Origin of the sequence: Snuella sedimenti (genome assembly GCF_016428595.1) — a bacterium.
In the GTDB taxonomy this organism is placed as follows: domain Bacteria; phylum Bacteroidota; class Bacteroidia; order Flavobacteriales; family Flavobacteriaceae; genus Snuella; species Snuella sedimenti.
This window is the reverse complement of the sequence record NZ_JAELVQ010000001.1, coordinates 230,687-346,029: the sequence shown is the minus strand read 5'-3', so window position 1 is coordinate 346,029 and position 115,343 is coordinate 230,687. Positions and strand designations below refer to the sequence as shown.

General features: G+C 36.2%; 78 protein-coding genes (2 of these 78 running past the window's edge). 34 read left to right on the top strand and 44 right to left on the bottom strand.

Translation table 11 applies throughout. The features are described 5' to 3' along the window. Positions 1-119, top strand: partial view of a toxin-antitoxin system YwqK family antitoxin gene (locus JF259_RS01385; protein ID WP_199112426.1) — the 3' end only. 241 nt of this gene lie to the left of the window's left edge; only the last 119 of its 360 coding nucleotides appear in the window; its start codon lies beyond the left edge, outside the window; the stop codon is at positions 117-119. A 77-nt stretch (positions 120-196) separates the two neighbouring features. Here JF259_RS01385 and JF259_RS01380 read toward each other — a convergent pair whose 3' ends face one another. From JF259_RS01380 to JF259_RS01370, 3 genes are all read right to left on the bottom strand, one after another. Beyond that, positions 197-2,248 (bottom strand): hypothetical protein, encoded by a 2,052-nt coding sequence (locus tag JF259_RS01380; RefSeq protein ID WP_199112424.1) that lies wholly within the window; start codon positions 2,246-2,248, stop codon positions 197-199. A gap of 151 nt (positions 2,249-2,399) precedes the next feature. After that, a complete protein-coding gene (locus JF259_RS01375; protein ID WP_199112422.1) occupies positions 2,400-5,138 on the bottom strand; it encodes a TonB-dependent receptor in 2,739 nt (912 codons plus the stop codon). A gap of 592 nt (positions 5,139-5,730) precedes the next feature. Then, positions 5,731-6,111, bottom strand: a complete 381-nt coding sequence (locus JF259_RS01370; protein WP_199112420.1) for a carboxypeptidase-like regulatory domain-containing protein — start codon at positions 6,109-6,111, stop codon at positions 5,731-5,733. A gap of 312 nt (positions 6,112-6,423) precedes the next feature. On the opposite strand from JF259_RS01370, the gene JF259_RS01365 reads away from it, so the two are divergent. The 3 genes from JF259_RS01365 (at position 6,424) to JF259_RS17665 (ending at position 11,400) form a co-directional block, all read left to right on the top strand. Beyond that, the gene (locus JF259_RS01365) at positions 6,424-7,767 is read left to right on the top strand and encodes a deoxyguanosinetriphosphate triphosphohydrolase (protein ID WP_199112418.1); all 1,344 of its coding nucleotides are present in this window, start codon (positions 6,424-6,426) and stop codon (positions 7,765-7,767) included. 254 nt (positions 7,768-8,021) lie between these two features. Beyond that, entirely contained in the window at positions 8,022-11,180 is a 3,159-nt protein-coding gene (locus JF259_RS01360; RefSeq protein ID WP_199112416.1) for a PA domain-containing protein, read from the top strand. 91 nt (positions 11,181-11,271) lie between these two features. Then, complete coding sequence (locus JF259_RS17665; RefSeq protein ID WP_262894855.1) at positions 11,272-11,400, top strand: hypothetical protein; 129 nt, start codon at positions 11,272-11,274, stop codon at positions 11,398-11,400. On the opposite strand, the gene dxs is transcribed toward JF259_RS17665, so the two are convergent. Next, positions 11,401-13,167, bottom strand: coding sequence for a 1-deoxy-D-xylulose-5-phosphate synthase (dxs, locus tag JF259_RS01355; protein ID WP_199112413.1), 1,767 nt, complete (start codon positions 13,165-13,167; stop codon positions 11,401-11,403). It lies immediately after the preceding gene. A gap of 63 nt (positions 13,168-13,230) precedes the next feature. Here dxs and JF259_RS01350 point away from each other — a divergent pair, with 63 nt between their 5' ends. Both JF259_RS01350 and JF259_RS01345 read left to right on the top strand, forming a co-directional pair. Continuing rightward, complete coding sequence (locus JF259_RS01350) at positions 13,231-13,680, top strand: nucleoside deaminase (protein ID WP_199112412.1); 450 nt, start codon at positions 13,231-13,233, stop codon at positions 13,678-13,680. 95 nt (positions 13,681-13,775) lie between these two features. Further along, positions 13,776-14,369, top strand: coding sequence for an FISUMP domain-containing protein (locus tag JF259_RS01345; protein WP_199112411.1), 594 nt, complete (start codon positions 13,776-13,778; stop codon positions 14,367-14,369). Here the strand turns inward: JF259_RS01345 and JF259_RS01340 are convergent. From JF259_RS01340 to aspS, 3 genes are all read right to left on the bottom strand, one after another. Beyond that, entirely contained in the window at positions 14,366-14,602 is a 237-nt protein-coding gene (locus JF259_RS01340; protein ID WP_199112409.1) for a hypothetical protein, read from the bottom strand. The genes JF259_RS01345 and JF259_RS01340 overlap by 4 nt on opposite strands. A 14-nt stretch (positions 14,603-14,616) precedes the next feature. Beyond that, entirely contained in the window at positions 14,617-16,404 is a 1,788-nt protein-coding gene (locus JF259_RS01335; protein WP_199112407.1) for a chloride channel protein, read from the bottom strand. 121 nt (positions 16,405-16,525) lie between these two features. After that, positions 16,526-18,280, bottom strand: a complete 1,755-nt coding sequence (gene aspS / locus JF259_RS01330) for an aspartate--tRNA ligase (RefSeq protein WP_199112405.1) — start codon at positions 18,278-18,280, stop codon at positions 16,526-16,528. A 230-nt stretch (positions 18,281-18,510) separates the two neighbouring features. Between aspS and JF259_RS01325 the strand changes: the two genes are divergently transcribed. Beyond that, positions 18,511-21,081, top strand: coding sequence for a carboxylesterase family protein (locus tag JF259_RS01325; protein WP_199112403.1), 2,571 nt, complete (start codon positions 18,511-18,513; stop codon positions 21,079-21,081). 46 nt (positions 21,082-21,127) lie between these two features. On the opposite strand, the gene JF259_RS01320 is transcribed toward JF259_RS01325, so the two are convergent. From JF259_RS01320 to JF259_RS01300, 5 genes are all read right to left on the bottom strand, one after another. Then, on the bottom strand, positions 21,128-24,661 hold the full coding sequence (locus JF259_RS01320; RefSeq protein WP_199112401.1) for an efflux RND transporter permease subunit: 3,534 nt from the start codon (positions 24,659-24,661) through the stop codon (positions 21,128-21,130). A gap of 73 nt (positions 24,662-24,734) precedes the next feature. Next, the gene (locus JF259_RS01315; RefSeq protein ID WP_199112399.1) at positions 24,735-25,907 is read right to left on the bottom strand and encodes an efflux RND transporter periplasmic adaptor subunit; all 1,173 of its coding nucleotides are present in this window, start codon (positions 25,905-25,907) and stop codon (positions 24,735-24,737) included. A 42-nt stretch (positions 25,908-25,949) separates the two neighbouring features. Further along, positions 25,950-26,330 (bottom strand): four helix bundle protein, encoded by a 381-nt coding sequence (locus JF259_RS01310; protein WP_233164035.1) that lies wholly within the window; start codon positions 26,328-26,330, stop codon positions 25,950-25,952. A 39-nt stretch (positions 26,331-26,369) separates the two neighbouring features. Further along, positions 26,370-27,689, bottom strand: a complete 1,320-nt coding sequence (locus JF259_RS01305) for a TolC family protein (RefSeq protein ID WP_233164034.1) — start codon at positions 27,687-27,689, stop codon at positions 26,370-26,372. Positions 27,690-27,826: 137 nt separating this feature from the next. Beyond that, a complete protein-coding gene (locus JF259_RS01300; RefSeq protein ID WP_199112397.1) occupies positions 27,827-28,423 on the bottom strand; it encodes a TetR/AcrR family transcriptional regulator in 597 nt (198 codons plus the stop codon). 124 nt (positions 28,424-28,547) lie between these two features. On the opposite strand from JF259_RS01300, the gene JF259_RS01295 reads away from it, so the two are divergent. Together JF259_RS01295 and JF259_RS01290 are read left to right on the top strand one after the other, a co-directional pair. Beyond that, a complete protein-coding gene (locus JF259_RS01295) occupies positions 28,548-29,522 on the top strand; it encodes a polyprenyl synthetase family protein (protein ID WP_199112395.1) in 975 nt (324 codons plus the stop codon). A gap of 44 nt (positions 29,523-29,566) precedes the next feature. Then, positions 29,567-29,914 carry a hypothetical protein gene (locus JF259_RS01290; RefSeq protein ID WP_199112393.1) on the top strand — a complete coding sequence of 116 codons (348 nt, stop codon included), beginning with the start codon at positions 29,567-29,569 and terminating at the stop codon, positions 29,912-29,914. Positions 29,915-29,953: 39 nt separating this feature from the next. On the opposite strand, the gene JF259_RS17780 is transcribed toward JF259_RS01290, so the two are convergent. The 16 genes from JF259_RS17780 to JF259_RS01215 all read right to left on the bottom strand — a co-directional run bounded on the left by JF259_RS17780 (position 29,954) and on the right by JF259_RS01215 (position 43,928). Then, the gene (locus JF259_RS17780) at positions 29,954-30,193 is read right to left on the bottom strand and encodes a cytochrome C oxidase subunit IV family protein (RefSeq protein WP_394370570.1); all 240 of its coding nucleotides are present in this window, start codon (positions 30,191-30,193) and stop codon (positions 29,954-29,956) included. 1 nt (position 30,194) lies between these two features. Beyond that, positions 30,195-30,776: a cytochrome c oxidase subunit 3 gene (locus JF259_RS01285; protein WP_199112391.1), complete on the bottom strand. Its 582-nt coding sequence runs from the start codon at positions 30,774-30,776 to the stop codon at positions 30,195-30,197. A gap of 76 nt (positions 30,777-30,852) precedes the next feature. After that, positions 30,853-32,628, bottom strand: coding sequence for a nitric oxide reductase activation protein NorD (locus JF259_RS01280; RefSeq protein ID WP_199112389.1), 1,776 nt, complete (start codon positions 32,626-32,628; stop codon positions 30,853-30,855). Between the two features lie 81 nt (positions 32,629-32,709). Then, a complete protein-coding gene (locus JF259_RS01275; protein WP_199112387.1) occupies positions 32,710-33,483 on the bottom strand; it encodes a CbbQ/NirQ/NorQ/GpvN family protein in 774 nt (257 codons plus the stop codon). 77 nt (positions 33,484-33,560) lie between these two features. Continuing rightward, complete coding sequence (locus JF259_RS01270) at positions 33,561-34,901, bottom strand: cbb3-type cytochrome c oxidase subunit I (RefSeq protein ID WP_199112385.1); 1,341 nt, start codon at positions 34,899-34,901, stop codon at positions 33,561-33,563. A 169-nt stretch (positions 34,902-35,070) separates the two neighbouring features. Then, positions 35,071-35,502, bottom strand: coding sequence for a c-type cytochrome (locus JF259_RS01265; RefSeq protein WP_199112383.1), 432 nt, complete (start codon positions 35,500-35,502; stop codon positions 35,071-35,073). A gap of 188 nt (positions 35,503-35,690) precedes the next feature. Beyond that, positions 35,691-36,473: an ABC transporter permease gene (locus JF259_RS01260; protein ID WP_199112381.1), complete on the bottom strand. Its 783-nt coding sequence runs from the start codon at positions 36,471-36,473 to the stop codon at positions 35,691-35,693. Further along, complete coding sequence (locus tag JF259_RS01255) at positions 36,466-37,173, bottom strand: ABC transporter ATP-binding protein (protein WP_199112379.1); 708 nt, start codon at positions 37,171-37,173, stop codon at positions 36,466-36,468. The genes JF259_RS01260 and JF259_RS01255 overlap by 8 nt, the downstream gene beginning before the upstream one ends. Further along, entirely contained in the window at positions 37,167-38,411 is a 1,245-nt protein-coding gene (locus JF259_RS01250; protein ID WP_199112377.1) for a nitrous oxide reductase family maturation protein NosD, read from the bottom strand. The genes JF259_RS01255 and JF259_RS01250 overlap by 7 nt, the downstream gene beginning before the upstream one ends. Before the next feature lie 6 nt (positions 38,412-38,417). Beyond that, positions 38,418-38,852 carry a CopD family protein gene (locus JF259_RS01245; protein ID WP_199112375.1) on the bottom strand — a complete coding sequence of 145 codons (435 nt, stop codon included), beginning with the start codon at positions 38,850-38,852 and terminating at the stop codon, positions 38,418-38,420. Between the two features lie 71 nt (positions 38,853-38,923). Beyond that, complete coding sequence (locus tag JF259_RS01240) at positions 38,924-39,358, bottom strand: nitrous oxide reductase accessory protein NosL (RefSeq protein ID WP_199112373.1); 435 nt, start codon at positions 39,356-39,358, stop codon at positions 38,924-38,926. 31 nt (positions 39,359-39,389) lie between these two features. Next, positions 39,390-39,980 carry a hypothetical protein gene (locus JF259_RS01235; RefSeq protein ID WP_199112371.1) on the bottom strand — a complete coding sequence of 197 codons (591 nt, stop codon included), beginning with the start codon at positions 39,978-39,980 and terminating at the stop codon, positions 39,390-39,392. Between the two features lie 120 nt (positions 39,981-40,100). Beyond that, positions 40,101-42,065, bottom strand: a complete 1,965-nt coding sequence (nosZ, locus tag JF259_RS01230) for a Sec-dependent nitrous-oxide reductase (protein ID WP_199112370.1) — start codon at positions 42,063-42,065, stop codon at positions 40,101-40,103. A 30-nt stretch (positions 42,066-42,095) separates the two neighbouring features. Then, complete coding sequence (locus JF259_RS01225; RefSeq protein WP_199112368.1) at positions 42,096-42,671, bottom strand: fasciclin domain-containing protein; 576 nt, start codon at positions 42,669-42,671, stop codon at positions 42,096-42,098. 22 nt (positions 42,672-42,693) lie between these two features. After that, a complete protein-coding gene (locus tag JF259_RS01220; RefSeq protein WP_199112366.1) occupies positions 42,694-43,194 on the bottom strand; it encodes a c-type cytochrome in 501 nt (166 codons plus the stop codon). A 203-nt stretch (positions 43,195-43,397) separates the two neighbouring features. After that, positions 43,398-43,928 carry an alpha-ketoglutarate decarboxylase gene (locus JF259_RS01215; protein WP_233164033.1) on the bottom strand — a complete coding sequence of 177 codons (531 nt, stop codon included), beginning with the start codon at positions 43,926-43,928 and terminating at the stop codon, positions 43,398-43,400. A gap of 154 nt (positions 43,929-44,082) precedes the next feature. Between JF259_RS01215 and JF259_RS01210 the strand changes: the two genes are divergently transcribed. Continuing rightward, on the top strand, positions 44,083-46,818 hold the full coding sequence (locus JF259_RS01210) for a 2-oxoglutarate dehydrogenase E1 component (RefSeq protein ID WP_199112364.1): 2,736 nt from the start codon (positions 44,083-44,085) through the stop codon (positions 46,816-46,818). 69 nt (positions 46,819-46,887) lie between these two features. Further along, the gene (gene odhB / locus JF259_RS01205; protein ID WP_199112362.1) at positions 46,888-48,099 is read left to right on the top strand and encodes a 2-oxoglutarate dehydrogenase complex dihydrolipoyllysine-residue succinyltransferase; all 1,212 of its coding nucleotides are present in this window, start codon (positions 46,888-46,890) and stop codon (positions 48,097-48,099) included. A 219-nt stretch (positions 48,100-48,318) separates the two neighbouring features. Here odhB and JF259_RS01200 read toward each other — a convergent pair whose 3' ends face one another. From JF259_RS01200 to JF259_RS01180, 5 genes are all read right to left on the bottom strand, one after another. Next, positions 48,319-48,771 (bottom strand): retropepsin-like aspartic protease family protein, encoded by a 453-nt coding sequence (locus tag JF259_RS01200; protein WP_199112360.1) that lies wholly within the window; start codon positions 48,769-48,771, stop codon positions 48,319-48,321. Then, on the bottom strand, positions 48,764-51,337 hold the full coding sequence (locus tag JF259_RS01195) for a CHAT domain-containing protein (protein ID WP_199112358.1): 2,574 nt from the start codon (positions 51,335-51,337) through the stop codon (positions 48,764-48,766). The genes JF259_RS01200 and JF259_RS01195 overlap by 8 nt, the downstream gene beginning before the upstream one ends. 28 nt (positions 51,338-51,365) lie before the next feature. Then, positions 51,366-53,318 carry a PKD domain-containing protein gene (locus JF259_RS01190; protein WP_199112356.1) on the bottom strand — a complete coding sequence of 651 codons (1,953 nt, stop codon included), beginning with the start codon at positions 53,316-53,318 and terminating at the stop codon, positions 51,366-51,368. 328 nt (positions 53,319-53,646) lie between these two features. Beyond that, positions 53,647-54,666, bottom strand: coding sequence for a hypothetical protein (locus JF259_RS01185; protein ID WP_199112348.1), 1,020 nt, complete (start codon positions 54,664-54,666; stop codon positions 53,647-53,649). Between the two features lie 79 nt (positions 54,667-54,745). Beyond that, positions 54,746-55,240, bottom strand: a complete 495-nt coding sequence (locus tag JF259_RS01180) for a hypothetical protein (protein WP_199112346.1) — start codon at positions 55,238-55,240, stop codon at positions 54,746-54,748. A 133-nt stretch (positions 55,241-55,373) separates the two neighbouring features. On the opposite strand from JF259_RS01180, the gene JF259_RS01175 reads away from it, so the two are divergent. The 4 genes from JF259_RS01175 (at position 55,374) to JF259_RS01160 (ending at position 58,563) form a co-directional block, all read left to right on the top strand. Beyond that, positions 55,374-55,955, top strand: a complete 582-nt coding sequence (locus tag JF259_RS01175) for an RNA polymerase sigma factor (protein WP_199112344.1) — start codon at positions 55,374-55,376, stop codon at positions 55,953-55,955. A 5-nt stretch (positions 55,956-55,960) separates the two neighbouring features. Further along, positions 55,961-56,695, top strand: coding sequence for a tetratricopeptide repeat protein (locus JF259_RS01170; protein ID WP_199112337.1), 735 nt, complete (start codon positions 55,961-55,963; stop codon positions 56,693-56,695). Positions 56,696-56,760: 65 nt separating this feature from the next. Then, positions 56,761-57,528 carry a TatD family hydrolase gene (locus JF259_RS01165; RefSeq protein ID WP_199112335.1) on the top strand — a complete coding sequence of 256 codons (768 nt, stop codon included), beginning with the start codon at positions 56,761-56,763 and terminating at the stop codon, positions 57,526-57,528. A gap of 3 nt (positions 57,529-57,531) precedes the next feature. Then, the gene (locus tag JF259_RS01160; protein WP_199112333.1) at positions 57,532-58,563 is read left to right on the top strand and encodes an asparaginase; all 1,032 of its coding nucleotides are present in this window, start codon (positions 57,532-57,534) and stop codon (positions 58,561-58,563) included. A gap of 252 nt (positions 58,564-58,815) precedes the next feature. Here the strand turns inward: JF259_RS01160 and JF259_RS01155 are convergent, their stop codons facing one another. The 3 genes from JF259_RS01155 to JF259_RS01145 all read right to left on the bottom strand — a co-directional run bounded on the left by JF259_RS01155 (position 58,816) and on the right by JF259_RS01145 (position 65,500). Beyond that, positions 58,816-60,408, bottom strand: coding sequence for a SusD/RagB family nutrient-binding outer membrane lipoprotein (locus JF259_RS01155; protein WP_199112331.1), 1,593 nt, complete (start codon positions 60,406-60,408; stop codon positions 58,816-58,818). 18 nt (positions 60,409-60,426) lie between these two features. Further along, on the bottom strand, positions 60,427-64,152 hold the full coding sequence (locus tag JF259_RS01150) for a SusC/RagA family TonB-linked outer membrane protein (protein ID WP_199112329.1): 3,726 nt from the start codon (positions 64,150-64,152) through the stop codon (positions 60,427-60,429). 190 nt (positions 64,153-64,342) lie between these two features. Next, the gene (locus JF259_RS01145; protein ID WP_199112321.1) at positions 64,343-65,500 is read right to left on the bottom strand and encodes a FecR family protein; all 1,158 of its coding nucleotides are present in this window, start codon (positions 65,498-65,500) and stop codon (positions 64,343-64,345) included. Between the two features lie 190 nt (positions 65,501-65,690). On the opposite strand from JF259_RS01145, the gene JF259_RS01140 reads away from it, so the two are divergent. The 19 genes from JF259_RS01140 to JF259_RS01050 all read left to right on the top strand — a co-directional run bounded on the left by JF259_RS01140 (position 65,691) and on the right by JF259_RS01050 (position 103,642). Further along, the gene (locus tag JF259_RS01140; RefSeq protein WP_199112319.1) at positions 65,691-66,281 is read left to right on the top strand and encodes an RNA polymerase sigma factor; all 591 of its coding nucleotides are present in this window, start codon (positions 65,691-65,693) and stop codon (positions 66,279-66,281) included. A gap of 357 nt (positions 66,282-66,638) precedes the next feature. Continuing rightward, positions 66,639-68,105, top strand: a complete 1,467-nt coding sequence (locus JF259_RS01135; RefSeq protein WP_199112317.1) for an alpha-L-fucosidase — start codon at positions 66,639-66,641, stop codon at positions 68,103-68,105. A gap of 536 nt (positions 68,106-68,641) precedes the next feature. Further along, positions 68,642-70,936 (top strand): glycosyl hydrolase family 95 catalytic domain-containing protein, encoded by a 2,295-nt coding sequence (locus tag JF259_RS01130; RefSeq protein WP_199112315.1) that lies wholly within the window; start codon positions 68,642-68,644, stop codon positions 70,934-70,936. Next, positions 70,926-73,412 carry a DUF6259 domain-containing protein gene (locus JF259_RS01125; RefSeq protein ID WP_199112306.1) on the top strand — a complete coding sequence of 829 codons (2,487 nt, stop codon included), beginning with the start codon at positions 70,926-70,928 and terminating at the stop codon, positions 73,410-73,412. Before JF259_RS01130 ends, JF259_RS01125 begins: the two co-directional genes overlap by 11 nt. A gap of 279 nt (positions 73,413-73,691) precedes the next feature. Beyond that, complete coding sequence (locus JF259_RS01120; protein ID WP_199112304.1) at positions 73,692-75,353, top strand: glycoside hydrolase family protein; 1,662 nt, start codon at positions 73,692-73,694, stop codon at positions 75,351-75,353. A 663-nt stretch (positions 75,354-76,016) separates the two neighbouring features. Then, the gene (locus tag JF259_RS01115) at positions 76,017-77,609 is read left to right on the top strand and encodes an NADP-dependent glyceraldehyde-3-phosphate dehydrogenase (protein WP_199112302.1); all 1,593 of its coding nucleotides are present in this window, start codon (positions 76,017-76,019) and stop codon (positions 77,607-77,609) included. Between the two features lie 196 nt (positions 77,610-77,805). Then, positions 77,806-78,321 (top strand): azurin, encoded by a 516-nt coding sequence (azu, locus tag JF259_RS01110; RefSeq protein WP_199112300.1) that lies wholly within the window; start codon positions 77,806-77,808, stop codon positions 78,319-78,321. Positions 78,322-78,598: 277 nt separating this feature from the next. Continuing rightward, on the top strand, positions 78,599-80,491 hold the full coding sequence (locus JF259_RS01105; protein ID WP_199112298.1) for a family 16 glycoside hydrolase: 1,893 nt from the start codon (positions 78,599-78,601) through the stop codon (positions 80,489-80,491). Between the two features lie 5 nt (positions 80,492-80,496). Next, positions 80,497-82,443, top strand: coding sequence for a c-type cytochrome (locus tag JF259_RS01100; protein ID WP_199112296.1), 1,947 nt, complete (start codon positions 80,497-80,499; stop codon positions 82,441-82,443). Positions 82,444-83,207: 764 nt separating this feature from the next. Next, positions 83,208-83,798 (top strand): RNA polymerase sigma factor, encoded by a 591-nt coding sequence (locus tag JF259_RS01095; protein ID WP_199112294.1) that lies wholly within the window; start codon positions 83,208-83,210, stop codon positions 83,796-83,798. A gap of 167 nt (positions 83,799-83,965) precedes the next feature. Beyond that, positions 83,966-85,162 (top strand): FecR family protein, encoded by a 1,197-nt coding sequence (locus JF259_RS01090; RefSeq protein WP_199112292.1) that lies wholly within the window; start codon positions 83,966-83,968, stop codon positions 85,160-85,162. A 141-nt stretch (positions 85,163-85,303) separates the two neighbouring features. Then, positions 85,304-88,768: a SusC/RagA family TonB-linked outer membrane protein gene (locus JF259_RS01085; protein ID WP_233164032.1), complete on the top strand. Its 3,465-nt coding sequence runs from the start codon at positions 85,304-85,306 to the stop codon at positions 88,766-88,768. 12 nt (positions 88,769-88,780) lie between these two features. Beyond that, positions 88,781-90,667 carry a RagB/SusD family nutrient uptake outer membrane protein gene (locus tag JF259_RS01080; RefSeq protein WP_199112290.1) on the top strand — a complete coding sequence of 629 codons (1,887 nt, stop codon included), beginning with the start codon at positions 88,781-88,783 and terminating at the stop codon, positions 90,665-90,667. 43 nt (positions 90,668-90,710) lie between these two features. Then, positions 90,711-91,904 carry a DUF5000 domain-containing lipoprotein gene (locus JF259_RS01075; RefSeq protein ID WP_199112288.1) on the top strand — a complete coding sequence of 398 codons (1,194 nt, stop codon included), beginning with the start codon at positions 90,711-90,713 and terminating at the stop codon, positions 91,902-91,904. Between the two features lie 22 nt (positions 91,905-91,926). Then, positions 91,927-93,744 carry a DUF4998 domain-containing protein gene (locus tag JF259_RS01070; protein ID WP_199112286.1) on the top strand — a complete coding sequence of 606 codons (1,818 nt, stop codon included), beginning with the start codon at positions 91,927-91,929 and terminating at the stop codon, positions 93,742-93,744. Positions 93,745-94,047: 303 nt separating this feature from the next. Next, positions 94,048-98,061, top strand: a complete 4,014-nt coding sequence (locus JF259_RS01065) for a discoidin domain-containing protein (protein WP_199112284.1) — start codon at positions 94,048-94,050, stop codon at positions 98,059-98,061. After that, positions 98,058-98,753 carry a hypothetical protein gene (locus JF259_RS01060; RefSeq protein ID WP_199112282.1) on the top strand — a complete coding sequence of 232 codons (696 nt, stop codon included), beginning with the start codon at positions 98,058-98,060 and terminating at the stop codon, positions 98,751-98,753. Before JF259_RS01065 ends, JF259_RS01060 begins: the two co-directional genes overlap by 4 nt. Positions 98,754-98,811: 58 nt before the next feature. Further along, positions 98,812-99,264 carry a DUF4488 domain-containing protein gene (locus tag JF259_RS01055; protein ID WP_199112280.1) on the top strand — a complete coding sequence of 151 codons (453 nt, stop codon included), beginning with the start codon at positions 98,812-98,814 and terminating at the stop codon, positions 99,262-99,264. Between the two features lie 214 nt (positions 99,265-99,478). Next, positions 99,479-103,642 (top strand): discoidin domain-containing protein, encoded by a 4,164-nt coding sequence (locus tag JF259_RS01050; protein WP_199112278.1) that lies wholly within the window; start codon positions 99,479-99,481, stop codon positions 103,640-103,642. Between the two features lie 246 nt (positions 103,643-103,888). Here the strand turns inward: JF259_RS01050 and JF259_RS01045 are convergent, their stop codons facing one another. The 8 genes from JF259_RS01045 to JF259_RS01010 all read right to left on the bottom strand — a co-directional run. Next, positions 103,889-107,236, bottom strand: coding sequence for a ThuA domain-containing protein (locus tag JF259_RS01045; RefSeq protein WP_233164031.1), 3,348 nt, complete (start codon positions 107,234-107,236; stop codon positions 103,889-103,891). A gap of 151 nt (positions 107,237-107,387) precedes the next feature. Next, complete coding sequence (locus JF259_RS01040; protein ID WP_199112274.1) at positions 107,388-108,452, bottom strand: NHL repeat-containing protein; 1,065 nt, start codon at positions 108,450-108,452, stop codon at positions 107,388-107,390. 458 nt (positions 108,453-108,910) lie between these two features. Beyond that, positions 108,911-110,293: an alkaline phosphatase family protein gene (locus JF259_RS01035; RefSeq protein WP_199112272.1), complete on the bottom strand. Its 1,383-nt coding sequence runs from the start codon at positions 110,291-110,293 to the stop codon at positions 108,911-108,913. A gap of 3 nt (positions 110,294-110,296) precedes the next feature. Continuing rightward, positions 110,297-111,508 carry a metabolite traffic protein EboE gene (gene eboE / locus JF259_RS01030; protein ID WP_199112270.1) on the bottom strand — a complete coding sequence of 404 codons (1,212 nt, stop codon included), beginning with the start codon at positions 111,506-111,508 and terminating at the stop codon, positions 110,297-110,299. Positions 111,509-111,522: 14 nt separating this feature from the next. Continuing rightward, entirely contained in the window at positions 111,523-112,671 is a 1,149-nt protein-coding gene (locus tag JF259_RS01025; RefSeq protein WP_199112261.1) for a 3-dehydroquinate synthase, read from the bottom strand. 2 nt (positions 112,672-112,673) lie between these two features. Next, the gene (gene eboC / locus JF259_RS01020) at positions 112,674-113,564 is read right to left on the bottom strand and encodes a UbiA-like protein EboC (protein ID WP_199112259.1); all 891 of its coding nucleotides are present in this window, start codon (positions 113,562-113,564) and stop codon (positions 112,674-112,676) included. Between the two features lie 169 nt (positions 113,565-113,733). Next, on the bottom strand, positions 113,734-114,633 hold the full coding sequence (locus tag JF259_RS01015; protein WP_199112250.1) for a TatD family hydrolase: 900 nt from the start codon (positions 114,631-114,633) through the stop codon (positions 113,734-113,736). Positions 114,634-114,643: 10 nt separating this feature from the next. Next, positions 114,644-115,343 carry the 3' portion of an EboA domain-containing protein gene (locus JF259_RS01010; protein ID WP_199112240.1) on the bottom strand. 107 nt of this gene lie beyond the right edge of the window, so the window shows 700 of its 807 coding nt (coding positions 108-807); its start codon lies beyond the right edge, outside the window; it ends in the stop codon at positions 114,644-114,646.

Genomic DNA, 115,343 nt, shown 5'->3' with positions numbered 1-115,343 from the left:
GGAAGAAAGTCGGCAAATGGTTTTACTGGACCAAAGAAACAGTAAAAGAAGTAGATTATGACGCTAATGCGATAGCAGGTTTAAAAGAAACCGAGGTTAAAGAAAAATCGGAATTTTAAACTAAATGGCATCAAACACAAAAAGCATCCCGATCGGGATGCTTTTTGTGTTTTTATCAAGTTATTTTGTCTAACGACTATAAACTTGCATTTTTCCAAGTCCAAGTCGAGATGTCTAATGCAGTGGCATCTTTACCTGAATTTAAGGTATACTTAGTTGTTTCTCCAGAAATTAACGTAGCATCAGCATCAGATCCAGCAATTTGAACATTTGATAAGGCGCCACCATCTTTCATATCTAAGTCAGCATCGTAACCAGATAAGTGTAATCCAGTAATTGTTCCACCAGATTCTTTTTTAAACTGCAATGCAGTACCTCCAACAGTCGAGATGGCCGTAATGTTATTGAATTTTGGGTTGCCGTTAGCTTTATCTCCTTCAAAAGCAGTAGAGAAGTTAGCGACTGTATGAGAAATGTAAGCGTTGTCTACAGTTCCATTCCACCCTTCTGTCCAGTCAATTGCATCATCACTACAGTTTTCTAGGTATAAGTTGGTTACAGAAACCGTACCTCCAAAAAATTCAACACCATCGTCATCACCATTGATTACAGCGATATTCTCTATAGTAGTACCAGAACCTACAGCGTAGAATGACACTCCATTGTATTGTGACTCAGAGTTAATTTGAGCGCCAGTACCTTTAATTACTAGGTTTTTAACTGTACCTGAGTTATCAGCGTCATTAGTGCCACCGTAAATAAAACCACCAATTTCAGCAGTAGCATCAACACCAGCAGAGGTTGTAGCATTTCCACAAATGGTTAAGCCTCCCCAGTCACCTGCTTCTGCATTGATAGAAGAGATTACAACAGGGTTCGTTTCAGTTCCTTCGATAAAGATTTGACCCCCTTGTAAGACGGCGATGTAAACACCAGTACCACCAGCTCTAGCAGTAATTTTTGTTCCTGCAGGAATTGTTAAAGAAGCACCAGACTGTACAATATAAGAAGAGTTTAACGTATAACTTACTGAAGCATCCAAAGTTACATCTCCGGTAACAGCTCCTTGCAATACAGCGCTATCGAAGGATATGTCTGTGTCTACCCAGTCAAAGTCAGCGATATCTACAGTAGGAACTACAGTTGTATTTAAAGCAAAACTATAGATGCTTTCGTCTACATCAGGTGTAGTATTATCGTCTTCAACCATTGCAACAGGAGTATACCCATCAACGAAAACCACATTAGAAAGTGTTCCACCATCTTTCATGTCTAAATCTATATCATAACCACTTAAAGATAAACCAGAAATGGTTCCTCCCGATTCTTTCTTAAATTGTAATGCAGTACCTCCAACAGTGGAGATAGCCGTAATGTTATTGAATTTTGGATTGCCGTTAGCTTTATCGCCCTCAAAAGCAGTAGAGAAACCAGCAACAGTATGAGAGATATATGCATTATCTACTGAACCATTCCATCCTTCAGTCCAGTCGATGGCATCATCATCGTTGTTTTCTAAGTATAAGTTAGAAACAGATACTGTACCACCGAAGAATTCAACACCATCGTCAGATCCATTGATTACAGCAACATTATCTACTAAAGTACCTGATCCAACTGCATAGAAAGATACTCCGTTGTATTGAGATTCAGGATTAATTTGAGCACCTGTACCAACAATTTGTAAGTATCTAATAATACCTGAACTGTCTTCATCATCAGTTCCACCGTAAATGAAGCCTCCAACTTCGGCCTCAGCATCAATACCAGCAGTAGTAGTAGCTTTGCCACAAAGCGTTAAGCCCCCCCAGTCACCAGGGTTACCTTCAGCAGAAGACATGACCACAGGATTACCAGCAGTACCATTAATGTTAATTTGGCCACCTTTTAAAGTAGCGATATATACATCTGTTCCATTGGCATCAGCAAGAATTTTAGTTCCTGCAGGAATAGTTAAGGACACGCCATCATGAATTGTAAATTGTCCTGTTAAATTATATTGTACAGAAGCATTAAGTGTATAGGATTCTTTCAACTCACCTTTTAAAATACCTGCTTCTAAGTTTTTCATTACTTCGGTGTCTTCAGAGCCTATTGGTGCAGGGGCGTCAGAATCACAACTTGTAGCTGCAATAGCAATGGCTGCTACTGAAAATGCTTTGAATAAATGTAGAAATGATTTTTTCATGTTTTTTTAATTAGTTTTTTGTTTACGCTTTCAGTATATAATTTCGTCGCAAAGTAAAGACTCAAGTGTTTGTTGACTATTAACCTAATATTAAACATAGGTTACCTTTGCTTTGCGACGAATGCTATTTGTTAACTTAATGTTAACTGATTTAAAATGTGTATTTTAAGCTTAAGCTTAATAGGCTACCTTTCTTGTAAGAACTCACTGTTTCGATGGTTTCAACCCCAGAACTAATATTTCTTACAGCCTGTATTTGTTCAATTTTAGGGTTTAAAAGGTTTCTGCCAACAAATTTTAATTGTAGTTTCTTTGTGATTTCTTTACTAACTACTAAATCCATAGTGACAAATCCTTTTTCAATAATTTGATCGTTGTAAAGCACATCGCTGTTATCAAAGTCTTCAGGAGATCCTAAAGCAAAGATTTTGTCTGATGCATAGTTACCTGTAAGTGTTGCAGAAAATTCTCTTTCGGTATTGCTGTTGTAGCTTAACGACCCATTTAAGATTAAATCGGAAGCACCTTGTAAATCGGTTTCTGTAACATCCTTGTATTGATACTCTCTAAATAAATCTTGATTAAACCACATTTTGGTAAGATTCGCATTAAAATCTAAAAGGCTTTTGTCCTCTTCGTTTTTAATTAAATCTAATCTTGTTTCTAATTCAAGTCCATATACTTGTGCTTTGTCCCCAGTATTGTTGTATTCAAAAATTCCTGCAGACCCCCTGGTTTGTGCTAAGTTGATAGGGTTTTTAATGTTTTTATAGAATCCTGTAGCCGAAATTAATTGACCATTACTCGGGAAAAACTCATACTTTAAATCAATGTTTAGTACGTCTGATTTTTCTAAGTCAGGATTACCTCTGGTTACACGACCTGTAGGTGAAACGTACTCAAAAGGTGCAATTTCCTTGAATTCAGGAAGTGTTTGAGTTAAACTAGATGCTAAACGTAATGCGTTTTTCTCGTTTAATTCATATTTTAAGTTTACACTTGGGTAAAGGTTGTTATATTCTTTTTTAATAGAACCTACGCGCCCAACATAGTTGGCAACATCCCAAAGCACATTGATTTCATCCCTTTCAAAGCGAATACCAACATTACCAGAAAACTTTTTGTTAATGCCAAAATCTAAGTTAGCATAACCAGCGATAACATTTAAGTCGGCATCATAGCGGTCTGGATCTCTTTCACGTAAAACCAAACCATTTTGGAAATTATCCGGTGTAAATGTTTCAGAAAAACTATCAATATTAGGTACTTGGAAACCACGCGCTCTAACACCAATAAATAAAGAGCTAAATACACGGTCTTTTTGACGGAAATTGGCTCCTATGTTTAATTTATATGGAGAGTTTTCATCTTCGTCCAATTTGCCAAATTCAAAAGCATCGTTTATATAAGCATTGTATTCGGTATCTTCAATTTTTTGACTCGATTTCCGTTGTTGAAAATCACCAACGTGCGCATATTGCACTGTATTTTCATCTAAAATATTAGCTTCATTACGAATTCTATTTGGCTCTTGGGCAAAGACGTAGTTGTAGCCCGTAGCCCATGTTAATTCATTCTTTTCACTTAAGTTATGGCTACCTTCCAGTTGGTTAACCAAAACGATAGTTTGTTTGAAGTTTTGGTCTCTAACAAAAGCGCCTTCTTCTTGAGGGTCTTGATCGAATACATACCCTTCGCCATTTCTACCTTGCTCGTAAACAACATCGTTACTAGTATTAACCGACAAGCTACTTAGTTTAAGTTTGTTGTTGTCGTTTAGTTTTAAATTTAAGTTTATGTAACCTGTAGAGTTTGTAGTCGTATTATACTGTTCTACATCTGTAAACTCGTTATCTAAGATATTTGATCTGAAGGTTCTAAAGATTCCTTGTTGGTACGTATAGCTTTTAGAGTGATTTCCGGCAACAAGTAATTTTAATTGTTTTCCAAAAACGTCAAACTTAGTGCCTCCTGATAACTGTATGCCGTAGTTGCCAATGTTTTTTGTGTTAACAGGATCCCAACTTTGTCTTGTTATTAAATCGACTAAAGCGTATTGTTTTTTATGAAACCCTAAAGTAACGTCATCAGACATAATACTGCTTTTAAAACCGTTTAATCCTATTACATTAGTATTGTATCCAGATGAAAGTGTTACAGAAAGCTCTTTTTTAGAGTAACTTTTTGATGTGATATCAACGTTGCCAGAACTTTGGTCTGCATAGCTAGATGTTGCATAGGTTTTGCTGATACCTACATTCTCTATCATACTTGTAGAGAATAAATTTAGATTGATGTTTTTATTGTTAACGTCATCAGAAGGAATTGGTAAACCATTCATCGTTGTCGATAAGTATCGATCTCCCAATCCTCTAATGTATATATCTCCCGAACCTTCACTTTTTGTAACGCCTGAGATTTTTGTCGTAGCTCCAGAAGCGTCAGACACTCCAATTTTAGATAGTCTTTCTGCTCCAATACTTTCTTTAATTATAACCGCTTTCTTCTGTTCCAGTAACAAAGCTGTTTCACTTTCACGTTTAGTAGTGGTAGTAATAACAACCTCATCTAATGAAGCGGCACTCGCTCCCATAGGGACATTAACTTCTGTAACTTTACCGGCTACTATTGTTACTGAGATTTCTTGAGTTTCGTAACCTACAAAACTAAACTGTAAAATATAGTCGCCAGCTTCTAGGTTGTCAAGACTGTATAGACCGTCAAAGTCAGAAGTTGTTCCTTTTGTGGTTCCTTTAATTAGTACGTTTGCAAATGCCAATGGTTCATTATTGTACTCCTTGTCGGTTAATTTACCAACCACGGAACCAGTGGTTTGAGCATTGGAAAGTGATACTACAAAGAGTATTAATAATAGTGTGATGTTTTTCATTCTTATTAGTTTTTATCTTGGTGCAAAGAACGAAACACACTATGAATGGGATGTTACCAATCGGTTAAACAATGGTAATATAAAAGTTATGTAAAGGTTATGTAATGTTGGGGTGAAAAAACATTAAGTTAACATTGGCTACTGGACAGTTTTAAGCTTAATCAAACTCACATATCATAGCAATGATGAAAAGGAAAAGAGAAGCAAACCGTAGTATACTTTAATGAAATTCTGTTAATTCAAGTGAATTTTGTATTTAAAACGAGTGAAATTTATATCGAGAATAAAAATTTTAATCTTTGAAATAGTTCTCGATACGATTTTTTTATCAAAAAATCACTGAACTGACATTTTTGAAACTGATTTAATCGAGAAGAATTCCTTAAGGTGTAATCTTGGGGATAGTTCGTTTCAATAAAAATTCTTTATTCCAACAAGCGCAACGGGTTGTAATACATCGATTATTAACAGAATACTGACTAAAGTTTAGGGAGTTTTTGTTTTAGGCTAATACTAATTTCTTGCCTTTATTGGTAATGTAATTTGGTGTTTGAAACTGCTAGATAGTCGAAGAAACTAGCAGGTGTTTTTGTTAATTAGTAGAGGTTTTGTCTTCTTTTTGAGCGATACTGGTAATGGCTTCAAGGTCGTCCAAAGAGATACTGCTGGCTCCTAGCGATAATTTTACTTCGGCTGGTTTTTCCGACTGAACACGTACTTTAACTTCTTTAGTTTCATAGCCAAGAAAGCTACAAACTAAGGTGTAGTCGCCATCTTTTAGGTTTTCGATAAGGAATAGTCCGGTAATATCGGTGTTCGCTCTTAAATCGGTGCCTTTAACTGATACGTTAGCAAGTACTAAAGGGGAATTGTCAAGTTCTTTGTCCATTATTTTCCCAACAATCATTCCATTGTTTTGTCCAAAACAAAAAGAGGTAAACAACAAAAAAGAAAGTAAAGCCAAATGTTTCACACGTTTAAATTTTAGTAATTAATTGATTTTATTGTAATTATAAAATTAAGAACGTGTGCAACCACTCCTTACACTCGTTCTCTCATTAAAAATTTTAAACATTTCCTTTTGTGAAGTAATTTTTAAAATTTCTTAATGCTCGTTTCATAACTACACGGTATAGTAAATATACGTTGCAAAGAAAACTGTTTAACACCGCTAAAATGTTATTTAAATATTAAGTATTTATATTGAATGTTACCATAATGTTATCATAATTTAAAAGCTAAAACTTATTGAATTTAGCTATCTTGCTCCCTTTAAAATTATATTATGAATTGGGAGCAGTTACTATCTTTAAAACGTTTTGGGGACACCAATAAACGCATTCGAAAAGAACAGGATGAAACCCGTTTGGGATTTGAAGTAGATTACGACAGGGTTATATTTTCTTCAGAATTTAGGAGCTTACAAGATAAAACACAAGTGATCCCTTTGTCTCAAACCGACTTTGTCCATACACGTTTAACACATAGCCTGGAGGTTAGTGTCGTAGGACGCTCTTTAGGGCGATTGGTTGGTCAAAAAGTATTAGAAAAATATCCACATTTACAAAATGTGCACGGTTACCAAGCTAACGATTTTGGTGCTATTGTAGCAGCGGCTGCATTGGCGCATGATATTGGGAATCCACCATTTGGACATTCAGGGGAAAAAGCGGTAGGCGAATATTTTAAAAATGGTATTGGAAGGAAGTTTAAAGAACAATTAACCGCAAAAGAATATCAGGATTTATGTGATTTTGAAGGAAACGCCAATGGATTCAAAATTTTAACCGAAAGTAGGGCTGGTCGTGAAGGTGGTTTGCGTTTAAGTTATGCTACCCTTGGAGCTTTTATGAAGTATCCTAAAGAATCATTGCCTAAAAAGCCAACAAAACATATTGCAGATAAGAAGTATGGTTTTTTTCAAAGTGAGAAAGATGCTTTTATAGATGTAGCAAACGAATTGGGACTATTGAAAAGAAGTCAAAGTGATATAAGCTTTTCAAGACATCCATTAGCGTTTTTGGTTGAAGCGGCCGACGATATTTGTTATACTATTATTGATTTTGAAGATGGCATCAATTTGGGGCTTATTCAAGAAGAGTTTGCTTTAGAGTATTTAATAAACCTGGTGCGGGATTCAATAAATACAAAAAAGTACCATCAGCTCCAAAGCATGCAAGATCGAGTTAGTTATTTACGAGCTCTGGCTATTAACACCTTAATTAATGAAGTAGTAAATGTTTTTATGACTAACGAAGACGCTATTTTAAAAGGTGAATTTAGTCATGCGTTATTGGATAAAAGCAAATACGAAGCACAGATTAACGATATTATTAAAATAAGCATCGAAAAAGTCTATCAGAGTAAAGAGGTTATAGAAAAGGAAATTGCGGGCTATAGGGTCTTATCTGAGTTGTTAAATGTGTTTATAGGAGCCGTTAATAACACTTATAAAAATAATGCGTCCAATTACGATAAGTTAATATTGCATTTATTACCTGAAAATAATAGCGTTGCATGCGACTCCCTATATGTGAGAATTTTGTCCGTTTGTCGTATAGTTGCCAATATGTCTGATAGTTATGCAATCCTGTTATTTAATAAAATTAAGGGTATTAATATTGCGTGATGTATTTATGTTGTTGATTTTAAGATGTTAATTCTCTATATTTATAGAAGTATAAACTGTACCCGTTGTGCATTTTGAGTCAGACTAGTTTCAAAAATGTCAGTTCGAGTGATTTTGTGATAAAAAAATCGTATCGAGAACTATTCAAAGATTAAAATTCTTATTCTCGATACAAATTTTACTAGTTTAAAATGTGAAATTCACTCGAGTTGACAGACTTTTATCAAAAAACGCAACGTGTTAAACTATCTAAAATGAAACATCGCATACTCTTTTTCGCTAGCATTTTGATGATGCTCTTTATAGGCTTGTATATAACCAATAAGGAACCAGATTATAATGAAAAAAGGATTGCAGATCTAAGAAAAACGCATGAACGTTTTTTAAGAAACAGTCCGTTTAAAACATCTCTTAAATTAACAAAAGAAGAAAGAAAGGCCAGGCGGTTGCCTCCCAATAAGTATTTTGAAAGAGAATGGGAGCTTACTCTAGATCCATCTACAGGTAAGCCCGAACCCAAAAGAGTGTTTGAACTTCAAAAGCAACTAAAAGAACGGGCAATGTTGGCTAAAGTGCCAGGAGAGAATACCAATAATTGGGAAGAACGCGGTCCTGATAACGTTGGGGGAAGAACGCGAGCCATAATGTTCGACCCAAACGATCCAAATGGTAAAAAAGTGTTTGCTGGTGGCGTAAGTGGTGGTTTATGGGTTAATAATGATATTACCGATGCTAATTCTGCTTGGACAGAGGTTGCTATTCCCAACAATTTATCCATTACATGCATTACGTACGACCCTAATAATACCACAACGTTTTATGTGGGCACTGGCGAATCGTATGTGCAAGGCGATGTACAAGGTAACGGGGTATGGCAGTCTACTAATGGTGGCACAACATGGTCTAAGGTGTTTGGAGGGGTTACGGGTGAAACGACCTTTGAATCATCAGCGCGACTTACAGTAAATTCCCCAGGGTCTATTGCAGGTGAGTACATGTTGGCTCCAGCGTCATTTGGACCGGCTTTAACATCTGTTACCCGGGATTTGGTATTGGTAGATGATGGATCGGGGGCACCTAGTGAAGGCTGTAATGCGCTAACGAATGGGGTTTCAATAAATAACAAAATTGCTGTTATAGAGCGTGGGAGCTGTAATTTTACGGTCAAAGTTAAGAATGCACAAGATGCTGGAGCCGTTGCGGTTTTAATGGTAAACAATGTAGCTGGAGCACCAATTGTGCAGGGTGGTGAAGATGCGACAATTACGATCCCCTCTGCAATGATTTCCAAAGAAGAAGGGCAGGCTATAATAGCACAACTGGGAAGTGGTGTTAATGTAACGATGGCGTCGGTATCTTCTCCTGTTACGGCCAGTTACGTAACCCCTGGCATACATCATATAAATGATATTAAGATTCGAGACAACGGGGGAACAAGCGAAGTTTACGTTGCTGCGGGTTCTACCTTCTATCCAGATGCTAACCCTATTTCATTGTTTGGAGTAGAAGATTATGGTTTGTATCGTTCTATAAATAGTGGCACTAGTTGGTCAAAAATAACCTTGCCATTAGCACCTGGGGGGTCTGGTTATGAACCTAATGATATAGAAGTGAGTTTTGATAATACAATGGTATGGGTATCGACAACTTCAAATATTTATAGTGCTGGAGGTGGTGCAATTTTATCTTCATCCAATGGAACTTCATTTACTTTAAAAAAGACTTTAACAGATGGCTTAAGGACACAAATAGCAATGTCTTCGGTCGATGCAGATAAGCTATATGTGTTAGCTGAGATAAATTCAGATGTAAATCCAGTAGGGATTTTAATGACTGATGATGGTTTTGCTACAGAAACAAGTTTAACATTGCCTGTAGATGTTGAGACCGATATACCTGCAGAGGATTTTACAAATGGTCAGGCATTTTACAATTTACTTATTGAAGTAGATCCAACCAATGATAATATTCTATATGTTGGAGGGATAGATTTGTTTCGATCATCCGATGCTGGTAGTTCTTGGAGCCAGATTTCAGAATATTATTCCAGTACAGGGTTGAATGATGTGCATCCAGATCAGCATGCTTTTGTTTTTGATCCCTCCGATCCCACTAAAGCTGTTAATGGTAACGACGGTGGCGTATATTACGCTACGGCATTATCGGGAACCCCTAGTATTACGGCCAGAAACAAAAATTATAATACAATTCAGTTTTATCATGGAGCTATCGGACAAGAAGTGGGTTCGGAAAAGTTATTGGCAGGCTCACAAGATAATGGGTCTCTCTTAATTAATAACGCGTCTCCTGGTATTGGATCATCAGGAGAGGTAACAGGAGGAGATGGCACTTATGTGTTTATTGATGAAGATAATCAGTATATGGTAACTTCTTCCCAGTACGGGAACTATTATTATAGAGATTATGCTACTGGTACTACTTCTGGATATACCATAGAAAATGGTTCGCCGGGACAGTTTGTAAACCCTGCAGCACTTGATAGTGATAGTAATTATCTCTTTGCAGACGGAAGCGATATTGTTGGAGGCGTTTATCAGATCAATAGGTATGAATTAAAAACCAATACAGCGCTAGCAGACGATATTACGGATGCTATGTTCGATGGTGCTGCAACTGCTTTTAAGGTGTCCCCTTACAGTGCAAATACACTTTTTGTGGGTACCGATAACGGAAAGTTATTTAAGATCACGAATGCAACCAGCAAGCCATCCGTAAGTTGGCAGGAAATCACGGGCGATGCGTTTTATGGTAGTATTTCATGTGTTGAATTAGGGGCTAACGACAACGAGATTTTTGTAACATTTCACAATTATGGTATTGCCAGTGTGTATTACTCTTTAAACGGAGGAAGCACTTGGTTAAATAAGGAAGGTGATCTTCCAGATCTTCCTGTAAAGGCTATTTTAATGAATCCTTTAAATTCTGATGAAGTCATTTTGGGTACCGAACTTGGCGTTTGGGCGACACCAAATTTTAATGATGTATCTCCCAATTGGTATCAAGCTCAAAATGGAATGAAAGATGCTAAAGTAACAAGTTTTAATTTACGAACTGTAGATAATACGGTTTTAGCAACAACCTATGGTCGCGGGATGTTTACAGGTAAGTTTACAGCTGACGCAAGCACTTTGTCGGTAGATAAAAAAGTTGCTGATAATTTAATTAGAATATACCCTACGGTATCTAATGGCTCTTTTAATGTGTCGGTGAAACAAGGTGTTAATGGTCAATTGGCTGTTTATGATTTAAATGGCAGGGTAATACATGGTGTTAAGGTTAATTTTGCTAAAAACCCTGTAGAAACCATATCAATTAAGGTGGCAAGTGGTTTGTACCTCGTTAAGTTTCTTTCTGATGGTTTAGTGTCTACGCACAAGATTATCATCGAGTAAATTAGGAAAAATCGTTTGTTTTGACGGTAAAATTTGTGTTTTGTCGGTATTTTTTTTAGATTTATATCCTCAAGTTTATAAATCTACTACAATGAAAAAGAACCTATTGAGTGCTTTGGTCATTTTTTTTGTAACCTTTGCCTGCTTGTTAGCTATAAGTGAAGTATCTAGTTCGTCTTCGGAAGATGAATTGTTACAAGATTATTCAGAAATAAAATAGTTAGATCAATGTATTAATATAACGGGTTAGGCTTTCAGTGTCTAGGCCTATAGATTGCTGTAAAGCTAATGTGCCACCGTGTTCAATAAACGTGTCGGGAATCCCTAATAAATTTATTGGTGTTTTGTAATTATGTTTAGCAGCAAACTCAAGAACAGCACTGCCAAAGCCACCTTTAATTGTGTTGTCTTCTATAGTAATAATCAGATTGTACGTTTTTAGAATACCATGTAGTAAATTCTCGTCTAAAGGCCTAATAAAGCGCATGTCATAATGTGCAATAGCATTTGGGGCATTAGAATTTTTGATGGCTTCACTCATGTTTTTGGACATGTTCCCAATACTTAAAACAGCTACTTCATTTCCTTCCTTGAGTTGTACCCCTGTTCCAATGTCTATTTTTGAAAACGGTTGTTGCCAATCGGTAGTAACGCCCCGACCTCTGGGATAGCGAATGGCAATAGGGTTTTGCAAGCCAAGTTGGGCGGTATACATTATATTTCGCAATTCAATTTCATTTCTAGGCGCAAAAATGATAAGGTTGGGAATACATCTTAAATAACTTAAGTCGTAAACACCATGGTGTGTGGCACCATCGGTACCCACCAATCCGGCACGATCCAGACAAAAAATCACTGGTAAGTTTTGCAAAGCTACATCGTGAATTATTTGGTCGTAAGCCCGTTGTAAGAACGTTGAATAAATGTTACAAAAAGGAATAATGCCTTGCGTTGCCATACCAGAAGCAAGTGTTACGGCATGTTGTTCAGCAATCCCCACATCGAATGCACGATCTGGCATTTTAGCCATCATATATTTTAAAGAGCTTCCTGTAGGCATGGCAGGGGTAATACCAACAATATTTTTGTTCTGAGTAGCTAATTCTACAATAGTATGCCCAAAAACATCTTGGTATTTAGGGGGCTGTTTTACGTTTGGTTTTGATATGAGCTCACCTGTTACAGCATCAAATTTTCCGGGAGCATGATAACGTACCTGGTCTTCTTCAGCCTGTTTTAGTCCTTTGCCCTTGGTGGTAATAATGTGTAAAAATTTAGGCCCTTTTACACTTTTAAGCCGTTCCAGTTCCTGTATAATGGTATTGAGATCATGACCATCAATAGGTCCCGTGTAATTAAAGTTTAAAGCCTCAAAAATATTTTCACGTTTTTGAGTGCCTTTTTTAACATTGGTCAAATACTGTTTTAAAGCACCTACACTAGGATCAATACCAATAGCATTGTCATTAAGGATAACAAGTAAATTAGCATCGGTAACGCCAGCATGGTTGAGTCCTTCAAAGGCCATGCCTCCTGCAATGGAAGCATCGCCTATAACAGCAATATGATGTTTGTCGGTATCTCCATTAAGTTGTGAGGCTATGGCCATACCCAAAGCAGCCGAAACTGAGGTAGATGCATGTCCTACACCAAAAGCATCGTAAATACTCTCGCTACGCTTGGGAAAACCACTAATACCTCCTATTTGCCTGTTCGTATGAAATACAGATTTCCTTCCAGTAAGTATTTTGTGTCCATAAGCTTGGTGGCCAACATCCCATATTAGTTCGTCATGTGGTGTGTTAAAAACATAATGAAGCGCTATCGTTAATTCTATAACACCCAAACTAGCTCCTAAATGCCCTTCCTTAGTAGCTACAACATTAATAATGAATTCTCGTAACTCTTTAGCTAGTTGAGGTAGATCTTCTGGGTTTAAAAGCCGAAGATCGCGGGGTGCGTTTATGTTATTTAAAATAGTACTCATATGTTTGCAAATGTAATATTTGAAAATGATACACGTATCATTTGAAATTGTATTTTTGCTACTATGCTAGAACCATTTGACGATACGTATTTTATGAAGAAAGCACTTCAGGAAGCTGAGGTGGCTTATGAAAAAGGTGAAATCCCTGTAGGTGTTGTTATTGTTGTTGATAATAAGATAATTGCCCGAGGGCATAACTTAACAGAGACCCTAAATGATGTAACTGCCCATGCCGAAATGCAGGCCATAACAGCCGCAGCTAATTTTTTGGGTGGTAAGTACCTTCAAAATTGCACGATGTATGTAACCTTAGAGCCTTGCCAAATGTGTGCGGGAGCCTTGTATTGGAGTCAAATAGCTAAAATTGTATATGGCGCAAGGGATAAGGAACGTGGATGCATCCATTTAAATACAAAATTACATCCTAAAACAATTGTAAAAGGAGGGATAATGGCCGATGAGGCTTCAAAGCTATTGAAGCGTTTTTTTATTGAAAAGCGTAACTTAAATTAGATATGGTATAGAGTTTATTGGTGTCTTTGTAATATTTTGTTATTAAGTGCTTTATCAATATATTTGATGGTATTTAAGCCCAAAAATCTATTTTTATGAAGTGCTTTAACCTTTTAGCCTTGTTTGTTTTATTGTTTAATCTTGTATCGTGTTCTAAAGACGATGCTGATGATGGTGTATCAAAAAATCAATTTATGGATCCTAGGGACGAACAGGTTTATGATATAGTAAGTATAGGTGATCAAACTTGGTTCGCTGAAAACCTAAATTACGATACAGCCGATAATTCAAGTACGTGTTATGATGGTAACAGCGATAACTGCTTTATATATGGCCGTTTGTATAACGGTGATGTAGCTCAAACGGCTTGCCCCGATGGTTGGCATTTGCCGTCTAAAGAAGAGTGGGAAACACTCATAGATTATTTGGGAGGTATCAATGCGGCTCATGTGTTTTTTAAGCCGTTTGCTATGCAACAAGGTGAACCAGTTGGATTTAACTTATTAGCAGGGGGCTGGTATTTTGCAGACTTTAAGGATATAGGAATAGAGGGACATTATTATACATCAACAGACGGCGGACTCCCCAACTCGTTCAAGACCATTACATTTGTTCCTGATACATCGGTAAGTACTGAAGGAATATCTAGTTCCAATATTATGCAAAATTGCAGATGTATTAAGGATTAATATTTTTTCTCGTGTTGGTCTTCTCGCATTTTGTCCAGATTCTCTTTAGTGAGCATATAGTCTTTTAGGTCTTTGTCTTTCCAACGGTAATAAGCGAACAAAGGGAAGACTACAATAAAAAGCCCCAAAACACCAAACCCGATTAACTTTTGGGAGTATTCGGAATCCAGAATATAACCTGTAACAATGCTCCCCAGTGAAAGGATAAATAAAATGGCAATAAGATACTTCATGCTTGTTATAACTATTATTTGGTAAAGTTAATCAATTGTCGCCTATATGCTGTTAAGAGTTTGGATTTTGAAATATAGCCGTAGTATTTGCCTCCTTTAATAACAGGGATGTTCCAAGCGCCACTAGTTTTAAATTTATCCATAATAGTATTCATGGAATCTTTGTCGTAATCAATTATATTAGTGTCTGCTTGCATAAGGCTTGAAGCGTTTACCTTATCGTATAGATCGGAATTAAACATAATATGCCTTATATCATCTAATCTTATAACGCCAAGAAACTCATTGTCTTCATTTACAACGGGGAAATGATTTCTGGACGATTTTGCAACCGCTTTTTTTAAGATGTCCCCCAATTTCATGTCAGGTGATAAGATGATAAAATTAGTTTCAATAACCTTGTCAATATCCAAGACCATTAATACGTTTTGGTCTTTATCATGGGTCATGAGTTCACCGCGCTCAGCTAGTTTTAGAGTGTAAATGGAATGGGAAATAAAGTATTTGGTGATAGCAAAGGAAATAGCCGAAACAATCATTAAGGGAACAAACAGTTCGTAGCCTCCTGTAATTTCAGCTATAAGGAATATGGCTGTTAAGGGAGCATGTAACACCCCTGCCATTAAACCAGTCATTCCTATTAAGGTGAAATTCGATTCAGATACATTAAAATGAAACCCAATATTATTAATTATTTTAGAAAAAGCATTTCCTAAAGCACTGCCCATAACAAGAGTTGGGATAAATACACCGCCTACACCACCAGCCCCAAAAGTGGTTGTCATGGCAATGGCTTTAAAGGCAGTAATGCCTAATAAGAGGCCAATTACAAGCCATATATTGGATAGGTCTAAATTAAAGGGTGTTGTACCAATAGCCGATAAATGATCGCCTTTTAAAAGATTGTTCATAATACCATAACCTTCACCGTATAAAGGCGGAATAAAATAAAGCATAGTGCCTATTGCCAAACCTCCAATCAACAAGCGTTTGGCCCTGCTTTCAAACTGTTTGAAAAAGTTTGTAATTCCAAAGAATACTTTTGAAAAATAAACCGATGTAAGTCCGGTTACAAGTCCTAAAACAATGTAGAAGGGGATATCGTTAATTTGGAATTTATCAATCAATTCAAACCGCAAAAGGATGTCTGTACCTAAGAAAAAGTAAGAGGTAACCACGGCAGAGACAGAGGCCAATAAAAGTGGTACTAAGGATGTGAAAGCAATATCTAGACTAAATATCTCAATAGCAAAAACGATAGCAGCAATAGGAGCCTTAAACATGGAGGCCATTGCTCCGGCAGCAGCACATCCAATAAGTAGCATACGTGTTTTAGTATTCATATGAAACAGTCTTGCTGCGTTCGATCCCAAGGCGGCACCAACGCTTACAGCGGGGCCTTGCAATCCAACCGAACCACCAAAACCTACTGTTAGTGGCGCCGTGATTAGTGAGGCATAGAGGTTGTATCGCGGAATGATGCCATTAAGTTTGGAAATGGCGTGCAATGTAGATGAAATGCCGTGGCCGATATGCTTTTTTAACCAGGTTTGCTTTATAATATAAACTAATAGCAGCCCAATTATAGGAAATATAAAGTAAAGCGAATTTTGATAGTTTTTGAAAAAGTTAAGTTCAAAAAGTAACTGAATATAGTGTGTTAAGTTCTTTAAGGAAACAGTTCCCAGACCAGCTAAAAAACCCACTAGAATACTTAAAATGTAAATAAAATTCTGTTCTGGAATATGTTTGTATTTCCAGATTAAAAATTTACGTAATAGGCTCTTGGAGTTAGAAGGCATATTATAAAATTACTAAATATTCTACGAAAGTAATGCTAAACGTTATTTTTAATCAAAGGTCTGTTTACGGACATTATATTATTAAAAAACCTGTTCTTTAAATTGGAACAGGTTTTTAAGTTTAAGGTTTTAAATTAAGCTTTAAACTAAGTTCTTTCAGCTGGTCATTGTCAATTGGTGCAGGTGCATCTATCATAACATCCCGTCCAGCATTGTTTTTTGGGAAGGCAATAAAGTCCCGTATGGTTTCCTGACCTCCAAGAATAGCAACCAATCTATCCAATCCAAAAGCGATACCACCATGCGGAGGTGCCCCGTATTGAAAGGCGTCCATTAAAAAGCCAAACTGGGCTTTTGCTTCTTCGGGCGAAAAGCCTAAATAGTCGAACATAAGCGACTGGGTTTTTTTATCGTGAATACGAATCGATCCGCCTCCAATTTCATTACCATTTAAAACCAGATCGTAAGCATTTGCTTTAACAGCTCCTGGATCTGTTTTTAATAACTCCAACTGTCCTGGTTTGGGTGATGTAAATGGGTGGTGCATGGCGTGGTAGCGTTCTGTTTCTTCATCCCATTCCAATAACGGAAAGTCCATAACCCATAAAGGTGCAAATTCATTAGGTTTTCTAAGCCCCAAACGTTCGGCCAATTCCATACGCAAGGCACTTAATTGAGTCCTAACCTTGTTCGTGTCTCCTGATAGGACACAAATAAGATCACCCGCTTTAGCACCAGTAACTTCGGCCCATTTAGCAAGATCGTCCTGATCGTAAAATTTATCTACAGAAGATTTGTAACTGCCATCATCATTACAGCGGCAGTAAACCATGCCTAAAGCACCTATTTGCGGACGCTTAACCCAATCGATAAGTTTGTCAATTTCTTTCCTGGTGTAACTGTTGCCTCCCGGAACGGCAATACCAACAACCAGTTCTGCATTGTTAAAAACACCAAAATCTTTATGTTGGGCAACGTCGTTTAATTCGCCAAATGCCATACCAAATCGAATGTCTGGTTTATCGTTTCCATACAAACGCATAGCATCATCATAAAGTAGACGTGGGAATTTATCAACTTCAACACCGTTAATCTCTTTTAGTAAGTGACGTGTTAAGCCTTCAAAAGCATTTAGAATATCTTCTTGTTCTATAAATGCCATTTCACAGTCTATTTGCGTAAACTCTGGTTGTCTGTCGGCACGCAAGTCTTCATCCCTAAAACATTTTACGATCTGGAAGTACTTATCCATACCGCCCACCATAAGCAATTGCTTAAAAGTTTGTGGCGATTGAGGCAGGGCATAAAACTGACCTTCGTTCATTCGACTTGGCACTACAAAATCCCGAGCCCCTTCTGGAGTCGATTTAATCAAATATGGGGTTTCGATTTCAATAAACCCTTCATTAGATAAGTAATTGCGAACTTCCTGCGTTACTTTATGACGGAATATGAGATTGTTTTTTACCGGATTACGACGAATATCCAAATAGCGATATTTCATTCGTAGTTCTTCACCACCATCAGTCTTGTCTTCAATAGTAAATGGCGGTAGTAAGGCGTCATTTAGAATTTTTAGTTCAGTAACCAATATTTCGATATCTCCAGTTGGAATATTAGGGTTTTTAGAAGCACGCTCAATAACGTTTCCTTTAACTTGGATAACAAATTCACGGCCAAGGTTTTGAGCTTGTGCCATCATCTCTTTTGATGTGCGTTCTTCATCAAAAACCAATTGCGTGATACCGTAACGGTCTCGTAAATCTATCCAAACAATAAATCCTTTGTCACGGGATTTCTGAACCCAACCAGCCAGGGTTACTTCTTCATTTATATTTGCAATGGTTAATTCACCACAATTATGACTTCTGTACATAGTAAAAATTTGAAGTGCAAATTTAAGGAAATACAGTGTAGTTTAAATTTTTTAAGGTGTTTTTTTAAATGAACTCGAGTCACGTGTTTTGACTGGCTTTTCAATACGGGAATAAATGTAAAGTCCTGTTATTTGCCTCATGTAATCAGCTATTAGTCGAAAATATGTCGTGATGGATGTATTAAAGGGTTAATTTTAGTTTTTGTGCAATTATTATAAAGTATATCATTATGTTTAAGATTATTCCTTTCGTGTTATCCCTTCTTTTTATTTCAACTGCTGTCTCTGCTCAACAACGGACAGGGAATATTGTTGAGTATTTTGGCAAGGAAAAAGTAGAAACTATTGAAGAAGGCAAGTTAGTTCATGTGTTTAAAGAAGCATTGGCGCTTAAAGTACAGACTTATAATTTTAATTCTTCTTCGTTTCCTGAAGATCCTGTTTTTAATAAGTTTTTAATGAACGCTGCATATGTGCCTAAACATGGTGACGTCTTTGATATTGATTTTTTGGGTAAACCTATAACGTGGAATGCTGTAGTTGTTGATTCGACGAATAGTTTTAACGATAGGGAATTGCGATCGAGTTATGTGTGTTTAAAATACCGTTCAAGCACTTCAAGAACGGTGTTGTTTGAGGCTTCGGGACATTCACTTGCATTAATTAACGGGCTACCCCATGAAGGTGATCATTATGATTTTGGTTGGAATTTAATCCCCGTAAAACTCAATAAGGGACTTAATGTTTTTGTTTTAAAGGCAGGTCGTTTTCCAAGGATTAGGGCACGGCTTATTGAACCGAAAACGAGTATACAATTAACTACGCGCGATTTAACTCTTCCTGATGTGTTGGTAGAAGAACCTCAATCTTATGAAGGAGCAATACGTGTTATAAATACAACTAATGGATGGATTAAAAACTATGCTATTTCTGCAACATTAGAAGGGGAAACAGTCCTAACGAACATCTCTCAAATTCCTCCAATGAGTGTTCGTAAAGTGAGGTTTTCCATTCCTTCGATAACTGATGAAAGTAAAATTGGAGCAACCGAGTTAAAATTGGAATTAAAAGGCAGTAGTAAGAGAACATTGGATACCAAGGAAGTATCCTTACAAATAAAGTCGAAGCACAAGCACCATAAACGCACATTTGTAAGTAATGTAGATGGCAGTGTGCAATATTATAGTGTAGCGCCGTCTAGCGATAAAACTTTAGCGAATGGGGCGTTGTTTTTGTCGGTTCACGGTGCTTCTGTAGAAGCCGTTAACCAAGCTAATGCGTACAAGCAAAAAGATTGGGGGAATTTAATAGCGCCTACAAATAGGCGTCCGTTTGGTTTTGCTTGGGAAGATTGGGGACGATTGGATGCCTTGGAGGTTTTGTCGGATGCAAAAACAATTTATAAACCAGATCCGAGTAAAATTTATTTAACAGGACATTCCATGGGAGGGCATGGTACCTGGTATTTAGGGGCGACCTATCCCGATTATTTTGCAGCCATAGCGCCTTGCGCAGGTTATCCAGATTTACTATTGTATCGCGATGGCTTTATAAACAGACGTTTGCAAATGCCCCAAGAAGAACTAACACGGTTTGGATTGACGCCTAAAGTGGTAAGTCGTTTAAAGTCAAAACCTCAACCAACTCCAGTTGAAAACATGATTTACAGAGCAGGAACACCCAGCAGAACCTTGGAGTTAATTCGTAACTATTTACATCATGGCGTGTATGTGTTACATGGTGAAAAAGACAATGTAGTGCCTACGTATATTGCACGTGATATGCGTGAACGATTAGGGAAATTCCATCCCGATTTTACGTATTATGAGTATCCAGATGGCACACATTGGTACGGAAACCATTCTGTCGATTGGCCTCCTATCTTCGATCTTTTTAAACAACGGACTATTAAGGCCGATGAAGAGATTAAGAGGTTGGAGTTTTACACAGGGTCACCAGGTGTATCATCAAAATCACATTTTATAACAATTCATCAACAAGAAGTGCCATTTAAAACCAGTTCGTTTAACTTTTCGAAGGAAGAAGGTAAATATTTGTTAAAAACAGATAATGTTGTATTACTTGAAGTTGATTTTTCTAAAATAAACGATAGTTATGATGCTATTGAAATAGATGGAAATCTGTTGACTGCAAAGCCTGACAAGAAAAGCACATTCAAGAAAACCGAAGATGGTTGGAAAGAGACATCAGCTCCTGGTTTAAAGGAAAAAGGACCGCATAGAAATGGAGGTTTTAAGGACGCCTTTAGAAACAATGTTGTATTTGTATATGCTACTCAAGGAACAAAAGTAGAAAATCAATGGTATTATAACAGGGCCCGGTTTGATGCTGAAACATTCTGGTATCGCGCCAATGGATCGATAGAGATTGTTAAGGATGTCGATTTTAGTTTAGCAAATTACAGCGACCGTAATGTGGTTGTATACGGTAATAAAAGTAACAATGCGGCTTGGAATACCTTGCTGAAAGATGCACCCATACAAGTTAAAAATAACGAAGTAAACTTTAATGGTAAGGTGTTGTCGGGTAGCCAATGGGGCATGTACTTTATTGTGCCTAGAGCCGACAGCGATATTGCTAGTGTTGGTGTTGTAACTGCTAGCGGACAAAAGGGAATGAGAGCTGCTTATATGAACCATTACTTGGTTAACGGAACCACGTTTCCAGATGTTTTGTTGTTTGATGATGAGGTGTTAAAAAATGGCATAACAGCTGTTAAGTGCGCTGGGTTCTTTGGTAATGATTGGTCTGTAGAAAATGGTGACTTTGAATGGAAGTAGTTTTAACAAGAAACCGCCCCAGTAGATGTTGGGGCGGTTTTGTTTTTTAATCCAATTGATTTTGAAGTTCAAGAACTTCCTCCTGTGCTATTTCGTAAACTGTAGGTTCATTTTTATTAAATAACCACATTTTAAATCGGGTCACCAAATAAAACAGTATAGGTACCACAATAAGAGTTAAGAAGGTGGCAATAAAAAGTCCATAAATAACTGTCCAGGCCAATGGCCCCCAGAAAATAACATTGTCACCCCCTACATAAATGTTTGCATCAAAATCACTAAAGAGTGTAAAGAAGTTGATATTTAATCCAGTTGCTAGCGGGATTAGGCCCAAAATAGTTGTAATGGCTGTTAGTAAAACAGGACGTAAACGTGCTTTACCGCCTTTTATAATGGCTTCCAGTAAATCATTGGTCTTAAGATATTGATCTTGTTTTAAATTGTGGTCTACTTTCTTTCTGTCAATTAACAATTGGGTGTAGTCGAGTAGTACCACGCCATTGTTAACCACAATTCCGGCAAGGGATATAATACCCATCATGGTCATCATAATTACAAAAGGTTTACCCGTAATTATTAAGCCACCAAAAACACCAATTAAACTCAAGAAAATAGCAAGCATAATAATACCTGGTTTTGAAACTGAATTAAACTGGAATATTAAAATAAAGAAAATTAGACCTAAACCTGTAAAAAATGCTCCCATTAGAAAGGACATTTGTTTGCTTTGTTCTTCAATTTGTCCGGTATAGTCAATTTTAACCCCGGTAGGTTTTTCAGTAAACCCTTGCATCTCATTTTTAATTTGCGATACAATAGCTCCTGCATCTGTATATCCGGCAGCTAATGCAGAATATAGGGTTACAACACGCTTTACATCTTTATGTTTTATGGCGCTAAAACCAGAAGTGTTATTTTGTTTGGCTACAGCCGATACAGGGATTTCCTTTATCTGTCCTGAAGCCATATCCCTAAAGGTTATTTTTTGATTAAAAATAGCACTGGTATTATATCTGTTTTCTTCATTAAAGCGTACATAGATATCATAATCTTCGCCCTCTTTTTTATAGATGCCAGCCTTAGCTCCAAAAATAGCATTACGTAATTGTTGCCCAACTTGTCCCGAACTAACACCTAACTCGCCAGCTTTTTTTCTGTCGACATGAACTAGCATTGCTGGTTTCGATTTGTTAACATCAATCTTTAATTCATCAATACCCTGAATGTTTTTAGAGTTGATGAAATCGCGCATTTTTTCGGCGGTTGCAATTAATTCGGAATAATCATTGCCTTCCAATTCAACATTTATTGGATATCCAGCAGGGGGACCAACGGCATCTTTTTCAACAGAAATGGCAACGCCGGGATAGATTCCTTTTAAGGCTTCCTGTACTTTTTTGAGCAATTCGTTACTATCGGTACCCTTTCTAAATTTGTATTCGCGCATGGTGGCCGTAATTTTACCACGATGTGGCATCTCGGCAGCAGAGCCTCCATCGGTTTGCGGATTTCCAGCTCCTTCGCCTACTTGGGAAACGGCACTTTCTGTTAAAAAGTTGTATGCGCCATCCATATAGGCTTGGTCGTTAATAATTTTGTAAACACGTTGCTCTATGTCTTCTGTAATGGCATTGGTTTTCTTAATGTCGGTGCCCTCAGGGTATTCTATGTATACAATAATTTGATTGGGCGTATTATCTGGGAAAAACTCTACTTTGGTACGCTGGCTTCCAACAGAAGCACCAAAGCCCATAAAAGCTACAATAAGCAAAACAAAGGTGCCAATAGAAATAAAAATTGGTTTTCTGCCGCTTAAAGCAAAGCGCAATGTCTTTTCGTAAAAGCGTTCCCATTTAGGCAATATGTTATTTTGGAATCCATTAGCCCAACGTCTTAAAAATAACCTGTAAATCCAAAGCAAAATAAAGGTAACGATCATTAAGGTCCCTAAACCTCTATAGGCACCTCCAACGGCAAGGATTAAAATACCTATGGTGCCAAATATTATTGAAACTTTAATGATTTGTTTTAGAGGCATATTTTTATCTTCCGTGGTCATAAACTGAGAGACCATAACAGAATTAAAGAAAATAGCAACAAACAGTGACGAGCCCAATACAACGGATAAGGTTATTGGAAAATAGATCATAAACTGTCCCATAACACCCGGCCATAACCCTAGAGGGATAAAAGCTGCTACGGTAGTGGCTGTGGATATGATAATAGGATAGGCAATTTCCCCAATACCTTTTTTAGCGGCTTCAATACGGCTTAAGCCATCTTCGTCCATTAAGCGATATACGTTTTCAACCACTACAATACCATTGTCTACCAGCATACCCAGTCCCATGATGAGACCAAAAAGGATCATGGTGTTCATGGTGTAGCCTAAGGTGTTTAAGATCATGAGAGACATAAACATAGACATCGGTATTGCAAAACCAACAAATAGGGCATTTTTAAAGCCTAAAAAGAACATTAAAACGGTAACAACCAATATGATACCAAAAATGATGTTATTTATTAAATCATCAACTTGTCCGATGGTTTTAGACGATTGGTCGTTAGCAATGGTTACTTTTAAATCGGGAGGAAAAACATTGGTAACAGCATCTTTAACGATTACTTCAATTTGTTCGGCTGCAGCCACCATATTTTTTCCAGCACGTTTTTTAACATCGAGCATAACTACTGGTGCTCCAAACTCGCGTGCATAAGTGGTTTTGTCTTCGTCCTTAAACGTAACTTTGGCAATGTCTTTTAGGTAAATAGGGTTGTCATGTTCAGATTTAACAACAAAGTTTTCTAGTTCGTTAGGGTTTTCAATTTCACCTAAGACACGTACGGTACGGCGTTGTCCGCTGGTAATTAAGTTACCTGCAGATATGGTTACATTCTCATTGCTTATGGTGTTGATAATGTCATCAAAGCTCACTTGAGCAGCCATCATTTTATAGATATCTACAGCGACTTCAACTTCTTTTTCTTGTGCACCCCGAATGTCAACCTGCTTAATTTCTATTAAACCTTCAATTTCGTCTTCAAGGTATTCGCCGTATTCTTTTAATTTGTCTACAGGATAATCGCCAGAGATGTTAATGTTGAGAATAGGGATTTCTTCCGACATACTTAAATCGAAAATGTTAGGCTCTACTTTGGCGCCATTGAATGTGGGCCAGTCCTCGCCTGAAGTTTCCGAATCTACTTCATCTTTTACCTTTTGCTTTGCTGCTTCTACTGAGATGTTTTCGTCAAATTCTACAATAATAATCGAGTAGTCTTCTTGGGATGTTGAGGTGATCTCGACTACATTACTGACGGTTTTTAATTTATCTTCAATGGGATCTGTAATAAGTTTTTCAATATCCTCAGCAGTATTACCGGGATAAATAGAACTTATGTAAATCTTGGTTTCCTTTATTTCAGGAAAGTTTTCCCTAGGCATATTAAAGTAAGCTCCAGACCCCAGAAGCAAAATCAATACAATCAACACATACATGGTTGTTTTGTTGTTGATTGCCCAGGATGACAGTCCAAACTCCTTATTGTGTACGTTCTTTTGTTTTATATTTTTAGTCATTGATTTTTTAGTTTATAAGTTGAAAAGTTTAAAAAGGTTTAGATAAAATAGAACCTTTAAGCACTTAGACTTTTCAATTTTTAGTTAAAATTTTTACTTCTTGACCATCTTTAACACTTCTAGAACCTTCATCAATGATTTCAACACCATGTTCTAAACCGGCTATTACTTCAATATAATCGCCTTGGGTCTTTCCGGTTTCTATAATAACACGTTTTGCTTTAGCAATACTATCGTTTTTATCTGCTACCGTATACACATATTGTTGTCCTTCGGCATTTTCGGAGATGATGCTTTGCGGTATCAATAAGGCTTTTTCATTAGTGTAATCGTTAATTTTAAGCTTTGCTGTTAAATTCGGTTTTATAGACTTGTCTTCATTGGAAATGGGTACTTCTATTTTAAAAGTACGGTTTGCTGGATTTATAAAGTTACCTGCTTGGCGCACTTTGGTATCTACCATTTTATCAAGTATAGGGAATTCTACTTGTACTTCTTTTCCTGTTGTTATATTAGAAATGTAACGTTCTGGAACATCGGTTTCAATGTACATATCTTGAAGGTTTACAATTCTAAATAGTTGTGATTGACCTGATGCAACTACGCTTCCTTGTTCTGTAATAACATCGTCTATGGTTCCTGCAAAAGGAGCACGAACTATTGATTTTCTTAATTGTTTATCTAGTTGGTTTACTGCTTGCTGCTGTCCTTCGTAGTTAGATTTAGCTTGAAGGTATTGAATTTCACTACCAACCTTTTGGTTCCATAAACGCTTTTGTCTTTCGAAAGTAGTTTTTGCAAGACTGGCTTGAATTTTTAATTGGGCCAGTTGCTGACTTAAACCGCCATCGTCAATTTGTGCTAGCATTTGTCCTTTACTAACTTGATCACCTTCTTTAACATAAACCTTAGTTAATATGCCAGAGAATTCAGGATGTATAACTAAGTTTTGTTTGGTGTTAACACTGCCTTGTAGTTCTACGAAGTGTGTAAATTTATTTTCTTTAACAGTAAAAGTGGTAATCAATGGAATCCGCTCTTGGGGATCTAATACCTTAATTTTCGACGTAAGTTGTTGTAACTGAACTGTTAATTCTTGCTGCTTAAGATCTAGTTCGGTTTTCTTTTTTCTAATGAGTTCTAAATTGTTGGTTGCAATAATATCTTCGACAGATTTTTTACTGGTACCGCTACAGGAAGATAAAATAATGGTACTCAAAAGTGTTATGTGTATATAATATTTCATGATTAATTATGTTTATGGGTTTAGTGTTTATTAGTTTAATGCTTATGTTTTTTTTAGTTGAGATTTGTGCACTCCATCCAACATTGCTGTGATTTCAGATATATATTCTCTAGTGTTTTTATAATTTTCTTCTGAAATGAATTCTAAATCATATGATAATATGAGTTGGTTTAAAAGTTCTAGTGCCGAACTAAATGCAATTTCGGTAAACCTAGCTTTATCTTTTCCTGATGTTCTTCCAGTACCTTCAGCTATATTAGATGATATTGAAACAGCACTTCTTTTCATTTGACTAGTTAATCCAAATTTCTCATCTTCAGGAAATGTCTTGGTTATCTTATAAATTAAGGCAGATAAAATTCTAGACTTTTTCCAAACGTTTAGTTTTTCAAAAGAAAATTGTTTCATTTGGTTTGTATTCATATGTTTTTAATAAACGGATACACTTATAAACACCTAAACTCAGTTTGGTATGTTTAATAGATTTTTTAGGGTTGCTTTTTTGTTAATAACATCAATAATGGCTTGTAAGTATTCTTGCTGACTTGTGTAGAGCTGTATTTGTGCTTGTCTTAAATCAAAGCTACTGGCAATGCCTTCTCTATATTTTATAATATTTTTCTTTTCAATTTTTTCGGCTAAAGCCAGATTTTTTTGTTTGTTGCCATAGGTATCAATAGCTAACTGATATTCGTTTTTAGCATTTCTGAATTCTATTGACAATTGGTTTTCGGTGTCAACAAGATTATTTTTAGCAATGTCCCACTGAATTTTAGCGCGTTCTCTTTTGGCTTTACCTCCAAACGAACTAAAAATTGGAACGGTTAATTTGAATCCACCTATTGTAGTGAATAACCAATCTTGTTCTCTATTAAAATAGGTTGAGGCCGAATTACTATATCCCAAGTAATTTGAGGAAACAAAGGCATTAAGTTTCGGTAACTGTTCAGACTTTTCTAATTTATATTCCAGTCTTTTACTTTCAACATCATTAACCGCAATTTTATAATCAATGTTATTAGATACTTCATGACTATCACTAATTAAATTTAATGAAATGTTCTCTAAGATTAGGGACTCCAAAGTATCTTTTAATTCAATAGTCTCGGTTTGATTTATGCCAAGCAAAATTTTTAAATAACCTTTAGAAAGCTCATGAAGTGTTTCAAGACTTCTTAAATTATTTTCTAAACTAGAAAGTGTTAATTGTAATTGCTCAACATCTTCTTCTTCGGTTAAGCCGTTTTCAAATATCTTTTGGGTTTCCTTTAGGTTATCTGCCAATACTTTAATGTTATTTTTGGTAATAGCAATACTCTCTTTGGTTAGTAAAGCATTATTATAGGCACTTACCACATTGGTTTCAATTTCATTAACAGTTTTGTCTTTAGCATTCTGTGAAATTTCTAAAAACACTTTATTAGACTGAAGACCAACAATGTAACCGCCATCGAAAAGTAACTGATTTAATGTGACACTAGGCGTTAAATTATGCTTAGGAAACATAAATCTGAATGGGCTATCTTCAGGAAACATTTCAATATCAAATGGGGTTTTAATATTTATTGAATAATCAACAGCACCATTAACTTGAGGTAATCCTCTTGCAGTTGTTTCCCAAACCTGTTTTTTAGCTGCCAGAATATTTAAGTCTGCATTTTTAATTGTTCTATTATTATCTAGCGCATAATTTATAGCTTCTTTCAAAGAAAAGCTTTGTGTATTTTCTTGTGAAAACATCGTAAGGGAACAGAGTAGGGCAAGTATTAGTTTTAGTTTCATACGTTTAAATTTTGATAATTCATTTGATTTTATATTAATTATAAAATTGAGAACGTATGCAATCGCTACGCTCTCACATTAAAAATTTTAAACATTTCCTTTTGTGAAAAAATGCTTAAATTTTGTTAATGTTCGTTTCATCTATTTATATGTTTTGTTAAAATTTCTAGTCCTTTTGGTGTGCAAATACCCCGTAAGTGGTATTCCAGATAATTATCCATAAGCATTGTCATTGAAAAGTCTTTTTGAGGAAAAAGCGTTTTGTCCTTTAAGGATAGTACACTGCTAAAATAAATTCGGGCAATAAAATCTATATTTATCGTTTCTCTGTATAAACCTGTATTAACACCTCTTTCAAGGTTGTTGATGACGCACTTTTGCATAACGCTAAATTGCTTATCTTTAAGTGTTTCGAAAATTTTCGGGTAATATTTTTGAAGTTGGTATTGTGGTGATGATTTTTCGTCTTTTAGGTGTTCCATCACAAACTTCTTGATTTGATAAATTTCCTCAATTGGATTTTTATCTAAAGCGCAAATACAATCGATACCTTGCGAAATAAGATCGAATATATATAGCGTAGTTGCTTCTACAAGTTTGGTTTTATTATCAAAGTGTTGGTATATGGTCTTTTTGGATATGCCTATTTTATTGGCCAGGTCATCCATAGTAACACTCTTAAAACCGTAGTTTAGAAATAATTCTGTTGCGTTTGTAAGTATTTTGTCTCTCATAATGAGGGGCAAAAGTACATTAGGAAACTTTAAAAACCAAAAAAGTTTCCTAAGTTTTACATTCATTTAACATATAATTTGCATTCAAACTTTTAAATGTGCTTAATTACTTTATTTTTGTGGGATGCTTTCTATAGAACAATACCGTCAAAAAATTGTTGCATATTTAGATACCTATGCGGCTGTAAAGGAGCCTGAGAATTTATATGCTCCTATTCATTATATCTTAAATTTGGGGGGTAAGCGTTTACGACCAATTTTAACATTGATGGCAGCCGAAATATTTAATTGTGATCCCGATAAGGCTTTGGATGCTGCATTGAGTATAGAGGTTTTTCATAATTTTTCCTTGGTGCACGACGATATTATGGACGATGCGCCATTACGTCGTGGGCATGAAACGGTTCACGAAAAGTGGAATATTAATACGGGTATTCTTTCGGGCGATACCATGTTAATTATGGCGTATCAGCTTTTTGAAAAGTACGATGCCGAAACATTTCAGGCTTTAGCCAAGCTCTTTAGCAAAACAGCTTTGGAGGTTTGCGAAGGTCAGCAGTACGATATTGATTTTGAGACCAGAAATGATGTGACCATTCCCGAGTACTTAAAAATGATAGCGTATAAAACAGCTGTTTTGGTTGGTGCTTCAATGAAAATGGGAGCCATTGTAGCGGGTGCTTCTGTAGAAGATCAAGATGTTATTTATGAATTTGGGAAGCATTTAGGTATTGCATTCCAGTTGCAAGACGATTATTTGGATGCTTTTGGAGACCCTAAGACCTTTGGAAAACAAGTAGGAGGTGATATCATAGAAAATAAAAAAACCTATTTGTATTTAAAGGCACTTGAGTTTTCTTCTGATAATGATAAACAGAAACTATTGCATTTGTTTAGTATTAATACGGGTACTTCACAGGATAAGATACATACTGTTAAGCAGATTTTTACAACTTCTGGTTCAGCCCAAGCTACCAAAGAAGCTATTCAGGATTATACAAATAAGGCTTTTGCTTTATTAGCATCTCTGAATGTTTCTGATGACAAAAAGCAACTATTGAAAGATTTTGGCAAAAGCTTGATGAATAGAACTGTTTAAACTAACGAATAACGGAATAAGCTTGTTGTTTAAGAAGCTAACAAATGAAATCACTGGCAACCTTTAATGATTTAATAGAAGAAGCGCAACAGTTAGATCTGTATAAAAAATTGGTGCTTCAACTTAATAAGGATTTTTTGCTGGCGAATATCGACCTAGGGTTTGATGAAACCATCTTACCTTCAAGTTTGAAGCTCATGCTTCATGAAACGGTATATAAACTCATTCAGGAAAAATTTATTGATTATCTAAATTTATTATACATTATCGATGTGCCTGAAGCTCAAGTAAAACGTTTGGATGGCAGTGATACACTTAAATTATCTGAGGAAGTATCGTTTCTTATTTTAAAGCGTGAATGGCAAAAGGTGTGGTATAGGAGTAGGTATTGATTTTACTAGATGTAAACAGCTTCTTAATGAATTTATAGCCTAAGCAACAATCAATAATAGGCCCATAACGAATACGGTAATAAAGCTAATAATTATAGTTTTCCAAGCTATATGTGCTTTATTCATATCCATAAACTGGAAGGAAATGCCTAAAAATTTTAAGGCAGATAGTATTAAGATAACTGTGGTTACATAACTGCCGTCTAGTTTAAAAATTAGTGCAGAGCTTATCGTTAAGATTATTAAGATAATCCAAGTTGTTGTTACGGTTTTTTGCATATCAAAATATTAAATAGATAACGGGAAAAAGCATGATCCAAATGAGGTCGCACATGTGCCAAAATGCGGCACTGGCTTCAACATCCTCAATTGTAGTATTGGACGTTTCTTTTCTTATTCCAAAATAGACACTGATTAGAATGACGAGACCCACAACAACATGGATAACATGAAACAGGGTAAGCATCCAATAGAAAGTAAAAAATGTATTGTAAGCAATGCCAATGCCTTCGCTAAGTTTTTCATAGTATTCCAAGCTTTTTAAGCATAAAAACAAAATGCCAAAGAGTACGGTATAAAACAATAGTTTATTAAAGTTTCTTTTATCTCCTTTTTTTAAAGCCGTTACCGAAACTGCCATAAAATAGCCACTGGTCAATAAGAATAAGGTGTTTAACATGCCATAAGTGGTATTTAGCTTTAATCTGGAACTGTTAAATCCCTCTAAATCCTGGTTGCCATAATAAAACATGGCTATTAGGGCTATACCGAAAGTGAGTAATTCTAAAAATATAATGATCCAGATTAAAATGCCTCCTGGTGGAAAGTAAAAGTTTTTATGGTTTATTTGCTGTGTTTGCATGCTGTTGAATTAATCCCAGTCTAACAATTTTCTTTTGTGTTAAACTATGTTGGCTATGGTGAGGTAATTTTTGTGTTTAGGACTGGTGCTTTATTTTTTCGTAGAGTTTTACTAAGGATTGTAACAACTCAACGGGATTTGTGAGTATTTGATAATGGTTTTGTCCGAACATTTGAGGTAGATAGTATTTGGCTTGTGCTTCAATTGCTAGGGCATAAGAGTTTATTTGCCGTTCATTTAATTCCCTTAAAGCTTGCTTTACGTCGTTGATGCCATATTTACCTTCATATTTGTCGTAGTCGTTTGGTTTGCCATCAGAAATCAAGATGACCCATTTGTTTTTTGTATCGCGTTTATCTAGCAAAGCACCGGAGTGTCGTAAAGCGGCTCCAATTCGTGTATAGCCACTGGGTTCAATAGCACCTACCTTATATTTGGCTGTATCCCAGTTTTCATCAAAACCTTTTAGGCTTAAATAACTGGAGTTGTTTCGGGTTTTGGAGTAGAAGCAATCAATGGAAAAATCGATGTTGAACTCGTTTAGTATCTCACCAAACAGAATCGATACTTGTTTTTCTACGTCGATTACGCGGTTTCCGGCGGCATAGCCATCACTGGAAAGGCTAATGTCCAGTAATAGTAAAATGGATAGATCTTTTTCCTTTTTTCGTTTAGATAGGTATATCTTGTCCGAAGGAGTATGTCCGGATTTTGCATCGATGAACAAATCTGTAATGGCATCAATATCAAGTTCTTCACCCTGCGGTTGCCTGCGTTGTTGCTGGTATTTATTGTTAACAGATGTAAGCATTTTACGTAAGCCCATTAATGTAGACCGGTTACTGTTAAGTGTTTTTTTGTAAAATGTAACATCTGTTTTTAATTGTGTTTTTGGGTACACCTTACAAAAACCCTCCTTGTATGAGCGATCCGTATAGCTCCACTCATCATAAGTTAAATAGTGACCTTGGCTTTCATTTTCCGAACTTTCAGCAATGGTCGTATTTTCGATAAAATCGGCTTGGTAAACCGAGTGCGCAGTATCGTCAATTCTAACGGTATGCTTCATGCTAACTTCGTCTAGGGCATTGGCATGATCTTCCAAATCGTCGTCACCATCCATATCCCTAAAGTTACCACCAAATTCTTCGGCTGTTTCAACTTTTTCAAATTGATGTTGTAAAACGGCATCTTCTAATTGTTTTTGATCTACTTGCACCGAAATGATCTCTTCTACGGCTTTCGATTTTAGTATGGTCTTTTCTTGTTCTTTATTGGCTTTTTTTACTTGATCCGTAAAATTTTCTAGTGGTGCTACAGTGTTGTTCGTAATGTCGTTACGCATCCATTTGCCATACATAAATGTATCGTCTATAGCTTGTTTTTCAGTGGCTTTTGCCTCGTAGAATGCTGTAAATTCCCGATGGTATTTTTCTGTAATGGGGAATTGGGCGAATAGGGCTTTTAAAACGGTAGGCGATGTAGCCTTTGCTTTTTGTTGCGATTCCTCTAAATCGTGTTCTATGTTGTCATTCCAGTTTAGGTTTAAGTTTTTTTGAACAGATAAGTATAGTACCCTGAATAGATAAAAAGAGAGATTCTGTGCTTCTGTTTTAAATTCATAAAATCTAGTAGGTAAAAAAAAGTTATTGTTTCTATATCCGCCTTCGCGTTCGGCTTCAAAAATTTCTATGGAGCCACCTGTAATGGCACGGGCAAAAATTGTTAATCTTGGTTTTATATCGTTTAAGTTTACGGCATGCTCAAGTTGTGCTTCCCTTCTTTTTTTCCTTTTTTTAAAGAAGAAGGCAAACTTGGTGAAAATATATTCATCTGGCTCGAATTCAAACATAGTTTTCAGTTTTCAGTCTCAGTTTTCAGTCACTATTAGTTATTTATAACTGTTTACTGCGACTGTAAACAGCATACTGACTTATATCATTAAATCACTTAAATCTTTAAGGGCTTGGATAACTTCAAGGTCATCGGTTAGAGGTTCTACTACGGCTACATGAACGGCTAAACGTTTTGGTAGGCCTATGTGAATTAGTTTGGCTGCATCGACCAATAATCGGGTAGAGACGGTTTCGGTTAGGCCTAATTCTGTTAAGTTTCTGATTTTGGCAGCAATGTTTACCAATTTTTTAGCAATATCTAATGTAATACCAGTTTCCGATACTAAAATATCTGCTTCTATTTTTGCATCGGGATAAGCAAAGGAAATAGCAACAAAGCGCTGTCTAGTGGAGGGTTTGAGTTCTTTAAATCCGCGTTGGTAACCGGGGTTAAAGGAAGCGGCCAACATAAAATTTTCGTGCGCTTTTATGGTTTCCCCTAGTTTGTCTATAAACAGTTCCCGTCTATGATCGGTCAATGAGTGGATGGCAACTATAACATCTGGTCTTGCTTCTGCAATTTCGTCTAAATACAAAATATGGCCTTCTTTAACAGCTGTTGTAAGGGGACCGTCTAACCAAACAGTTTCTGCACCTTTTATAATGAATCGCCCAATTAAATCGGTAGAAGAGGTCTCTTCGTGACAAGAAATGGTTATAAGTTTGGTATCTAATTTATAAGCCATATGTTCTATAAAGCGAGACTTACCGGTGCCTGTAGGGCCTTTTAGTAAAAATGGAATCTTACAATTATAGGCATGCTCGAAAACCATAAGCTCTTTGCCTATAGCGTGATAATAAGGAATGCTCATCTTGTTTTTAGTGTTTTAGGTTTAAAAACCAGAGCTTACATTTTTATGCAGCCTCTGGTTTTTATAGTCATTAGGTTTTAATTTGATACGGTTTCCAGGGCTTCGTCATTTGGTTTACCGTGCTTATAAAAATCTATCATATAGGAGATGATGCCTGTTAGGAATATTGTGGCGCATAGTATAAGAACGACGAAATGTATTTCAATTTCCTTTTGAACTGCCATGAATTCCATTTTAAACTTGCGTTCCAAATATACTTGAGCAACACCAGCTACACCAAAAGCAACCGTCATACCAATCATGCCTATATTAGATAGCCAAAAGGCTACTCTACCTCTGGTACTTTCATATAGTTTTCGTCCAGTCATATTGGGTAGGCTGTAACTAATAATAGCCAAAACAATCATAGCATATGCTCCCCAAAAGGCGAGATGGCCATGCATAGCAGTTACCAGAGTGCCATGTGTATATTTATTGGTTTGTGGAAGGGTATGGGCAAACCCTAATAAGCCAGCGCCCATAAAGGATACAATGGCAGCACCAAGAGTCCAATATAAGGCTAGTTTATTTGGATGTTTCTTTTCACCTTTTCTATACATATTTACAGCGAATAGAGCCATGGCCAAAAAGGCTAATGGTTCAAGAGCAGAGAAAATACCACCTACGATTAGCCAAATTTTATTTACGCCAATGTAGTAGTAATGGTGACCTGTTCCCAATACTCCTGAAAGGAATGTAAGTCCAACAATTACATACAGCCATTTTTCAATAACTTCTCTGTCTACACCAGTAAGTTTTATGAGTAAGAATGATAAAATACCACCCATGATGAGCTCCCAAACGCCTTCTACCCACAGGTGAACAACCCACCATCTAAAGAATGAATCTTTCACTTGACTATCAAAGGGAAGCATACCGGGAAGATAAAGCAAGGCAGCAAAAAGCAATCCCATAGAAAGTACTAGAGCGGTAGTTGTTTTTCGTTTTCCTTTAAATAAGGTAGTTAATATGAGTCCTAAGAATAGAAGGACATTTACAACAACCAAATAGTCTAAAGGCCTTGGAATTTCTAAAAATTTACGACCTTCCCAATAGTTAAAGTGATAACCCACAATGGCAATAACACCTACTACAGCTAAGCTTATTAATTGCACGTAGGCCAATTTTACATTTACCAACTCGCGTTGGGCTTCTTCGGGGATAATATAGTAAGCGGCTCCCATGAAGCCAGACAATAACCATACTACCAGTAAATTTGTGTGAACGGCTCTTGCAGTGTTAAATGGGATAATACTATGTAATCCATCATAACCAGCATGGGCAGAACCCATGATAAAACCATATACGATTTGTAAGCCAAACAATAACATTGAAAGGGCAAAGAACCAATATGCTACTTTTTGTGATTTATATTTCATTCGTTTAAATTTTAGTAATTATTTTGACTATATGTTAATTATAAAATTAAGAACGAATGTAAGCTCTCGTTGCACTCGTTCTCACATTAAAAATTTTAAACATTACTTTTTGTGAAGCAATTTTTAAAATTTGTTAATGTTCGTTTCATCTGTTTATATTTTCTGTTAGTTATTCATCTTTCGCTAATGGAGAAACGACTGTATCAAATCCGTTTAAATCAATTTTCCCAATCCAATTAAAAAAAGCGATTAAGTCGGCAGCTTCTTCTTGAGAAAAACCATAGGCTACCATTTTTCTGCCATTGGGAGCCCAGTCTACGGGGGTCGTTAAAACAGCTTTAATATAACCTTCACCTCTTCGTTCAACTACTTTAGTGAGTTCTGGAGCATAATAGGCACCTTCTCCCAAAATGGTATGACACCCCATACAGTTGTTTGCTTCCCAGAGTTCTTTACCTTTTACAACTGCTTCTGTTATGTTCTCGTCATTGCTTTGGTCTTGAGCTTTACTAAAAGAGAAAATCGTAAGACCAATAAATATCAGAAACGTAATTACAGTTCCGCCAAGAAAAAAGGCTCGTGCTTGTTTTTTTGATAACATTGTTTTTAGTTTTGATTAGTATTATACATTACGAAGTGGTTTTAACCATTTCTACTTATTAAATTGGAAATAGGTTGATTAAAAGCACAATTCTATTAAAGGACATTTTTATCCTATTTTAAATTACTTCAAAAATAGTAGTTAAGTGAAGTGTAAAATATGATATTTGTCAGTTCTTGGAATTAAATTTAGAAGTCCTTTCTTTTTGACTTGTATATAATGCGTAATACAGGTAGGATTACCCAGAGGGTTAGTGTTGAAAGCGATACAATCAATCCGAAGTTCGTGCCAAAGAATTGTTTGAATATAGCTCCCGTATATCCTAAAAGAGCGGAGATATCTAATTTCAAGAGAATGAGGGTTCGTGATAAATCGATGGGGTTTAGCATGGTGCCAACAAGAGATAATGTGTCAAGAGGATAATCTTCAAATAGAATTAATGACATTAAAAACATGCCATCGTAGATAATAGCAAGGAATAACCAAAGTAAGATGGCATAACCAAAACCTTTAATTTTATTTTCATTGGATAGGGCAATATTAAAGGCAAGTGCAGTAAATATAAAGGTTAAAAAAGAACCTGTTATTAACAGAAGGGAAAAGTCCCATATTGCTGTCGATTTAAACAAGCCATAAAACATAAAGGGAATGCCTAAGCCTAGTATTAAACTCATGGATAGGGAAAGGGCAACGCCTAGATATTGTCCTAAAAATATAGAAGAGCGCTTTAAAGGTTGCGCTAAGAGAAGTTCGGTAAACTCTTTGGAATTATAATAGTACATCACGCCAAAAATGGTTCCTATTAAGGGCACTAGTACTATTATAACATTCATTAATGTGATAACAGCTTTAGACAGGTCGTTGTTTAAAAATAGGAGAACAATGCCAAGTAATAAATAGAAGGCAAAGTAAACATAGCTCCAACGGCTACGCATGAGATCGAAAAAACTATATTTTAATATTTTAAGCATGATTGTTTGTAAGTATTGATGCTATAGCATGTTCAAAATCGGGTTGATTGGTTTTTATTTTTAAATCAGAAATAGAGCCTTTAAAGTATATTTTACCTTCTAGTAAAAATACAATTTCATCAGATACCTCTTCTACAAAGCTCATGATATGGGATGTGATTAAAATGGTTTTGCCCTTGTCCTTTTCTTTTTGTATCAATTCCTTTAAGCGGATAAGTGATATGGGATCCAATCCAGTAGTAGGTTCGTCCAAAATTATCAAAGGACTATCGAACATGAAGGTTAAAACGATATTTACTTTTTGTTTGGTGCCTCCCGATAGGTTGCCTAACTTTTTGTCTAAAAAAGGGTCGAGTTTAAAAAGTTTAATTAAATCACTTTCTTTAGTGTGGTTGCCTCGTAAATCCTTAATCATTTTAATAAGTTCCTTAACTTTTAAGTTGCTTGGGAAATTGGCAATTTGGGGCAGGTAATCTATTTGACTCCTGTAATTGGAATTGTTTTTAATGTTGTTTCCAAGTACATTAATATTGCCCTCGTTTGGTATAACCATTCCTAGTATAGACTTAATAAGTGTGGTTTTTCCCGATCCGTTAGGACCAAGAACAGCAAAGATGCCGCCCGCATTGATATCTAAGTTAACACCACTTAAAACCACATTTTTGTTAAACTTTTTATGTAGATTCTGAATCGTTACCATGTTATTTTTTTTGTTGAAGGGTTGTTGTCTAAAAGGTTGTCTGGTGTAAATACCGGAGACACTTTTTCAGAAAAATCAATAAGGTCTATAAACAAGCTACGTAGTAAAATAATGGTTTCTGGTGTACGGTTTACGATGTACGAAAATAATTTTACGGGACGGTATGGAACATCTCCAATGCCATTTTTGTCCAGATCGTAACCTGTATAATTGCTCCAGAAATTTTTATCAAAAATATTGTCGTTTACCTTGCTGTTATATGAAATGTCAAATGAATTGTACAAGAAATTGTTTTCTAAAAAACTGTTGGTATAGCAGGCACCCCGCACTTTAACAGCCCATCCATTATTAATAAAATTGTTGTTTTTGTAAATAATACGGTTTGAGCCTTCAATGTTAATACCAATGGTGTTTTCTTCAAAGGTATTTCTGGAAATCTCAGCATCATTAATTTCTTTTAAGAGTAGTCCGTAAGAAGCTGTGCCCCAGTTTTCCTTAAAAGTATTATCCAACATTTTTATTTTTTTTGAAAACATCACAGCAACACCAGCGCCATTCTTTTCAAAAGTATTATTCTGGTAAACATCATCGTTCGAAAACATAAAATGTAAACCATAGCGTAAATTTAAAGTACTTACGTTATTTTTTATTGTGCAATTATCTGAGAATTCAAGATAAATGCCATCACGTACATGCTCTACATAATTATGTTCAATATCTATGTGGTTACTGTACCATAATTGAATACCGTTTCCAGAGTTATATTCCTCTATGGCTTCTCCAATGATTTTGTTGTGGATTACTTTCCCATAATTCGATTTTTCTAGGTAAATGCCAAAAAACAATTTTTCGAGTACATTGTTTTTAATGGTAAAGTGTTTGCTTTTTTTAATGCGAATGGCTGCGTAATCTTCGGTATAGCTTGTACCTACGTTAATTATGAATAATCCATCTACGGTTACGTTATTTGAAGTAATGGTGATAATTTCGCCTTTGCGTTCCCCATCAATGACTGGATAGTTTTCGCCAATAATGCTAAGAGGTTTGTTTATAAGGATACTATGTTCTTTGTAGGTTCCTTTTTTTACCAAAACAGTATCGGTAGGTTTGGCAAAAGCAATGGCTTCCTTTAAGCTAGTTATCGGACAGTCATTGCATACTTCAATAGTGCCGGAATAGGCAAATCTAGTGAATAGCAATAGCAGGCTAAGTAGACAATATGTTGTGTTTATTCTCATTGTTAATTAAAGTAAACCGCCTGACCTTGCACTAAAACCAACAAATACAAATAATACTGATAATATAGTAACCAATATAATATGGCGGCTCAAAGGCTTAAGTGCTCGCTTTGGTATTAATACAAATCTGGCATGTAAAGCCAGTAACAGTGTTGAAATTAATAATAAAAATTTAATAAGAATGTGTCTGGTATAGTGATCTGTAAAATTGAGATCCAATAAATTTGTTGTGTAAACTGTAGTAAAGTAAATACCAGTAAGCAGTAATATTATCAGTGCGGGCAAGCCAATGCGCTCGTATTTGGTTTCGAAATTTTCGATAATTGAAAAATCGTTTTTAGCCAGTGCCTTTGGTAAAATAGTCAAGCATAAAATTAAATGACCTCCTGTCCAAATGGTAGCGCAGATAATATGAATAAATATTAAAAATTTTAACAACATTATTGCTCTGCTTGTATTATGTTAAACAAATATGGTTTTAAGCCCTCTCTAAGTTAGTTGAGGGATAACGGTTAATCAATAACAGTTTGCAGCACGTTCCAAGAATATAGTTCGCCTCCTTTTTCGTTTTGCACTTGCTCTGCATCGACTTTATTTTTAAAGGCTGTTAAAAAAGCACCCATTGGGCTTGGTAATGCCTTGCTAATTAAAAATGTCGCTTTCGTCGCATCGATAAGTGATTCGGGTTGGGTGTAATTGTTTACTAAGTACAATGCAACTTGGCTGGTGTCGAATTCCTTTAGGAAATGGATCATGCACTCGGAGGCGTCAAACTTATAAACTTTGCCTTTGTTGGTAACTATTTCAGCAGCATGGACTTTATCTACAATGGTCATTCTGCAAAAATGACAAGCGTCATTGCCATAGTCTATAGCTTGTGGTTTTATATTACAGCCAATAAGTAATGGTAGTAATATGAGTATTGAATAGTGTTTTAGTGTTTTCATTATTAGTGTTTTTAAGGGTGTTTTTACATAGCTATACTTTTTTTATATTTTTCTTTCCTGTAAAATATGCAATCAATGATGTGAGAATTCCCAAACCTAAAAAGAAAGCTCCAAGACGAGGGTAAGAGTGGGCCTTGAAATTTAGGATGTCCTTACTACCAAATAAGGGTGGTTGAAAGCCCATTTGTGAACCATCGGGATTCGTAAATTTCATGATTGCTTTTGGATCTAGGTTATGGCCATAATCATGTTCCCAAAGGTAAAAATCATATAAGCCGGCACTGCTTAAAGTCACCATAAGTATAAACCAAAACAAAAACCATTTATAGTTGCCCTTAAAGGCAATAATTAAACCTATTAGGCTGGTAATAAGAATGCCAGCTGGGAATATTTTGAATTCAGGAATGGATTCAGGGATATATTTCATGCCTACATAATGGTTCATTAAATTAATGTTCTTAATGTCATGGGGGTTGGCATCCGAAAAATCATTAATGTGTATATACATGCCTAAAGGAGTAGGGTACTGGGGGGCTTCTAAAGTAATTTTCCATAATGGGAAAAGGAATAATCCTAAAGGGAGTAATGCCGCAATAAGCATGATGATATTCGACTTTTTCATGATTGAGTAGTCTAAAAGATTAGTGTTTTATTAGTGTTTAAAAAAGAAAGGCGAGAGCGAAAACACGACTCTCGCCTTGATTAGGAAAATAAACACTAAAACAAAATTTCCCTAGTTTGTTTATTCAATATCTTCACCGAGTGACCATTTTAATGTTGTGTTAGAGTTAGCAGAAGACACACGAACATAACCTTGCATTTCTTGGTGTAAAGCCGAGCAGAAATCGGTACAGTAAAATGGCCATACACCTACTTGTTTAGGCTCCCAAAGGAAAGTTTCGGTTTGTCCGGGCATAATTAATAACTCGGAGGTGTTAGCGCCAATCATACTTACACCATGGGGTACATCGTAATCTTGCTCCAAATTGGTAACGTGGAAATATACTTTGTCGCCAACTTTGATGCCTTCAATATTGTCTGGCGAGAAGTGGCTACGTATTGTTGTCATGTATATATGAACAACGTTTCCATCGCGTACTACTTTTGTGTCTGCTTCACTTTTTGCAGCATATGGATGCTTATTGTCTTCTAGGTTAAAAATCTTTTTAGATCGTGGTTTTATTAAGTCGGCAGGACAACCTGCTGCATAATGGGGTTCTCCAATAGTTGGGAAATCCAGTAATAGTTCCATTTTTTCTCCCGAGATATCATATAATTGAGCCGATTGGGTAACTTCTGGACCTGTTGGTAAATAACGGTCTTTGGTTATTTTATTCATGGCTACTACATATTTTCCAAATGGTTTTTGTGAATTTCCTCCAGGAATCATTAAATGGCCAACAGAGTAGTAACAAGGTTGTCTGTCTACAACTTCCCAGGTCCCTAGTTTCCATTTTACGACCTCAGATGAAATAAAGAATGTAGTGTAAGCATTTCCTTTACCATCAAATTCAGTGTGTAAAGGACCTAAGCCTGGTTGCTCAACAACACCAGCTAATACATCTTCAAAGTTTATAATTGGGATGCCATAGGCATCACCAGCAAACTTTTTGTTTTCAATGGCATTTAACATTTTAGTGAAGGAATGTACTGTTAAGTTAGCCGATAATTTTCCGTTACCAACTATGTATTCACCAGAAGGGTCGACATCACATCCATGAGGGGATTTTGGTGTTGGTAATAAGAATACTGCTCCTGGAACTTCTGAAGGATTTACAACCAATACTTCTTTTTTCATAGTGGAGGTAGCAGAATGGGTTGCTTCATCATAAACATTGTGGGCATAATTTGCTGGCATCATGGTACCACCGCCATTATTTACATATTCCTCAATCTTTTTCCAATTAACAGCTGCAATAAAATCTTTATCGTTTTGGGAGGCATTAACTTCCATTAATGTACTGGCTTCTTCAGAGTTGTAAGTGGAAAAGAAGAACCAGCCGTGGGATGCCCCACGCCCAGGGTGGGCTAAGTCATAATCGAAACCGGGCATGATTAACTGGAATTTAATGTCCATATGGCCATGTTCTGGCTCAACAGAGATAAAAGTTAAAGAGCCTTTAAAGTTGCCTTTATAATCTTTAATAGGCATGTCCTTTTGTGGGATAGGAACCGAGAAGCGGGTGCCTGCCACCACGTATTCAGAGTTTTCCGTTACAAAAGAGGAACTATGGTTTCCTGCACTATTGGGGATTTCTATAATTTCGGTTGTTTCGAAAACAGACAAGTCTACTTTAGCAATTCGAGGTGTGTTGTTTCCATTTATAAATACCCAGCGTCCATCAATAACACCATTGGTTTGTGAGATATCTGGGTGATGGGCATCGTCCCAAGGCACAAAACCGTGAGATGTATTTAACATGGGTTTTGTTTCTTCGTTGTAGCCATACGCTTTTTCTGCATCTTGTGAAAATACAGGGATTACTTTAAACAAACGCCCTGATGGAAGTCCGTAAACCGATAGCTGACCGCTAAATCCACCAGAAATAAAAGCGTAAAATTCGTCGTGATCGCCAGGGGCAACGTACACTTTTTCGGCTACATTGCCTGCTAATGCACCAGAGTTGGAGGACTTGGGATTATTACAACTGGTAAATGCAACAAGCACACTTAGCATTGCAACTGCTGATTTTAATATATTTTTCATCGTCTTTAGTTTTTTTTGATTTTAATAATGTTATTCGGTTGGAGGGAGTAATACTTTATCGATAACATGTACAATGCCATTGCCAGCCTTAACCGAGGCAATAATATTGGCACCTCCAATAACAGCTTTGCCATCAACGACCTCTACTTTTATGTATTGGTTATTGGCCTGTCCCAATTTTGGGAGTTTGGTTAAAATAGTAGTGCTTAAATTGCCAGGAGTAACATGGTACTTTAAAATATTAGCTAAAGTTTCCTTGTTTTCGGGTTTTACCAAATTTTCTACTGTGCCTTCAGGTAAAGCAGCAAAAGCAGCATCATTAGGTGCAAAAACCGTGAGAGGACCTACGTTAACCAAAGCATTTTCTACTTGCGCTGCCTGTACTGCCGCTACCAATGTTTTGTGGTCTGGTGAGTTTATGGCAATTTGCAGGCAATTTGGAGTGGCTTCATCGTCGGTAATGAAAGCTTGTCCCGTTTTATCATCAGATTGTTTTTCAGTACTGTTATCTGTATTGGTCGTAGGGGTATTACTGTTATTGTTTTTGCATGAGCAAACAAATGCTAAGAGTGCGAAAACAAAAAATAGCTTTTTTATTGTTTTCATGTTTTTTGATTTTTATAAGATGTTATTTTAGTGTTCTAAAATATTCCAATACAGCTCTGGCATCCTCTTGTGATAAACTTTGGTTTGCCATTGGTGAACCGTTAAATTCAATTAGTAACGCCTTTGCTAATGGATCTTTTTGAACCATTTCTTCTGGATTTAATATCATATTCATAACCCATTCTGGTGAACGACGTTCTAAAACACCTTTAGGGGATGGGCCAATGAATTTTTTATCTGGGCGATGGCAAGCAGTACACATTTTTTTGAATACTTCGGCACCATGGGTCGCCATGGTCTCATCAATTTCTGAAGGTAGAGTAAGTGAGGTTATTGGGCCAACGCCTTTATTTGAAAGATCTATTTTTTTGGAAGCTGGTACTTTTTCAGTAGGAGCAGATTTTTGCTCGGTTACTGCTTTTTTTTCGTAGCTAAAACCGTCTTTCTTTTTTTCTTCTTTGCCACCACAACTAATTAGAAGTAATATGCATAGGGTCGTAAAAATATTTAATGTATTTTTCATAATGATGTTAATATTAATAACTACAAAATTAGCGTGCCATATCTCAAAAAAATATGATAAATATCATATTTAAGATAAATATGTCTTAATTTTTTAAAAAAGTCCTTTTGCTTTGTAAATCAGTGTTTTGTAGAGTTGTTTTTTTCGTAAAATTTGGTGAAAAAGGTGTGAAGGAAAACCTAAGGATGAAATTTAAACAGTCTCTAAAAATAAAACCTTACAAACGGCGTCCACGGATCTAAATAAATACTTTTGTTGGAGTTGTACAGAATATCGTATCTAATTCCGAAAGTAACATTACCATTTCGATAGCCAAGGCCAAAAAATAAGGCAGGAACCCAATAGCTGTCATTACTCAAATTTAGATGGGATTCGTATTTTCTGGTAACCTTAAGTTGTTCGAATTCTGTAGAAAGTTGTATGCTGTTAATCGGGGTGAATAAACCAATAAGGCTACCTCCTAGAATAGTGGATTTGTAGACATCTTTTTGGTTGTTAATAGTGCCATTGAGTCCTATGCCCAAAGCAATGTTGTTATTATATTCATAAATAACGCTAGGGGCTAATGTTCCGCCAAAGTAACCATCACCAAAGCTTAAACCTATACCGCCTCCAAATCTTAAGTGCTTTGCAAATGTACTTGTATCCTGCTGTGCAGATAACGTAAAGGTTAATGCAAAAAGAACAAAGGATAGGTAGGTGATTTTTTTATTTATAAGAACAAAAATGCCCATTTTATAAAGAAAACGTTAAAAATTTAACATTAAATATAGTATTTGTAAAACCATTAATATCTGTTTATAAATATAATAAAAGAAACATCTAATTTTAGTAAAAGTTGTATTTTTGAAAAAATTTTGACTAAGCAATAGTGTATTAAAAATAATAATGGATAAATTTTCCTTTTTAAACGCCGCACATACAGCATATTTTGCCGATTTATACGATCAGTATTTGCAGAATCCCGATGCAGTAGAACCTAGTTGGAGAGCCTTTTTTCAAGGTTACGATTTTGGGAGTGAGAATTATGGGATAAATGGTGAAATAATAGACGGTGTTTCAACACAAATACCAGAACAGGTACAAAAAGAATTTCAAGTTGTACAGCTTATAGATGGTTATAGAATAAGAGGTCATTTGTTTACAAAAACAAACCCAGTTCGTGATAGACGAACCTATGCGCCAACGCTAGAAATAGAAAACTTCGGGTTATCCGAAAACGATTTAGATACGGTTTTTAATGCTGGTGATATTTTGGGTATCGGTGCGCAAACCTTGCGTAAAATTATTATGCATTTAGAGCGTATTTATTGTAGTTCGATTGGAGTTGAATACATGTATTTGCGTAACCCGAAGGTGATTAAATGGTGGCAAGAGCGATTAAACGAGAACGATAATCATCCAAGCTATTCAACTGAAACTAAAAAGTATATTCTTTCAAAGTTGAACCAAGCTGTGTCTTTCGAGAATTTTTTGCAGACCAAGTACGTTGGGCAGAAACGATTTTCTTTAGAAGGGGGCGAATCACTAATTCCGGCTATTAGTAACGTGCTTTTTTATGCCGTTGAAAAATACGATGTAAAGGAATGTGTCCTAGGGATGGCCCATAGGGGAAGGTTAAATACTTTGGTGAACATTTTTAGAAAACCTATGAATGAGCTTTTTAGCGAATTCGATGGTAAAGATTTTGAAGATGAGAATATTGATGGAGACGTAAAATACCATTTAGGATTAACCTTAGATAAGACCTATCAAAATGGTAAATCCATAAAAATGAACCTAGTTCCCAATCCATCGCATTTAGAAACGGTAGGGCCTGTTGCCGAAGGTATTACACGAGCAAAAATTGATGCCGATTATAATGGTGATGATTCTAAAATCATTCCCATATTGGTACATGGTGATGCCGCTATAGCGGGTCAAGGTATTGCATACGAAGTGGGACAAATGAGTCAGTTAAACGGTTACAAAACTGGAGGAACCATTCATATTGTTGTAAACAATCAAATAGGGTTTACAACCAATTATTTAGATGCACGTTCAAGTACTTATTGTACCGATGTGGCTAAGGTAACCTTGTCTCCTGTGCTACATGTTAATTCTGATGATGCCGAAGCTGTTGTACATGCTGTAGAAATGGCTTTAGAATATAGAATGCGCTATAAAAAAGATGTATACATCGATCTTTTGGGATATCGCAAGTATGGGCATAACGAAGGAGATGAGCCACGTTTTACACAGCCTAAATTATACAAACAAATAGCAAAGCACCCGAATCCATTCAAAATATACTCAGAAAAGTTAATTGCAGAAAAGACTATCGATAAGGCGTATTTAGATGGAATTGTAGCTGATTTTAGAGAAACACTCGAACGCGAGTATGCTAAGTCCAAGGCAGCAGAGTCTTCCAAGGTAAGAGAGTTTATGCAGGAACGTTGGGAAGGCTTTAGCCGTAAAGGCGTTGATGCAATGTTAGAAAATACAGATACTGCTTATCCAAAACAAAGGTTAGAGCATATTTCTAAAGTTGTGTCTACCGTACCAGAAGGTGTAAAGTTTTTGCGCAAGGCAGAACGTATATTAGACGGCCGTGCAAAAATGGTTTTTGAGACAGATACCCTAGATTGGGGTATGGCCGAAACTTTGGCTTATGGAAGCTTGTTAGAAGAAGGTTATAACGTACGTATATCTGGTCAGGATGTTGAGCGCGGAACTTTTAGTCATCGCCATGCCATATTGAGAGACGAGATTTCAGAAGAACGTATTAATTTACTAAATATCAATCCAGAGAGTAAAGGTAAAATGGATATTTATAATTCATTTTTATCGGAGTACGGTGTGTTGGGATTTGATTATGGTTATGCTTTGGCAAATCCGAATACATTAACCATTTGGGAAGCTCAGTTTGGTGATTTTAGCAATGGTGCTCAAATTATATTTGACCAATATTTATCGGCTGCCGAAGATAAGTGGAAGTCACAAAATGGTATCGTTGTTTTACTACCACATGGGTATGAAGGTCAGGGCTCTGAACATTCATCGGCAAGGATAGAACGCTATTTGCAACTTTGTGGCGAAGACAATATGATTGTAGCAGATTGTACAACACCTGCAAACTTTTTCCACTTGTTGCGTCGCCAGATGAAACGCGATTTCAGAAAACCGTTAATTGTTTTTACCCCTAAAAGTTTGTTGAGGCATCCTAAGGCCGTTTCCTCTATTAGCGAATTAGCTAATGGGACATTCCAAGAGCTTATAGACGATACGATACAGCCAGAAAACGTAAAGAAACTTGTTTTCTGTACAGGGAAATTCTATTACGATTTATTGGCTGAAAGGGAAACTTTGGAAAGGGATGACGTTGCATTGGTAAGGGTAGAACAGTTGTTCCCTTTGCATTTGGATAAATTTCAAAAGGTTATAGATCGTTATCCTAATGTTGAAAATTACATTTGGGCTCAGGAAGAACCTAAGAATATGGGAGCATGGACACATATGGCCCAGCGTATGGATTTAGTAAAACTGGAAGTTATGTCCAGACCTTACAGTTCGGTGCCTGCACCAGGATCCAGTACACGTGATAAAGCAAGACAAAGACGCGTAATTGAAGCTGTTTTTCAATAATAAGCGATTGCGTTTAGATAACAAATTTAGAATAGATAGTAATTCAGAATACAATTAAAATTATAGAGAATGATTTTAGAAATGAAAGTGCCTTCACCGGGAGAATCCATCACAGAAGTGGAAATTGCAACTTGGTTGGTTGAAGATGGTGACTATGTAGAAAAAGACCAAGCTATTGCAGAGGTAGACAGTGATAAGGCAACTTTAGAATTGCCTGCAGAAGTGAGCGGTGTTATCACGCTTAAAGCAGAAGAAGGAGATGCTGTAGCTGTTGGTGCTGTGGTGTGTCTTATTGATACAAGTGCCGAAAAGCCTGAAGGTGATGCAGCTACAGATGCAAAGGCAGAAGCTGCTCCAAAGCAGGAAACGGCAAAACCGGTAGTTACTGCAGAAACAAAGACCTATGCGACTGGAGCCGCAAGCCCAGCTGCTAAAAAGATTTTAGCTGAAAAGGGGATTGATGCAGCCTCCATTGCTGGTACTGGAAAAGACGGTAGGGTTACCAAAGAAGACGCTGTTAAGGCCGTGCCTTCTATGGGGACACCAACCGGAGGTAACAGGGGCACTACGAGAAGCAAAATGTCTATGTTGCGCCGTAAGGTAGCGGAGCGTTTGGTAGAAGCTAAAAACACAACGGCAATGTTAACCACATTTAATGAAGTTAACATGTCGCCTATATTTGCGTTGCGCAATGAATATAAGGAGACATTTAAAGCCAAACATGGTGTTGGTTTGGGGTTTATGAGTTTCTTTACTTTGGCTGTAGTTAGAGCCTTAGAAATGTATCCTGCAGTTAACTCGATGATTGATGGTAAAGAAATGGTGTCTTACGATTTCTGTGATATTAGTATTGCGGTTTCAGGGCCTAAAGGTTTAATGGTGCCAGTAATTCGCAATGCTGAAAATTTGAGTTTTAGAGGTGTGGAATCTGAAGTTAAGCGTTTGGCCTTACGGGCACGTGACGGACAAATAACGGTTGATGAAATGACGGGAGGTACTTTCACAATAACAAATGGTGGTGTGTTTGGTAGTATGTTATCTACACCAATCATCAATCCGCCCCAAAGTGGGATATTAGGAATGCACAATATTATTGAACGTCCAATAGCGGTTAATGGTAATGTAGAAATACATCCAATGATGTATGTGGCATTGTCTTACGATCACAGAATTATAGATGGTAAGGAAAGTGTTGGGTTCTTAGTGGCTGTAAAAGAAGCTTTAGAGAATCCTATAGCGCTTTTAATGAATAATGATGTTAAAAAAGCACTTGAGCTATAGTAGATAGTGTTTTGTTAAGTTAACTTATAAGAAGTGCTGCTCTAAGTTGAGTAGCACTTTTTTTATACCTGTTATGTTTGAATTGGTATATACGGTAAATTCAATTAGTAATACGTGTATCTTTGATGGGAATTTTTCGTTAGTAAGTGTGCCAAATCTATATTTTAAATAGTCTCTTAGATTACGATAATAATGGGGGTGTAGGGCACTGATTTTAAGTTACAAATCGTATAATTTAAGATATAAGTATTTCTTGTCGTAATCAATAATCGCTTTTTCTTTTTTTAGAATGTCAGCTCCAATAATACCATCTACAGGTTTTGAATTATGGTTGATTAGAGCCGTATTTACATGGTCTAAATTAAACAGGACCAAAGGAATTTTATTGTTACGCCATTTACCAATTTTTACTTTATTTTTTTTAGATAGTTTCGTGTCCATATCAATGGCTCCAGCTCCTGCAGCTTTAATTTCAGAATCTTTAACCTTTAACTTAAAAGTTTCAATGGCATCAAAGCCAACGCAAGAGCTAGAGGCTCCTGTATCCAAAATAAAACGCCCTTTTACACCATTTATGGACGCTTTTATTTCAAAATGATTGGTCTTTGTTAGCTTCAGTTTTATTTTGGTGTAGCCTTTCTTAAGTAGAAATTGTTGTAGCGTTTCAGTCATTAGTTTTTAATTTCGGCATCAAAAGTACTGCAATTAGAATGATTACAATACTAATCCCCATATAAAAAAATAATAAGGAAAGGCCAGAATCTACCGGTTTACCAAACGAGCCATAAAAAACGAATGCACTCCAGTAATATGGTGATTTTTTTACATTGCTAATAGATTTATTACCCAGATAGTCGATTTTAGATATTCGGTTTGCGCGGAAGGCCAATTGATTGTTGTTGTAGTGTTTGTAAAATGATTGCATAATCTGTGAGGTAGATAGGTCATTTATTTGCCATAAGGAGATCAATAGGTTTTGCGCACCGGCATACTGGAAGCCGCGAGCCATGTTCATTGGGCCTTCCCCTTTGTAAAGCGTTCCAATTCCTGTTTCGCAAGCGCTTAAAACAACTAGGTTGCTATTTATATCACGGCTGTATAATTCATGTAAATACAGGCTGTCGTCATAAAAGTCAATGCTTGCAGGCGTAACAAAATCACCGCCACTAGCATGAGTAGACAAATGAATGGTACCGTAGTTTTGCACATTTTCTATAAAACTACTTTTGGTGGCAGCCTTCTTTAAAAACAGTTTGGAAGGCATCTCGCTCTGTATTGTTTTGGCTTCATTAATAGAGTAGCTTAGCTCTTTTGTACTGTTTTCAAATACAGGAAAGTATCCCAATAATTTGTTGTTCTTAGCTTTTACTCTCTCATTAAAATAAAATAAGGCGTTGGTGTTGTAAACTATAGTTTGTTGCTTTACAACATAGGGCATTTTAGAAAAGACAGTGGTATTTACGTGTTTGGTTAAAAGGGCTTCAAAAGGAACAAAATTTAACAGGCCATCTGGTATAACAATCACATTTTTTTCGGTTTTGACGGCATTAAAGTTTAATAGGTTGTATGCTTGATGGGCTAATAGCGTGTAACGTTTAATGTCGTTGTTTATAATGGCGGCGTTATCAAAAAGATGTATAAAGTCCGTGAGGTCTTTTTTTATTGTATTGTTTAAGGGGATTTTGAATAGGGCATTATCGGTATGGGAAATGATAAACTGATAAATGGAATTTCCTCCAAAAAAATAGTATACCAAAGTGGCTTTATCAGCTTTAAGCTTCTGCTGTAAGTCGCTTATAGATATTGAGCCGTTGTTTTCTGGGTATTTCTCTGAAATTTGAGTTTTCAGTGTTTTTAGTTGAAACGATAGGCTTCTTAACTTCTGACTTAATGCACTTATTTTTGAAGCTTGTGATGTTCCTAACTGTTCTTTTATTAATAAACTGGTTAAATGCTCCTGTTCTTTTAAAAGGGCAAATTCCTTAATTAATAGACTGTCATTGGGGTGTTTCTGTAAACGTTTCTTTTTTAAGAGGTTGTCTGTTAATACAGTCGCTTTGCTCTTTTCGGCGTATTGAAAAGCCCTAAATATAAATGTTTTGTCCTTAGAGTTATTATAGGCATTAAAAAGTAAACCAATACAGGTTTCGCTTCTATGCCTATCTGCAACTTGATTCTTTATTTTGCTTTCCTGTGAGGTCCAGTTGTTTCGTAGTAGTCTTGAAACAAAAAAACTGAGATCCAAACTATTTAAAGCCGTTGATGTATTGGTCTGTATGGACGCATATAAATCGAAAATATCAATAAATGTATTTTCTGCATACAATACTTCTTTTGTAGGCAGCCCCTCTTTTTTGTAGTTAGGAACTAATATGCTTAGAGCTGCTTTTAAACTTTTAGATGCCTTGTTAGGTTCGTTTAGAAGTATATGTAGCTGTGCTTCTTCAACATGAAACTTTGCTACTTCTCGAGATGTTAAAGACGTTGTTGTTAAAAACGCTTTTGCCTTATTGAAATGCTGTAATGCTTTTTGGTAATCTTCTTTTTGTAACGCAATGTAATAGCTGTTTTTATGTTTACTGAATTTAGAAGTGATAAAAGGACTGTAGTTTTCAATTAGTGCTTGATCAAATGCTTTTAAAGCAATTAGACTGTTAATTTTTGCAAGTTGTAGGTTTTCTTTTTGCGAAAGTGATGCTTCAGACAGTTTTAAGGCCTCTTCGGTTATTTTTAAGGCTATTTGGTGTTCACCAATGCTTTGGTATAATTTAACAAGATTAATAGTGCCTCCAATTTGATGGTTTGTCTGCTTTTTTTCTGTAGCAACAAAAATATAGTGTTTAATGGTGTTGGTAGCATTGGTGAAATCTCCTGTTTTTATGTATAAATTACCTAAGGGCTTCAGGCAGCTTTCAATAATGTCGAAATCCGATAGTGTACCGAGTTTATAGGCGCTAAATCTGTTTGATGCTTCTTCATAGGTATTTATGGCATTATTTAAATCGCCCAACTCATGTAGGTAATACCCTTTGTTACATTGTAAAAATACCAGAGCTAGCTGCTCATCTTTTGTTTTTACCTGTTTTTTAAATGTAGCCTCTTGGGAGCTTAAGGTTTTTAATGAAGTTTCATTTTTATTTGCAATGAACGTTTCGGTAGCGACATAAATACGTTCTTCTAAGTTTTGCGAAAAACCCAAGACGCTGTAAAAAAATAGAAGCACGTATAGTTTATTCATATGGATGGATTGTCAAATAGGTATATCCTTAAAATTTCCAGATAGCATAGAATTGCCAATAATTAAAATTATCTTTAAAGTTCAAGATATAGCGCGCACCTATACTTGGACCTATTCTAGAAAATCCGGCAGTAGCTTCTAATAGTAAGCTGGTTCTTAAGTTGGTAAATGTATTTGTTTTGTTGCTATGTGTTTCTTCAGAGCTTATAATAGGGTTTCTTGGATCGGTACCTTCAAAATCTTCTATTAAAATGGATTGCTTTTGCTTTTCGCTTAATGAAATGGTATTTTGTAGCCCACCACCGAGTCCTATGTAATTATTAAGGTTGTAACGCATTAAAACAGGAATATCCCAATCGATGTTTTCGTAAGTAGCATAGGAAGTTGTACGGCGTAAATGTTGAAACCCTTGAGCACCATCAACTATTTCCTCTCTAACGTTAGTATTGCTTTCGTAGTTATGGAAATTGTTCATTAATTCTACTTGCCAATACCATCTGTAAGATTTATAAGGGGATAGGGTAGCGCCCACAAAGTAACTTTCTGAATTTTTTAAGTCGCTAAAAGTATTATATCCTATTTTGGCTCCAATGGAAATACCGGGCAAAAACTTGGTGGTAGCATAGTTTGTGATAATGGGATCGTTTTTGTCAAAAATTATAGCAGTTTTGCTCTTGGTTTTTTTCTTATGAAAATCTTTGGCGAATTTAATGCTGTATTTTACAAAGCCTTTGGTGGAATCGTATTCCTTAACGTTTTTTTGTTCGCTACCGGGTAGATAAATATTTTTAAAGGTAAAAATAGCCTGTGTATCTGTAAAGGTCGTATCTAAGCAGCTATAGGATACTTCTTGTTTAGGGCATATTTCACACTTGGGGTACATCTCCAAAACCTTTAAGGTAGATTTGTCAAGCATTTCTGGGATATCTGTTTCTAACCGAATGGTTCGTGCTGGTCCTTCACCGTTATTTTGGAACTTAATTTTATATTTTAAGGTTTTAAAACGAACCAGTCTATAATTCATAAAAGTACCGTTGGATGCCATTTTATTGGGATCATGTGAGGTGACAATTTCCATTTCCATGTCTTTTATTTTGTGGTTGTCGTAATTCCCATCGGGAACATAAATACCCCTTACAGAAATAATCGCGCTGGTGTCCTTTACCATTTCGGGAGTGGTTTTAAGGCTAAAGAAAATATTGCGCTCTTCCTTAGGTTGCATATTGTCGAATTCTAAAAGTGTCCAGTTTTTGTAATAGGCCTTTGATTCTTCAATACTGAGAGGGAGGTTCATTTTTTCGGTAGAATCCTGTAAAATGGTACTTGCTTCATATATGTCGTTATTTAAAGTTGCTATATAGGTGCGATCATCATCAATGTTATTCGTGTACGCAAATGTATTGGAGGGGATGTTTTTTTCATTATAGTAGGTTCTGGTGTCTATTAAATTAAAGTTGTTCGCTTTGTATTTATGTTCGTTATAGAATAAGTAAAGCTTACCATTAGTAATATAATCTTTTGGGTTTTTGTATTGCATGATAAGAACCATTTCTTCATTGGGGACGGGCTCTCTATTACGTTTTAAGATGAAATCTTCATCCATGGCAGCCATGTCGCTGTATTCGGTAGTTACTGTGTTAATAGCTATCTTTTTGGGTCGTGTTGTGGGTGGCTTACCTGTATCGTAGTTGTTGGTAGCCCAAAGTTTTACTTCATATTCACCTGGTTGTTTATAAATGTGCTTTGGTTGTTCTTCAGTACTATAATGGCCATCGCCAAATTCCCAGTAATGTGTGTAAAATGCTTTTGGAGCTCCTGCAATTTGATTTAATTCAGGAGTTAACGGTATGAATGTTACTTCATTGCTTTTAATTTCATGTTTAATGGTCGCTACTCTTAAAAGGGTATCTTTTGTAGACGTTTGTTGCGCATAAGAACACACGAAGAGTATGCTAAATATAATAAAGAGGGGCTGTTTCATAATAGTTTTGGTTTAGTAATCCATAAATATACAAAAAGCGTAAATGTGTTAATTAACTTGAAAAGGTATAAGTTAAGCTTAATCTAAAAAGTTGCGTATTATAGTGCAGATGTTAGCAATTATTGCAATTGCTACAAGAATGGAAATGATTACTATAAAGTACTTCCTTTTCATTATATTTAAATGCCTGTAGTAGTGATATATACGAAGGCAATGTGCTTTATAGCCTATTTTAACCTAAAGGGTAAACCAGAAGCTCGAAAGCTTCTGGTTTTAAAGTAGATCTGCTAAGGGGCAACCACTAAAAGTAGGGCATCATGAAAGATGTTTAGGGTAAACCATTAATAATGGTTGTAAGCTGTGCTTCGGTTGCGATAGCCATTTCTCCTTCGGTAAACGTAATAACTCCATTTTCTTCTATGGTTACTGCTTGAATGGCATATTTCCAGTCATTACCATCTTCAGTAGCAAAAATAACATGACATTCTAGTCCAATGGGGATTTGTCCGTAATGTTCGCTAAACAACCCTGTACCAGCATCATAAGTGTCTAATTTTGCCAATCCAGTTTCTTCTCCATCATACGATAAGTATACAGCACTATTAGTGTTGTCGTATCCTTCAGGCACCCCTACAAGAATGGTGGTTTTAGGGCGGGGGTCATTGTAAAACCTATCAACGTTGGACCATCCAAATGATTGGAAAAAGCCGTAGTATTGATTGCCTTCAGCGAAAACACCGCCATCTTGACCATTTGCAGCATCACGCTTGTCTTCTTCCCAAGCAAGATTGCCTTCTTCGTCGATTATACCATTCCAAAGCACCATATCGTTATCTACACCTCCAGTTAAATCAGCAGGGATGGCCATTTGAAATCCACAGGTGGTTTCTAAAGTTGCGCCGTTTTGCGTTGCGTTTACATAAAATTCACCACCAGAAATTAACAGGGCTTTGTCGCCATTTGGTAATATGCCCATAGTGGGTTTGTTGGTAGTAAGCATGTTTCCTTTTTCAAAGAGTTCAACAAATTCAATATCTACGGTGCCAGTAACGGCATTTCCATTTAAAGTTAAACAGTTGCCATTAATGTATATGTTTACTCCTTTTTCAGAGGTTAAGGTAACGCCGCCGTCTTCCGCATTAAACTGAAAGGTTTGCGTAAGGTTTTCTAAAGCTTTTTCTTTTAGTTCGTTGAAGTCCTCGGCAGTTGGACGTATAGTTAACTCGTCATTGTCATTTTTTGTACAGCTAGTAAAAATACAAGCTGTTAATAAAAGTGTGCCTAAAATGTGTTTGCTCACGATATTTAAACTGTTTAAGTATCCGTGAAATTGTTTTGTGATTTTCATGATTATTGGGTTTTAAAATTATTATTCAAGTTTATATAAACAGGGCAACTGTTTTGTTACCCTGTATTGGTAATTATTTTTATTGTTGTGGTTGACTGATAATGATTTTGGAAACAATAACATCGCCGGAAGCTACCAATTGTATCATTTTTTTTGCATAAGCTTCATTCGAGGCATAGCCTTTGGCAAATCCGGTTGCAGTTTCAACTTCCCAGAAATAGTTTCTTTTTTCGGTACTATTAAGTTCGTTCTTTAAAACAAAGTAGCTGGCAATCTTTTTGTCTTTTACAATTTCTCCACTACTCGATAAAGCAATCATGTGTTTTGCTTTTTGTAAACTTAGGGCTGTTCCAGAATACGTTCCTTTATTGGTTTTTACTTCCCATTCGAATACTTGGGCAATACGATCTTTTGTGATAGCTGCAACTTCAATAGAAGTTGTGAGTGGCTTTTTGTCATTGGTAGCATTTAAGTTTATTATTGATAATGCTACAGTTGCGATAATTAAAATTGATTTTTTACTCACGTCATTAATATTATTTAAATGTTCGTGAAATTTCTTTGTAATTTTCATGATTTCTAAATGTTTTAGATTAATTAAATTTTCGTTTAGCATTTTGCTATACACCCTTATATCAAAACCGTTTAAAAATTGTTACCCATGTGTCTCAAAGTTTTTTTACTTTAGTAGCAAAGACAAGGTGTTAATGAGCGAAAAAAAAGTACACGAAGACCAGAAATACATCAATGGCTTGTTGGAAAACAACTCATTTATTATTCAGGCTATTTACGATAAGTTTGTACCCAAGGTGGTTAATTATATTAAGCAGAATAGTGGAAGTGTAGATGAAGCACAAGATGTTGTTCAAGACACTTTAATAACTATTTACAATCAAGCTAGTCAGAAAAAGTTAACGCTTACTTGTCCGTTTGACGCTTATTTTTTTCTGCTTTGTAAACGTAAATGGCTAAATGAATTGAAAAAAAACGCAAATAAGGAGGTAACAATTAATGAGGAAGTTTTATCTAAAGGTGACGACGTTCAGGAGTTAGTGTTTGAAACAGTATTGTTTGGCGAAAAAGAAGCTTTATTTGCCGAAATGTTTCAAAAATTGGGAGCAGCCTGTAAGGATTTGTTAAGAGCAACTTTTAAAATAAAATCAATGGAAGAAGTTGCTGCAAGTTTAGGCGTAAGTTATGCTTATGCTAGGAAAAAGAAATCTTTATGTATAGGGAAGCTAACAGCATTAGTTCAGGGCTCGCCAAAATTTAACCAACTTAATTCGTAACTGTCATGGAAGAGCAAGATTATACAGCATTTGAAGCTTACCTCACTAATGAGTTGTCGCAAGAAGCACGCATAAATTTTGAAACTAGGTTAAAAGCTGATGCCGAATTCAACAAGGCATTCAACACCTATAAAGAACTGTCTGCTTTTTTAGCACATACCTTAGAAAATGAAACGCCATCAGAGGCTTTTAAAAGTAATCTGGAAAATATATCGAATACACATTTTAGTAAATATAAAAAGCAGAAAACGGTTTTTGCCTTAAGGCCTTGGCAGTATGCTGTAGCAGCTAGTATCGTGTTGCTAATTGGGATTTTTATGTTTGATAACCTGTCGAATCCTCAGTTTAATGACTATAATAATTATCAAACAATAAGTTTAACCGTTAGAGGCGATGATTCCGAATTGATTAAAACAGCCGAAATAGCATTTAATACAAAGGATTTTAATAAAGCGAGTAAGGCTTTAAATAAACTTATCGCCTTAGACGCCGAAAATGCCGAATTGAAGCTTTATAGAGCTATTGCCAATATTGAGTTGAATGAATTTGATAAAGCAGATACTGAACTAGAAGGTATAACTAAAGGCAATTCGGTATTTAAGAATAAGGCTATTTGGTACTTAGCTTTAAGTAAGTTAAAACAAAAAGATTATAAAGCCTGTAAGGCTGTTTTAAAGACGTTGTCCGAGGAAGCCGAAGATTTTGAGCGTGCTCAAAAGCTTTTAAGTAAGTTAGATTAGTTAAGAAACCTAATAAAAATATAAAAGTCATCTGTTTAAACAGATGACTTTTATATTTTTACCCCATGATTATTACCGATACACATACGCATTTATACAGTGAGGCTTTTGATGAGGATCGAGCCGAAATGATGGTGCGCGCAATTGAAGCTGGAGTTTCTCGATTTTTCGTTCCAGCTATCGACTCCACTTATACCGAAGCAATGTTGCAATTGGAACAAGATTACCCCGAGCATGTTTTTTTAATGGCAGGATTGCACCCTACCCATGTAAAAAACAATTATAAGGAGGAGCTGGCCCACGTAGAAGATTTACTTTCCAAACGAACTTTTTATGCCGTAGGTGAAACTGGTATCGATTTGTATTGGGATAAGTCTACGCTAGGGATACAACAAGCAGCTTTTAAGCACCAAATAAAGTTGGCAAAGCAGTATCAATTACCTGTTGTTATTCATTGTCGAGATGCCTTTGACGAAATATTTGATGTTTTAGAAACAGAAAAAAGTGATGATCTTTTTGGAATTTTTCACTGTTTTACGGGTAGTTTGGAACAAGCACATAGGGCTATGGGGTATAATATGAAACTGGGTATTGGCGGTGTTGCTACCTTTAAAAATGGAAAGATCGACCAGTTTTTAAACCAAATAGACCTTGAACATATTGTTTTAGAAACCGATGCGCCATATTTGGCACCTGTCCCTTATAGGGGAAAACGAAATGAAAGTGCTTATGTGAAAAACGTGTTGGATAAACTAGCTGAAATATATGGTGTTTCAGCTGAAGAAATTGCCAAAATAACCACTGAAAATTCCAAAGCCGTATTTAAAATTTAAGTTATGAGCCAGTCCAAACCTAATATATTGCTTATTTATACCGGAGGTACCATTGGTATGGTTAAAGATTTTAAAACAGGCGTACTGCGAGCCTTTGACTTTAAAAGTTTGTTAGAACGTATTCCTGAACTGAATTTATTGGACTGTAATATTGATACGGTATCCTTTAAGGAACCTATCGATTCCAGTAATATGAATCCAGGTTATTGGGTGCAAATAGCGGAATTAATTGAAGAAAATTATGAGGTTTTTGATGGTTTTGTAGTGTTGCATGGTAGTGACACCATGAGTTATACAGCCTCTGCTTTAAGCTTTATGTTGGAGAATTTAGCGAAGCCTGTTGTGTTCACTGGATCGCAATTACCTATTGGTGATTTGCGTACCGATGCTAAAGAGAATTTAATAACCTCCATTCAAGTTGCTTCTTTACAAGAAGATAATAATCCAATAATACAAGAGGTGTGCTTGTATTTTGAATATAAACTATACAGGGCTAACAGAACCACTAAAATTAATGCAGAACATTTTGAGGCTTTTGCATCATTAAATTATCCCGAATTGGCGACATCGGGGGTGCATTTAAAATTAAATAAGGACTATTTATTTAAGCCTAATACAAAGAAACGTTTATTGGTTCATAAAAGAATGGATACTAACGTAGCGCTCATTAAGTTATTTCCAGGAATTTCAGAAGCACTCTTGAAAAACATTATCGCAACCCCCAATTTAAAAGCCGTAATTCTGGAAACTTATGGAGCGGGTAACAGTACTACCGAATCTTGGTTTGTTAATTTGCTAGAAGAAGCAATATATAAAGGCATCTATATTGTTAATATTACGCAATGCTCAGGAGGAAGTGTAATAATGGGACATTATGAAACGAGTAATCAGTTGAAGAACATCGGTGTTATTTCGGGAAAGGATATTACAACCGAAGCCGCTCTTAGTAAGTTAATGTACATGTTGGGGCTAACTGTTTCCCAAAAGGAGTTTAAAACCATGTATGAAACGTCGTTAAGAGGGGAGATGTCTTAATTTAAAGGTGGAATTTCTGATGGAAGAAACAAATTGTAATAAAAAAGGTAGCGAATAGCTACCTTTTTTATTGAACTCATCTTGACTTTTCCCAATTGGTTAAAAAATTGCTCTTTTGAGCCTGCTTTTCGTCATTTTCTCATTCCGTAGCCCTGCTATGCAACTTAAAAATGCCTTCCATCAAGCTCAAAATAGCTAATTTTCACTTCAATCAAAAAAGTCAAGATGAGTTCATTAATTACAAAGTATCTTTTAAGGTTGAATCCAAATCTTAACTTTTTCTGAGTCCGTACCCCCTGTAATCGCAGTCCAATTGGTGCGATTTGTTTCTCTTTCGGAAGGGGGGTAAGTCAATCTGTTAAAATCAGAAACTAAACTAGTAGACGGTAATGGTACATTAGGCGTCGCATTGTTAGTTCTTCTTTGCAAATTCCAAGCTTCAAGTGGTTGATGTATCATTGCAATCCAGCTTTGCTTATAGATTTGGCTTAAGGCAGTCGCTGCGTCTGCACTATAAGCTACTTCGGGATGGCTTAACATATCGTTTAGCTCTGTTGCTGTTGGTGCTGCCGCTGCCGGCTTATTTACTGCCCAAATTGAATTGTAAGCATGGTTATACCAAAAATTTACAGATGCTGTAATACCCTCTTCATAAAAAGTCTGCGCCATTGCGGGGTTAGGAGAAACACCTGCCAAACCTCTGTTATAGATTTCAGCTTTTAAAAAGCTTATTTGCGAACCTGTTATAATGAATTGAGGTATGGTATGATCTTGCACGTAGTACACGTTAAACGTTGCAAAGTTGGATCTATTTGAATTCCAATCCGAAAGTCTTCCTCCAATATGAGGATCTCCAGTTACTGTTGGTGTATTTGTGTCGGGAACCTGTGGGTAAGGGATCCACTCATCATCTTCATTTGGCTCAAAAAGAATACTGCATCTTAAGTCATAAATACCGGAGCCATCAACTGCATTGGTACTGGACATAGCATTAAACATGGTAGACCCCATGCGCATATAGGAATTACCTCTAAAAAAGCCTTCTCTGTTATTTAGTATTGTAGTTACTCCCGGATCTAACCAAACATTTTCATCGGCGGCTAATAATGGTTTTGTTAAGGCATCGGCAATAATAGGCTCCGCAAAAGAGGCATCTTTGTCTACCATTACCATGGCGTATCTTAAACGCAACGAGTTTGCAAATTTTACCCACTCGCTAACATCATTACCAAAAAGAACATCAGAAGCTCCTATTGAAACCTGTGTTGCGCTTGTGGACAAATTATCCATAGCCCAAGTTAAGTCGTCAATGGCGGCATGCATAATAGATTGCTGGTCATCATAAGTTGGTCTGAAAGCCGAGGTGTCAAAGAAACCTTTACCAGCTTCGGTATAAGGCATATCACCATAGAGTAATGTATTCGCCAGTGTTTTATAGGCCATAACTACTTTCGTCATAGCTATAATATTTGTCATAGAAGAAGGGTCTTCTTCCTCAGCAATTAAATGTTCAATATCATAAGCATTGGCTAAATTTTTATAATAGTTTTGCCAAGGTTGGGTTGTATTATCATCTAAGCGATATCCGGATGCTGAGTACATAGCCGCTTGTTGGTTCCATTGGTATAACCAGGCCACAGGAATTCTATAATGCGCTCCTGTTTTTTGTAACGACTGTAATAGGCCGGCAAACAACCCCGGGACGTTAGCTTCGTATATGTTGGCTTCATAATTTTTATTAATGTCACCAAAATCGTCATCACAAGAATGTATGGATAACAAACCTAGCATCAGGAGCATGGTACAGGCCCCTCTATATATTGTTCTTATATTATTTATCTTCATTGTTCTTTTTTTTAGTTATTAAAACCCTACCTTAACATTAAAACCTACTGACCTTATGCTTGGGAATGCAGACCATTGTAAGCCTTGTCCGTTTCCAGTTCCATTTATACCTTCAGGATTTAACTTCTGTGGCAATGTAGTATACAAATAGAATAGGTTTCTTCCGACTAAGGAAACAGACATGTTTTGGAATATTTTAGTTTTGTTTAAAATATTTTGAGGGACGTTATAAGTAAGAGAAAGTTCTCTTAATTTTATCCATGAGTTTTCAAAGACTGATAAACTTCTAGGTCTGTTTAAGTGAGACCATCCAGCATAAGTAATCCCATAGTAATACACTGGGTGTATTACGCGATCATTCTCTTTATTATCATCTACATTGTACCCTTCCATGATCATACCTACATTAGCCGTAGTACCATCAGGGTATGTATAGGGTAAGCCAGCGCCGTCTTGTCTTGCAGCTGCTGTTTCTGGTGCCAAACCACTTCCCATTGCCACGGCATGGTCTACAGAATAAATATCGCCGCCTAATTTAAAGTCCATTAAGGCACTTAATCTGAAGTTTTTGTATCTAAATACATTTCCTAAACCTCCGGTTAGCTTTGGAGCGGCATTCCCTATCTTTTGAACTTCATTCGATACTACATACTGGGTGCCAACAACCTCACCACTTCCATCTTGATTATAGATATTGGTTACTTGTCTTCTGCCTTGGTCATCCAATTCAAAATCGGTTCCATAAATGGTTCCATAATTTTCTCCAACAGAAGCTTTCATAAAGGCTCCCAAACTACCAAAAACGGTAGCAATTTGTTGCTCTTCAACACCTTCTCCTAATGCTACCACTTTGTTGGTGTTTTTAGATCCGTTTAATGACACATCCCAAGAAAAATTTTCGTTTTTGATTACTTTGGCATTAACTATAAACTCAAATCCTTTGTTGGTAAGTTCTCCAGAGTTAATAGTCACCTTGCCTGCTCCGGAAGCTAAAGAAATAGCCGATGTAATAATTTGATTTTCCGATTTAATGTCGTAATACGTTACATCAAAATTGATTCTATTATTAAATAAGCCTAAAGCCAAACCAACCTCTTTTGAAACCGATGTTTGAAAGGTTAATTCCTGAGGTGGAATAACATCAGGTCGTGAAATAGTTGTTACATTGCCATAAGCACTGGTAGTATAGGTATTGTCCAATTGGTAAGGATCCGCAGCATTGGCACTTTTCCCTAATGCAAATCGTAAAGCGCCATAGTTGAGCGTGTTTTCAAAGTTTCCTAGATCCAATGCTTCGGTAAATACAAACGACGTACTTGCCGATGGGTAAAAGGTAGAATTATCATTTTTTGGTAAGGTAGACGTATAATCTTGTCTTCCCGTTACTTCTAGAAACAAATAATCTTTGTAGGATAGGTTTAAAAATCCTAGATATGAAAATGATTTAAGATCATATCTCGTCTCACTTATTCTGGTATTATTTCTATTGGTCCAATTTGAAAGTGAATATACATTAGGTACTTTAAAAGGTCCTAGGTTTTCCCCTTTCACTCCTGATGAATTGGTTGAATAGTTGTTGTACCCTAAAGTAAGACTGGCATTAAATCCATCCGTTAAGAAATCATCTTTATGAAGGGTAGCCATGATATCTGTATTGTAGGTTCTGGATTTGCTTACTGTTTTTCTAAAAGACCCGCCATTCAATCCATTGGAATTTAGTGTGTTGTTTGTTTCTTCGAATCTTGTTCCTAATAAATCTGCCGATGTTCTTACAAAAGCATTTAACCAGGGGGTAATTTCAGCATTTACTTTTATTGTAGATAAGAACTGATCCCTCCATAAGCGGTCATTGTTTTCATAAAGATCCCAGAATAAATTTCTACTATACTCGGCATGGGGATAGGCTCCTCCAAAATCTACTCTGTAACCATCATATAAATCTTCTCCATAATACAAGTCTTTTTCAAGACCTTTATATTCTCTCGACATACCATAAATATTAAACTTGGTCCAAGAATTATTAGTTCCAATTTCCGGAGTGTTTAATCTGAAATTTTGGTTATAGGCAGCGTTGATATCTGCACTTAATACCTCAGAAATATTGACATGGGACCCTAGTGAGAAACTATTACTCTTATAATTTGTGTTTTCTACAATAGCATCCCCTTCTTTGTGTACATACCCAACTCTAATGCTACCAAAATCACTAGCCGATGAAAACGATAAATTATGGGTTGTTTCCAGACCTTGCTTAAACATGTACTCTCGGTTGTTGGGCTGCGGGGAATAAGATCTTGTTTCGCCATCCCACCATAAGGCCTGGGTGCCATCTAGTCTTGGTCCCCATGAAGAGCCTGCTCCAAACCAACTAAAAATATCCCAGGTGTTATAGCCTCCAGGTACCGTGCCGTGAAACGAGTCGATTCCTGATGCTCCCGGGTAAGGGTTACGACTCCAGGCTTGTGGGTATAAAATGGCAGGAAAGTTTTCTCCTGTAGCTGTTTTAGGTAATTGAGGATTGGCTGTAAATAACCCAGCTCTAAAGCCGCCACCAAACTCATTTTGAACATCCGTAAATCGATAAACGTCTGAAATGACGCTAGAGACATTATATTTTATCCCGACACCTTCTCTTTTAGAGCCTTTCTTCGAGGTAATTAGAATAACACCATTGGCTCCCCGAGCTCCATAGAGAGCAGCGGCACTAGGTCCCTTTAACACGTTAATGTCTTCTACTGTACTCATGTCTAAATAACTCAAATAGTTACCCCAATCTCTATAGCCATCTTGGTTATTGCCTACATTGCCTTGTTCTAGTTCCGTATTTTCGACAATGGCGCCATCAACAACGATTAAAGGCTGGTTTCTGCCAAATAAGCTATTGTTACCCCTAATTACTATGCGCGAAGAAGCGTTTCCTATACCGTTAGAGGTATTAATATTCAAACCTGCAATCTTACCTTGCAACCCTTGTGCAACATCTACTGGAGCTGCTATTGTGACTTCTTCTGCTTCGATTTTTTGAACCGCATAACCTATCGATTTTTTCTGTCTTTTAATACCCAATGCCGTAGTAATTACTACTTCATTTAGCGTTTCCTGGTTTTGTTCCAAAGCTACATCAATAACAGTTTTGCCATTCAATGGGATTTCTTGGGTATCATAGCCTACAAAAGAGAATAATAAAACAGCATTGGCATTGGAAACCCGAATGGTGTACTGACCATCGAAATTGGATGAGGTACCATTTGCGGTCCCTTTTACGATAATATTGGCACCAGGTAGAGGAACACCGTTAGTGTCGGTTATGGTTCCGCTTACTTCTATTTGTTGATAATTAAGGGAATTGCCTTTGGTTATCGACGTGCTCTCTAAACTGTTTGGTTTAATTATTATTTGTTTATCCAGGTAAACAAAAGAAACATTAAAATCTTGAAATAGTTTATCCAGTACATTAGAAAGCTTCTTTTTCTTTACAGACAAACTCACAACTTTATTAGGGTAAAAGACATTCTTCTCATACAAGAATTTGTAGTCTGTTTTCTGTTCAATTTCGTTTAAAACATTTAAAATAGTTACGTTATCCAAATCTAATGACACTTTAGTATTCTGACTAAAAGAATCGTTAGCATAAATTTGAAATAACGAAAGTACTAGTAACAGAGAGGTTAGTTTCATTTTTAAACTAAAATTGGGGATTGTCTTGTTGTTGGGTATACCAATCCCTTTAATGAATTTTTTCATACTTTTGTTTCGATTTAATTAAGTGATTAGACATTTTTTAGATCATTTTATGAAATCGGAGGATGTTGCAGCATTTTCCGATTTTTTTGTGGTTATTGTAAAACATAATTGTATATGTTTTACGAACATAAAATGATTAATTGCTTTGATCTTTAAGTTTAAGTCAGTTTTTAATCATATAATTTTGTGTTTAAGGGTTAATAATTATTTCTTTCTCTTCTATTTTATATGTGAAAGAAGCGGCTTCACTCAGACTTTTCATGACTTGAAATATATCTTCAATATCAAATCTGGCGGTAAAATATCTGTCTTCGAGTGCCTTGTGATTATTTACAAATGTCACATCGTATTGTCGCTCTAATTTTTTTAATATATCATTAAATCTAACTTCATTAAGAATAAGTCTGCCTTCAATCCAGGCAATGTGTTGTGCGATATCTGTTTTGGTAATATGGAGTTGTTTGTTGTTTTTGTTCCAAGCGGCCATATATCTGGGCTCTAGTAAAGAGGAAGTGGAAGGTGAATATGTTTCATTCTTATTGTATAGACTTACAGAACCTTCTACCAAAACGGTGTTTATATTGCCATCTTCTGGATAAGAAGATACATTAAATTGAGTCCCAAGAACCCTTATGTTTAATTCATTAGAGTTAACAATGAAAGGTTGCTTAGAATCTTTAGTTACATTAAAGTACGCTTCACCGTTTAAAAAAACCTGACGATTAGAACCTTTAATAAATCTCACAGGATACTTTAACGAAGAACCTGCATTCAAATAAATATGTGTGCCATCAGACAGAATAACATTAAACCTTCTGCCATAGGGAACGGTAAGTGTGTTATAGGTTAATTTTTCTATTTTAGAGTCGTTTACATATGCTAGTTGTTTCCCTTTTTGTATGCCTACCATGCTCCCATTGGTACTAAAAATTTGGGCAGATTCATTCTCATCAATCGTTTTTAAGGTGCCATCTTCTAATTGTAAGGTAATTTTATTTTCAGGATCTGGAATGCTGTTTGATGAGTCTACTAGAATGCCTTTCTGGTAGAAATAACCAATACTTAAAAAGATAATGGCCACTGCAGCATATTTAAATATGGAACGTAATTTCTTTTTATACGTTCTTGATTTGTCTTTTCTAATCTCTTTGAAAAGAAATTCTTTTAGGTGTTTAGCATCTGGATCCTGCATACTGAATGTTATTGCGTAATGATCTTTTGCGAATTCTTTGAATTGCGCTTTGTTATTGTCAGTTTTAATCCATTCAATGAGTTTGTCCAAATCTTTTGCATTGGCTGATTTGTTTATATACTTTACAATTAAATTTTCAATTTCTTGTGGAATCATTACGCCTTATCCTTTCTTCTTTTATATTAATTACAATGCGAATTCGTAAAACCCTAACTTTTTTTGTTATTTTTTTTGCGTATTATCATTTTTTTGGCTTTTTTACACACTGAAGTGATTTAAACTTTTACAAATTGGCTAAAAAATTTAACCACTTCAGTGTTTAGCATTTATTTACTTCAATAAGCTTATGTATAAAATTTATCAAGACAATGCTGAATTAGTAAAAGACCTAAAAAATGGTCGGGAAAATGCTTATTCATTTTTAATACATACCTATCATAAAAAACTGTTTGTTTATGCTTTAAGTTTAACAAACGATCAGGCTATGACACAGGATATTATACAGAATGTGTTTTTAAGAACTTGGGAGTTTAGGGATAATCTTAAGGCAGATTTTTCTATTAAGGGATTTCTGTATAAATCGGTTTATAATGAGTTTATAAACCAGTACCATAGAAATCAATCTATTTCGGTTTTAGAAAAAGTTTATGTTGAAGCTATAACCGAGGAAGTTAATGATTTCAATCAGGAGCTCTTTGAAAAGAAAATGAGTTTAATTAATAAGGAAATTGAGGGGCTACCCTCTAAATGTAAACAAACATTCCTTTTAAGTAAAAAAGAAGGTTTGACGAATATTGAAATAGCTGAGTATTTAAATGTTTCATTAAAGACCGTTGAAGCGCACATTACAAAAGCATATTCTATTATAAGAAAAAGAATAACGAAAAAGACCCACAGTGTGCTGTTCTTGCTTTTTGGAATAAGAATTACTTCTTAGTAAAACTCAAAAGATGAAACGAACATTAAGAAATTTTAAAAATTACTTCACAAAAGGAAATGTTTAAAAGTTTTAATGAGAGAACGAGTGTAAGGAGTGGTTGCACACGTTCTTAATTTTATAATTACAATGAAATAAATTAATTACTAAAATTTAAACGTGTGAAAATTTATTAATGGATTATAAGTTGTTTTACTTAAGGCAAAAACAGTATCAATTCACGCAATTTTAAGTGTAGGTTATTATCTTCTTATAGTGTTATTTTAGGAGTTGTCAAAAAGTTTAGGCTTGTACTTAAATAAGGAGAAGCAAGTTGAGTAAAACATTAAACTTTCATCTTTACCAAACCTAAATATTATGGGAAATCGATACATTAGCTTATTAATAGTAATAATAACATTATTTTTCGGATGCGAAAATAAGGGAACTCAACCAAAACCTTATGGCGCCTTGCCTTCTGAAAGACAATTAGCTTGGCATGAATTGGAAACCTACGCTTTTCTACACTTTACAACAAATACGTTTACCGATCTGGAATGGGGGTTTGGAGATGAAAGCCCCGAAATTTTTAATCCTAGTAATTTTGACGCAGATCAAATTATAGGCACTTTAGCGAAAGCAGGTTTTAAAGGCGCTATAATCACAGCTAAGCATCATGATGGGTTTTGTTTGTGGCCTTCGTCTTATACTGAGCATTCAGTGAAAAATTCACCTTGGAAAAATGGTAAAGGTGATGTGGTTCGTGAAATTTCTGAGGCTTGTAAAAAGTTTGGGGTAAAGTTTGGGGTATACCTTTCTCCTTGGGATCGTAACCATTCAGAATACGGTAACGAAAAGTACGTTGCATACTATCGCAATCAGCTAGAAGAGCTGCTTACTAATTATGGTGATGTTTTTGAGGTTTGGTTTGATGGTGCCAACGGAGGTGATGGTTATTATGGCGGTGCTAATGAGACGCGTAAGATCGATAGAACCAGCTATTATGGTTGGGATAAGAATATAGATATAGTAAGGGCCCTGCAGCCTAATGCAATAATGTTTAGTGATGCAGGACCAGATATTCGTTGGGTCGGCAACGAACATGGGCATGCAAAAGATTCCAGTTGGGCTACGTATACACCGTTGCCGAACAAAGGATTTTTAAAGGCATCGGCTGGAACTACTCAATATTGGATTGGTGAAACTGGGACGATGAATGGAGAGTATTGGATGCCTGCCGAGGTAGATGTTTCCATACGGCCAGGATGGTTTTACCATGCCCATGAAGATGAAAAAGTAAAGAGCTTGGATGATTTACTGGAGATATACTTCCATTCTGTAGGTAATGGCGCTTCGTTAAATTTAAACGTTCCGCCAGACCGAAGAGGTCAAATACATCCGATTGACTCTTTGCGTTTAATGGAATTTAAAAATTATTTGGATAGAGCCTTTGCTAATAATTTGCTACAAGGAGCTAAGGTGCATTCAAGTAATAACAGAGGGAGTGATTTTAGTACGAATAACCTTTTAGATGGATCAAATAAAACCTATTGGGCTGCTGAAGATGCAACAACAACAGCAACTATTGATTTTGAATTAAAAGGAGAAGAAACATTTAATTGCATCATACTCCAGGAGTACATTCGTTTAGGACAACGTATCAACGATTTTTCAGTTGAAATTCCAGATGGGGAAGGTTGGAGCGAGATAGCAAGCGCATCGACCGTAGGCTATAAGAAAATAGTTCGTTTTAATTCTGTTACATCTAATAAAATTCGGGTCAATATAAAAGGTGCTTTGGCTTGTCCGACCTTAACAGAAGTTAAATTATTTAATATAGAATAAATTCTCAGCAGATCTACTTGGGCTTCGTCAAACTGCTGTAAATATTGTTTTCAATCACGTTTTAGAGGTAGTAATTAGGCTTGTATTGTCTATGTAAAAGATTTATAGCATGTAAGTTGTTAGGTTTTTATGCTTATTTTATTATTTTTGTTACAACGTTTGAACAGATTAAGGATAAGCCTTTTTTATATGTGTGAATTTAAAGTAAAAATGATATAAAGCGTAGGCTTGTCATAGAGATATTACTGTTTAAAGCAAATACAGTAATACTCATTGCAATAATAGTTGTATAGGGTAAAGCCGATTAATAGTTATTTTGAGGGATGGATCATTTTTGAAATGATAAAATGATTGGTTTAATATTATATAATTACTAAAACTTAAACGAATGAAACGAGCATTAAGAAATTTTAAAAATTACTTCACAAAAGGAAATGTTTAAAATTTTTAATGAGAGAACGAGTGTAAGGAGTGGTTGCACGCGTTCTTAATTTTATAATTACAATAAAATAAATTAATTACTAAAATTTAAACGTGTGAAACAAAGATTAGTTGTATTTACTATAGGTCTATTGGTATCATGTTCCAAACCCAACACGGATGTTCAAATAACTTTCAATAAACACGATTTGGTATCAACAACCTTAGCTAAAAGTTGGGATGAGGGAATTCCTTTAGGAAATGGAATGATAGGTGCTTTGGTTTGGCAGAAAGAGGATAAACTTAGATTTTCTTTAGATAGAGCCGACTTGTGGGATCTAAGACCTATGGATATTAAGAATAAAGAGGAATGGAAGTATAGTTGGATTGTAGAGCAAAGAAAGAAAGGGACATTTCATGAGGTTATTAATAAGCTTGACAGAATATATGACGATAATCCAGCCCCTACTAAAATTCCTGGAGCGGCTTTAGAGTTTAATATAGCGCAGTTAGGAGAAGTAGAGCATGTTAGGCTTTCTATTTTAGATGCTGTTTGTAAAGTAAAGTGGAAAAACAATACAGAACTAACAACTTTCGTAAATGGAGCAAAAAATGTGGGTTGGTTTCGTTTTGAAGGTGTAGATGCGAACTTTAGTCCAGTAATATCTCCACCAAATTATGACAAAGGAGATTTAAACAAAGAAGCAAATTCACTAAATACACAAGACCTTATTACTTTAGGTTATACACAAGGGAATGTTACCAAAACACCCAATAGCCAATACTATATACAAGAAGGTTGGGGCGGTTTTAAATATCATGTTTATGTAGAATGGAAGTATATCAACAATGGTTTGGAAGGGTGTTGGTCTATAACTTCGGAATATCCAAAATGGGAAAAGAAAGCGGGAGCAATAGCCATTGTAAAGGGGAATATGAATGAAGGCTATAAAAAGCAATTTGTAACACATAAGGCATGGTGGAAGACCTTTTGGGAAAAATCAAAGGTTAATGTTCCCGATCCTATAATAGAGAAGCAGTGGTATTTAGAGCAGTATAAATTTGGGTCGGCAGCCCGTAAAGATGCTCCACCCATATCATTGCAAGCTGTTTGGACAGCCGACAATGGAACTATACCTCCTTGGAAAGGGGATTACCATCATGACTTGAATACACAGTTAAGTTATTGGCCTGCCTATAGCGGTAATCATTTAGATTTAGAAGAAGGATTTCTTAATTGGTTATGGCGGTATAGAGGGACGTTTAAAAAATTTACCCGTGATTTTTTTGAAACCAATGGTATGAATGTGCCAGGAACAACGTCGCTAGATGGAATTGGCATGGGAGGCTGGTCTCAGTATGCATATACCCCAACAGCATCGGCTTGGTTAAGTCATCATTTTTATTTGCACTGGCGTTATTCTATGGATCGTGAGTTTTTAAAAGAGCGTGCGTACCCTTGGATTAAAGATGTAGCAGTTTTTCTTGAAGAATTATCAGAAGAAGGAGCTGATGGGAAGCTAAAGCTACCTTTGAGTTCCAGTCCTGAAATATTTAATAATGAGGCTAAAGCATGGTTTTATGAAATAACAAATTACGATTTGGCATTGATGCGCTGGACTTTTGAAAAGGCTTCGGAATTAGCTTTGGAGTTAGGAGAAGTTAAAGATTCTAAAAGATGGAAAACCATACTTTTAAAGTTGCCTGAATATGCAGTAGATTCCGAAACAGGTCTTATGTATGCTCCTGGATTTCCATGTAGCGAGTCACATCGTCATTTTTCACAACTAATGGCTATTCATCCGTTGGGCACTATAGATTGGTCGCAAGGAAAGGCCTCTCAGGAAATAATTATTAATTCGGTTAAAAATTTAAAAACGCTAGGAACCGATTGGTGGACGGGATATTCTTTTAGTTGGCTAGCAAACATTCAGGCGCGTATGTATGATGGCGAAGCAGCGGCCAAAACCCTAAGAATATTTGCAGAAAACTTTTGTCTACCTAATTCGTTTCATGTTAACGGCGAGCAGTACAACAAAGGGTATTCTAAGTTTAAATATCGTCCGTTTACGCTAGAGGGGAACTTTGCATTTGCAGCAGCTGTTCAAGAGATGCTTGTTCAAAGCCATACAGGAATTGTCCAAGTATTTCCGGCAATCCCAGATGATTGGGCAGACGTAAGTTTTGATACCTTAAGAGCAGAAGGTGCTTTCCTTGTTTCGGGCAAAAAGGAAGCGGGGGAAGTCGTGCAAGTTTCAATACACGCAGAAAAAGGAGGTGTCTTGAAACTAAAGAATCCATTTGGAGATCGAAACTTTATTCTTGATGCAACCTATACACTAGAGGATGGTATAATTATTATTCAAACACAGGCAAATCAAAAGATAAACATTATTGCAGATGAAGTATAAGTATTCTATTTCTGGAATAATGATTGGTTGTTTGGTTATAATAAGCAATATAATCTTATCGTGCTCACGTATTCCAAACGAAGAAACTAGAACAATAGATAACAAAACTCATATAGGCATTCAGAATGCTTTTGTAAAGGTTACTTTTAACAAAAAGACAGGACAAATAGACTCTATCTATAATAAGCCTACAAAAGACAATTATATAAAAAATGAAAAGGGAGGAAATATTTTCAGGTTGTTTGCCAATACAACTTCAATGCCTTTCCTACGGGCAGGTGCGCAGGATAATGCCTATGGAGGTGTTTTAATTGATCCCAATTCATGTACCATTAATAGCTATAGTGTTAAAGAAGATGAAAACTTGAAAACACTTGAGATTATTTATCTCCACGAAAACACACAGCTTCAGGTTGCGTTAAAAGTAGGGCTTCATAATGCTTCGGGAACATTCGACACGCATTTAGCGGTAAAAAATGTAGGAAGCAAAACAGTCTCAGTTTATACAGCATTTCCATACTTTACGGGTATTTGTTTGGGTAATGACAAAGACACTAATTTAACGGTTAATATGTGGGATAGGGGGTATCCAAGTGTTAAAGCATGGGAACGCCCCATTGGAGGTATTTATGGTAAGGATGTGTCGATGCAGTGGCAAACGGTTTATGAGCCAGTTAAAAAGCAAGGCTTGGCTGTTATTGTTCAAGATAAAGACTTTAGCAATAAAGTGATATCTACCTTTCCCGAGGGCGGCATGGCATCCTTCTATTTTGATAAAAAACAGATAGATGCAGGTAAAGCCCAAATCTGGCCTTCAGCTAAAATACTGGCTTATAATGGAAATTGGAGAACAGCGGCAAAAGCTTATCATGCTTGGTTCTCTAAAAATATTAAAACACGCAAAGTGCCCAATTGGTATAAAGAAGAAGTAACAACTCGTTCGAGCACTTGGTTTCCAAGTAAAGGGGCGGTAGCAAAAAATAAGGAGACGGGTCAAGAGGATGTATTTACTTCTTTTGAGCAATTACATAGCTTGTTCAGTAAACCAATATTTGGCAATAACATTAATGACTGTATGGAGATAGCCATGTGGAATGAAGGTGTTAATCGTTGGCCAGAAACCTACGGGCCGTGGATGTCATCTGGATTTATAGATTTTAGGTCAGATCTTGGAGGCTTAGAGGCTTTTAAGAAAGGAGTAGAGATCTGCCATAAATACGGGAGGAGAGTAGCTATGTACGTAGCCGCTTATGGAGCTCGTAAAACTAGCCCAATGTTTGAAGGCGATTGGGAAAAGTTTGCTATTAAAAATAGAAATGGCAAACCTGTTCTGGATTACAGACAGGGAGATGAGATTTATGGTGCATTTAATTGTCCGGGATATAAACCCTGGCAAGATAATTTAATTAGGGTGTGTACCATGTTGGCAAAAACGGGTGTGGATGAGATTCGATTGGATGAATTCGGATTTCCATTTCGTCCCTGTTATAATGAAGCCCATGCGCATGAGAGTCCTTTTAATGCTAACAAGTGGATGCGAAATTGTTTGAAGAGAATTAGAGAAGCTACCGATAAAATAAATCCTGATTTTTTTATTTCTACAGAATTCTATATGGACTATTTCCATGAAAGTACTAATGGCGCTTTAATAATGGATTGCTCTGGTAGTGAAATTGATGCTATGAAAATAGCTATGCCAAACTATTTATCTTTATCATACCATGCCAGTGCTCCTGAGGCAGCCATTACGGGAGCCATAATGAGCAAAACAGAAAACCAAAGGCGTAATTGGGCTTGGTCTAAAGTAGGTACGGAAAAACCCAAAGATTATGATGAAGATTTTGTTATTGATTTAAGGTGGCATGAATTGCATCCAACATTCGCCAATGCTGTTACGTATGGAGATATTACCGAATGGGATCCTATTGCGGAAAATGACCCAAAGTGGATGGGGCATTTATGGAAATCAGAAGCTTATTGGGTATTAACAGGAGGTCATGTAGATGCTAGACCTCTTAAAGATGGTAAGGTGCTTGTAAGGCTCCCGGAATTACCAGAAAATGTTAAAGTTGCCTATGAGTTTAATGTGGAAACATTGAAAATGAACGAAATACCCATAAAGCATAACGATAAAGATATATACGTATCGTTGAAGTCGGCAGTTTCGGCAGTTTTGTTTCCATTACCAGATTGTCCGGCCTTACCTATAATTAATCAGCAAATGGTGAAAGGAGAGCAAGGAGAGGAAGTTCAAATTGCTGTTTCGCTTCTTGCACCTTGGCAAAAGGATAAACAAAGAATAGATTTAAGTCGTATTGAATGTAAAGCACCAGGATTTCAGGTGAATGATCACTTAGATGGGAATACGCGAATTTTTACAATTCCATTAACAGAAGTTACCCTAGAAGGAAAGTTTTATTATACCATATTAGGGGATTGCTTAAAGGTTAAAAGGTGGTTTACTATTAAAAGATAATATAGGTTGTATAAAGCATAATAATGCTTGTTGTATATTTTTATCCAAGCAGTAATGATATGTCTAGTTCGAGTGATTTTCTGTCAAATTGAGTGCAGTCGAAATCAAAGAAAACCGTATAGAGTACTAGTTTGAAAAATAAAATTCCCGTTCTCGATACAAATTTCACTCATTTCAATTGTGAAATTCACTCGAATTGACAGGGTTTTGCCAAAATGTCAACAGGTTAATAATATAAAAAAGGCATTATATAAATAAACGTAATTAGAATTGAATAAAATGAAACACAAAAATTTTATTATTCACTTAATTGTATTTGTATTGTTAATAGGACAAGTACAAGCCCAAGTTAAAGAACGTGAACGCCCTGTTGCATGGGATAGTTTGGTGTATGGAGGACGTTTTATGGATAGGTTTCTGCCTATGCCAGTACAAGGTCAATTAACAACAGATACTTGGGGTGCCAAAAATGTTATTCCACGTTATGTCGATAATGGGATTGAAGATAATGTAAACTCTTATTGGGGAGGTAATGCTGTGTTGGGAGACGATAACAAATACCATCTTTTTGTTTGTGGATGGCCAGAGAACTCCCCCAAAGGGCATATGTATTGGAGTAAGTCTACCGTATTCCATGCCGTTTCCCAAAATTCATTTGGACCTTACAAGATTGTAGAAACTGTAGGCAAAGGGCATAACCCAGAAGTATACAGGCTAAAAGACAATCGGTATGTTGTGTATGTTATAGGAGGTTATTATATTTCTGATGCAATCTATGAGCCTTGGAAATATAACAAGTTTGAATTTAATAAACGCGATCGGAAAATTATTGAAGGATTAAGTAACTTAAGTTTTGCCCAGAGAGAAGACGGATCGTATTTAATGGTGTGTCGCGGCGGCGGTATTTGGTTTAGTAAAACAGGGGTGTCTCCTTATAATCAAGTTACCGAAAAACGTGTGTATCCACCAGTTGAAGGAGAATTTGAAGATCCGTTAGTGTGGAAAACCAATATTCAGTACCATATGATCGTAAACGACTGGTTAGGTCGTATAGCCTACAGTTTAAGATCCAAAGATGGCGTTACATGGAAGGTCGATCCTGGAGAAGCATATATGCCTGGGATTTCTAAGTATGAAGATGGAACTAAGGTCGATTGGTTTAAGTATGAGCGTATTAAAGTGCTACAGGATAAATACGGAAGAGCAACACAGGCGCATTTTGCGGTCATTGATACCATAAAATGGCACGACCTTGAAAATGATAACCATAGCTCAAAACATATTGTTATACCATTAACAGTCGGGCGTTTGGCAACTGTGCTTAATAAGAAAAAGATTGGTGCCAAAACTAAAGCAGTACAGGTTAAAATAACAGCTGAGCCCGATTTTAATCCGCATACCGATATGGATATTGCATCCTTAAGATTTGGAGCCACTGAAGCAGTGAATTTTGGAAAAGGGGCTAAGGTCACTAAAACAGAAAAGATGGGAGATGACCTCATTATTACATTTGATGGGGAAGGTCATGGGCTTACAGAGTCTAACTTTGCTGGAAAAATAATAGGTAAAACCAATAAAGGAAGCCTTTTGTTCGCATATACACGTTTACCAGGGGTAGATTATGTAACGCCTATATTGTCTGCCAGATTGCCAAAGATAAAACCAACACCAAAAGGTGCGGATCTAACTGTTGAAGTTCAGAATTTCGGACAAGCAGCTTCTAAAAAATCCAAGATAAGAATAATATGTTCCAAGGAAGGAAAAGATATTGAAATTGTAAATGGAACGGTTCCCAAATTATTACCTTTTGAGAAGACAGGTCTTTATTTAAAGAGTAAAGTTTCTTTCGATAAGGATAAAACATATAAAATTAAAGTCATAATAAATCCAAATAGTCCCAACCCAATTTTATTACATGGCGAAGTAATGCCAATGCCTTAGTAAATAAAGCTGAAAAAGACTGTAATTAAGGAGTGTTTTTGAAAACAATAATAGGCGATGCCCGTTAAATGGTATAGTCTCTTTAATAGTGGTTTCAATGTTGCACTTATTGTTTCTGTTAAGTGAACTTTAAACGTTTGTCTGTGTGTTTTCGAGATGTTTGCTCATAAGATACAAATATAACTTTCCTGTTTATAAGCCCATGATTTTTTATTAAATTGAAAGAGTTTCTCGACGCTCTGCGTCGGGGATTCAGTTGAATCTGCCTGGTCGGAAGGGAAGATTGACATTTCCGTGAAGTCGAAGATTCGTGAATAAAAAGGGAACCTAAATAACAGTTCCGAAAGCTTTCGGAATCGTTTTTTTTTTTGACCTAAAAGGTCAAAATGCCATGCGTTAGCACATCGATGTGCACCTCTATGGTCCCCTGTCTAGAGGATAGTTTGTTTTAAGAAAATCTTTATTTTGGGATTTTAGGACATGTCAATTTAAATTCTTTAAATAAAATTAACAGTCGAAATCGATTTCGTTATAAACGTTTTGTAGCCTAGTAATTAAAGCGTTAAGAATTCAATATTTCTTTCAAAATAGACAGATTTTAAAAGAAATTTCAAAAAGAAGATAGGTATCTTAGCTTTACACTAAACTCTAACAACTTATATTATGAATAGATCTTTTAAGGATATACCTGAGCCCTATAAAATAAAATCTTTACACCATCAAAAGACGTATTTGGTATCGGGAGAACTAAAGCAATGGGATGGTGATTCTATTGATGTTTATTCTACGATTTCTTCTACTGAAGCTTATAGGCCTACGTTGCTAGGAAGTATTCCGCAATTAGGCGAGACTGAAGCAATGGAAGCCTTAAATTCGGCTTGTTTGGCTTATGACAAAGGGAAAGGCTTATGGCCTACAATGAAGGTTGTAGACAGGATTGCCTGTATGGAAAAGTTTGTAGAGCAGATGAAAACCAAACGGGAAGAAGTGGTTAAATTGTTAATGTGGGAAATTGGTAAGAATTTACCAGATTCTGAAAAGGAATTTGATAGAACAGTTGATTATATTTATGACACTATTGAAGCATACAAGCAATTGGATCGGGATTCTGCAAAGTTCGAAAAGCATCAGGGAGTCCATGCGCACATACGCCGAGGGCCTTTAGGTGTTGTGTTGTGCCTCGGGCCCTACAATTATCCCTTAAACGAAACCTTTACATTACTTATCCCAGCTTTAATTATGGGGAATCCGGTTATTTTTAAACCGGCAAAATTAGGCGTTTTGTTAATATCTCCCCTATTGGAAGCCTTTCAGAATAGTTTTCCCAAGGGTGTTGTAAATGTCATTTATGGCCGAGGCCGTGTGTTGGCCACACCAATTATGCAATCTGGTAAAGTAGATGTATTGGCTTTAATAGGTAATAGTAAATCGGCTAATGCTTTACAAAATAATCACCCCAAAAAGAATAGACTGCGATTGGTATTGGGTTTGGAAGCAAAGAACCCAGCTATCGTTTTACCCGATGCCGACTTAGATTTAACTATAGATGAGTGTATCGCGGGTACACTGTCGTTTAACGGACAGCGATGTACTGCTTTAAAAGTATTATACGTGCATGAATCTATTGTTGAAGAATTTAACAAGCGTTTTGCCGAAAAGGTGGATGGACTTAAATTTGGTAACCCATGGGACAAGGGCGCTAAGTTAACGCCGTTACCTGAAGTAGAAAAACCGGGCTATATACAAGAATTAATAGAAGATGCTAAGCTAAAAGGCGCAAATATTATAAACGAAAAAGGAGGAGAAACTTCAGAGAACTTTATTTACCCAGCAGTTTTATTTCCGGTAAATAAATCGATGCGTGTCTTTCAAGAAGAACAGTTTGGACCAGTAATACCTGTTGTGTCTTTTAATGAGATAGATGAGCCTTTAGACGATATGGCTGCATCAAATTATGGACAACAGGTAAGTTTGTTTGGTAAAGATGTAAAAACACTATCGCCTTTAATTGACATTTTGGTTAACTTAGTGTGTCGTGTCAATTTAAATAGTTCATGTCAGCGAGGACCGGATGTATATCCGTTTACGGGACGAAAAGACTCTGCATTTAGTACCTTGAGTGTGGTCGATGCGTTACGTTCGTTTTCCATCAGAACATTTGTGGCTTCCAAGGATAATGATTACAATAATGCCATTTTAAAAGAACTGTTGGAAAAGAAAACATCCAATTTTATAAGTACAGATTATATATTATAGTTTTGTTCGAAGTCCAAAGAATTATCTATTGGTAAATTGTATTTCGATTTTATTTTAACATGTTTCTTTGGATCCTTATTTTATCACATGTTTGTATAATTTTTTTCACTGAATTATACTATACAATAGTATTGGTATATATGTGTAAATTTGGTTACTTTTGAAGGATTAAATAATACTAAACAAAATGCTAAAAATGAAAACAATAAAATACGTATTAGTATCGATCTTTTCTTGTGCAATATTAGTCGGTTGTGGAGGAAAAGAAGAAAAGAAAAAAGAAGGGTTTTCATATGAAAAGAAAACCAGTGAACCGCAAAAAAAAGTTGAAGAAGATATCAGCAATGTTGTTATTTCTGGTAATGATATGATGAAATTCGATAAAACCGAAATTAGAGTAAAAGCAGGTAAAAAAGTGAAGCTAACCCTTAGGCACATAGGTAAATTGGACAAGAAAATTATGGGGCACAATTTTGTGTTGCTTAAGAAGGGGGTTGATTTAGTGGCTTTTGGAAATAAATCGGCTACAGCACATGATACAGAATTTATTCCAGCTGATGCAAAGGATGACATTATTGCGCATACTAAGTTAATAGGAGGCGGGGAGACCACTTCTATAGAGTTTAATGCTCCCGAAACTGGAGAATACGAGTTTTTATGCAGTTTTCCTGGACATTATGGTATGATGAAGGGAAAGTTTATTGTAGAATAAACTAATACAAAATAAAGTTTTAGCCCCAAGAATTATGTTATTCTTGGGGCTTTTTAATTTTATATCCATTCTTAAATAGAAGATAAATAAGTTGTATATTATTGCTTATATAAGTCATATAAAGGTAGGTGTTTAGACATGTGTATGATTGTATAATTTTTTTCAGTGAATAAAACTGCACAGGACAGTTGATATGTATACATATATTTGGTTTTGTGTCAAGTTGTAAGCAGTTGCTAAGCTGTATTTTAAGTCGAATTATTAGAAGAAATTATTTATGAAAATCAAAATTGTATTGACCATGCTCCTTTTTGGAGCGAATTTATTTGCACAAGAGCAAATAAAGCTTGATAACTTAAATGATTTTGACCAACAGGCCGGAAACTGGCAGATTGTTGGAGAAGTTACTGTAAATCGTAATATCGATGTGCATGAATTGGAAAAGCATGAGTTAGAAGCAAAATCTAAAAAGAAAAAGAAGAGAAAGCGAAAAAGTGAAAATCAGGTAATACCAAAACCTATAGATTTTAAACCGGGTTCGGGCATTTTACTTAATATAAACGATTCGGAAAAAAGAGATCCATTAAAAACGGTTTGGGAGCACGGTGACATTAAATTGGAATTGGAAGTGATGCTTCCCAAAGGATCTAACTCCGGTATTTATTTGCAAGGCAGGTATGAGTTGCAGCTTAAGGATAGTTGGGGCGTAGTAAGTCCTAAAATGTCCGATATGGGAGGTATTCATAATAATTGGGAAACAACACCGGATAAAATTTTTAGGGGGATACCACCGTTGAGTAATGCATCAAAAGCTCCGGGGCTATGGCAAAAATTAAAAATTCATTTTCAAGCTCCTAGGTTTAATACTTTAGGGGAAAAAATAGCCAATGCTAAATTTGTTTCGGTAACACTTAATGGTGTAGCGATTCATACAAATGTAGAGGTGCCTCATTATACAGGTGGGCCGATTGCGAAAAATGAAGTTGCTAAAGGGCCACTTATGATTCAAGGAGATCATGGACCAGTAGCATTCCGAGATATTAAATACCAATTGTTAGAACCATCAGGAGTTACGGTTTCTTCGTTGAAGTATAAAACGTATAAAGGTAACTTTAAAGGACTAGAGGAATTAAATGAAGCTAAGATTGTTTCAGAGGGGCAAGCAAAATTAATCGATGTTAATGTAACTGGCGAAGAAGATGGGTATGGCGTTGTTTATTCTGGAGTGTTGAGCATTCCTAAAAATAATACTTATACAGTATCTGTCGGTTATTCAGGAGGGATGTCGCTTGAAATTAATGGGAAATCTGTAATTCTAAAAAATGCATCCGATAGGGAAGAGTCTCTAGACGTAACCTTAGAGTTGTCGGCTGGAACCCATAGTTTTTTATTGACCAATATTAAATCGGCTGCTTGGAGAGCACCAAGGCTAGGATTTTCTATTAGTACAGCGGCAACAAACCCGAAAGCATTTAATGTGTACGATTCCTATCCAAATGCTGTAAATTCTGTTTCGCCAATATTTGTGCAACCTAATGCAAGGCCACGTATGTTAAGAGCTTTTGTAGGGTTTAAGGGCAACGGTAAGCGGTTGTCGCATACCATAGGAGTAGGAATGCCAGAAGGTGTAAATTATGTCTACGATTTGGGAGCTGGTAACCTCGTAGGTGTTTGGAGAGGCGATTTTGTCGATGCAACACCTATGTGGCATAGTAGAGGTGACGGGTCGTTTAGACCTAGAGGAGCTGTTCAGTGGACGTTTTTAAATCAGCCCATAGCGCAGCTTTCTAATTTTAAGGATGGCTTCCCTGTAACTGGAAGTGCTCCCGATTTTGTGTCCAAAGGCTATGCTGTTGATAAAGTAACCGGACTGCCAGTGTTCAAATATGTTTATAAAGATGTGGAAATTGAGAGTAGCATAACACCTAGCGATAATACCCATATTATCCATACCATTCAGTTTTCAAAGTCAGGTTTGGTTAATTGGTATTGTAAGCTTGCTTCGGGAACAGTTAAGAAAATGCCTGATGGATCATATGCTATCGATGACCAGAAATACTTCGTTAAAGTGTTAACAGGACAAATCCCTATAATTAGAGAAATTGAAGGGGAAACAGAGTTAGTGATTCCAGTTGATGGGAGTACGGTTAAATATGAAATAATTTGGTAGGCGTTATGAAAAAAGTAATTTACAGCAGAATTGATAGTGTAAAAATAGCAGTAATCTTATTGGTACTTGTATCGGTACAAAGCCTATTGGCTCAGAATGCACCAAAAGAAGAAGATTATTATAGAATTACTAAAGTGCCCACTCCCGAAGGCGTTCTTGTAGAAGGTGGTGGGGTTGAATCTCTTCCCAATGGAAGCATTGCTGTTTGTACCAGACGCGGTGATGTATGGATTATAGAAAACCCAACCATGGCCAATGGAAAACCATCTACATTTATAAAGTTTGCATCAGGATTGCATGAACCATTAGGATTGGCATATAAAGACGGTGCTTTATACACGGCGCAGCGTGGTGAACTTACAAAGCTTGTGGATATTGATGGCGATCGAATAGCCGATATCTATGAAACCATTTATGCTTGGCCTTTATCGACACATTATCATGAATATTCGTTTGGTCCTGTGTTGGCTCCCGACAACTCATTTTTTGTAACCGCCAATGTAGCTTTTGGTAGTGAAGAGTGGTGGCGAGGAGAAAGTCGCGTGCCGTGGCGAGGTTGGACAATGAAAATAACCGAAGATGGAAAGATGGAGCCTTGGGCAACGGGAATGCGTTCTCCAGCAGGGTATGGTCTAATAGATGGTGAGTTGTTTTATACAGACAATCAAGGAGATTGGATTGGGTCAGGCGCTCTGTGGCACTTACCCAAAGGTGTGGTTACGGCGCATCCAGCTGGACTTAAATGGAGTGCACTAGAAGAGTCTCCAATTAAGTTAACAGAAGCACAATTTTATAGTAAAATAGATAAACGACAAGTTAAAAAGAATGGCAGATATGTAAAGCCTGAAAATATATTAAATGAAGAAGATCCAGATTTTGTTCATGAATTGAAAGAGTCCTTTCCAGAGTTACAGTTGCCCGCAGTCGTACTGCCACATGGTATTTTAGGGATTTCCAATTCTGAAGTTAAAGTTGATAAAACCGAAGGTAAGTTTGGCCCTTTTGAAGGTCAGGTGCTTATTGGGGATATGGGACAGAGCAAGATAATGCGTGTTGTTCTTGAAAAAGTAAAAGGCGCATATCAAGGCGTTGCTTTCGATTTTAGATCAGGATTCCAATCTGGCGTAATGCGCATGGATTTTGATAACAACGGTAATCTTTTTGTTGGTGAAACCAATAGGGGATGGGGGTCTGCCGGAACCACTAATTCAGGTTTGGAGTATTTAACATGGACAGGACGCGTACCTTTTGAGATGAAAACTGTAAAAGCTAAGCCTGATGGTTTTGAAATTGAGTTTACAAAACCGGTTGATAGAGCGTCTGCAGAAGATTTGGATTCCTATAAAGGTAAAAGTTATATCTATAAATACCACCCTGCGTATGGAAGTCCACAAACAAATATCGAAGATATCAAGATTAAAGGCGTTAAAGTAAGTGAAGATGGGCTTAAAGTACGTGTTGTAACAGATAATTTAAGACAATATTACGTCCATGAAATCACATTGCATGGGGTTAAGCTTAAAGGAGGTGATGATTTGACGTTACATCCAACGTTTTATTATACTTTAAACAATATACCAGATGGTTCTAAATTAGAATTGTCTCAACTTTCAACCAAGCGATCCAGTGCTAAAAAGAAAGTTGTTAAAAAAACAAGTGTAAAGAAAAATGTGAGCACAAAAGCAGTTGCTGTTTTAAGTGATGCAGACGTACAGCCATTACTAACCAATAATACGTGTGTAGCATGTCATAATAAAGAGAAAAGAGTTGTTGGGCCGTCTTTTAAGGCAATTGCAAAACGTAATTACAGTAATGAAAAAATTGTAGAGCTTATTTATAATCCACAACCTAAAAACTGGCCAGAATATGCTACACCTATGGCGCCAATGCCGCAGGTTCCTAAAGCAGAAGCCTTGAAAATTGCAGCTTGGATAAATTCGTTAGACGATTAGCTTTCAATAGAAAGGAACTTAGTCAAGGGCATTTCAGTGCGGTTTGATTCATAAGATATTCTTTTGTTTTTATAGCGATTTGATATTTTTGGGAAGAAGTGGTGAATTGTTAATTTGTCACTTCTTTCTTTCTTTTGTTTGTTATTGACTTAACGAAGTGATTTAAACTTTTACAAATTGGCTAAAAAAATGTCGGTTTGCTTCCGTATTTTGTCTTTTCATCGTCACGTAGCCCTGCTATGCGACTCAAAAAAGCCTTCATCTGGTCACAAACCCATCAATTTTCGCTTCAATATAAGCATGCATTAGAGAGGGTATGTAAAAGATGAAAGTTAAGTATAGCAGATGGTGTGTAACTAAATTGTTAGCTAACTCTAGGAGTTTATATTGATTATTGTGCTTTCGAAGACGTTAGTAGTCTCGTTTGTAGTATTTTACCTTTTAAATATGTTAAAAGTATGGATTGTTTGGTTACTCATTTTCGTCAAAAAGGTGGATGGATTCGGCAATTTTGTTTGAAGAATAGTATAGGACAAATTTAATAGAGAGTTCTGTCATCTATAGGTTGTATGGGAGTTTTGAAGCAATTACATAAGGAGTTTGTTTAAAACCTTTTTTTATAAAAGCATTAAGGTTATTTTTTATTTAACAAAATTTTAATACTTTGCTTGCCGATTTATGATTTCAATAAGTTAATTGATATGAATATGTCACTTTTGGTTCTCGTTTAGAATAAGTATTAATATTTTACACGTTTAGATTTAATGAGTAAAAATTATCTGTATAATGATTCTTTTTTGGTAAAACAGGTAGCAAATGGTTGCGAAACTGCTTTCCTTAAATTGTTTAACCATTATAAGAATGATATTTACAGATATAGTATGAGTATGCTTAAGCAGAAGGAATATGCCGAGGAAATTGTACAAGATGTGTTTTTAAAAGTATGGTTGAATCGAGAAAGCCTTAATCCTAACTTATCCTTCAAATCTTATGTTTTTACAATTACCCGTAATTTAACAATTAATTTTCTGCATAAAGTAGCTAATGATAAAGCTATGAGGGATCATGTTTTTTACGAAGTCCCGGTATATTGTAATCCCATAGAAACAAAGTTAGATGAAGCTTATTTTGAAAAAATAAAACAACAGGCTATTAATAGATTATCACCTAAGCGCAAGCGCATTTTCGAACTGTCTAGAGATAAAGGGATGAGCTATGACCAAATAAGTGAAGAGCTTGGGGTGTCAAAAAATACAGTCAAAAATCAGATGAGCAGTGCGCTTGATACTATTCGAGAGTTTTTATTTGCCCATGAAAATTTAACTTTCATTCTTTTCATTTTGTTCATTCTATAGAACTAGGTTTTTTTTAATTATTTTTTTTGAGTTAACACACTGCTAGTCAATGTGTTAATAATGTATTTTTTTTAATGGGCAAAAAAAAGTGCATTTAGAATAGTACTCGAAGTCTTTCCAACTGTATTATATGTAGAATGCCCTTTAACTGTTTATAAAACAAGATAATGATTAAAGACCCACATATAAGACATTTACTTAAAAAGCATGCTCTGAATACCTGTACTAGGGAAGAAAAGGAAATACTTATAAATTTTTTTAAAAATAACGATACGTTGGATATAGGGTCGATTCCCAGCGTGGAGGAAATAAATGAGTTTCTAGAAGAAGATCCTCATAAAATTGATGAAGAACCTTCCCTTCGCATCTATGAAAAAATAATTGGTTACGATAAAAATATAAAGCGAGAGAAAACTTTAAAAAAGAGCAATAGTTCAGTTAAAAGATTCTTGAAGGTAGCTGCAGTCTTCACTGGTTTGATGGTTCTTGGTGTACTGTATAAAAATAATTATTTATCAAATAAATCAAGTTTTGATCAAGAGGATGTTCAGCAAACTAACATTACACTGCAATTGGATAATGGGGAAATTAAGGTAATCGATACAGAGGGAGTTCAAGACTTAACCGATGTAAAAGGAAGTGTTGTAGGGAAGCAGGTGAAAAATAGTATTACGTACTCAAAAGATACAGAGGTTGAAACACTTTCTTATAATACCTTAAATATCCCTTATGGTCAAACCTTCGAGTTGCTATTATCTGATGGAACCGTTGCGCATTTAAATGCAGGAACCTCCATTAAATACCCGGTTAAGTTTTTAGAAGGTCACAGTAGAGAGGTTTTTTTAGAAGGAGAAGCTTATTTCGATGTGGCTAAAGATAAGGAGCACCTGTTCGTTGTAAACAATAAAGGTGTTAATGTGGAGGTGTACGGAACCAAGTTTAATGTGTCTACCTACCCCGAGGATGAAAATACAGATGTTGTATTGGTTGAAGGATCAGTTAGTATGTACAAAACAGATAGCATATCAAATCCACAAGAAAGCACAAAGGTAATGCTAGTGCCAGGAGTTAAGGGAAGTTTTAATAAAACGAATGAAACTATTGAAACAAAACAAGTTGTTACGAGTATTTATACATCTTGGGTACATGGTGAACTGGTGTTTAGGGACATGACTTTTGCAAATATTCTTAAAAAAATGGAACGCCGTTATAATGTGTCGATTACTATAAATAATGATGCATTAGCTCAAGAAATTTTCAATGCGAGTTTTAGAAATGAACCTTTAGAAAAAGTCTTAGAATATTTAAAATTGACATACGATATAAACTATACAATTAAAGATAACCATATAACCATCCAATAATTAAAATGTAGCCTATGAAATAAAGCAGACAATTTTCAATTACGATTAAAGATTACTTATAAAAAAACCGAAAACTGTTGGAGCCAGTTTCCGGTTAAGAATGAGTGATTAAAACTAACCACAATTAAACAACTTAAAAGTATGAAAAAAATTCTTTATCAAAAGAACAAACACTGCCTGTGTTTAAAATTTAACCTTAAAATGAAGTTAAGTGCCTTATTTTTATTTGTTACGCTCTTTTCGGTCCAGGCAAATACCTCGTATTCTCAGGTTACTAAAATTTCTTTAAAACTAAAAGACGTTAAAGTAGAACAACTCATTGATGTTATAGAGAGTAAGAGTGACTTTCGTTTCATATACAAAATAAAAGATGTAGACCTAAACCGTCTCATTTCGGTTAACGCTAAAGAAGAAAAAGTAACCTCCATTTTAGAAAAAGTGTTTAATAAAACATTAACGACGTTTAATGTTATAGATAAACAAATATTTTTAACAAAAAAAATAGAGCCTCCTGTAAAAGAGGTAGTAGAGCCACGAGTTCAAGAACGTGAAATTAAGGGAACGGTAGTGGATGAAACCAATACACCATTGTTGGGAGTGACAATCCTTGTTAAAGGGACGAGTATAGGAACTACAACAGATTTTGATGGTAATTATACTATAAAAGTCAAGGAGCTTAATGCTGTATTAGTGTTTTCTTATGTTGGTTTCGAAACACAGGAGGTTCCTGTAGATAATAAAACAACAATCAATGTTACTTTAAAGGAAGATGCAGCCGAGCTGGATGAGGTTGTTTTAGTAAGTTTTGGTAAGCAGAAAAAAACAAGCTTAATATCATCAGTAACTACCGTTAAGCCTTCCGATTTAAAGATTCCCAGCAGTAACCTTACAACCTCATTGGCAGGTAGGGTAGCCGGAGTTATTGGTTTTCAACGTTCAGGGGAACCTGGTTTAGGAGCAGATGATGCCACATTCTTTATTCGTGGAGTGACCTCTTTTGGGTATGGAAATAATCCGCTTATTTTAATTGATGGTGTTGAGTTAACGGTTAGAGATCTTGCCAGATTACAGCCCGATGATATCGCAGAATTTTCTATCATGAAAGATGCAACAGCAACCTCGCTTTATGGAGCTCGAGGCGCTAACGGTGTTATTTATGTAACGCTTAAAGAAGGTGTAGAAGGGCCTTTACGTGTTAATGTAAGAATGGAAACGAGCATGTCTAGTCCTACTAAAAATGTAGATTTTGCAGATCCAATAACCTATATGCAATTGCATAACGAAGCAGTAAGAACTCGTGATCCACTTGGGCTTTTACCGTACTCTCAAGAGAAGGTAGACCAAACCATTGCTGGAGGTAATCCTCTTTTGTATCCAACTACAAATTGGCAGGAAGAGTTGTTTAAAGATCAAACATTTAATAAACGTTTAAACTTTAATCTTAATGGAGGAGGAAAAGTGGCACGATATTATGTGTCGGTTTCAGGAAGTCAGGATAATGGTGTGTTAAAGGTGCCTAAGATCAGTAATTTTAATAGTAATATTAAGTATAAACAATTTCAATTACGATCCAATACCAATGTAAAGTTGACCAAAACAACGAATCTTAAAATGAACTTTACTGGTAACTATGACGATTATACTGGCCCTATAGATTCAGGTGCAGGGCTTTATGCTAAAGTTGTGAGAACAAACCCAGTATATTTTAGACCTTTCTATGAAAAGGATGCCGATAATCAATTTACAAATCATATTCTTTTTGGAAATTACGGCGATGGAGATTACTTAAATCCGTATGCGGATTTGGCAAGAGGTTATAGGGAAACGGGGTCGTCTAAAGTGATTGCTCAGGTGGAAGTTGAGCAAGATTTTAATTTTATCACAGAGGGGCTTATAGGTAAAATGATTGTGAATGCTAATCGTGAGTCTGGTAATTCGATTATTAGGTCGTATAATCCGTACTATTATCAACCTATTTTAAACAGGGAGACAGGAGCTATTAGGCTAAACTCGTTGAATGAAGAGGATGGGACAGAATTTTTGGATTATAATGAAGTTAATAAATATGTAACGTCATCGACGTATTTTGAGTCGCGATTAACTTATAATAAGAATATCAATGAGATCTATGATGTTTCTGGTTTATTGGTGTTTACGTTAAATAATAGGAAAATATCTAATGCAGGGTCATTACAGGGGTCCTTACCTTTTAGAAACATGGGACTTGCGGGTCGTTTTACACTGGGTGTTAAAGATCGTTATTTTGGTGAGTTTACTTTTGGATATAATGGTTCCGAGCGTTTCGCTAAGGAAAAACGTTGGGGATACTTCCCTTCTCTAGCATTTGGATGGGTTGTTAGTAACGAGGAATTTTTTGAAAAACAAAAAGAGGTCGTTAATTTATTAAAGTTGAAAGCAACCTACGGTTTAGTAGGAAGTGATCAAATTGGAAGCGAATTTGACAGATTCTTTTACTTGTCTCAAGTTAATCTAAATGGAGGTCGCGGTTATGTTACCGGTAGTGATTTTGATAAGTTTCTTCCAGGGGCATCCATTCAAAGGTATGCCAATGATCAAATTTCTTGGGAAACGGGAGCAAAATTTAATGCAGGTATTGAGCTGGGGCTGTTTAATGAATTTAATTTAGAGGCAGATTATTTTATAGAGCATCGATCAAACATTCTTTCAGATCGTATCATGTCATCTAGTATCGGTTTGGAAGCAGGGGTGAAAGCTAATATAGGAGAGGCTGTTAGTAGAGGTGTAGATGGAAGGATAACTTATAATAAAAGTTTTAGTAATGGTATGTGGATTCAAGCTATGGGTAACTTTACTTATTCAACCAATAAAGTTACTAAAAAAGAAGAGCCAGATTATTCCAGTACACCTTGGTTGTCAAGTGTTGGAAAGCCAATCAATCAGACTTGGGGCTATATAGCTGAACGATTGTTTGTAGATCAGAACGAGGTTAATAATTCACCCCTTCAAACCTTTGGGGAATATACAGGAGGAGATATCAAGTATCGTGATATTAATGGGGATGGTAGGATTTCTGGATTAGACAGGGTGCCTATAGGTAATCCGGGCGTACCAGAGATTGTTTATGGGTTTGGGGTTTCAACTGGTTTCAAGAATTTCGATTTTTCATGTTTCTTCCAAGGTGTTGCCAATACATCGTTTTGGATAAGCCCTTCCGCTACGGCACCTTTTGCTAATTCTGTAGTTTTTGATCCTTCTACAGGTATTTCTCAAGGAAACAATCAGTTATTAAGGGTCTGGGCAGACAGTCATTGGTCCGAAGATAATAGAGATGTCTATGCCAAATGGCCGAGATTATCTCCTAATGTTATCAATAATAATGCACAAACAAGTACATGGTTTATGCAAGATGGGTCGTTCATGCGATTAAAATCTGCAGAGATAGGTTATACAATCCCTGAAAAGATGGTAAATAAATGGGGCTTAACAGATTTTAGGTTTTATGTTTCTGGGACTAATTTGCTAACATTTAGCAAATTCAAACTTTGGGATCCGGAAATGGCTTGGAATGGATTAGGTTATCCTACGCAAATGGTTGTTAATGCAGGCTTGCAAATATCACTTTAAAAAGAAAAGATTATGATAAAATATAAGTATATATTAGTATTCCTTCTGGCAATGACATTCATGTCTTGTGAAAAAGATTATTTAAACGTAGTGCCGGATAATCTGGCAACTTTGGATTTAGCATTCACAAATCAATACAATGCGGAGAAATACCTTTATGGTTGTTATTCTTACTTGCCCGATCCGAGTAGAGTAGGTAATAACCCGGCTTTAGCTGCGGGAGATGAGGTGTGGTATCCAGAAGTCCTTAGCACTAGTAACAGTGGAATGGCAGTAGCGCAAGGGTTTCAAAATATCACCAGTCCTAGGTTTGATTATTGGAGAGGTTTTAGAAGTTTGTATATCGGTATTAGAACTTGTAATATTTTTCTCGAAAATGTAGATAAGGTGCCGGGTTTAGATGACTATTTAAAAAGACAATGGGCTGCTGAGGCTAACTTTTTAAAGGCGTATTATCATTTTTATTTATTGCGTATGTACGGGCCTATTGTTATTAATGATAAGGCCATAAGTGTTACAGCGTCTACAGAAGATGTAAAAGCAGAACGAAATACTTTAGAGGAAGGCTTTGAGTATGTAATAGGTTTATTGGATAAAGCGATTGCAGATTTACCGGTTACATTACAATTTGAGGATGAAGACATGGGGCGTATAACAAAGCCAATAGCGGCTGCTATGAAAACACGGGTTTTAATGACCTATGCCAGCCCACTATTTAATGGGAATCCTGTGTATTCTGGAATGACAAATTCTGAAGGGACACCTCTGTTTCCTCAATCGTATGACGAAAGCAAGTGGTTAAGAGCCGCTAATGCAGCCAAGGAAGCTATTGATATTTGTCAATCTGCGGGAATGTCGCTTTACCAAAAAGAGGACTATGCCGATCCATTTCAACAAAACGATACAACCTTGATGAAGGCAGCATTAAGATGTCGCATTACAGAAAAATGGAATAAAGAATTAATTTGGGGGCATACCAGTAGTACTACGGATATACAATACCAAGCAATGCCGAGATTATATGGTTATACAACAAATCCTGTAGCTTCAAGGCATGCGCCTACATTAAGGGTTGCTGAAATGTATTATTCAGAAAATGGGGTGCCTATTAACGAAGATGTGTCATTTGATTACGAAAACCGCTATAAGCGCAGATCTGCAGAAACAGAGGATCGTTTTCATGTAGAACCAGGACAGCAAACGGCTATTCTAAATTTTAATAGAGAAACCCGTTTTTATGCCGATTTATCTTTCGATAGAGGTACTTGGTTTGGAAATGGAAGGGAGTTGGATACGGATCCTTGGTATATACATGGACGAAGAGGAGAGTTTGCTTCTGTTTTTGAAGTAAGTCAATATTCCGTTACAGGCTATTGGCCTAAAAAATTGATAAACATAAAGACAACCGTAAGAAATGGAACATCTCTTAATGCCGATAGATATGCATTCCCAATTATACGTTTGGCCGATTTGTATCTGTACTATGCCGAGGCTTTAAATGAAGTAAAAGGGACACCAGATAATGAGGTATATGAATATATAGATCTTGTGAGAGAAAGAGCAGGGCTAGATGGTGTTGTCCAAAGTTGGGCGAACCATTCGAATGAACCAACAAAACCTTCAACTAAATCGGGGATGAGAGAGATCATTCAGCAAGAAAGAATGATCGAATTGGCATTTGAAGGAGCAAGGTTTTGGGATTTAAGACGCTGGAAATTAACTGAACGTTATATGAATAAGCCTATCAAAGGTTGGAACGTTTTAGCGCAGGATGCTGAAGATTATTATAATGTAAAAACATTGTATAACCCGTCTTTCACACAAAAAGATTATTTGTGGCCTATAGCTGAAGGTGAAATTGTAAACAACCCTAATTTAATACAAAATCCAGGGTGGTAAGTTTATTATGTAAAATTAAAGTTTAATCGAAAACTTAACGAAAATGAAAAAAATATTAAGTCTACTATTAGTTTGCACCTTTATTTTGCTAGCCTGTCAGGAAGACTACGAGCATAATCCCATAACATCCGATGATGTTATACCTAGTGCAATAGAAAATTTAAGTTATACCTCTATTAATGGCGGTTTCGATATATCGTATGATCTTCCAAGTGATAAGGATCTATTATATGTAAAGGCCGTGTATGAAAACTCCAAAGGAGAAATGGCAGAAGTAAGAGCTTCCATTTACGATAATAAAATTCAAATACTTGGTTTTGGAGATACAAGTGAAAAGGAAGTTACGGTTTATGCCGTAGATAGATCGGAAAACGTATCAAAAGGGGTTTCATTTACAGCCTCTCCATTAATGCCTCCAGTACATATAATAAAGGGAGCTATGGAAATTACACCCGATTTTGGAGGTGCTAAGTTTAAATGGGTTAACGAACAGCAAACACCAATTGCTATTTTGCTTTTTGCGGAAAACGAACAAGGGGAGTTGGAGAATGTGCATACTGTATATACATCGCAATCAGAGACCAGTCATTCTTTAAGAGGTTTTGAGTCTGTACCACAGCCTTTTGCAGCAGTAATAAGAGATCGGTATGATAATTTTTCTGATACTATTTATCCAGGAACTCCAGATAAGTTATTAACACCTTTGTTTGAGGAGCGTTTGGACAAAGCAAAGTTTCAAAAAGTTGTTTTGGCTAATGATGATAACTGGGATGCTTGGGAAGGTGATTATTGGAATGCATTTGATGATGATTTGGGATCTATTGTGCATACACAGGGTGATCACCCAAGGCCAAGTATCATGACGATAGATTTGGGGGCAAATGTGGTTTTAAGTCGTATTAAGTTATTCCAAAGAGCGCCTAATCAGCAACATTGGGCGTATACACATGGAAACCCAAAATCATATACCCTTTATGGTGCTAAGGAATTACCAGGCAGTGATGGTAATTTAGATAATTGGATAAAATTAAGAGGTTGTGAGTCAATAAAACCTTCCGGCTTACCAATTGGTCAAAATACAGATGAAGATATCGCTCACTTCTTAGCTGGCGATGAATACACTTTTGAAGAAAGTGTTGAGATCAGATATTTCCGTTTAGCTGTTCAAGAAACTTGGGATGGAGCAGGGTTTATAAACTTTTCTGAATTGACCTTCTGGGGAAATGTAATTAATTAAAAAAAACATTATGAAAAAAACAATGAAATATTTAATATACTCGCTTATTTCTGTCTTAGGTGTTTTCTTTTCGTGTCAGGATATGGAAGATATGCACAGCCAATATATTAAGGATGGAGAAACAAAGTATACTAATAAAGCAGACTCTTTACAATCTTTTGCAGGTAATAAAAGAGTGTTGATTTCCGGTTTTATTAGTGGAGCCTTTAATGTAAACGAAATAGTCGTGACATGGGACAAAGGAAATAAAACGAAGACGTTTCCATACTCGAAATCTGATAACCATACTGATACATTAAAACTTTATATAACCGAATTGGAAGAGAAAAGTTATGAGTTTAAAGTGTACAGTAAGGATGCCGATGATAATGAGTCGGTTCCTGTTACGGTATTTGGCTCAGCATATGGAGAAAATTATATGTCTAATCTTGAGGCAAGAAGTGTTAATGGGGTTTCGTTTGATGGTGCCGATGGTGAAATTCAATTTGCAATAAGTGGCGATGAATTTCAACGCAAAACTGAAGTTAAGTATACGAACATTAATGATGAAGAGGTTATTGTAACTATTGAAGAAGATGAATCTGCAATTGCATTACCAAATGCTTCTCCATCGAATCCAATTATGTATAGGACTTTTTATGTGCCTACTTTGGCTGATGAAGACGGAAGCGAAACTTCCATAGATTTATTTCCATCAAATTGGAATACATATGAATTTCCGAGTACTATTACATCAGTTTTTGCAAGCCTTTCTTTAGATCCAATTTCTGGAGGCGTAATTGCGAATTGGGAGAATTCAGAAAATACATTGTTAACATTTGATTTTATAAACAGTGATAAAAATGGTGGTGAAGTAACAAATACTATGATGTCATCTGACCCTGAAGGTACTTATACGGTTACAGGGATGAAAAGTGAAGAACAGGAAATTAAGATTGCAATTTCAGACACATCTGGAAATTCGCAATCCATCTCTTTCACTGTAACGCCTTTGCCAGCAGCAGGCAAAGGTAGTTGGACAATTGTTGATTTTTCAACAGAAGAACCTGCTGAAGGAGCTCCAAATGGCTTAGCAAGTGCTGCTATAGATGGAGATTTGAGTACTTTCTGGCACACCCAATGGAATGGTGGGTCTCCAGGGTATCCACATTATATTGCGTTTGATATGGGAGCAGAAAAAACTATTGCTGGATTTGAAGTGTTTAGAAGGCAAGGTGATGGAAGAGGGCAAACTAGACATAAATTTTATGTGAGTTTGGATGGAACCAATTGGACGGATCTGGGTGAATATGATATGGATCCGAATACTAATGACGGTCAGGTATATATGGTAACTCCGGTTCTGGCAAGGTATGTAAAGTATGAAGCTACAGAAGGCTCTAACTTTTTTGCCTTTTTAGCAGAGATTAATGTAATTGAAAGTTTAGACAACATAGATTGGTCCGTTACTGACTTTTCATCAGAAATGGGAAATGCTCCGGCCTCCAACACCATTGATGGGGAGCTGGGAACCTTCTGGCATAGTGAATGGTCACCTAATCAACCACCATACCCACACTACTTTACTGTGGACTTAGGTGTTGAAAAAACAGTTGCAGGTTTCGAAGTATTTAGAAGACAAGGTGATGGAAGAGGGCAGATAAAACATAAGTTTTATGTAAGTTTGGATGGCATCAATTGGACAGATCTGGGTGAATATAATATGGACGCAACTACTGACGCTGGACAATTCTATGAAGTTGCTTTAACCAAAGCCCGTTATGTAAAGTATGAAGCTACAGAAGGCCCTAATTTTTATTGTTTCCTAGCTGAAATTAATGTGTACGGACTAATAGATTAGTTTTTAATAATTTAAAAAGAGAGGGCTTTAATAGCTCTCTCTTTTAATAACGTACTAATTCTTTATTGCTAAATAAAATACACACTTTATCCCATATTGTTTCTATGTGTTTTTATGAAATAGTCACGATACGCTCAATAATCCACCATTAAGCTTAAAATGACCCCGTAAATATCTATAAATATCTGCCAAATTTGTAGGATGTATAAAGAGAATTGATGGTTTGTTTTTGCTTAATCATGTAAAATACATGCTCTTCTCTACCTATTCTTGAAGCTAACCAATTTATAATCTTATAAAATAATGAAACTACTAAAACGCCTTATATGTTTAATGTTACTGGTACATGTTAATGTACTAAGTGCACAGCAACAATATACCCCTTATGATGATCTGCCGGGTATTATCAAAACCTATAAGCCCTCGTATAATAATAATTTCCCAGAATGGGCTAAAAAGCTCTATGAGTACCCGGTCAATTACTTTGAGATAGAAAAAGGATTTCAAGATTATACCGCGATTTATGGAAAACAAAAGAGCCCAATAATACGCTATTATAAGATTTGGAAACAAGTTGTGATATCTTATGTGAATGATAAAGGAGAAATCGAAATCCCTGACTTTGATCAAATAACAAAAGAGCAAAATGTTTTGGCTAAAACATCCGGTATTAGTAAAATAGTGGACGCTTCCAATTCCAACTGGTCATTTTTAGGTCCCAAACAAACTTTTTGGCTAAATGAATCTGGTTCTTCGGAAATACCAGGTGTGGCACCCTGGCAAGTTAATGTGTATAGTTTGGCAGTAGCGCCTTCAAATACAGATATTATATATGTAGGAACCGAAACAGGATATATTAATAAATCAATAGATAAGGGGCAAAACTGGACCATGTTGGCGCCCAATTATGCGTTAAGAGGTGTTACGGCTATAGCGATTCATCCAACCAACCCTAATATCGTTTATATGTGCAGTGATGGTAAAATCCACAAAACTACCGATGGTGGTAATACCTGGAGTGTTGTATTAAGCAATGCTGAGGCCAATCATATTTTAATAGATAATACAAATCCAAGTAAGATTGTAGCTTCTTCAAATAATGGCGTTTATGTTAGTAGTAATGATGGTGCCAATTGGAGCAATAAGGCTTCGGGTAAATTTTATGATGTTGAATTTAAGCCAGGGGATACCAATGTAATATATGCTTTAAAGCAAAATGCTTCAAGTAAGTTAGATGCCGTTATGTCTTTAGATGGAGGCAATACATTTACAGCGTTGCCCAATTTCCCCAATCAGTTTAATGATGGGAGTGGCGGGTTACTGGCGGTAACATTGGATAATCCAAATATTGTATTCACAACCCTGCTTAGCGATAATAATACGCCTCAGCTATATAAAGGAACAAATAATGGCGGTAGTTGGACTTGGAATAAAATAATAGACTGTAATACAGATGCATTCAAGTATAATAATGGTCAAGGATATTACGATTTGGTGTTGGAAGCCAATCCAAATAATGAAGATGAATTTTTTGTAGGGACTACAACGTTGTTTAAAACCAAAGATGGAGGGAGTACCTTTGATGCAATTGGTGGGTATTTTGGACGCTTTTCCATTCATCCCGATATTCAAGATATAAAATGGCTAAACGATGGCTCTGTTTGGGTAGCCACTGATGGAGGTGTAAGCTTTTCAACAGATGCCTTTGAAGCCGATTTCCAACCTTTGATAAATAATTTAATTGGGTCTGACATGTGGGGGTTTGATCAAGGATGGAATGAAGACATTGTGGTTGGTGGAAGGTACCATAATGGCAATACCGCCATAACCGATTTTTATGGAGATAAAGCCTTGCGTATGGGAGGTGCCGAATCACCTACCGGTTGGGTATTGCAAGGGAAAAGCAGGCATGTAGCTTTTAACGATTTAGGCAACGGGTGGATACTGCCTAAAACAGCCGAAGGGCAACCAGAAGGGCGATTTAATTTCACGAAGTTTCCCAACATGCTCGAATATGGTGGTAACAGAGGGAGTTTGGTGCACCATCCAAACTATTATGAGATTATATTTTTGGGAGAAGGTAATGATTTATGGAAAAGTACCGATATGGGTGTAAATTTTGAATCGTTACATGCCTTTCCTGATAAAGTAATGGGCATTTCTATTAGTGCAACAAGCCCTAATGTTATGTATGTCGATGTAAAGGGAAACGGATTGTACAAAAGTACCGATCAGGGGCTAACATGGACTCATAAACCAACTTTGGGAAGTGCTAGCTACGGAGGTTCTAAAATGAAAGGCAAAACAAGTTTAGTTATATCACCTTACGATGAAAATACGATTTATGCCTGTTATGCCAATGGTACTTGGTCAGCAGATAAAGGCTTGATCTTTAAATCGACCAATGGTGGGGATACTTGGGAAAACATTTCTGGAGCCATTGATGCGTATACCAAATGTTTGGCTATCCAACCTACCAGTACGGGAAAAGACCTTGTTTATTTGTTTACGACACGAAGGAATGGAACAGGGGCAAAAGTATATTACAGAACCTCCGATATGACCAATTGGAGTTTGTTTGAAAACAATTATCCCCAAAATTTTGATGTAAATACAGCTATTTCGTTTTATCGCGATGGAAAAATAAGGGTAGCTGGAGGCGGTGGTGTATGGGAATCGCCTTTACAAGAAGATTTTAAACCTATCGTGAATCCTTGGGTACAGAAAAAGGCGTTTAACTGTATGACCGATACCTTGTATTTTGACGATCACTCCATTTTAAAACATAGTGGAGCCTCATGGAAATGGGACATATCACCAGCTCCTCAATATATTAGTGATGCTAACATAAGGAATCCAAAAGTAGTCTTAGGAACTCCTGGTTCCTACAATGTTACTTTAACCGTAACGCAAAATGGAATTGAGTATGTGAAAACCATAGTAGATATGGTTACCACAACAACCTGTCCTTCCATAAATGACTGTAGCAACCCTGCCGAGTTACCAAAAGAAGAATGGAGTCTATTATATGCCGATAGTGAAGAAACTAACTATCCTGGGTTAGCAACGATGGCTTTCGATGGTGATCCCGATACCATTTGGCATACCAGATGGAGCACGGGAACAGATCCCTATCCTCATGAAATCCAAATTGACTTGGGCGGCTTTTATAGCCTCAGTAAGTTTACATATTTACCAAGACAGAGCGGACAAAATGGACGAATAAATGAATACGAAATTTATTTTAGTAATGATAAAACAAATTGGGGAGAAGCCGATTTTACAGGAACTTTTGAAAACTCGTCTGCACCACAGAATTTAGAATTTACAACACCTATAGTGGCAAGGTATATGAGAATTAAGACTTTGTCTGAAGTGAATGGTGGTGCTTGGACGTCTATAGCAGAATTGACACTTATTGGCTGTATCTACGATAACTGTCCCGATGTGGACAATCCAGATCAGGCCGATTTTGATAATGACGGTATAGGTGATGCTTGTGATGATGACGATGATAACGACGGTGTTTTGGATATTGACGATCTATGTTCGGAAACACCTTTAGGCGTTTTAGTTGATGGGAATGGTTGTGAAGCATTTAATTTACCAGCTAATAATTTTACAATAACTACGGTTGCTGAAACATGTAGGACAAGTAATAATGGCCAGGTAGTTATAAGTGCTTTGGAAACACACAATTATCAAGTTTCATTGCAGGGAAATGGTAGTCAGTCCAATCTTAACTTTACCAATCAACTAACGATTGATAATTTAAATTCAGGAGTGTATCAGTTATGTATTACCGTTGAAGGTGAAACAGGATTTGAACGCTGTTATGATGTAACGATAAGTGAACCTTCAGATTTGGCTGTTCTAGCAAAATACGATGCAACTTCGAAGGCGTTAGACTTATCTATGTTTAATGGAGATGTCTATGAGGTGACACTTAACGGAGAAACTACAATAACCACAGAAGGGAAAGTGTCGTTGGGTTTAAAATCGGGTGTTAATAGTTTAAAAGTGACTACCGACAAAGACTGTCAAGGAGTATTTGAGAAACGTATTGTACTTAATGATGATATACTGGTATACCCCAATCCTTTTGTTGATGATTTGTATGTAAATATAGGCAATGAAGAGGCAAATGTAGCCTTTGTAAAAATGTTCAATACGAATGGTAAACTTGTATTGGCACGTGTTTTACCAATTACTGGACAAACCATAAAGGTAGAAGCTTCATTTTTAACTGCTGGCATGTACCATGTCATTTTAAAAACAGAAAATAGTGAGCGTAATTTTAAAGTTGTAAAAAAATGAAAAAGTTAATTTATATAAGTATAGCACTATTGGTAGTTTCTTGTAGTTCGGGGGGAGATTCTTCAGAAGAGAAAAAAGCTTCGAACCCAGAAAAAGCTGTTTTAGTTTTTCCAGAGAATAATTCAGAATGCTTGGAAGGACAGATCATAAATAGTCAAAAGAGCACTGTAAACTTTAAGTGGAGCAAAGCTAATTCAGCAGATAGCTATGATATAAGCATAAGGAACTTGAATGATCAAACGGTTAAGTTGCATACAACAACAAACACGTCTTTAGATGTAGAAATTGACAGAGGAACACCTTATTCATGGTATGTCGTTTCAAAATCCAAAAAGGGATCAACGACCGCAAAAAGCGATACCTGGAAGTTTTATAATGCAGGTGAAGGCGTAACAGAGCACGTGCCTTTTCCGGCCGAAATAGTAGCGCCATTATACAATGAAACCATTACAGTATCTAATGGGAAAGTCACTCTGGATTGGGACGGAAGTGATGTGGATGGCGATATTGATAGCTATGAGGTGTTTTTTGGAGAAGTAAATCCTCCTGGATCGTTTCAAACAAATCTTCAGGAAAGTGTTTTGAATGACGTATCCGTAAGCTCTGGAAAAACCTATTACTGGAAAGTGAAAACCAAGGACGGTCAAGGGAATGTGTCGTATTCTGATGTGTTTACTTTTGAGGTTAATTAAGAGAAAAAGTAGTACAAAGTATATAAAAAAATTAAAACCTTATGCCTTTATTATTATTATGAAAAACATTCTTGTGTTAATTTTTTCGATTTTGTCTTTGTATGCGGTTGCACAGGCTGAACAAACACATGTCCCTGCTTCTAAATCATTAGCTGGAATTTGGCGGCAAACGGGAATAAAACATCCTGTTAGTGGTAAGGTTGTTGATGTATTAAGCGGAAACTATAAAGTGATCAATCCTGATGGGACATTCTATACCGTTGTAACCTGGAATTCGAAAGATCCATTAAAAGGAACTACAATTGGGCAATATGGCGATTATAAAATCACATCAGATAGCACGCTGGTAGAACATATTGTACAACATGTAATGAACCCAAATTTAAATGGTAAAGAGGTGAAACTTAAGTATAGGTTAATTGATACTAATACAGTAATGATAGCATGGAGGAACATAGATAGAGGGATTTGGATAGATGAAAGATGGACCCGTTTGCCTTTATCTAGATAAAACCTTAACGAAATGATCTATTCTCAACAAAAGGTGTCTTATTATTCGGGTCAAGGTTTTACAGTCAATTAAATGAACAGTAAAAGGCCATATCTGGATTATTACCAAACTCGATATGGCTTTTTGTTTTTAATCCTTAATATAAAATAACTATGAATTAAAATTTAAAGTACACTAATTAAAACTAATAACTAACTATTTAATCAATAATCACATGGAAAAAACTATTTTATTTGTAATGATGGTATTTTCTTCACTAATGTATGCACAGGAAATAGATGGAACAGGAAAACAAAAGGAATTAGATGAAGATTTAAAGTATGAGCTAGCCCATAAAAGTCAACCTTGGTTTTCAGGGATGAAAGATGGCGCTAATTATTTTGACATCAAAGCGCAGTTCGATCGCTATTTTGGTCAACACCAATGGGAAAAAAGTAAACCGCGAGCATTAGGCGAGAACTGGTTGAAATCTAAAATTTTCTATTTGGATAAAAATGGAAAAGTACAGGCGGAGCCCGTATGGTTTGGTGATGCTAAAAGTAATGTAGCATTAAATTATGCAGCTGTTAACACTTGGGAAATGTTAGGGCCTGTAAATAGTGCTACAACGGGGTATTCAGCTCAAGGTAATCATGGAGGCTATGTGTATTTAAACAGAATAGATCCAACAGATAACCAAAAAATGTTTGTATCATTTGTAACAGGTGGCCTGTGGATGACTTCCGATGGAGGAACTAATTGGAGCCTAGTGGATTCTAATATGCCAGATGAAAAGTATTTGGATATAGATGTTGCAGTTTCAAATCCTCAGGTTGTATATGCTATAAGTGCCTCTCAGGTTATTAAATCTACCGATGGAGGTAATACATGGAGTTCTACTACTTTGACAAATGGGAGTTATTCCGGTTCCGGGTACGATATTGCAGTGTCAACTTCCAATTCTAGTATTGTTGTAGCCCGATGGGGCGATAAAATATACCGGACGACTGATGGAGGTAGCACGTGGTCTTTGGCTATTACTGGATTGCCCAATCATACTATTTGGGATAGTTCTGTACATAGTGAAATGCTGGACTGGAGTACAACCAATAGTAATGTGGTGTATTCTGTTAGTACGGGACATAATAATCAGGTAAGCGTTCATCGCTCTGCGGATGCCGGAGCTACGTTTAGCCAGATCAATACCATAAGCCTAGCACCAAATGCTAATGGACAAATTGTTGGTTGGGCTAAACTACTACTGCCATCATCTAATGCTAGTTCAATCTATGTTGCGGTAGGGAGTGGGGACAATGCTTATGCTCATAGTGCGGTTCACTTATATAAATTGAATGCCACAACAGGGGTGCAGGAATCCGTAAAAGTAAATATGATTGCAGGAGGGGGAGATCCATATAATCACGATCCAGCTTTGCATCATGGTGATATCGCTATGGATAGAAATGATGAGAATAAAATTGTATACGGTTCTTATGGGTATCAAAAAATATATGTCTCCTCAAACAATGGATCAACATTTTCTTTATCAACCGCAAAAACACATCATGATATTAGATCGGTAGATGTTGTTAATAATAAGATTATGGTTGGAAGTGACGGAGAATCTATTTTATCTACAGATAACGGCGCGACCATGCCAACACTTACAAATAGTATAAGTAACCATGAGTTATGGGGTTTTGGTAGTGCTTTTAAGACCGATCTTGTCGCAGCAGGTACAAATCATGGGCCTGTAATGATCAAGGAAAGTGGCAATGGATTCGATTGGTATAATGGTACTGGGGCAGACCAAGGGAATACAGATGTTAATCCTTTAGATGATAGGTATGTTTATAGTCAGGGCTATAGTAATTATCGGTATTTTAGAACAGGTGTCCATACCTTGATTAACGAATCTAATTTTCTTGATTTGGGAGGGATTTACAGTTATTTTAATTCTATGGAATTCCACCCTAATAATTATTACACGATCATTACCCACCATGCGGGGCAATATCCTACAGGAGATCCTAACCTTAGTACTTGGAAAAATTCTTTGATTAAAACAGAAGACAACGGAAATAGTATTTCTATTGTTAAAACTTTCAATAGTCAGGTGTTTAGAGAGAAAATTTCAATGAAGAACCCCAATCATATATATGTGGTAGCAGGCTTAACGAACAATAAGCTTTGGCATACGTCTGATGGAGGGACTACATGGACGGATATTACGCCTTCAACGACGGATTCTTCTGGGCAAACCAATATCTCGGATATAGCGGTAAGTGATGAAAACCCTAACGAGATATGGGTTACTTACAGTGGGGTACAAACGTTATGTAAGGTTTTAAAATCAAGTAATGCTGGTACCAGCTGGACCAATCTAACCCAAGCAAATTTGACAAGTTATCCTGTTACTAAAATTATATTTCAACGTGGCTCAGATGGCGGTGTTTATATAGGGAATAAGAGCGGGGTGTATTATAGAAATAACACCATGTCCAACTGGACACAAATAGGTACAGGTTTACCCATGTGTGAAGTAAGGTTTATGTTTATAAATTACAATCAAGGGAAATTAAAAATAGGTACATCAAGAGGCGCATTTTTGCATGATTTGTACGAGATAAGTTCAACTAATGCTTTGATTTCAGCAGATAGAACAAAAATTACATGTCCAGATACAGAACCGGTTCAATTTAAAGATTATTCTGTTGTAAGAAATAGCAGTGCCACTTGGTCTTGGAGTTTTCCAGGAGGTACACCAGCTACCTCGACAGATGAAAACCCTATAGTATCTTATGCCAATGCAACAGATGGTAAATATGATGTTTCACTAACCGTTACCGATGCCCATGGTAGTAGTACACAAACATTGACAGATTTTATTGAAATAGTTAAATCTGGTCAATGTTTAGATCCTGTTATTTCCCAATCAGGATGGACATTAAAGAGTGTTGATAGTGAAGAGACTACTGCAGAAAATGGAGCGGCAACTAATGCTTTTGACGGTGATAACTCTACTATTTGGCATACACAATACTCGGGTTCAAGTCCATCTCATCCCCATGAGATACAAATTAATTTGGGAGACTCCTACAACATAACAGGTTTAAAATATTTGCCCAGGCAATCTGGGTCAAATGGAACCATAGCGGGATATGAGATTTATGTAAGTGCTGATGGGACTAATTGGGGCACTGCAGTAGCAACTGGAACTTGGGCCAATAACACTAGTGAGAAGACGGTCACATTTACTTCAAAAACGGGTAGTTTTATAAGACTTGTAGCAACTTCGGAAATAAATGGCAATGTCTGGACAACAGCCGCAGAGATAAATGTATTAGGAACAGAGGCATCAGAATGCAACCCTTCAACAATATCTCCTTACCTTCAGGTAAATAGTGGTGCATGGCAAGCAATTTCAAATGCAACATTAGATGTTGGGGATAATTTGAAATTTGGGCCTCAGCCAACAACTGGTGGGACATGGAGTTGGTCTGGTCCAAACGGATTTAGTTCTACTCTTAGAGAAGCTGAAATAAATAATATCCAAGCGAATCAAGCAGGAACATATGTGGCTACTTTTACAAATACATGTGGTAGCGCATCTACTCATAGCTTTGTTATTACTGTTACAGGTCCGCCCCCTACTTATTGTGCGGCTAACGGAAATGATACAAGTGATGAGTACATTGGTAGAGTTCAGTTAGGGAGTATTGATAATATAACAACGGATTCAACAGGTGGATATGGTGATTTCACAGCACTTAGTACTTCAATGAGTCAAGGGTCATCAAATACTATAACAATTACACCTACTTGGACGGGAAATAAATACAGAGAGGCCTATGCCGTATGGATTGATTATAATGCAGATGGGGATTTTACAGATAGTGGAGAACAAGTTTGGACAAAGAGCGCATCAAGAACGACACCTGTAAGTGGATCATTTACTGTGCCTGCAGGAGCAACACTTGGTGCTACTCGTATGCGTGTAATTTTGAGGTACAAAACGATACCATCCTCATGTGGGTCGTTTGATTATGGTGAAGTGGAAGACTATACAGTCAACATAACTGGCTCTTCATCTAAGGGTACTAATGCGAAGACTCATAATGCATTATTAGAAGGGCTAAACGAAGTTGATATTCAACAATCTGAAAAGCCAATTATATTTCCTAATCCCATAAAATCTAATAAGCAACTAATTGTTAAGTTGTCTGCAAAGTGGATAAATTCTACTATGATTTTATATGGCATTTCGGGAAAAAAATTAACGGAAACTTATTTAAACAAAAGTGCCAATAACGTTTTACTTAATTTGCCATCGGGAACATATTTTGTACGAATATACAATCAAAAAAATAATTATAGCCAAAAAATAATTATTGAGTAACATCTAGTAAAAAGGTAAAAAAGAATATGTATTATAGTAGCTTCCATAAATGATAATTTCTTTTATGGAAGAGCTATTTTGTTTATTGGAGCGAGCGAAACCTGTACTGAGCATTCGAAGTATATTTCAATAGCTCTGTTTAGAGGATAGTTCGTTTTAAGAAATTCTTTATTCAGATTTTGAGCTTAATGAAAAAGACCACCGTGAGGGTGGTCTTTTGTTTTGAAATAAGGATTAAAAAGCTATTTAATGTTTATAATTCAATAGTATCCAATTTGCATTTGCAATATACTGTTCTTTATCCGTATCATTTTTAAATACTAAATAAAGTGGTGCTTTGTCTAAGGTAGGACGTACAGGTATTTGGTAATATTTCATAGCACCCTTATGCTCATTGTGATAACCTAATTTAGTAGCGCCAATAAGCTTGCCATCAGGAGCTTTTTCTCTAATTTCGAGACGTCCGTTATAAGGATAATCACTTGCATAGAAAGCCGAAAACTTAATACTCTCTAAACCTTTTAGATTTAGATTGTCAAACTTTAAATAGGAATTGTTAACAATGGATCCTACCAATTTTTGCCCCTCGGCATCCCAGGTACCTAAGCCCGTACTTTTTTCGTCAGCTTTCTCAGCTTCTATCTTTGGTGCTTTAAAAATAACTTGTTCTCTTGCAGAAAGCTTAGATTCTAACTGGTCATCATTGCCGTTATCTAAATAGGAAGCCATTAGAACATACATGCCCTGGTTCTCTTTTCCAATGTGCTCTTTAAATTCTATAGTTCCACTTATCGGTAATAGTTTCTTTTTAGTACTGTTGTCTGGTTTAAGTGATAAAATATACTTTACGATTTTGTCGACTTCATCTGCTTTCAGTTGCGGGTGGGCAGACATCATATGTTCGCCCCATACGCCAGAACCTCCTTTTATAATTTTACTTACCAGGTAGCCTATATCCTTTTTTGTGTACCTTTTGGCAATGTCTATATAGCTTGGGCCATTCACTTTTATATTGGTTGCATGACAAGCTTTGCAATCACTCGCATCTATGAGTTTTTGTCCTTCAGGAACCGTGTTTTGTTGATGCCCCAAAGTGGCTTTTACTAAATCTTTTCCTTCAGGAATATAGTCTAACGTCACTTTAACCTTGTTGGGATCTATAGAACCATCAGTAGTACTGCCGTCTTGTTTATCGGTAACCGTTACGGTATAGTTTACCTTTTTATTATCCCAGTATAATAAATTATCTGGTTCAATTTTGATGCTTAATTCGGGAGGATCGTTGCCTACCAATATTTTTGTTTCTGCTGTAGCAGTCTCTCCTTCTTTGTCTTTGACTTTTAGCCGTACAGTATAAGTGCCCGCTTCATTAAAAGTAAAGCTTGGATTTACTTCTGTCGCTTGTACTTCATTAGAGGTAAAGTACCACTCATAGCTAAGAGGGTCGTTATCATAGTCTTCAGATTCTGCCCCAGAAAACTTAACGGTTAAAGGTGTTGAGCCTACTTCAGTATCTTTAGTGATTCTAGCAATTGGTTTTCGGTTGCCTTCAATATATGTTATTCGGTTTAATCGTGCGTCTAAATTTTGAGAGTTCCACTTTTGACCATATTCCAGAACATACAGGCTACCATCCGAACCAAATATCATATCCATTGGATGTGAAAATTCACTTTTTGGCATAAAGCGTTCTGCTTTTTTGTAATTATGGTTTTCATCGAGGGTAACAACATATATCCAGTCTCGCATCCATTCGTATAAAATAAGTTTGTCTTCAAAATAAGATGGAAATGTTGTTTTGGCATGTGGATAGTCAGATGCATGAAATATAGGGCCTGCCATAGGGTTTACACCCCCTGTACCTAGCCAAGGGAATTCTTCCGACTTATCATAGGAGTACCAAATAAGGGACTCTTGTACTGGAGGAAGTTCTTTTAGTCCGGTATTATTCGGCGAATTATTTATTAAATGGTTTGGATCGAACTTAGGACCCGATTCTTTTGTGGTGAAATTATAATCGTTGTATACTTGATTGTTCCCTCTTGTATAAGGCCATCCCCAAAATCCAGCATTTCTTGCTTGGTTAAATTCACCCATTCCCTTTGGACCACGATCTGGATGCCCTTTACCTGCATCGGGGCCAACATCTCCCCAATAAAGATATCCTGTTTTACTATCTATTGAGGGTCTAAATGGGTTTCTGCAGCCCATAGTATAAATTTCGGGTCTGGTGTCAGGCATTCCTATAGGGAAAAGGTTGCCTTCTGGAATCGAGTAGGTGCCATCTGCTTCGGGCTTAATCCTTAAAATTTTACCTCTCAAGTCATTTGTGTTGGATGCTGATTTTTGAGCATCCCAAAGCGCTCTGCCCTCTCGTTCATCAATAGGTGCATATCCAGACGATTCAAACGGATTTGTATTGTCTCCCAATGTGATAAATAAGTTCCCGTTAGGACCAAATTCTAATGCACCCCCACTATGGCAACATTTTCTAATGGTAGGTATTTTAAGGAGTATTTTTTCAGATTTTAAATCCAATGTGTCGTCTTTTAAATCGAATCGGGAAACATATTGTAAAGGGTCGTCACCAGGAGCGGAATAAAACAGGTAGATCCAATTGTTTGCTTCATAATTAGGATCTACGGCCAGACCTAACAATCCGTCTTCGTTTCCATAAAAAAGATCGAGTTGTGCAATGGTTTTGGTTTGCTCTGTTTTAAAATCAAATAATTTTAGGGCACCTCGGCGCTCAACGAATAAGATACCTCGATTTGGTAATTCATCCAACTCCATAGGTTCATTTAGATTGAAATCAAGAACTTGTCTTGTAAATCTGTTTTCTGGAGGAACACGGTCGGATGTAGCTTTAGTGTAATCCAGCTTGTTTTCACCAATAGCATATGTAATCCCTCCAAGCAGATGTTTTAAAAAGCTTGTATCTGTATACGTTTCGTTAGTATGTCCCATTTCGGTGTAGAAAGACCGTCCGCCATCGTATTCATGATACCACGAAATAGGATGGTTGTCGCCATTTGAGCCACCTTTATAGCTATTCTCATCTATTTTGATGAGGACGTTTATTTTGGGGTAGATATCCCTGAAATTATACCACTCGTCTTCCTTGCTCCATGTGTCGTTTAATGATGTTGTAGATGGGTGTGTTTTATCAATAACGTTAAGTGTTGCTTCTTGAATTTTAGGATGATTTTTAAAATAGGCACCAACAAGTTTATTGTACCAAGGCCATTCGTACTCGGTATCTGTTGCAGCATGCACACCTACAAAGCCACCTCCAGCTTGAATATAACGTTCAAAGTCGGCTTGTTGGGATTCGTTAAGTATGTCTCCTGTTGTATTAAGAAAAATAACTGTTGAAAATTGTTTTAACGAATCTTCAACAAAATAAGCAGCATCCTCAGAGGCAACGACTTTAAAATGGTTCTCAACTCCTAATTTCTTCAATGCAACAATTCCCGGTTCTATAGAGCCATGCCTAAAACCTGCCGTTTTACTAAAAACCAATACGGTTTTGTCATTAGAATTGCAGGATAGTATAGAAAACGCAATTGTCAGGTAGACCGCAAGTTTTTTCATTAGATTGAATTTCATAAACGTGTAATGTCTTAATTAAATGGTTTTATCGTTCTTTTAGAGATGAGTTAGAGTTGAGTTAAGAAAATAATTTCGTATTGATTAGCCCATTAGAAGCCATTTATCATTATAAATTTAAACTAAAAAACTGGTTTTATACCCGTTCCAGTTTGATAGGATATGTTTTATGGGCATTCCATTGGCATACATAGAGGTTTTTGTCATTGTCAATGCAAACGTCATGACAATGGTTGAAGAGCGTAGATTCTTGAACCATTAATTTTAACTTTCCATTTTCGTAAACAGGGGCTGTACCTCCCGGATTTGAAATTACTTTATTGTCTTTGTTTAAGATGGTTATAAAACCAGAATTTGGTGTTTGGTTTAAATATCTTAAACGAGACCAGCAAACACCAGAATACATAATGTCGTCGTCCATAACGGCTCTACAAACATAGGCTCCCGGCAAGAAAATGGTATTTAGATAATTGCCATCAAGTGTAAACCTTTTAAAGGAGTTGTGGGCTCTCGAAGTACACATTAGCGTTATGTTGTTGGGATCGCGTTTGTCGATTGTTACCCCATGAGCTGTACTGAATTGGTCGTCCTTGTCGCCTGAGCCTCCAAAATGCCGAATATATTCTCCTTTAGCATTATATTGAATAATGTACTGCGAACCATAACCATCGGCAACGTAAATATCACCATTAGGGGCAATGGCAGTTTCTGTAGGACTGAATCTATCCTTTTCATTGTAAATTCCTACATCTTTCGGGTGTTGAAGTTTCATTAATACCTTACCGTCCGTTGTCGTTTTTACTACGCTTCCCGAATTTGGGTCGGTAATGAATAAAACATCTTCCCCTCCTTCATTAAAAATAGATAAGCCATGAGCAGAATTAAAGTTTAAAGTCCAAGAGTTTAATAGTTTTCCCGATTTGTCATAAATAATGATATTATTTTTGGGTTCATCAGTTGTCATAATTAACCGCCCTTTGGCGTCCATTACCATTTCATGACAATTGTTTACAGGTGTCGTACTAGGGTCTAAATTCCCCCATGCTTTATGAACTTTATATCTAAATTCCCCATGTCCAATAATATTTTCACTGAGTATGGGTTTGTTAATAATGCCAAAAGAATGAATGGTTGGCGTTATTAAGGCACTGCCTACTACAATCCCTGTTTTTTTTAAAAAAGTACGTCTGTTAGAATCCATAATTAAAATTTGTTTAAACAAATTAACATAAAAATTAACTTGAAACCGTTTTCAAGGCTAACATATTTTATGAAGTGGTTTAAACTTTTTGGATTGAAGCGAAAATTGATGGGTTTATGACCAGATGAAGGCTTTTTTTAGTCGCATAGCAGGGCTACGTAACGATAAAAAGACAAAATATGGGTGCAAACCGGCAATTTTTTAGCCAATTTGTAAAAGTTTAAATCACTTCTATATATAAAATGCGAAATGATGCTCTAAAAGTAATTTATTTTCGCAATAAAAATGTTTAAATTATTTCAGTGAAAAAAAACATTCTTTTTTACGTGTTGTTTTTAATACGTATCTTTTTGAAAAGGGTGTTTGTTATTAGGTTTGTAAGGTACAATGTTTGTTGTCTTTAATGTGTTTAAATTATTTCATAGTGAATTGAGTGTTGTTTTTCTAGACAGACGCCTCTATTCTTTAAATATATGATTCAATATAGATTGACAAATTTCGGTTGGTTCGATGTGTTCAGAATGGGAAGTGGATTCTTGGTTTGTTTTTTCTTGAACCAATATAGGGTAGTACTTCGTGTCTACATTAATGGTACCATGCGATCCTTTTACGAGTTGAGCATCTAAAGGGATAACATCTAATAAGGTTCTGAATCCTAATTTCTTTTTTAAGAGTTTAAAAATAATCCTTGCTGTTATCATTTTCTTTTTGGGATCGGTAAACAGTTCTACGGGATCGTAGCCAGGTTTTTTGTGGATGTCTACCATACGGGCAAAATCAGGTGCTTTTTTATCATCTAGCCAATAATAATAGGTAAACCAAAAGTCCTTGTTCGCAATTACCATTAAATCGCCGGAGCGTTCATGGTCAATATGATAGTTTTTTTGAGTCTCACCATCCAATACCAAATCAATTTCAGGGCAAGCTTCTAACGCCTTTTTTATATCTGTAAGTTTGCTTTTATCGTTAATGTAAACATGTGCAATTTGGTGATCGGCCAAAGCAAAGGCATTGCTAATGCCACAATCTAAGAGTTCCAGACCATTTTCCTCTCTAACTTTAATATAACCTTGTTTTCTTAAAAGACGATTAATATGAAAAGGTCCTTTTACAGGATTAATGCCATATTCTGAAAGTAAAATGATCTTAACATTTTTAGATTCATAAAAAGATATAAGATCTTTACAAACAGTATCCAGTTTTTTTAAGTCTTTTAAAATCTTAGTCTCATCGTTATGTTTTTGAAGCACATAATCTAAATGCGGTAAATAAACTAATTGCAAAGTGGGTTCGTGCCAGTTGTGCACTAACTTAGAGGCATCAGCAATCCATTTTGTAGATTTAATAGACGTATTAGGTCCCCAAAAGTTAAATAGTGGAAAAATGCCGAGTTTGTTTTGTAATCGATCCCTTAAACCTTCGGGCTTAGAATAGCAATCTGGTTTCTTTTGACCGTCTGCTCTGTATTGTGGGCGTGGTGTTACATTATAATCAGCATTGGAATACATGTTATACCACCAAAACATATTCGAGCAGGTAAAATTAGGATCGATTGCTTTAGCCATATCCCAAATTTTTGGGGCTTGCACCAAATGGTTGGACTGTCGCCATAGTTTGACTTCACATTCGTCCTTAAAATACCAGCCATTTGCGACAATACCATGTTCGTTAGGCCATTTTCCTGTTAAGTAGGTAGACTGGGCTGAACAGGTAACTGCAGGTAGTACGGGTTTTATTTTTGAAAGTTGTTTTTTTTCAATCCATTGTGTTAAAAAAAGGTCTTTATGCTTTAATAATGCACTGGATAGACCAACAATGTCAATAACAACAGTTTGATTCATAGCCTAATTTAATAATTGTTTCTGTACCCATTCGAGCTCTCTGGTAATAGAGCTAGTTAGGTCTGTTTGTAATGTTTTAGGAAGGATGGACCAAGTATATGTTTCAACTTCCAAATGGTTACTGTATTGAGTTTCTTTCCAGAGTTCAAGTGCTTTAATAATTTCGTCTTGAGTGGATTGTAATATGCTGAACTTCGAAATAAAAATAGGCACATGGAAGTGTGTTCTAATCTCTTTAAAATTAGGTTTTCCCATGGCGTCAATACCTTCATTTAAATCTGAAAAATGAAGAAGACTTCCATTGTCAAGTTTAACAATCGATTGATGTAAGTAGGTAGGTTCGTCAAACGGACGGAGGCCTGCCTGCTGTTTTTCAATAGAAATGGTATTAGATTGCTCGCATTTTATTGCAGCACTAATTTGAACTTTCCCAATCTTGATGCCTTCCTTTTTTAATTGAGAAATAACGTATTGGGGTGATTCATAAGCTAAGGCAAAATGGCATACATCATAACAAACTTGTATGTGATCTAACAAGTGCTGTTTAGCAGCTTCATGGGGACAATTTAGCTTCTTTTGAAGTTCAAATAGGCCATCTTTTAAAAGGTAGTCATTAAAAAAATCGATGACCTCTTGGGTGTTTTCTAAAAAACCATCTGGTTCTGGCTCTAAATCCAGATGTAATAATTTTCCGGTTGAATGCTTTATAGCAACCAACTGCAATACAACTTCCACTAATGAGGCGCAAGCTTTCTTTTTTGTGCTATCAATAGATATTTCGTCTTCAAACCAATGCTTGTAAGACAAAGGTGATGTCGATACGCTGCCGTCCATGCTTTCTGGAAGTAATTCGGCTAGAATTGTCATTAGGTCTTTTGTGTATTGTAGGCGTTCTGTTGTTGTCCAATCAGGCGTATGTACCTGGTCTTTAATAACAACATTATGAAAGGCGCCATATGGGAAGCCATTAATGGTAAAAACATACAGGTCTTCTTGTTTTAACCAAGCTTTAAAAGTGCTTAAATTAGAAGTTTCTAATAGGGTAGAGGCACTTTCTTGGGATAGTCTTAAGCCAATACCAAAAGGTTCATGTGGTGTTAGCTGTTTTTTTATGTTAACCGTATATTGTTTTAAGTTGTTAAATACCGCTTCCCAAGTTTCACCAGAATGAATGTTTGTGCAGTAGGTAAGGTGCGCATGTTCTTTAATTATCATGATACCAAAGGCTTTTACGTTTGTATATAGTCGTTCATATAGGTTATTGATTTCAATACAATAGCCTCGTCCATTTCATGAACTTCAAAACCGGTTCCTAAAGATTTTAATAGCATAATGGTTAATTTGCCTCCTAAGTGTTCCCTAAACTCATTTAGCCCATCTATAATGTGAGCATTTAAGTGGTCATGGGACAGGCTGAATCCTAAATTTAGGATACAGTTTAAAATACGAGTTAAGCTATTGGCTGTTAGATAGCCTTTTAAATAAGAATAGGTGCTGTCGAGGGCAATGCCTATGGCTACTGCTTCACCGTGTCGTATACTGTAATTGGATAGTTGCTCTAATTTATGAGCGGCCCAGTGACCAAAATCTAGTGGTCGTGAAGAACCTTGCTCGAAGGCATCCCCAGAGTTTTGAATATGCTGCATGTGCATTTCTGCACAGCGATGTATTAAGGTATTCATTACTTGCTGGTCTCTATTGTTTAATGCTGTTGCATTGGTCTCGATCCATTCAAAAAATACCCGATCTTTAATAAGGGCGACTTTTATGGCTTCAGAAATACCTGAGCGCCAATCACGATCATCTAGAGAGGACAAAAAAGAGTCGTCATTAATAACGGCATAAGGGGCAGAAAAGGTGCCTACAAAATTTTTCTTTCCAAAGTAGTTGATACCATTTTTAACACCAATTCCAGAATCGTTTTGAGATAGAATTGTTGTTGGAACCCGAATTAGGCGTACACCACGATGTGCTATGGCAGCGGCAAAGCCTACAGCATCCAAAACGGCGCCACCGCCTATGGCAATAACATAGGAATGTCGGTCAATACCAAAATTATTTACACTTTCTAAAATGGTTTTTATATAAGCTTCGTTGTTTTTTGCCTGTTCGCCACCGGGAATTTCTAAAATATTGCCTTGTAGCTTAATAGAAGTGCCGTGTGTTTCGAAATAGTTTGCTATGGATGCTTTTAACTGGGGGTGGGCTTTGGTAACACCATCATCTACGACAACAATTGCATTACTTTTTGCATGTGTATTACTTGTAAACAAATCGACCAAAATGGGATTGTCAACCTTAAAAAGATGACTTGTAAATATTAGGTTGAAGTTAAAGTTAACTTGAATGGATTGCCTTATAATTGTCGTTTTATTCATTGTTAGGTAACTGGAAATTTCTTTGATAAAAATAATGAAATAGGTAGCAGGCAAAGCACAGTCAATGCCATAGTTATAGAACTAAAACCAGCCGTATAGCTAGCGTCTAGGGGAATAAGTGATAAGACGCCTAGTTTAACCGCTTTCTGTATTAATTTGGGGTTATTGTTAAGAATGGCCTTTAATTTGGCAATTACATTGATGCCATACCAAACAATTAAGAAAATAAAGGCATTCTTAATTGATAGATTAAAGTATTGATGCATAACAATAAAACCGATAACGATCACAGCATCTAAAAGCATGGCAAAAGCAATCGCTAATTTGTTTTTACCTTTTGTTTCTTTTTGCGCAGTTAAGGTAATGGCAGAAATAAATAATACTGGTAGTATGCCTATTAGGTAATACTTCGGATCCAGTTCCATATTAATACTCATCCCTAAAATAAGATTAACACCTCTACAAAGTCCCATATTTAATGGGCCCAAAACGCGATTATGTTTGCTGTATTTGTCATATAAAAGTGCTGAAAGCGTAATAGTTATTGCAAGAATGCCACTGGTATTGGAAACTAAAAAGGCAACTATAATGCTTGTTGTAAAAAGTACGATTCCAAACAGTTTGGCTTCTTTTAGTGTTAATCGACCACTTGGGATAACCCGCTCCGGACGATTTATTTTATCCTGTTCAATATCAAATACATCGTTAAAAACAATGCCTCCAGCATATAGGCCCGCTGTAGTAAGGGATAATAAAATAATATGTGTTATAATTTGTTGGTTCCATAGTTCAGGGACTAAAAAACCAGCAATAGCAATTCCTGCAATAATATCAGCTATGGACGTGATAATATTTGCAGGACGCATAATTTGTAAAACAGCATACCATTTCACACGTTTAAATTTTAGTAATTAATTGATTTTATTGTAATTATAAAATTAAGAACGTGTGCAACCACTCCTTACACTCGTTCTCTCATTAAAAATTTTAAACTTTTCCTTTTGTGAAAAAATGCTTAAATTTTGTTAATGTTCGTTTCATGTGTTTGCGCTTATTAAAGCTTTATTTTGGGTTCTTAAAATGTATAGTTTTGGCTTCTTGCCCCCTTAATATGGTATTGCCCTCATGTAAATCGGCTTGATTGATTGTTGTCTCAGTAAGCCAGTCGGATTCATTAAACTGTCCGCTTTGGCCATAAATAGTTAATGCATTTTGGTAACAAGTTAAATGAATATCTTTATCTGAAACCCCACTTTTTTTCATTAAAGCAGCTGTTTTAGGTACAGATAGTGGGTCGCTAACACCCCAATCTGCCGAGCTATCAACGATAATTTGCTCAGAACCATATTTTTTAACAATTTCAACCATGCGCTTTTTGCTCATTTTTGTTTTAGGATATATGGTAAATGCAGCCCAATAACCGCGGTCTCTTACCCATTCAACCGTTTCTTCGTTGTTATGGTCAATAACTACTTTGTAAGGTGAAATGCCGTGTTCCTCGATTACATCCATAGTTCTAAGTGTGCCATTTTTCTTGTCACGATGCGGTGTGTGTATCATGACGGGTAAATCGAATTCCTTGGCTAACTCGAGCTGTTGCCTAAAATATTTATCTTCGGCGGTAGTTTGGTCATCATAACCAATTTCACCAACAGCAACAACACCTTCCTTGGCTAGAAATTCTGGTAGGATTTCGATAACCTGTTCGGCTAAAGCTTCGTTATTTGCCTCTTTGGAATTTAAGCCTATAGTACAATAATGTTTTATGCCAAATTGTGAGGCTCTAAAACGTTCCCAGCCAACAAGCATGCTAAAATAATCTTTAAACGAACCAACATTGGTGCGGGCTTGTCCTAACCAAAAAGCAGGTTCAATAACTGCAACGATACCGGCAGCTTTCATGTTTTCGTAATCATCCGTGGTTCTGGAAACCATATGGATATGTGGATCGATATAATTCATAACGTTTTTTTTATTCTGTTTTACCAATACGTTCCCAATATTCACTATTTAAACTGGGACTATTTTGTTGTGTAATAGTGTCTATTACTTCTTTTTCTAAGCCTTCAAAGCTTCGTTCTGAAATTAATTGTTTTAGGTCATCACGAAGATAGCCAACAATCATACGCCAAATTTCAATGGAGACCTGCCTACCTGCGGCCCAACGTTCTTTTACATAGTCTTGAAGCATATTTGCTAAGTCTTCGTTTTTGCCTTGATCTATGTTTTGGATCGTATACAGTGGTCTGTCCATAAAAAAGGACTTAAGGATAAGTTGGTTCCAAGCTTCATCGTCTAAATATTTTTGAGCGAATGGATTACCAGAAGCAATAGCGTCAAAGACATTTACCATATTGGTTCGTATCCCTTCGGCTACTTGATTGCTAAATTCCGAAGCGTTTTCTAAGAGGTATAAGCCTTTGTATAAGACTACTTGTTCTTTCATCTCGGCTATTTCAAAAAATGCCTCAATAATAGATTTGTTTACTGAAGGCGCTAAAGCCAACATTAATAAAATGCGTGTTAGGTCTTGTTTGTTCCATTGGGTTAAGCTAAATCCAGGGTATATATTTTTTAAAGTCTTTATTTCTTCAGGAGACCATGTAATGATTTCATTACTTACGAATCGTGGCGTAAGACTAAAAAACATATTAAACTTTTTGCTGGTCTCT

Bases quoted from the DNA above. Each gene is read 5' to 3' on its own strand.
- JF259_RS01380 (WP_199112424.1), bottom strand. From the start codon at position 2,248: ATGAAAAAATCATTTCTACATTTATTCAAAGCATTTTCAGTAGCAGCC.
- JF259_RS01375 (WP_199112422.1), bottom strand. From the start codon at position 5,138: ATGAAAAACATCACACTATTATTAATACTCTTTGTAGTATCACTTTCC.
- JF259_RS01365 (WP_199112418.1), top strand. From the start codon at position 6,424: ATGAATTGGGAGCAGTTACTATCTTTAAAACGTTTTGGGGACACCAAT.
- JF259_RS01360 (WP_199112416.1), top strand. From the start codon at position 8,022: ATGAAACATCGCATACTCTTTTTCGCTAGCATTTTGATGATGCTCTTT.
- JF259_RS17665 (WP_262894855.1), top strand. From the start codon at position 11,272: ATGAAAAAGAACCTATTGAGTGCTTTGGTCATTTTTTTTGTAACCTTT.
- dxs (WP_199112413.1), bottom strand. From the start codon at position 13,167: ATGAGTACTATTTTAAATAACATAAACGCACCCCGCGATCTTCGGCTT.
- JF259_RS01350 (WP_199112412.1), top strand. From the start codon at position 13,231: ATGCTAGAACCATTTGACGATACGTATTTTATGAAGAAAGCACTTCAG.
- JF259_RS01345 (WP_199112411.1), top strand. From the start codon at position 13,776: ATGAAGTGCTTTAACCTTTTAGCCTTGTTTGTTTTATTGTTTAATCTT.
- JF259_RS01340 (WP_199112409.1), bottom strand. From the start codon at position 14,602: ATGAAGTATCTTATTGCCATTTTATTTATCCTTTCACTGGGGAGCATT.
- JF259_RS01335 (WP_199112407.1), bottom strand. From the start codon at position 16,404: ATGCCTTCTAACTCCAAGAGCCTATTACGTAAATTTTTAATCTGGAAA.
- aspS (WP_199112405.1), bottom strand. From the start codon at position 18,280: ATGTACAGAAGTCATAATTGTGGTGAATTAACCATTGCAAATATAAAT.
- JF259_RS01325 (WP_199112403.1), top strand. From the start codon at position 18,511: ATGTTTAAGATTATTCCTTTCGTGTTATCCCTTCTTTTTATTTCAACT.
- JF259_RS01320 (WP_199112401.1), bottom strand. From the start codon at position 24,661: ATGACTAAAAATATAAAACAAAAGAACGTACACAATAAGGAGTTTGGA.
- JF259_RS01315 (WP_199112399.1), bottom strand. From the start codon at position 25,907: ATGAAATATTATATACACATAACACTTTTGAGTACCATTATTTTATCT.
- JF259_RS01310 (WP_233164035.1), bottom strand. From the start codon at position 26,330: ATGAATACAAACCAAATGAAACAATTTTCTTTTGAAAAACTAAACGTT.
- JF259_RS01305 (WP_233164034.1), bottom strand. From the start codon at position 27,689: ATGAAACTAAAACTAATACTTGCCCTACTCTGTTCCCTTACGATGTTT.
- JF259_RS01300 (WP_199112397.1), bottom strand. From the start codon at position 28,423: ATGAGAGACAAAATACTTACAAACGCAACAGAATTATTTCTAAACTAC.
- JF259_RS01295 (WP_199112395.1), top strand. From the start codon at position 28,548: ATGCTTTCTATAGAACAATACCGTCAAAAAATTGTTGCATATTTAGAT.
- JF259_RS01290 (WP_199112393.1), top strand. From the start codon at position 29,567: ATGAAATCACTGGCAACCTTTAATGATTTAATAGAAGAAGCGCAACAG.
- JF259_RS17780 (WP_394370570.1), bottom strand. From the start codon at position 30,193: ATGCAAAAAACCGTAACAACAACTTGGATTATCTTAATAATCTTAACG.
- JF259_RS01285 (WP_199112391.1), bottom strand. From the start codon at position 30,776: ATGCAAACACAGCAAATAAACCATAAAAACTTTTACTTTCCACCAGGA.
- JF259_RS01280 (WP_199112389.1), bottom strand. From the start codon at position 32,628: ATGTTTGAATTCGAGCCAGATGAATATATTTTCACCAAGTTTGCCTTC.
- JF259_RS01275 (WP_199112387.1), bottom strand. From the start codon at position 33,483: ATGAGCATTCCTTATTATCACGCTATAGGCAAAGAGCTTATGGTTTTC.
- JF259_RS01270 (WP_199112385.1), bottom strand. From the start codon at position 34,901: ATGAAATATAAATCACAAAAAGTAGCATATTGGTTCTTTGCCCTTTCA.
- JF259_RS01265 (WP_199112383.1), bottom strand. From the start codon at position 35,502: ATGTTATCAAAAAAACAAGCACGAGCCTTTTTTCTTGGCGGAACTGTA.
- JF259_RS01260 (WP_199112381.1), bottom strand. From the start codon at position 36,473: ATGCTTAAAATATTAAAATATAGTTTTTTCGATCTCATGCGTAGCCGT.
- JF259_RS01255 (WP_199112379.1), bottom strand. From the start codon at position 37,173: ATGGTAACGATTCAGAATCTACATAAAAAGTTTAACAAAAATGTGGTT.
- JF259_RS01250 (WP_199112377.1), bottom strand. From the start codon at position 38,411: ATGAGAATAAACACAACATATTGTCTACTTAGCCTGCTATTGCTATTC.
- JF259_RS01245 (WP_199112375.1), bottom strand. From the start codon at position 38,852: ATGTTGTTAAAATTTTTAATATTTATTCATATTATCTGCGCTACCATT.
- JF259_RS01240 (WP_199112373.1), bottom strand. From the start codon at position 39,358: ATGAAAACACTAAAACACTATTCAATACTCATATTACTACCATTACTT.
- JF259_RS01235 (WP_199112371.1), bottom strand. From the start codon at position 39,980: ATGAAAAAGTCGAATATCATCATGCTTATTGCGGCATTACTCCCTTTA.
- nosZ (WP_199112370.1), bottom strand. From the start codon at position 42,065: ATGAAAAATATATTAAAATCAGCAGTTGCAATGCTAAGTGTGCTTGTT.
- JF259_RS01225 (WP_199112368.1), bottom strand. From the start codon at position 42,671: ATGAAAACAATAAAAAAGCTATTTTTTGTTTTCGCACTCTTAGCATTT.
- JF259_RS01220 (WP_199112366.1), bottom strand. From the start codon at position 43,194: ATGAAAAATACATTAAATATTTTTACGACCCTATGCATATTACTTCTA.
- JF259_RS01215 (WP_233164033.1), bottom strand. From the start codon at position 43,928: ATGGGCATTTTTGTTCTTATAAATAAAAAAATCACCTACCTATCCTTT.
- JF259_RS01210 (WP_199112364.1), top strand. From the start codon at position 44,083: ATGGATAAATTTTCCTTTTTAAACGCCGCACATACAGCATATTTTGCC.
- odhB (WP_199112362.1), top strand. From the start codon at position 46,888: ATGATTTTAGAAATGAAAGTGCCTTCACCGGGAGAATCCATCACAGAA.
- JF259_RS01200 (WP_199112360.1), bottom strand. From the start codon at position 48,771: ATGACTGAAACGCTACAACAATTTCTACTTAAGAAAGGCTACACCAAA.
- JF259_RS01195 (WP_199112358.1), bottom strand. From the start codon at position 51,337: ATGAATAAACTATACGTGCTTCTATTTTTTTACAGCGTCTTGGGTTTT.
- JF259_RS01190 (WP_199112356.1), bottom strand. From the start codon at position 53,318: ATGAAACAGCCCCTCTTTATTATATTTAGCATACTCTTCGTGTGTTCT.
- JF259_RS01185 (WP_199112348.1), bottom strand. From the start codon at position 54,666: ATGAAAATCACAAAACAATTTCACGGATACTTAAACAGTTTAAATATC.
- JF259_RS01180 (WP_199112346.1), bottom strand. From the start codon at position 55,240: ATGAAAATTACAAAGAAATTTCACGAACATTTAAATAATATTAATGAC.
- JF259_RS01175 (WP_199112344.1), top strand. From the start codon at position 55,374: ATGAGCGAAAAAAAAGTACACGAAGACCAGAAATACATCAATGGCTTG.
- JF259_RS01170 (WP_199112337.1), top strand. From the start codon at position 55,961: ATGGAAGAGCAAGATTATACAGCATTTGAAGCTTACCTCACTAATGAG.
- JF259_RS01165 (WP_199112335.1), top strand. From the start codon at position 56,761: ATGATTATTACCGATACACATACGCATTTATACAGTGAGGCTTTTGAT.
- JF259_RS01160 (WP_199112333.1), top strand. From the start codon at position 57,532: ATGAGCCAGTCCAAACCTAATATATTGCTTATTTATACCGGAGGTACC.
- JF259_RS01155 (WP_199112331.1), bottom strand. From the start codon at position 60,408: ATGAAGATAAATAATATAAGAACAATATATAGAGGGGCCTGTACCATG.
- JF259_RS01150 (WP_199112329.1), bottom strand. From the start codon at position 64,152: ATGAAAAAATTCATTAAAGGGATTGGTATACCCAACAACAAGACAATC.
- JF259_RS01145 (WP_199112321.1), bottom strand. From the start codon at position 65,500: ATGATTCCACAAGAAATTGAAAATTTAATTGTAAAGTATATAAACAAA.
- JF259_RS01140 (WP_199112319.1), top strand. From the start codon at position 65,691: ATGTATAAAATTTATCAAGACAATGCTGAATTAGTAAAAGACCTAAAA.
- JF259_RS01135 (WP_199112317.1), top strand. From the start codon at position 66,639: ATGGGAAATCGATACATTAGCTTATTAATAGTAATAATAACATTATTT.
- JF259_RS01125 (WP_199112306.1), top strand. From the start codon at position 70,926: ATGAAGTATAAGTATTCTATTTCTGGAATAATGATTGGTTGTTTGGTT.
- JF259_RS01120 (WP_199112304.1), top strand. From the start codon at position 73,692: ATGAAACACAAAAATTTTATTATTCACTTAATTGTATTTGTATTGTTA.
- JF259_RS01115 (WP_199112302.1), top strand. From the start codon at position 76,017: ATGAATAGATCTTTTAAGGATATACCTGAGCCCTATAAAATAAAATCT.
- azu (WP_199112300.1), top strand. From the start codon at position 77,806: ATGAAAACAATAAAATACGTATTAGTATCGATCTTTTCTTGTGCAATA.
- JF259_RS01105 (WP_199112298.1), top strand. From the start codon at position 78,599: ATGAAAATCAAAATTGTATTGACCATGCTCCTTTTTGGAGCGAATTTA.
- JF259_RS01100 (WP_199112296.1), top strand. From the start codon at position 80,497: ATGAAAAAAGTAATTTACAGCAGAATTGATAGTGTAAAAATAGCAGTA.
- JF259_RS01095 (WP_199112294.1), top strand. From the start codon at position 83,208: ATGAGTAAAAATTATCTGTATAATGATTCTTTTTTGGTAAAACAGGTA.
- JF259_RS01090 (WP_199112292.1), top strand. From the start codon at position 83,966: ATGATTAAAGACCCACATATAAGACATTTACTTAAAAAGCATGCTCTG.
- JF259_RS01085 (WP_233164032.1), top strand. From the start codon at position 85,304: ATGAAAAAAATTCTTTATCAAAAGAACAAACACTGCCTGTGTTTAAAA.
- JF259_RS01080 (WP_199112290.1), top strand. From the start codon at position 88,781: ATGATAAAATATAAGTATATATTAGTATTCCTTCTGGCAATGACATTC.
- JF259_RS01075 (WP_199112288.1), top strand. From the start codon at position 90,711: ATGAAAAAAATATTAAGTCTACTATTAGTTTGCACCTTTATTTTGCTA.
- JF259_RS01070 (WP_199112286.1), top strand. From the start codon at position 91,927: ATGAAATATTTAATATACTCGCTTATTTCTGTCTTAGGTGTTTTCTTT.
- JF259_RS01065 (WP_199112284.1), top strand. From the start codon at position 94,048: ATGAAACTACTAAAACGCCTTATATGTTTAATGTTACTGGTACATGTT.
- JF259_RS01060 (WP_199112282.1), top strand. From the start codon at position 98,058: ATGAAAAAGTTAATTTATATAAGTATAGCACTATTGGTAGTTTCTTGT.
- JF259_RS01055 (WP_199112280.1), top strand. From the start codon at position 98,812: ATGAAAAACATTCTTGTGTTAATTTTTTCGATTTTGTCTTTGTATGCG.
- JF259_RS01050 (WP_199112278.1), top strand. From the start codon at position 99,479: ATGGAAAAAACTATTTTATTTGTAATGATGGTATTTTCTTCACTAATG.
- JF259_RS01045 (WP_233164031.1), bottom strand. From the start codon at position 107,236: ATGAAAAAACTTGCGGTCTACCTGACAATTGCGTTTTCTATACTATCC.
- JF259_RS01040 (WP_199112274.1), bottom strand. From the start codon at position 108,452: ATGGATTCTAACAGACGTACTTTTTTAAAAAAAACAGGGATTGTAGTA.
- JF259_RS01035 (WP_199112272.1), bottom strand. From the start codon at position 110,293: ATGAATCAAACTGTTGTTATTGACATTGTTGGTCTATCCAGTGCATTA.
- eboE (WP_199112270.1), bottom strand. From the start codon at position 111,508: ATGATAATTAAAGAACATGCGCACCTTACCTACTGCACAAACATTCAT.
- JF259_RS01025 (WP_199112261.1), bottom strand. From the start codon at position 112,671: ATGAATAAAACGACAATTATAAGGCAATCCATTCAAGTTAACTTTAAC.
- JF259_RS01015 (WP_199112250.1), bottom strand. From the start codon at position 114,633: ATGAATTATATCGATCCACATATCCATATGGTTTCCAGAACCACGGAT.